A 110,395-nucleotide genomic window follows, 5' to 3' on the forward strand; every position below is an offset into this window, starting at 1 on the left:
ATGAACGCACCTATCGAGCGCACCGAAATCTACCTAAGCGACACCATCTATGCGCGGCTCAAAGCGGCGCTCACCCAATTGGTCGCGGAGCCCTTCGAGCGCGAGGGCACCGACGCCGAGACTGAAGTCGTGCGCACTCTGGGCGAGATTGGCGGCGTGTGGCCGGAATTCGTGCGGGATGATGTAGAAAGTCGTTGACGTGATGCGTGACCGTGACTACATAAAGGTCACGGTCACGCAGGAGATTAGACAATGGCTTTGACGCCGACTGAACGTAAGAGACGCCAGCGCCAAAGGGAAAAGGAGCTGGCAAAAGAAGAAGCCCGGAAAGGCGGCGACGCTATCGCCTCCTTTGTTCGCACCCCCTATTCCGAATGGGCGAAGAATGATCCGAACCTTGACGACCTTAACCAGATTGCCGGTATCGCAGGATTCCAAATTCCAGACTTCGACAACGAGCGCGACCCGGAAGAATTTGTCGTAGATAGAGACGCATACGGGGACGTTGATCTATTTGGTGAGGCAAAGGGTGCGCTTGGTCGCGCAGAAGCGACGATCGGGATTTTGCAAGACCTCACTCAACTGATCGCTAAGTCGGTGAATGAATACAAGCAGAGTGAAATCAAAGCCCGCCTCGCCGAGCTTGAAATCTCAGACACGACAGACAGGGCCACGGCCATCAACGAGGCCGTGAAACTCAACAAGATGCTCGACCTGCTAAAAAAGCGGGTCCGCAAGGACTTCCCACAGTGGAAGGTAACGGGCGTTTAGCCCACGAGTCGCGGCCGGCTGGCAACCAAATTCTCACACTCGACGCCAGACCGAACCGCTTAATTGAGACGCCAATTACGAAAGGATCTGAAAATGGCACTCAACCCAAGACTCCGCGCAATGGTCGCCAAGTCTAAGCATGACCATATCATGAACAAATTCATGTTCGCAACGATGACTGAGAAGGAACTTTTCGAACGATTTCTTGACGCGCCGTTGCGTGCTGGTCCGACTTCGACACTGTTTGAGGGAAAAGAAGTAGGAGAGACACCGGGGGAAATTCTTGGCGAACCTATCTATGATGCAGACTGCATCCCGGAGGATATGGGGATTTGCATGCTCGATAGACTGAGTGAATCCGATGATCCGGCCGGCGATATGGAGTTTGCCATTGATGAGCTTTGTGCGCTTGTTGAGAGGCTCAAGATTATCTCGCGGGAGTTCAATTCCTTATGGGACGCTACGCAGGCTTTAATGCCTGATGACGCCGAACTCGATATCATTTTCAACGAAGCGGAAAAGAACTCCCGGTCGCCCGATGCGGACGATGCCGCCCCTTTCACCAAACAGAAACCCAATTGTAAGGAGTCTCTTATGACTACCGAGACTAGCACTACCGATAAGCCGGCCGCAACTCTGACAGAGAAGGAGCTTTTCAAGCGCTTCCTTGATGCGCCTTTTTTCAAGGTTAGTGCAACCTCTACTTTGGCCGGACCACGGCACATTAGTGAGGAAACCATCGGCGATTATGTCGCGGACGGTTTCTTCGAGGCTAGTAGTTGGCCGGCAGATGTGCGGGAGTTTGTGTTCGAGCGTTTGCGCGAATGTGACGATCCGTCTACCGAGTTGCATTGGCTCAAAAACGATATCCTCGGGCTGCAGAGTGATGTTGAAATGTTGGAGCGGGGTTTTGAAGAACTGGCCGAAGCTACCTGCATCAACAATGAAGCGGACGCAGGGGAACGTCAGTATCGGCTGCCCACTTCGAAAGAGGGTGGAAAATGAACAAGAAACAGGATCGCTTTTGCGAGGCGCTCGACTACTACATTCAGTTTCCCGGTCCCAAGACTGCATCTGAACTGCATGCGGCTTGTGGCGGAGTTTGGAATGACAAGTCACAGATGCAGATCAACGCGCGCAATGACGTAGGTGATGCGATTGGCAGTTTTGTAGAGTTCGGCCAGTGGGAAGAGACTGGTCGCACCTACGCAGGCGCAGCCCGTCGAATTCGCCCCAGGCTGAAAGCAGAATTCAATCTGTCATAGTCGTTCCAACAGATGAATCGTAATAGCCCGCCAGCCAATGCTGGCGGGTTTTCACTTGAGTTCATTTCTGGTGCTCTGTCCGCGCAGCCAAGGGCTGAAGCTCCAATGCAAAAGATCCAAATATTACCCAAGAATGTATTATTAAGTTGATACAACCCTTGATAGATTTCCCTCTCAACCGATCTGCCACGAGGGAGGATAGTTCGTGAATTACCATACCAAAGTCAGCCGACTAGTCGCGATTGTCGCGGCCGCATGCTCACCCACATTGTCTTTGGCCCATTCGGGCGGTCTTGATGCAAACGGGTGCCATGCTGGATCACAACCTTATCATTGTCACCGCTCAGCCTCACAATCCAGCAATTCCAGTTCGGATTGCCACCCCAGCTATCGGGGAGCCTGCGTCCCAATTGCGAGTGACGTTGATTGTGCCGGCGGTTCAGGTAATGGCCCGGCTTATGTCCGCGGACCAGTCCAAGTTGTTGGCAGAGATGTATACGGACTTGATCGCGATGGCGACGGAATCGCATGTGAGTAGAGAGCAATCGCGGCCCATTTTTCGGCCGGTTACATGGTTACAAAACGTCTCGCAAGTCATTGATTTTGTTTGGCGAATGCAGAATTCGAGTCCCTCCGGGCCTACCAGTTCCAAAACCGTTCTGGTCCGGATTCCCGGCGGGCATGTCTTTACAATGCCGGTCGGCGCGCTACTTCTACGGACATCCCTGCGCCGCCGCGGATTTCGGTGGCGTTCCTGCGGCACGTGCCGCGTTGGACGGAAGTGGACTTGAAAATGCGAAATTTGCTCACACCTTGCCTGCTGGCCTGTGCCGCCGCCCTGCCCTTTCAACCGGCCCATGCGGATACCGCCGCCAGGCATATCCCGGCGACCGTGCAGCACCAGGCGATCATCGACTGCCAGTACGAGCTTGGCCTGCGCGGGGCGCCGAAGATACAGGCGACCTACGTGGCCTATGCGTGGGGCGGCGATACCGTGCTGCGTATCCTGCCGCACGGGAGTGTCGGCGCCGGCGAGGCCGCGTGGATCAATGCCTGCGCCGATGCGCGGCTGGGTCGGGGGACTGCCACCACCACCACCACCACGGTCGTGACGGTCAAGCGGGTGCGCAAGGTCGACAGTCTCTGCCCGCCCTGGGCATCGGTGCTGTATCGCGGGTCGACCTATTGCGTTGGGAATTGAGGTAGGGAGGCTCGGTGCGCTCCGGGGCCCTGTTTGAATGGAAGACCTCGAGAAGCTTTTCAGGCGCTACGCTCGACGGAAGGCCGCGCGGTGGTGGGTCGGCGAAAGGCCGGTTGGCCGGGATGGTGCGCCGGGTCGGAGTATCGCGAGCCGGTTGGGGTATCCGACCGGTGACCTGGACCCGTTCGCAACGGACAGGATGGTGCGCCTGACGCGGGACCAGGCGGCCCATGTGCTGGCCGTGGCCGGCACGCTCAGCCTGGTCATGGACACGTATGCGCCCAGGCAAGGCCGACTTGAGGAAGCCCGGGCCGCGCTTGCCGGTTTGAAGGCCGATGCGACCTTCCTGAGCAACGGGTACTGGGGCCTGAACGAAGATACGGGGTGGATTCCCCTGACAAAAGCCACATTCGATTCCGGAGTGATCGGTTACGATGCCGATCGAGCCTTCATATTCTGGGTGGAGGAAGAGGATTAGCGCGGACGGTCCCCGGACTGGCGGTGAGATGTCGTTGATGCGCTCAATGCGCCGGCGAATGGGGCCGGAAGTGGCGCCTCCTTCCACAGTCGTACGGTAACGTACCCCTCGCCACTGGACACCGCCCACCGCTTTCCGCTATCGCATCCGGCAATAGGTCTGCGCCGGTCCGGCGCCATTTTCAAAAGCGGATTTCCGGGTGAAATACAGGTCTGAGATCGATGGCTTGCGGGCGGTGGCCGTGGTGCCGGTCATCCTGTTTCATGCCGGGCTTTCCGTGCTGCCGGGCGGGTTCGTGGGCGTCGACGTGTTCTTCGTCATCTCCGGCTACCTGATCACCACCATCCTGATCGAGGATCGCCGGAAGGGCAGCTATTCGCTGGCGAAGTTCTACGAGCGGCGGGCGAGGCGCATTCTGCCGGCGCTGTTCCTGGTCATGGCGGCCTGCATTCCCTTCGCGCTTCTGTGGATGCCGCCCTACGAGTTGCAGACATTCGCGCGCAGCATGGCGTTCGCGTCGTTCTTCGTGTCGAACTTTCATTTCCTCGAGAACGTGCGGGGCTATTTCACCGCTGCCAACGAGTATCAGCCGCTGCTGCATACGTGGTCTCTGGGGGTGGAGGAGCAGTTCTACCTGGTCTTTCCGCTGCTTCTGGGGCTGGTGCTGAAGGGCGGAAAGCGGGTGGCGTTCGGCGCCATAGCGGTGCTGGCGGTTCTGTCGCTGGCGGTGGCGGAATGGGGGTGGCGGAACCACCCGGCGGCGAATTTCTACTTCACCCCGTCAAGGTTCTGGGAGCTGATGGCGGGGGCGCTTTGTGCGCTGTGGCTTATCGACCGAAAGGTAGAGGGGCGCGAGATTCCCGCCGCGCTGGGGCTGGTGATGATCGGGGCGGCGGCAGTGGTCTATGGCGCGGGCACGCCCTTCCCGTCGGTCTACACGCTGTTGCCGGTCGGTGGCACGGTGCTGGTGATCCTGTTCGCCGGACCGGGCACGGTGGCGGGGCGGCTTTTGTCGCTGGGGCCGGTGGTGGGCATCGGGCTGGTGAGCTACTCCGCCTACCTGTGGCACCAGCCGCTCTTCGCCTTTGCCCGCATCCGCAGCTTCGACCCGCCGTCGGACGCGCTGATGATCGTGCTGGCGGGGCTCAGCTTCGTGCTGGCGGCGCTGACCTGGCGGTTCGTGGAGCGGCCCTTCCGGCAGCGGCCGGCGGCGATCCTGCCCGGGCGGGCGCGGCTGCTGTGGGCGAGCGGCGGGGTGACGGTGCTGTTCTTCGCCATCGGCATGGCGGGTTTCATGGGCAGCGGGTTCCCGGCGCGGCTGGATCTGCGGGGGGATTCCCCGCTGCGGGCGGCGCTGGCCTCGCTCGAGGAGCGGCCGGAGTACCAGACCTGTTCCGAGCTGGCCCAGACCGTTCGGCCGGAGGACGTGTTCTGCACCGCCTTCGCCCCGGAGGGGGCGGAGGAGGCCATCGCGGTGATCGGCGACAGCTACGCGATCTCGCTGCTGCCGGCCTTCGAGACGGTGGCGGCGGAGCGGCCGGTGCGGGTGCTGGCCGGAACGCATCCGGGCTGTCCGCCGATCCTTGGGGTCTATACGTCGCGCAGCCGGAAGGACGAGCTGTCCTGCCATGGCTACACCGAGCGGCTGGCCGAGGCGTTGAGGGCCGAGGGGGTGGCGGCGGTGTTTCTGGTGGGGCGGTGGACGCTTTACACCGGGCCGGTCTATGCGGGGGCGAACCCGCGCTATTTCCTGGCCGAGGAGCTGAACGGGAACCGGGGCGACATGGCGCAGTCGCGTGCCGTGTTCGAGGCGGCCGTCGACCGGACCATCGAATTCTACCGGGACGCCGGGATCGCGGTGTTCCTGGTGACGGAAGTGCCCGAGCAGAAGGTGACGCCGAAGCTTCTGCTGGAGAAGCTGATCCTGACAGGGCACGGGGCGGATGCGGAGGTGGACACGCTGATTGCCAACACCTTCGTCAACGTGCCGGACAATGATGCCATCCAGCAATACGTGCTGGACGTGTTCACCGCGCGGCAGGCGGAGGGTGTGCACGTGGTGGAACTCCCCCTGCCCTTCATGGTCGAGGGGCGGTATATCTGGTATCTCGACGGGCGGCCGCTTTACCACGACAGCGGGCATATCTCGCTCGAGGGGGCGCGGGGCCTGCGGGGGTATATCCGCGACACGGTCGAGGCGGAGTTGCCGGGGCCGGGCGGCTAAGCGGGCCAAACTGTTCGGAATTTTTCGCGACGAACGGTTGATCGGGCGGCGATTGGCCTGCTACGATCTGCTTCATTATTGGTTTTCAAATGGATTTCAGCACAAGGGTATTCGTCATGAGTCAGACTATTTTTCCGGGGACCGCCCGCCTTCTTTCCGCGACGATCTTCGGCCTGGTTGCATTCGATGCGACGGGTGTGACGGCGGAGCCGCTGGCCAGCCCGTGGCAGAGCATGCGGACCGAGGGACGTGCGAGGATGGAGCGGGCCTGTGACGGGGACGAGGCCGCGCGGCGGGAGATCGTCGAGGGAGTCGAGGCGGGCACAGACTTCTATTCGATGACCAGTATCGGCTATATGCGCCGACATTGCGGGCTGTTTCGCAAGTATGACAACGCGGCGATCGACGCAAAACTGGGCGCAGCGGCGGAGGCCGGTTATCCAGGCGCGCAGTATTACTGGGGTATCAACATGATTGATGGGACCTCGACGCGTATCCCGCATGACCCCGAGGGTGGGGCGGTGATGCTGGACCGTGCCGCGCGGTCGGGCCATGGCACGAGCGCGCAGAAGCTGGCCTTCTGGTACGCATTGGGCACGCTGCTGCCGCGTGACCTGGTGAAGGCGCAGGAATACCTTGCCATCGCCGAGGCGGAGGGGGTGAACGCGAACACCGTCGCCTTTACGCGTGGCAAGATCGAGATGGCGGCGGCGCAGGACGGTGTGCCCGTGCCGGAGGCGCCGGAGATACCGGAGGCCACGGCGAAGCGCGAGGCGCGCGCGGCGGAGGCGGTGTTCGCGGAGCTGAGGGAGCAGTTCGGCGAGGGGTTCGGGGCCGAAACCGGCTATTTGGAAAAGGCCGGGGTGTATTACTTCCACCATTGCAGCGCGACCTCCTTCGGGAAGCTGGCGGTGTTCCGGTTGCAGGACGATGGGGAGGCGCAGGTCTGGAGCGACGAGAAGGGTTGCGTCAACGGGGTGGACGAGACCGACCTGAACGGCGACGGCGAGCCCGAGATCCGGTATTACACGCAGGGCGGCGGATCCGGCACCTATGCCGCGTCGGTGAACTTCCTGCACTGGCCCGAGGGCGAACCGGAGCCGAAGAAGGGGCTGAAGTACACCACCTACTCCTATTCCTGGTGGGACGGGCTTTATTCGAAATACGGCTATGACGCCGGGGTGGCGAGCCTTCTGGTCACCACCACCGGGGAGTTGGTCGAGGGGCCGAGCTGCAAATGGGGCGAATACTGCCCGAGCTGGCCGCAGGACGCGGAGTGCCGGGCGGCCATACGGTGCCCGATGGTGGTTGAGAAATCGCTCTACGTGGGCGGCGAGGACGAGCCCTACCCCGACGAGCTGCGCGGCGACCGGGCGTGGGAGCGGTTCGTGCAGGACGTCTATGAAGGCACCGGCTACCGGCTGGCCAACGAGGGGGCGCCGGAGGGGATCGTGAGCGCCTCGCTCAGCCCGCTGGAGAAGGTGCTGGACGCCGCCGAGGGCGAGATGCCCGGTGAGGTGTCGGAGGCACGCAAGGACCTGATCAGCGACTGGCTGAACTGATGGGCGCGGCGATGATGCGGGCGGCCCTGTGTGCGCTGATGGTGCTTGTCACGGGTCCCGCCCCTGCCGAGACCTACAAGATCGAGAATATCGGCTCGGGCAACCCGCGCGGCGCGACCGATGGGTTGAGTTTCACCTACGATGTGCATCTGCGGCTGGAGCTTTTGTTGGGCGAGCCTGTTGTGGGCACGCGGTTCCGCTGGCAGCTCAACCCGAATTTCAGCGAGGTCGAAGTCTCGGAACTGGTGACGGATGCGCGGCGGCGGGTGAAACTGCTGAACCTGCCGCGCGAGGCGCAGCTGAAGGCGCGGATCTACGACGTGGATATCGAGTTCGAGATGTCGGGGGCGACGGGCGTGTATTACCTGCTGGCCGATGGCGGCGACCCCGGCCCCGGCGATGGCGAGACGTGGAGCTTCAACGTGCCCGGCTCGCCCGACTGGAGCGAGATGTTCTACCGCACCCCGCTCGACGGGCCGGACGACCGGGCCGATTACGTCTCGGAGAAGGAGGCGAAGCGGATCTGGAAGGAGGGGCTACGCCTGCATACCGCGCGGCTGGTGGATGTGAAGGTTTCGACCCATGACCTCGTGCGCTGGTACGTGCAGCAGAGCAAGGCGCCGGAGGTGGCGGTGACGCAGAAGGCGATCCGCAACCTGGCCGAGGGGATCAGGGAAGGGTTCGGCTACGATCTCGACGCGGAAGAGTTCGCCGAGGTCACGCCGGAGGACCGCTGGGACACCGAGGGGATGAGCGGCCTGCCCGAGGAAGAGGGGCTGCGGTCGTCCGAGATCGACTACCGGATCCTGAGCGAGCGGCTGGGCAAGCTTCTGGCGATGCCGAAGAAGTTCGAGCCGACGGGCGAGCTGATCCTGTTCGACGCAGCGGTGGCGGAGCTGCGCTCGGACATCGCGGCGCTGGCGGAGCAGCGCACCGAGCGGGGGTTGAAGGACTATCCGCTCAAGCTGGGGCTGTCGCCGCGGGAGTTCGAGGAAGGGCATGACGTGCGGGCCGCGGCCAACAGCTATGAGCTGGTCGAAGAGGACGGGGCTTTCTGGGTTACGGACCTGTCCGGGGAGGAGGTCTACTATCTGGAATATGGGGAGATTCTCTTCGCGCGGTCAGTTGTCGCAAGATGGGATGATTGCCTGTTGGAGCTTTTCGACCCGAAAAGCGAAGAGGTCGTGTTCGAACACGCGTTCGGCTGCAACAGCTGGATCCACTTCGTTGACGTTGACAAGGAGGCCCCGCCGGCGGCGGAGAGGCTGAGGATCGCGGTGCACACCGGGCGGAAGCAGATCGTCAAGCGCTACCGCGCCGGGGATTGCGGTGACTGGGGCCAGAGCGAGGTTACGGCCTTCGCCGTGGAACTCTTCGAGCTCGGGAACGATCTGGAAATTAAGCGGGTCGGGTCGGACCGGCACCGACACACAACGAGAACCGCGTCTGCACAGTTTTGCCTGTCGACGCAGTAACCCCCCTGCCCGCCTCAGCGCCCGATCACCAGCTCGGCGCGCAAGCCGCCCAGACGTTCGCTTTCGCCCAGCCGCAGCATGCCGCCATGGGCGCGGGCGATGTCGGTGGCGATCGAGAGGCCCAAGCCCACGCCCGAGCCGAGGTTCTGGTTGCGCGCGGTGTCGAGCCGCACGAAGGGTTTGACCGCCTCTTCGCGCCGCTCCTTCGGAATGCCGGGGCCGTCATCCTCGACCCGGATGCGCAGGGACTTGTCGGTCAGAAGCACCGAGACCTCGGCCCTGGTGCCATAGCGGACCGCGTTGTTGACCAGGTTCTCGACCGCCCGGCGGATGCCGGCACTGCGGAGCGCCACGGTGCCCTCGCCCTCGGCGAGGTAAAGCGTCACGTCGCGCTCGGCCCGGCGCATATCCTCGACGATCTGGGCCACCAGTGCGACGGGGTCGACGGGTTTCGCCTCGCCCTCGCTGGCGCCGCGGGCGAAATCGAGGAACTCGTCGATCAGGCGTTCCATGTCGGTCACGTCCTGTTCCATCGCCTCGCGGTCCTCGTCATCCAGCATCGACAGGCCGAGCTTGAGCCGGGTGAGCGGTGTGCGCAGGTCGTGACTGACGCCGGAGAGCATGAGCGTGCGCTGTTCGATCTGCCGCTCGATCCGGGCGCGCATGTCGAGAAAGGCATTGCCGGCGGCGCGGACCTCGACCGCGCCGGCGGGGCGGTACTCGAGGTGGCGGCCCCGTCCGAACGCCTCGGCCGCGCGGGCGAGCCTCGTGATGGGGCGCAGCTGGTTGCGCAGGTAGAAATAGGCGATCACGGTCATGATCGCGGCAAAGCCCACCATGTTGACCAAAAGCTGGTGCGGGTTCGAGGCCGAGACGCGCCGGCGGTCGAAGGTCATGCGAATCGGACCGTCATCGCTTTCGAAGAAGAGCGAGACGCGCTGGTCGTCCGGCAGGTCGACCGCCAGCAGGTCGGGCAGCCGGGCGGTGAACTCGCGGATCACGGTGGCGCCGGTGAAATCGTACCAGCGGCGGTAGCTCTGCTCCGGCACCACGCTCTGGGGCACCGGGTCGACCCGGATCAGAAGGGTGCGGGCGAGCGCCGAGTCGGAGACCTCCTCGGCCGTCATGCCGCTGTCGAGCATGAGCCGGACCTCGCGGCTGACCGAGTTGGTCATCTGGATGGTGACGCCCTCGAAATGGCGCTGGATGAAGACCACCGAGACCACCAGCATCAGCGTCACCACCGGCAGGAGGAGGATCAGGATGGCGCGGCCATAGAGGCTGCGGGGCATGTAGGGTTTGAGCCAGCGAAAGGACATGCTTGAACCTAGCCAAGGAAATGTGCGTAAGAAAGGGCCATGAACGAGAGCGATTTCAACCCGGAACCGGGCGTGGCGGAAGATCTGGGCGGCGGGGTGCGCCGGGTGCTGGCGCCGAACCCGTCGCCGATGACGTACCGGGGGACGAACACCTACCTGCTGGGGGCGCGGCAGGTGGCGGTGATCGACCCCGGCCCGGAAAGCGAGGCGCACCTGGCCGCCATCTTCGGCGCGCTGGGGCCCGGGCAGCAGGTGACCCATGTGATCGTGACCCATTCGCATGCCGACCATTCGCCGCTCGCCGCACGGCTGGCGCGGGAGACGGGCGCGCAGGTGCTGGGGTTCGGGCCGTCGGGGTCGGGCCGCAGCGCGGTGATGCAGGAGATGGCGGCGCAGGGGCTGGAGGAGGCCGGCGAAGGCATCGACACGGGGTTCGTTCCCGATGTGGAGCTGGCGGATGGCGAGACGGTCACGGGCGAGGACTGGGCGCTCACCGCGCTCTGGACGCCGGGGCACCTTGGCAACCACCTGTGCCTTGCGATGGGGGAGACGGTTTTTACCGGCGACCTGGTGATGGGCTGGGCCAGTTCGCTCGTCTCGCCCCCCGATGGCGATTTGACCGATTTCATGGCGTCGTGCCGGCGGTTGCGGGAGATGGGGGCGGAGGTCTTCCATTCCGGCCACGGCGCGCCGATCAGGGCGCCGATGGCGCGGCTCGACTGGCTGATCGCCCACCGCGAGGGGCGCGAGGCGTCGATCCTGCAGGCGCTGGAGGCGGGCGCGGCGGACGCCGCCGCGCTGACGGCGGCGGTCTACACCGATATCCCGCCACAGATGTGGCCCGCCGCCGAACGCAACGCGCTCGCGCATCTCATTGATCTTTATCAAAAAAACCGTGTCGAGCCGGTGGGAGCGCTTTCCCAGCACGCCACGTTCCGGCGCGTGTGACCCGCCCTGCCCGGATCGGTGAAATTTTTGTCACAAACCCACTGGACGCCACCGGAGGCTATTGCTATATCGCGCCTCGTGTTCCGGCGTAGCTCAGCGGTAGAGCAGTTGACTGTTAATCAATTGGTCGTAGGTTCGATCCCTACCGCCGGAGCCAAAAAAATCCAAAAACTCAGTTACTTAACAGAATCCCTTGACGGGATTTTCGTCAATTCTGCGCAGGGGTAACGTGTGGGGTAACGCCTTTTTGGTGATTCAGAAATCGAAATACGATGTGATATTGCGGCCAGTGGTCACATGCCTCTAAGATTGATGCATTGAGGAGGGTCTGATGCTTGGTTGGTTCAAAAAGCGATTTTGGAAAGAGCATGTTAAGCTAGCTACGCAGAACAAACTTGCCGCAGAGTACCTCCTGGAGTTCGAGCAACTGATGGAGGGAATGGGCTCTTTCGAAGTAACGCGCCCCTCTGTGTTGCAGCTCAATTTGGATTCGTCTGAGGCTCATCTGGATGATCTTCGTGACGGCCAGGCTCTACCCCCGATTCTGGCCAACGATGCATTCGGCATGAACAAAGATCTTCGCCGTCTGTACGATGATATGCTTTCTGGTCGACGAGCCTTCGCCTCACAGTTTGGCAGTGCAAGCGAACCGCTTTTGCCATTCGATCAGAAGTTCACACCGAACGAAGGCTGGTCGATCTATTTGGACCACTTCGGTCGAAAATTAACTTGACGATGTGGCGACATGCCGGCCGCGCGAGCCGCGTCGGTGCGGGTTAATTGAAGTTGGGCGCCTGCCTCTAATTCTGGCTTCGGTCCAGTCTTTCCCGGCTCGATCTGCTACATCAACTCGGCATAGCGTCGGAAGGATGTTCTGCTCTGGAACATCCCTCTTGCTATGGCGACCTTAATTCAGTCGAGCAGCAATGTCTCCCGCCGCCGATACGCGACAAGTGGGGCAAACACCCAATTTAGGTTCAGGCGTGGGCAGATTTTCATCACGATCCTGGCTGTTGCGAACATGAGTTTCGCGACGAATTGGCTGTTTTCGAACTTGTTGAGCATTTTCATTCCTCCGATGTTGCGATAATACCTTTGGTATCAAATGCAGGGGCAGGCAGTGTCAATACCAAAAGTATCAACAGAACAGGTGAAGGCCGCTCGCGCATTGCTTCGCTGGTCGCAGAACGATCTTGCGGTAGCCTCGGGCGTGTCTGTGCCCACTATCAAACGTCTCGAGGCGCAGATCGGCCTGATCGGTGGTCGCACTGAAACCTCCGTCGCCATTTGTTCCGCCTTAGAAGCCGCCGGTGTTAATTTCATCGAGGAAAACGGAGGCGGTGTGGGTGTCCGTTTGAGGAAGGTCAAGAATGAAGAAGGTAGCAAACAAAGAAGCTGCGGACGCGGTTAAGGATATGCACCGCGGTCTGCACATCGCAATGGATCATCTTTTGAATCGGAACGACCCGCAAAAGGCAGAAGAAGTCCTGCGGGAGTTGGATTTTCACATGGCGAATTGGCTCAACCAAACCAAGATTGAGAAGTGATCTGCGCCGACCTCGAAGCCACCGAAGTCGAGGTCATCGAGAAGAACGGCGGTCGTCATCGTCGCTTCGTCCTCGGCCTGATACCGGTCCTGGCTTGCATGGGGCCATCGAGCCGGCCGCGCGACATTGCGTCGCCGACCGTCACGATCACCGCTTCCTCCGCGTTCGGCCCTTGGCGCCGACGCTCTGCCGTTGCAGGTTCGCCGGAATAGTTGTGGACAATCACCGGCCCGCTGCCGCCACCCTCGCTCCCGCTGGCAATCACGCCCAAGCGCCCGGCACGGTCGCGCTTCAAGGGAAAGACGCCTTCAGTTCCTGCCTCGCCCATTTCGCCCATCGCATTCTGCAATGGGAACACCGTCCGACGACTGACGACCCCGCCTTTCCGGAAAGGAACGACGTTACCGCCTTCGAACACGTTGCCTTTGGCGCTCGAAACGAGGGGCATCACGCCGCTGGCTCCGAAGATCGACGGCATCGCCTGCGCGAGAAGCTGGAACAACTGCATCTTGAGCATGAGCGACAAGAGGCTGCGCCCGAGATCCTCGAGCGCGGTGACACCCTGACCGCTACCATCAACCATCCCGTCGATCAGGCTCGAGAACGAGCTCTTGAGCGTCGAGGCATAGCGGGACGACGATTCCCCGGCCTCGTCGAAACCTTGCTTCAATTCCTTGAGCGCACGGTCACGCACCTCTTCGGTCACGATCTCCGGGAATTGCGCGTGAAGCTCGTTGATGCGCGCGACTGCGGCCGCGTATTGTTCGGCCGAAGTGCGCGTCTCTTCATAGAGCCGCTGCGCCTCCCTGAGCCCGTCTTGCACGCCCGCACTGGCTCCGGATGTGCCGCCAGGCGTTTTCGGGACATCAGGCTGGTTGCCTGCCGCCCGTACCGCGCTCTCCCAAGTCGCCGAAAGCGTGTTGCCGATCCTGGACAGGTTCTGCCCGAGCGCCGACATGCCCTCCGAATTGAGGAAGCTGGACCCGAGCGTCGAAACGCCTTCGGCAATCGACGAGGCCATCTTGCCGAGGTTGCCAAAGCCAGCCGACACACCTGGCAGCATGTTCATGATCCTCGAGATCACCTCGGCCAACTGGCCCGCGACCGAAACGACCCCGCTGATGGCCTGCCCGAACAGCGACATGGCCTGCGACCCGCCCTCGATCGAGCCAGCCAGGCCTGCGAAAATCTCGTCGATGCGCTGGCTCCATTGCACCGAGTAGTCACCCTCGGCGTTGTACTGCTGCATAAGGCCTTCCAGCGCTGCGATATTCTCTTCGACCTGCGCCAGCGCGGCCGATTCTTCTTCTGTCAGGGCAATCCCTTCACGCACCGTATCCAGAAACCGCTGTTGCTCCCCGATCAGGTCGACAAGCCGTTGTTGTGCCTGCTCGTAGGCGTCCCGCAACTGACGCGGCACTTCGGTCAAGTCAGTTCCTTCCGGGGCAATGGCGGTCAGGGCCGAGCGCGCATTGGCGATGTCGCGAAGAATGCGCAGGTACTCATCCTTGCTCAGGGCTTCCGCGATACGCTGTTCCTCCAGAAGCCGGATCTGCTCTCGACGCGCCCGAGCCTCTTCGATCTGCGCCTTGACCGCGCGGATCGTCGCAAGTTCGCCATGCTGGATTTGGCGGGCCAGATCGCGCGAAGCGTTTATATAGTCGCCCGTCGCAATGGTCGTGTTGTCGATGGCCCGCTCCATCGCCAGTTGCGCTCGCTCGGCCGTCGACAGACCGTTGAACCATGCGAAGAATGCCTCAGCACCCCCGGAAATGAACTCGACAAAGGAGGACGTGGCCTGCACCGCAGACGTGATCACGCCGATGAAACCGCGGATTACCCCGGTCACGCCGGCCTCACCGATGGCGATGGCAAGACCCTGGAACGCCGACCACATCTCCTTGATGCTGCCGCCGACGTTGTCGCGCATCGTGGTCGCCATGCGGTTGGCTTCCCCTTCGACGTCCTGCATCCGCGCCGTGAGGTCGCGCAGACGGTCGTTGTTGTTGACCAGTGCCAGGATGGCCGGGCCGCCGCGATCCCCGAAGATCGTCAGCGCGTCGGCAGCGGAAAGCCCGGTCGCCGCCAGTTTGTCGACGATCTCGGTCAATTCGGTCGTGGCCGGGTTCAGCTCTTCCACCGTCAGTCCAAGCGCCTCGATCGCCGCCGTGGCCTGCGGGGTGGCATTTGCCAGCGACGAGAACACCCGGCGCAGGCCAGTGCCGGCCATCGACCCCTGTAGGCCGTTGTCGGAAAGAACACCGATGGCCGCGGCCGCCTTGTTCATCTCGACCCCGAGGGCCGAGGCCACCGGGCCGACGAAAGCCATCGCCGTGCCCAGTTGCTCGACGTCGGTATTTGCGCGCGACGCAATCGAGGCCAGAACGTCGGCGACCGAACCGGCGTTTTCCGCCTCGATCGAGAAGGCCGACATGATGTTTGACGAGATATCGGCCGCGCGTCCGAGATCCATCGCCGCCGCCGTGGCAAGATCGAGCACCGCCGGGATGGCGGCAATGCTTTCGCTGGCCTCGAACCCTGCCATGCTGAGGAACTTGAGGCCGTCAGCCGCCTGGGAGGCGGTGAACTCGGTCGTCGAACCCAGCTCCTTGGCAATATCGCGCATCGCAGAGAGCTCTTCGCCGGTCGCCCGGCTGATGGCGGCCACCTGCGACATCGACTCGTCGAACTCGCGGATCGTCGAGATCGCGCCGCCGAGGGCGAACATGGCCGATGTCGCAACGGCGATACCCGCCCCGATGACCGCGAACTTCTTCGAGATCCCCGCCGATGCGCGATCCGTGCGGCGCTCGGTGCGCTCGGCCGTGTCGCCGAGATTGCGCAGTCTCCGCCCGGCCCCCTCGAGGGAGCGCGAATCCACCAAGAAGCCCAAACGAGCTACGTCCATCAGTCGTCCTCCTCGTCAACGATCGGGCGGTTCACTGCATCTTCTGCGGCCCGCGCCGCTTGTTCCAGCGCATCGACCCCGGCATCACGAAGCCCCGTGACCTCGGCAAAGTATATTTCCCATCCTGTCTCAAGCTGTTCGGCGGCCCGTTCCAAACGCGCCCGCCGCTCAATCTGTTCGCCGTGCAGGGCCTGTTCGTATTGCGTCCGAAGCTTGACGCGCTCAGCCTTCGACATGCCGCTCACGACCGCCGATGGATGCGCGAGCGCGGCTGCAATCGGCGAGAAGTCACCGGATTTCATGGCCTCCGTGAAATACGCACTGCGCTTTTGTGGGGTCATCGTCCGAAGCGTTTGCCGCAGCTCTGCCGCGTCCTCGCGAGACATCTGATTTCTGAACGATCGCTCGACTTCCCTGTCGATTTCCTCGATCGACGCGCGAAGCGCGCCACGTGCCGCCTCGACCCCATCGCTTGGCGCCGTCAGGTGCTTGTCGACCATTTGGGCCACACGGAGATTGTGCGCCTCCCGCGTTTTCGAGCGATCGGCCCTGATCGCGCGCTCCCGCTTGTGCAAATCTTCTAGCACCCGCCCCATGCCGTTGAAGGCCCGGTGAGCGTGTTCGATCACGGGGTCGCCGTGGTCAGGCTTCACGCCCACCCGGTGCGTAAAGGTGGCAGACGCCAAAGCCCCCGGGACGCGGCGCTTGGGCAAGCCGTCAGCGTTGATGAAATCTCGTACGGGGCGGGCCCCGGCGGCTCGATTTGCTCGCTTGCCGTGAAGATCGGATGCGGTACTCATGTTAAAATCCTTTCAAAACCCTCTGAGACGTTTTACCCGGACCATCGCAGGGCCGCGGTTTGCCAATGCGTCCGCCACGAGGCCCGCGACCGCGTTAGCGCGGTCGTCGTTCCCGCCGGGCGGGTGATCGATCAAATCTCGACCAGAACGGCTCGTGCGCCTCTCCAGAGCTCCCAATTGCCGAGCGGTCTTTTTACAGCAAGGCAGCTCCACCCTACCGCTGTTCATCGCCGCAAGCAGCTCGAGGTAGAGCCCTGACCGGTCAAGTTCCGAGACCTGATACTCGATCGAATGCTTCTGGAATTCATCACGCGGCCACCGTCCGGCATAGCGGTCGCCGGTCACGCGGCGAATACCGTATTTCTTGAGAACAGCAGCGAACTCCTCAACGATCTGCGCCGGGCTTCCCCGCAATCCCCGAACGAGATCCACGACCACGGCGGCCTCTTCCTTGTGACCGATCGCCATCGTGAATTCATCGCTCCCGCCGCCGGCGGGATCCGTGAACGCGATATATTCAAGCCCGTTTGCAGGTGGTATCTCCAACGGCTTCGGCCGCATTGCGTTCTCGATCAGTTCTGGCGCGAGCAGTGTGGCAATGTCGCTCCGGAAATGGGCCAGGTATTCTGCAGAAGCCCGCGCCGCGTCATCCTTCATTGCATCGTCGACGACACGCTCCGGTAGCGTCGGGTTCATCGTCCGACTTGCCGCCTGTGCCACGAGTACAGAACTTTCACCCTCACCGTAGTGACGGCGGTACTGGTTCCAGAGCACCCCTCGCTTCGCGTAGGGAGAAGAAAGCGCGATCAGAGGTGCACCGAGGGTCGCAAGAGCCGGGCGCAGGGCTGCGATGATCTCGGCGTCAGGGTTCGCGCCATCGACGTGCCAAAAGGCCACCTCATCGGCAATCACGGCCGCAAGAGTATACCCCCGCACCGCCCGGAAACTCGCCGTATGAACCTCGATCGTACAGCGGTTGTTGAACTCGATCTCTTCGGTGGTCTCGCGCTTCACCATCCGGCGCAGCATCGGGTTGTCGTTTACCAGACCTGAGATGTACCGCATCGCCGTCCGAGCCTGGCGCCGATCGGCTGCGATCACCATCACGGTTGCGACCTCGCCCGATGACAGCTTGTCCCGGTGGTCGCGCAGACAGGCTTCATAGAGGGCAAGCACAGCACCGGCTTGCGTCTTGCCGCCACGTCGGCCGATCGCCAGCCACAATTCGCCATGTGGCCTCGTGGGCGCCTCAGAGCGTCCGGTGAGTGCCTTGAAGGTCTCCGCCTCGTCCTCGTCCATCGGCAGGCCGTAGAAGCCGCCCAGAAGCGCGCGCCACGCCGCGAAGCTCTCACCGCCGAAGGTGGGCCCGAACAGCATCGGATCGGTCATCGCATCGACGATGGAAACCGCGGGCTCAGTCATTGGCCTGCTTGCTCTTGAGGTAGTCTGAAAGTTGAGGCGTAATATCCCTTGCCCGGCGCTCAAGCCCCAGGTCGGCGAGCAGGCGCCGTAGACAGTTGGCGATTGTCGCATACTGGCCGGCGTCGAAGGTCTCGCCCCGTGCCAGCTCCGTCTCCCGGTCTTCGCACCACACCGCCAACGTCGCAGCACGGGCAATGACCTGGCGCTGAGCCTCGGTCAGATCCCCGCCCAGATCATCCTCGAAGCCGGTAACGATCTCACGGAATCGCCGAGCCATCATGCTGCGCCCGTCGACACCCGCCAGCACGATTGCACCGCTACCTCGGCGGGTGCTAAATTCAGGAGGTGGCGGTGCTTTTGCCATGCTTTGAGCGGCCTTTGTTACCCCAGCGTTACCCAAGCATGTGGATTCCGAGACAGGATTAAGTCAAGTAATTAAGATTACATGTTATTTTGCGTTATGGATTGTGAGTACAAATCAATTGGTCTGACGATTGACCCAGAAAAGAGTGTGGACCGGACGTAGATTTTCGCCCATCTCTCTCCCCTCTTTCTCCGCGGGGGAGATGGCATACTAGATATGTACCCTAACCGGGCACAGTCGATCGCGCCAAAACCCCGAAAAGTGTGTCCTAATCGGGCACAGTTCACGACTTTTCAGCCTTCAAGTGTGCCCGACTCGGGCACAGTGGTGTGCCCGAATGGGGGGGTGGGTTCTGAATTTTCAGGTTGGCCCGTTTTACCCCTCGAGGCTTCGGCCGATAGTTTTCGTAGACCGTCACAGGGAAGTCATTGCCGTCTTGCCATCTTGTGGGCTCCTGTGTCGCCGGCGCGTTCGGCATCGGCAACATGCTCAGCTTGAAGGTTGCCGCCCTGCCCTTCCCATCGACACCGCGCTGCCATGGCTCCGTCGCCACGATCCAGCCTTTTGCCTGAAGGTCTGCCAATGCCGCGCCGGCGGTCTTCACACTGCACCCCATATCGGAGGCCAGTTTGCGGAGGGACCGAAACACTTCGCCATTATTGTTCCGCTTCGACTTCGCTTCGGCAAAGCACCTTACGCGGAGATGAAAGTAAGCTTCCCGCGCTGGGAAACTCAGTGCCTTCCAGGCAGGAAGCTCACGTTCCCGTAGGATCCATCTGGTCCACTGAGGCTCATGCCTCTCATCACGCTTATCACGCCCCATCGTGACGGGCTCCGACAGCCAAGGTTGCACTCTTGATCGCCCGCAGATACTTTCGAGTAGAGACGGTCTCTTGAGTGGCCCCGGTCGCGCCCGCCAGCGCGCCGGGGTTTGTCATTTCCACCATCAGGCCACCTCACGAGATTCCAGCCATTCGATGATTTCGGTTTCACGCCAGTAACGTCGATTGCCGATGTAGATCGGTCGGGGGAAATCCAGATCCGGATTGTGCAGCCAGCGGTGCAGCGTCATCGAAGAGATGCCGCCGCAAAGCTGCTGTACGGTACTCGCGGGGATCCGTTGGTTCGGGTTGCAGTTTTCGGATTTTGCCATGATGCGCTCCTATGATGTTACAACATGGCGCAACATTGGCTCACGCTGTACACTGCCGTCTGCGTTTTTAGTGAACCGAATTCAGCGGATTAAATACTCAATCTATGCGGGCCCGCACGACCTCAAGTCGCCCCTTCACGGCCGACCGCACCTGACCGTCGACGCTCTCATCGCTGCCAGTGACAGCGGAGTGAAATGCAAAAGCGAATTGACCGAAGTCGCCGCTTGGCGTGCCCGATGGCGTTCCGTCAACGAACCGAACAAAAAACGCCAAAGCCGCATCGATGATAGCTTGCTTGCGATGCTTCGGCGGCTGTCCTCGCGTATTCCATTGGCCTTCTGCCGCGGCCGCCTGGATCGCCGATAAGGTCGCCAGAACCTCGGGCCGCTCGAGGTTGCCGGCCGCGATTGGTCCAAGTCCAGGGTGAGCCCAGAAATCAGAATGCGCGCGGCTTAACTCCTTTGCGCGAAGGCGGCGCAATCGCTTCTGCATCTGAGCGGCGAGCTGTTCGATTTCCGACAGAATTTCATCATGCGCCTTTGGCCCCACCTGATTGAAAGCTTCATCCCGCAGCGTCAATCCGTCGAGGGCGATTGAAAGCCAGCGGCGCGCCTCCTTGTCATCAGACAAGTCGACCATCTTCAACAAGCTGTCGACGTGGTCCATCAGCGGGCCTCACCGATCCGAACAACGTTGTCCGCCTTGCCCTCGACCAGATCGGCCACCAGCCGCGCCCATGCGTCCAATGCCGCGCGCTTTTCGTCGGCATAGTCATGTCGCTGATACACGGCCACAATCCCGCCACCCGTGCCGCTTACGTGGTTCAGAACTGCCTCTGTGACACGCACAGGAATGCCAAGCCGCGCCATGCCCGTCGCGGCCGTACGGCGCAAATCGTGAAATGTCCAACGCTCGAGCTCCACCGGCTCTCCGGCTTCCTCGCTGGCAAGCTCCGCCATATGTTCGGCAATGTGATTGCGGCCCTTGTGGAAGCCGCTGAGGGGGCTTCGGCCTGTCGTGGTATAGATTAGCCCGGCGCGACCCTCGACGCGCTCCACCGCTGCGAGCACAGAGCGCACGGTATCGGAAAGCGGTACGGTATGGGGTCGCCCGTTTTTGGTGCGATCCCCAGACAGGTGCCACGTATCGCCCTCAATCTCGGCGTCTGCGATTCCGGCGACCTCTCCGAGCCGCTGGGCGGTCAGCAGCAAAGTTTTGCCAAACGGCCCCCAAGGAAAGCCCAGTTCATCGCAGGCGCGCCAGAACCAGCGGATCTCATCATCGCTCAGAACACGGTCGCGGGCCTTTTCCTTCGCTACAGGCTTCACGCCCTGCGCGGGTGACGCGGAGATGATATCGCGATCCACCGCCCAATTGAAAAACGTGCCGATATAGCTACGAACGCGGTTTGCGCTCACCACCCGGCCGCTGTCTGCTATCCGATCCAAAAGGTCGATCACGTCGCGGCGGGTAATGTCTTGAATGTCCCGCTCTCCCCAAGCGGCAACTACGTGCCGCTCGAGTTCGCGCCTCACGGTGGCGCCGGATTTCAGGCCCGAAAGGTGCCGCTTTGCGTACTGCTCGATGAGCGTCTTGATCTTGTCACGCTCGGACAATTGCGCTTCGATCCGAGCGGCCTTGGCGCTCTTCTTTGCTGCGCTCGGGTCGTCACCCCGCTCGACAGCTTCGATCGCCTCTGACGCGGCGGCGCGTGCATCCGCGACCCCCATGATCGGCCACTTGCCCAAGGTCAGCTTTTTCGGCTTGCCGGCGTATCGGTAACGCACAGCCCAGGATTTCGCGCCGGAAGGCTGAACCACGAGGTACAAACCGGTCAGCGCAGGATCCGGAATTTCGCGTCTGGTTTGCGTCGGCTTAAGAGCTTCCACCCACTTGGTCGTCAACGCTTTCGCCATGGTCAAATCGCCTCTCTGCTACCCGGGAAGGCGACCATGTTTTGTTTCGTCAAATGGTCGATCGGCCCGTTTTTCGCCCGTCACCCCTGATCCCGGGGTAACGCTGGGGTAACGGATTTTGGTGTTTTACAGTGTTACCCCACGTTAGTAACTTTCCATAACAATATACATCTTGTCCAGAAAAATAAGCCATTTTAGAGCAGCGATAGTTTTACATAGTTAGGGGAAGTTTGCCCCTCAAACCCGACTGTTAATCAATTGGTCGTAGGTTCGATCCCTACCGCCGGAGCCAAAAATCCCTAAGCTACTGATTTCACTGGATGTGCCCCGGTCGCGGTCGGTGCCACCCGCGCAGGCTGACGCTTCGCGGCGGCCTTGTTGGCCGCTTGTGTCCCCGGAGCCTCGGCGTGCCGTGAGGCATGAGACGTCGGGGCTGCCTTCCGCGCGAGGTCCGGAGGCGTGTGGTTCATGGCTGCAAACGCAGATCGGCTAGCTTTTCGAACCGGGCCCGAGGAGGCCTTGCGCCGCCTGGGTCATCTCCTCGATCCCGCGCGAGGCGTCGATGCGGTGCCAGTCGACCGGGCCGGTTTCCTTTTCCGTCTGCGCGCGCACGACCTCGGCGTCGGCATCCGAGGCATCGCCCCGCCGTGCGGTGACGCGGCGGGTCAGGGTGTCGAGCGGCGCATCGAGCCAGAGGCCGGTGAACGGCACGGATAGGTCTTGCGCCAGCCGCGCTGCCCCGTGCCGTTCGTCGGGCGACAGGAAGGTGGCGTCGAGCAGCACCGACTGGCCCGTGGCGAGCAGGTAGCGGGCGCGGTCGGACAGGCGGGTGTAGACGGCGCGGGCGGCGGCCCCGGTGTAGCTGTCCTTCGGCAGGGGATCGGATGGCGCCACGCCGGCCAGCGCCTTGCGTTCGAGATCGCTGCGCAGGTGCACCGCGCCGGGCGGGCGCCCGATGCCGGGGGCCAGCTGGCGTGCGAGGGTGGATTTCCCGGTGCCAGACAGCCCGCCCACCGCGACGAGCCGGGGGCCGGTTTCCTGCAGGGCTTGCAGGGCGGTGTCGAGGTAGCCCTGCGCCTCGTCCCGGACCCGTTGGGCGTCGCCCCCGCCGGCCTGGACCGTGACCATGGCGCGGATGCCCGCCCGCAGGGCAAGGAAGAGCGGTAGCGCCGCCAGACCCGCGTCCTGCCGCCCTTCATGGGCATAGAGCCAGGCGTTCAGCACGATGTTCGCAGGGCGTGAGAGGCCCCTGTTCAGCAGGTCCATCACCAGGAAGGCAAGGTCGTAGAGCACGTCGCAGGTGCCCAGCTCCTCGTCGAATTCCAGCGCGTCGAAAAGGACCGGCCTGCCATCGATCAGCACGAGGTTGCGCAGGTGCAGGTCGCCGTGGCAGCGCCGGAGTTGGCCGTCGGTGGCGCGGGTGTCGAGCAGCGGCGCGGCACGGTCGAAGGCGGCGCGGGCGCGGCGTGAGAACGCGGCGGGCCGGTCGGGGCCGAGCGCGCCCTGCATTTCGGCGAAGGCGGTGTCGAGCTCGTCGAGGATGGCCTCGATCCGGGCGGCCCCGTTGCCCTCGCGCCGCGGGGCGGTGTCGTGATAGGCGGCGATCTCGTGGCCGAGGCTGTCGGCCAGGTCGTCGGTCAGCGCGCCACGCGCCGCCAGTTCCGAAAGCTCGTTCTCCTTCGGGAAGCGCTGCATCCGCAGCACCCATTCCACCGGCTCGCCGTCCCCGTCGAGGACGAGATCGTCGCCGTCGCGGGTGACGGGAACGACATCGCGGTAGATCTGCGGCGCGGCGGGCCTGTTGAGCTCCAGTTCGCGGCGCAGCATGGTCTCGCGGGTCTCGAGCCCGGTGTAGTCGAGATAGTCGAAATGCACCGCCTTCTTGACCTTCAGCGCGGTATCGCCGGCCAGGAAGACATGGGCGCCATGGGTTTCGACATGATCGGGCTCGGCGCCGCCATGGGGGGCCGGGCTGCCCAGGAAGGTAATCACCTCGTCCTGCCTGTTGCCGCTCATGGTTCCTGCCTCTTACCGGCCTGGTGCGTCGATCGCATGCGGGCCTCAGGTCGCGCGCCCGTCAGGCACCTCGGGGTCCTGGAGGGTCGCGGCGGTTTCGCCCGGCAGGTCGAGCCCCTGAAGGCCCTTGCCCAGCACGAGCAATTCCACCGACCGCATGACGCAAGTATCGCTGAACGGTTTCACGATGACATCGTAGTCCCGCATGGCGTCGGGCAGGTCGTTCAGCGGGTTGGCGCCATCGGTCAGGAACAGCACCGGGCGGGCATGCCCGGCGAGGCGCACCGCGGTGTCGAGCCGCTTGCTGCGTTCCCGGCGCCCGAGATCGACGATGCCGATATCCGGCAGGGCAAGGTCGATGGCGCGGTTGGCGCCCTCGGCGGAGTTGCAGACGATGACGGGGTGGTATCCCCTGTCTTCGAGCATCGAGGCCACGTCGAGCGCGACCACGTTCTGGTCTTCCAGGATAAGCACCCTTCGGGCGGACATGGGATTACCTTTCTCGAGGTTCCGTCTTACCCCGATATCTGGTTTTCGACCGGCCGGCGCAACCGGGCAGGCTGTTTCCCGCGGGGAAGCGGGAGGCCCGCGCCCGCCATGCGGGGCCTGGCGCGATACTCACGATTTCGTGCGACCCAATGCCTGAAGGATATGTAGCATACGTTCCCCCTCGGGCGAGGTCTGAGCGGCATCCTTCCTACGGGCCGGCGGAAACCGGCCTGAGGGAACGGGGTGGCCGTGGTTGAGACAGGAACATTCGCGGCGGGGTGGCTGTTGGCTGGTCAGGAGGAAAACCATGTCACACGCTCCGGATATCACGAAGTTCCGCACCCGCGAGGGCGGGTTCATCGGGCCAGAGGAATTGCACGAGTTGCTGCTCGACGAAGGCTACTCGGCTGGCAATCGCGAGCAGTATCTCAAGTCGGTCCTGACCGGGCTGTCCCAGGCCGAGGCCGCGCACGAGCATCACCGCGAGGGGCGCGATGCCCTGATGCGCGAGGTGCACGAGATTCTTTCACAGGAACAGGACAAGCAGGGCAACGACCCGATCTCGGACGACGTCTGAGGCGGCTGCCGTCACACTGCCCGGATGAAGCGGCCGGGCGTCCGGCCCGGCCGCTTTTACGTCACTCGATCTCGGCGCAGGCGATCCGTTCGCCCGCGTCGCCGGAGGACTGGCTTTCGTAATCGTCCGATCCGCCATGCACGACAAGCGCGCGGCCCGCGACGTCACCCTCTTCACCGCCGAGCGAGGCGAAGGTGTTCAGCACCTGTGCCTTCAGCGTGCCGTCGGCCGAGACATACTGGTTCGGCATGTCGCCGGTATGCGGGCCGACTTCGAGGTACAAGCCGTGCTGCGTATCGCCGGCATTGTAGTGGCCGCCGGCTGATTTGAACCCGTCCTCGGGGTCGCAGCTGCCCTCTTCGTGGATGTGGAACCCGTGCCAGCTTTCGGGCGGCAGGTTCTGCAGGTCGAGCTCGATCAGCAGGCCGTGCGGCGTGCCGGTCAGCGTGGCCGTGCCGGTTTCCTCGCCCTCGGGCGACAGGAAGGTGACCTCCTGCGTCGGCATCTCGCTTTCGCCGTCCTGCGCGACGGCCGCCGGGGCAAGCCCGAGGCAGAGCGCTGCGGCAGCCGCGCCGCAGAGTGCGCGCGGGGTGCGTGACAGTGACAGGGGGAAATGGGTCATGGTGGAGTGTCCTTTCTCGGATGGGCAGACCTCGCGGTCCTCGCCGGGCGATTTCGCGGGCTGCACATGGGAAAAACCGTCAGGCGGCGGTGCTTGTTCCCGGGACAATCGCACGCAGGGTGTCATGCGCGGGCCCCTGCCCGATCAGCCTGCCGAACGGCTCAGGACGGCTGCGCAGACCAGTCCGCAGGCGCTGGCGATGCCGGTCAGGTCGTCGCCGTCGCGGTGGGCTTGGGGGAACAGCTCGGTAACCAGCGACGCGACGACGGCGCCGGCCGCGACCGCCCGGATCAGGCCCAGCGGGCTGTCGCCCGCGTCCTGGAGCAGGAGATTGCCGCCGATGGTCACGCCGGACAGGACCAGCGCCGCAATACCCCAGAGCGCCGCCACCCGGCGGGCGGACCAGCCGTTGTTGCGCATGTTGCGGGCGCCGGCAGCGGCTTCGGGCAGGTTCGACAGCATGATCGCCACGGCGAAGGCCGAAACCTCGCGGGCGCCGGCCCCGATCAGGTCGACCCCCAGCGCCAGGTTCTCGGGCACGCCGTCGAGCGAGATGGCGGCCAGCAGGCTCAGGCCGCTGCGCCCGCCCCAGACCTCGTCGACCCAGTGGTCGACGATGGCGAACCCCGCCGCACCGGCGAGCAACGCCAGCGACGCGGGGCCGGCGCCGGCGGTCTCCATCGCGGGCAGGAAGAGTTCCAGCACCAGCGAACTCAGCAGGGCCCCGCCGCCGAAGGCCAGCAGGTTGCCCTCCACCCGCTCGGGCAGCGGCAGGGTATACCCCCAGGCCGCCCCGATCAAAAGGGAGGCGGCAACGGCGGCGACGAGAAGGGTCAGGACCATCGGAAGGTCATTGCAGCAGGTCGGCCTCCCAGTATTCGGTGCCGCCGGTGTGCCGGCCCGAGATCAGGGCCGCCACCGTCCTGATGGCGGCGCGGGCACTGCCGATGGGCAGGCCGAAGCGCGACCAGTTGTCGTGCCCCTCGCCGTCATGCAGCGGGACGACCGCGTCGTAGCGCCATGCCTCGCGCAGTTCGCCATAGGCGCTGGTGGCGCGGGTCTCGATATCGTAGAGATCGGGGCGCGAGAGCATGCCTTCCTGCCGCGTGGTCCGGTGCAGGAGCTTGCGGCGCTGGATGTCGGTGACGAGCGCCTCGGGGTCGAGCCCGGCCTCCTGAACCGCGCGCAACTCTTCGCGAGAGAGCGGCGAGAGGAAGATCGAGAGCGTGTCGTAGCGGTCGAGCACGCCCGCCTCGCGCAGCGCGGCGGGAAGCCGCGGGTTCCCCTCGTAGAGCGCGTGGCGGCCGGTGGCGTGGATACGGTCGATGGCGGCCAGTTCCAGCGCGTGCAAGTCGCCGCGGTTGTCGACAACCACGTGGCCCTTGGCCTTCCGCAGTTTCTCGAGCTCGGCCCGCGTGCGGAAATGGTAGGCCTTGCCGTCTTCCTCGCCGGGGCGGCGGGCGCGGTCGGTGGAGAGGACCAGCGGTTCGAACAGGCTGGCCACCTTCGGGCAGACCGTGCCGATCCCCTTCACCAGCGGGCTTTTCCCTATGCAGGACGGGCCGGAGATCAGGATCAGCTTGGGCATGGTTTTCGTCCCTAGTCCGCCGTGGGCGCGCCGCCGTCGGGGTGCAGCACGTGGCCGGTCATGAAGGAACTGTCCTCGCAGGCGAGGAACAGGAGGGAGGGCGCGACCTCGTTGGGCTGGCCGGGGCGGCCCATCGGGCTGCCCTCGCCGAAGCCGTCGACCTTCTTCGGCGGGAAGGAGGCGGGGATCAGCGGGGTCCAGATCGGCCCCGGGGCCACGCCGTTCACCCTTATGCCGCGCGGCGCCAGCTTGTGTGCGAGCGCCCGGGTAAAGGACAGGATCGCCCCCTTGGTGGCCGAATAGTCGATCAGCAGATCCTCGCCGCGGTAGGCGGTGACGGAGGTGGTGGCGATGATCGCCGCGCCGTCATCGAGATGCGGCAGCGCGGCCTGCACCATGAACATCTGGCCAAAGATATTGGTGCGGAAGGTGGCCTCGATCTGCTCTTCCGAGACGTCCTCGAACTCTTCCTGTCCGTGCTGTTCGGCGGCATTGTTGACCAGGACGTCAAGACGGCCCCATTCGCCCGCCACCTGCGCCACGGCGTCGAAGCAGAAGCGCCGGTCGCCCACGTCGCCGCGGATTGCCATGCCCTCGACCCCTTCGGCACGGATGGCGTCGAGCGTGTCCTCGGCATCGCGGTCCTCGTCGAGGTAGAGGATGGCGACCCTGGCCCCTTCGCGCGCGAAAAGCACGGCGGTGGCCCGCCCGATGCCGGAATCGCCCCCGGTGATCAGGGCCACCTTGCCCTTGAGCCGGCCGGAGCCGGGATAGCGCGGCATGTAATCGGGCGCCGGGGACATGTCGTGTTCCAGGCCCGGCTGGCGGTCCTGCACCCGGTTGTCGGAATACTGCGTCATGACGTGCCTCCGAAGGCTATGAGTACGGCGATGATGGCCACCGCGCCGGCAACCAGCGCCAGCAACAGGCCCGGCCGCAGCCGCGCGCCCTGAAGCTCGGCCGGGCCGCGTTTGCGGTCGGCGGGCGGGGCGCGGTGGGCCTCCGCCTTCTCGGCCACGGCAACCTCCTCGCGCGTGGGGGGCGTGCCGGCGGCCTCGGCATCGGTGCCGAGCGGCGCGGCGGCGGGATCGGACGCGGCGGCCTTGTCGGCGGCGCCACCCCGGTCGATGTGGTCGCGCAGGCGCGTGGCGGCCGCGGCGCCGTTTCCTTCGGCGGCGTCGGGGCCGGGTTGGTTCGGTTTCCGGGTGTCCTGCGTCATGTGATCCCAACAAGCCGCTCGCGCGGAAGTTCCGGGGCCGTCCGCGTTTTGCCGGAAATCTGCCAAGGCAGGACGTCGGCGATCGGGGCGCAGCCGGGAACATCGGGGCCGACGGGAACGTTGGCTTTAAGGGCGGGCATGCCCGCTGCCTTTTCCACGGCGCTTACAGGAGTATGGCTTGAGCACCAGCACACGCCCGACAGTCGTCATCACCGGAGCGATGGGCCGGATCGGCCAGCAACTGCGCGCCCGACTTTCGCGACAATACAACGTCGTCGGGCTCGACCTGCCGGATGCCGCGGAAGGCAAGTGCATCGGCTGCGACCTGACGGACCCCGCGTCAGTCGAGCTGGCATTCCGCACGCTGGCCGAGGAGCACGGGCGCAGCATCGCCTCGGTCATTCACCTCGCCGCCTATTTCGACTTCTCGGGTCGCGAGAGCCCGCTTTACGAGAAGGTCAATGTCGGCGGCACGCGCAACCTGGTCCGGGGCCTGCAGGATTTCGAGGTCGAGCAGTTCGTCTATTCCGGCACGATGCTGGTGCACGCCCCTGCCCGCCCTGGCGAGCTGATCGACGAAACCGCGCCCATGGGTCCCCGCTGGGCCTATCCGCAATCCAAGGCCGAGACCGAGGCGGTGCTGCGCGAGGAGGCGGGCGATATTCCCGTGCTCTTCCTGCGGCTGGCTGGGCTTTACGACGACACCACGGCGGTGCCGACCCTGTCGCACCAGATCGCCCGGATCTACGAGCGCGACATGGAATCGCATGTCTATGCCGGCGACACCTCCGCCGGGCAGGCCTTCCTGCACCAGGAGGACATGCTGGACCTGTTCGAGCGGGCGGTCGACCGGCGGGGTGAACTGGAACCGGGGCTGGAGGTGCTGGCGGGCGAGCCGGAGGTGATGAATTACGACGCGCTGCAGCACCGGATCGGCGGGCTGATCCATGGCGAGGAGGACTGGCAGACGCTGTCGCTGCCGCCCTCCGTCGCGCGGCTTGGCGCAAAGCTGCAGGTGCGGGCCGAGCCGGTGGTGCCCGACGCGTTCGACGAGGGCGAAACGCCGTTCATCCGGCCCTTCATGATCGACATGGCCTCGGACCATTATGCGCTGGACATCACGAGGGCCCGCGAGCGGCTGGGCTGGTCGCCGGACCACCGCATTCACGACGGGCTGGAGGCGCTGGTCGCCTCGCTCAAGGACGACCCGGCGGGCTGGTACCGCGCCAACGGGATCAAGCCGCCGGCCTGGCTGCGCTCGGCCGACGAGCGGAGTGAGGATGCCGAGGCGCTGCGCGTCCGGCACGAGCGGCGTTACCGCGAGGCGCATCGCGACGGGCTCTGGGCGCATTGGGTCAATGCCGGGCTCGGCGCATGGCTGATGAGCGCGCCGGCGCTGCTGGGCTACGAGGATACGTGGATGACCGTCAGCGACGTGGTCGCGGGGGCGCTGGTCATCGTCTTTGCCTTCCTGTCGATGTCCTGGCGGCTCTGGCCCGCGCGGTGGGTGACGGCAGGCCTGGGCGTCTGGGTGATGGCGGCGCCGCTGCTGTTCTGGGCGCCGACGGCCGCGGCCTACGCCAATGGCACGCTGGTGGGGATGCTGATCGCGGGCTTCGCCGTGGCGATCCGCCCGCCGCCGGGCGTGTCTGCCGCAGCCGCCCAATCCGGGCCGGTGGTGCCGCCGGGGTGGAGCTATTCGCCCTCGGACTGGTTCCAGCGGCTGCCGGTGATCCTTCTGGCGGTCGTCGGCCTGATCATCTCGCGCTACCTGACCGGCTACCAGCTCGAAAGCCTGCCGGGGATATGGGATCCGTTCTTCGACGGGACGGTGCCGGGCAAGAACGGCTCGGAACAGATCACCACCTCGGACGTATCGGAGGCGTGGCCGGTGCCTGACGCGGGCGTGGGGGCGCTGACCTACGGGCTCGAGATCCTGGTGGGCGCCATCGGCTCGGCCTCGCGCTGGCGGACGATGCCGTGGCTGACGGTGCTGTTCGGGATCATGATCGTGCCGCTGGGCGCGGTGTCGATCTTCTTCATCGTGATCCAGCCGATCCTGATCGGCACCTATTGCACGCTCTGCCTGATCGCGGCGGCGGCGATGGTGCTGCAGATCCCGTTCTCGGTCGACGAGATGGTCGCGACCTACCAGTTCCTGCGCCGCCGCCACAAGGCCGGGCAGCCGTGGCTGAAGGTGTTCTTCACCGGCGATACGGATGAAGGTCCGACCCGCTTCCCGGCGGAGGATTTCGAGCGCGGCCCGCGCGAGATCATCCGCGACATGCTGGTCGGCGGCATGACTCTGCCCTGGACGCTGGCGGCGAGTGCGGCGCTGGGGGTGGGCTTGATGCTGCTGCCGCTCTTCGTCACGTGGGAGAGCCCGATGGCCGGCACCTTCCACGTGGCCGGGGCGCTGGCGATCACCACGGCGGCGACGGCGCTGGCGCCGGTCGCGCGGCTGGCGCGGGTGTTCAACATGGTCATCGGGGTGGCGCTGCTCTTCGCACCGTTCGTGGTCGAAGCCAGCTGGGGCGTCTTCGCCATTTCGGCCCTTGCGGGGCTGGCGCTCATCGCGCTCAGCATTCCGCGCGGGGCCGTCAACGACAGCTATGGCGACTGGGACAGGCTGATCCGCTGAACCGCCCTGCCCCCGACTCCTATTCCGGCTCGGGCGGGGTCTCGTCGGGCCAGCGGGGCGTCTCGCGGGGCTCGTTCGGCACTTCGCGGGGCTCGTTCGGCACCTCGTCGGGCTGGCCGGGCAATTCGTCAGGGCTTGGTGCGGGCACCTCGTTGGGCTGACGCCCGGCGTTCACGGTGTAAGGGGTTGGTTCCAACATTGTAACTCTCCTATGAATGGGCGCTCAGTCGGCGGCGGCCCAGTCCTCGGCCTTGTCCACCTGGTCGCGCAGGAAAAACTCGACCTCGGCGCTGGTCAGCGCCCCGGCGGCCTTGGCGCTCAGCTTCTCGCCGCTCGTCCCGCCGACCACGGCGATGCGGCGGAAATCGTCGAAATGACGGGCATCGAACGTCAGGTCCTTCCAAACCGTCGCGATATCCCAGCCGCGCATGTCGTCCAGCTCGACCACGGCGTTGAGCCTGCCGCCCGACTGTTGGATCGCCTGTTCGATCTCGGGCACGGCGGTGTCGTATTCCTTCGATGTCAGCTTGCCGCTCACGCGGATGGTGACGAGCCTTTTCGCGGGGGTATGGCCGATCTCGATCATCTGCTTTCTCCTTTTCGTCGGCTGCGGTCACGGGGAAAACGCGCGGGCCGATCCCGGCGTTCCGGATGGTGCGCGCGGGCATCGGCGAATTGCCGCCCCTGCCCCATGCGCCTGCCCGGTAGAATTTTCGTGGGTCCGGCCGGGAACCCGGCCGGATCAAGAGTGTTGACACTGTAGCCCCCAGACGATCCGGAGTGACGGCCATGGCCCAGACCACCGATCCGACCAGCCCCTCCGACCCGACAGACGCGACCGATACCAAGCTCAAGCGCGCCATCGGTCCGGGCCTGCTTCTGCTCTTCATCGTGGGCGACGTGCTGGGCACCGGCATCTACGCGCTGACCGGCAAGGTGGCCGAGGAAGTCGGCGGCATGGTCTGGGTGCCGTTCCTCGTGGCCTTTGCCGTGGCCACGCTGACCGCCTGCAGCTATCTCGAACTGGTCACCAAGTACCCCAAGGCGGCGGGCGCGGCGCTTTACACGCAGAAAGCCTTCGGCATCCATTTCGTGACCTTCCTCGTGGCCTTCGCGGTGATGTCGTCGGGCCTCACCTCCTCGGCCACGGCGGCGCGGGCCTTTGCCGAGAATTTCTCGACCGGCTTCGCCTTCGAATTCGGGCCGGTCGCGGTGACGGTGATCGGGCTGGCCTTCATCGGGGCCATCGCGCTCATCAACCTGCGCGGGGTGAGCGAGGGGGTGCTGCTCAACGCGGTCTTCACCTGTATCGAGCTGACCGGCCTGATCATCATCATCGGCATCGGCGTCATGGTCTTCGGCGCGGGCGAGGCGGATATCGGCAAGGCGTTCGAGTTCGAAAGTTCCGACGGGATATTCTGGCCGGTGATCGCGGGCACCACGCTGGCCTTCTTCGCCATGGTGGGGTTCGAGGATTCGGTGAACATGGCCGAGGAGACGAAGCGGCCGTCGCGCACCTTTCCCAAGGTGCTGTTCGCCGGGCTGGCAATTGCGGCGTTGCTGTATCTCGTGGTCTCGATCGTGGCGATTTCCATCGTGCCGGTCGAGGAGCTGGCCGAGGGCGACACGCCGCTTCTGAAGGTGGTCGAGACCGGTGCGCCGGCCTTTCCGCCGTGGGTCTTCGGGTTGATTACCATGATCGCGGTGGGCAACTCGGCGCTGATCAACCTGCTGATGGCCAGCCGCCTCGTCTATGGCATGAGCGAGGAAGGCGTGTTGCCGAGGGTGCTGGGCCGGGTGAACAGCTCCCGCCAGACCCCGGCGACCGCGATCCTCTTCACCTCGCTGCTGGCGGCGGGGCTGGTGACCTTCGTGGGCGCGGTGCCGGAGCTGGGCGGGACGACCGCGCTGCTGCTGCTGGCGGTGTTCACCGTGGTCAACGTGGCCGTGCTGGTGCTGCGGCGCGACAAGGTCGAGCATGAGCATTTCAAGAGCCCGACCGCCGTGTCGGTGGCGGGCGCGCTGAGCTGTGCCTTCCTCGTCGGCCCGTGGACGGGGCGCGACCCGGCGCAATACGCGATCTCGGCGGTGCTGATCGGGATCGGCGTGGCGCTATGGCTGGTCACGCGACTGTGGATGCGGCGTTCGGAGTAGGCGCCTCAGCGCGAGACCACCACCGGCCGCCCCTCGTGGTCGAGCACGTCGAAGCGGGTCTCGTAAAGCTCTCCCAGTACGCCCGGCGCCAGAATCTCGGCGCTCTCTCCGCTGGCGTGAATGCGCCCGTCCTTCATCGCGACCACCCGGTCGGCCCATGTCGCGGCCGCGTTGATGTCATGCAGCACCACCACCACCGAGCGCGCCTCGGGTCCGGGCCGGGTCAGCTCGTGCAGGCGGTGCATCAGGTCACGGGCGTATTTCGGGTCGAGCGCGTTGAGCGGTTCGTCAAGCAGCAGCCACGGCGTCGACTGGGCCCAGACCATCGCCACCTGCGCCCGCTGCCGCTGTCCGCCCGAGAGGGTTTCTAGCGGGCGGTCGGCCATTTGGTCCAGTTCGAACGTCTCGAGGGCGGCCTGCGTCAGCCGCGCATCCTCTGGCCCCGGCCGGCCCTGGTGATGGGGCCAGCGGCCGAACCCCACCAGCTCGCGCACCGTCAGGCGGTTGACGATGGTCTGCGATTGCTGAAGCAGCGCGACGGCGCGGGCCCGGTCGCGATCGGCCAGCAACAGGACCGGCGCATCGTCGATATACACCGCGCCCGCCGCCGGGCGGATCAGCCCGGCAAGGCAGTGCAGCAGCGTGGATTTTCCCGCGCCGTTCGGCCCGATCAGCGCGGTGATGCCGCCCGAGGGGATCTCGACCGAGACATCGGAGAGGATGCGGGCGCCGCCCGCCTCGTGGCTGAGATTGGAAACCGTGATCAAAGGCGCCTCCGGCCGAAAACGAGTGCGAGGAACAGGAGCCCGCCGAGGAACTCGACCACCACACCGAGCGCCCCCTGCTGGCCCAGCAGCCGCTCGAACAGGAACTGCCCGGCAACAAGGGTGATGGCGCCGATGACCGCGGCGGCGGGCAGGAGCAGCGCGTGGCGGCTTTCCGGCACCACCTCGCGCGCAAGGCTGGCGGCGATGAGCCCGAGGAAGGTCATGGGACCCACCAGCGCGGTCGCCGCCGAGACCAGCACCGCGACCAGCGCCAGCGCCTGCATCACCACCCGGTCATAGCCCAGCCCCAGCCCCCGCGCGACGGGCCGGCCAAGCGCCGCCACGTCGAGCGACGGCGCCAGCCGCAGCGCGCCCAGCATGGCCAGCGCGATCAGCCCACCGGCGACGCCAAGGTTGGCGGTCTCGACGCTGTTGAAACTGGCGAAGGTGACGAATTGCAGGATCGAGAATTCCGACGGATCCAGAAGCCGTTGCGCGAAATCCGACAACCCGCGCAGGAGCAGGCCCAGCACGATGCCGGTCAGCACCATGCGGGCGATGTCCTCGGCCCCGCGCCGCAGCAGGACGTGGAACAGCAAGAGCGCCGCGCCGGTCATCAGCGCCGTCTCGCCAAGGAAGGTGAGGTTGGGGTGAAGCTGGGTGAACCCCACCCCACCCAGCACCAGCACCAGCATCGTCTGCAGGAAGATGAAGAGCGCGTCGAACCCGACGATGCCGGGCGTCAGCAGCCGGTTGCCGACGATGGTCTGGAACAGCACCGTCGCCGACCCGGTGGCCGCGCCAACCAGGATCAGCGCCGCCAGTTTCCCCGCCCTGAGCGACAGGATGAAGCCCATCGGCTCGCGCAGGTGCCACGTCAGGAACAGCAGCGCGGCGGCGAGCAGCACGCCGGTCAGCATCAGCACGCGCCGGTCAGCCATGGGCGCGCCGTGCCGGCCGGGCATTGAGCATCCACAGGAAGACGCAGGCGCCGAAGACCGCGAAGATCGTGCCCGCCGGAATCTCGTAGGGCGGGCGCAGGACCCGGCCGAGGATATCCGCCGAAAGCACCGACGCCGCCCCGAATGCCGCCACCACAGGCAGGTTGGCCCGCAGGTTGTCGCCGCGCCAGCGCGAAACGATATTGGGTGCCAGAAGCCCCACGAACGGCAGGTAGCCCACCGTCACCACGATCACCGCAGTGATCACCGCCACCGCCGCCAGCCCGATGCCCCGCGTCTGGGCATAGTTCAGCCCCAGGCTGCGCGCCTGCGCCTCGCCGAAGCCTAGGAGCGTGATCCGGTCGGCGATGGCATAGAGCAGCACGGCGACGATCGCCACGATCCAGAGCATTTCGTACCGGCCCTGCATCACGCCCGAGAACTCACCCAGCCGCCAGGTGCCGAGATACTGCATCAGGTCGGTCGTCCAGGCGATCCAGATCGACGAGGAAAACAGGATGCCGCCATAGATCAGCCCGATGATCGGCAGCAGCATCGGGTCGTGCCGCGGGATGGCGCGGGCGACAGCCAAGAACACCCCCATGCCCAGAAGCGCCGCGACCGCCGCCACCGACATCTTGGTGACGATCGCCGCGCCGGGTGCCAGAAGGGTGATCGCCAGCAGCCCCAGCATCGCCGCCTCGGGCGTGCCGATCAGCGACGGCTCGACCATGCGGTTCTGCACCGATTGCTGCACCACGACGCCCGCCAGCGCCAGCCCGACGCCGGTCAGCAGCGCGGCGGCGGTGCGGGGAAAGCGGCTGATCGCCAGGATCCAGCCCGCGTCAAGCTCTCCGGTGAAGATCGAGGTGGCGCCGACGCAGAGACTGACCGCCGACAGTGCCCCCAGCAGCAGCGCCCAGGCGACCCATGGCCTCAAGAATCGGACCCTTCGCCATCGAAGGCCGCGATCAGCTCGTCCAGCGTGCCCAGCATCGACTGGATGCCGCCACCGGCGATGTAGAGCGGGCCGGACTCGAGGTAGAGGATGCGCCCCTGCTTCGCCGCCGTGGTGCCCTTGACCAGCGGGTTGTCGAGTGTCGCGGCGGCGGCGTTCCCGGCATTCGCCGCATCGCCGATGGCCGCGCCCCGGTCGATCACCAGAAGCCAGTCGGGGTCGATCTCGGCCAGGAACTCGAACGAGACCGCCTCGCCGTGGGTTTCCGCCGAGACGCCCGGATAGGCCTCCGGCAGGCCCGTCGCCGTGTGCAGCCAGCCATAGCGGCTGTCATCGCCATAGGCGGAAATCTTGCCGCCATTGGTCAGAAGGATCAGCCCGTTGCCCTTGCCCTCGATCGCCTTCCGCGCCTCGGCCAGCTTCGCGTCGAACTGCGCCAGAAGCGCGTCGGCCTCGGCCGTCTTGCCGAAGAGCTTGCCATACGAGTTCAGCCGCGCCTTGGCTTGCCCCACCATGTCGGCGCCCCAGATCGTCATGTCGATGGTGGGCGCGATGCGCGACAGCCCCTCCACCTGCGGCGATGACCGACCGCCGGCAACAATCAGGTCGGGTCCCATCACCGCCAGCGCCTCGAAATCCGGCTCGAACAGCGTGCCCACGGGCGTGGTGTCTCCTGCTGCCGCCTCGATGTATGGCAGGTAGAGCGGCCGCGGCGCGCCGTCCACCGGCACCCCGAGCGCCGCCAGCGTGTCGAGCGCCGCGATGTCAAAGACGGCCACGCTTTCCGGCCCGGATTGCAGCGCGACGTCGCCGCGCGCGGTTTCCACCGTCACCTCTTCGGCCCATGCCGGGCCCGAGGCGCAAAGGAACGCGGCCAGCCCGGCCGCCACAAGGGATTTCATCGCAGGACGCTCCTGATCAACGGGGTGCGCGTGGCTTGCGGATCGCTGGCGGCGCGGGTTGCGCACTGGATACGCTCTTGCCAGCAAGCGGTGCAAGGCTTAATTCTTTCCAAAACAGTCAGGATTTTGCACATGACCGAAGAACTCAAGACCGAAACCGGCGTCTTTCCCACGCAGAACGCCAGCAAGTACCTGCAACAGCTCTGCAAGCACTTTGCCCACAAGATCGACGTCGAGTATGACGACACGTCCGCCTCGGCCGCCCTGCCCCCCGGCCCGGCGGAAATGCACGCCACGGAAAATGACCTGACCGTGCGGATCACGGGCAAGGATGAAGAAGCCCTGAAAGTGGCGCGCTACATCATCGATTCCCATCTCGAACGCTTCGCCTTCCGCGAGAATTTCGAGACGATGGACTGGCAGGCGGCCTGATCGGGGCTTCAAGTCGGGCAAGGGTGGCGCTCAACCGATGCCGCAATGAAAAAGGGGCGCGAAACCCGCGCCCCTTCTTCGTGTCTCCGAAGGAAACCCCTCAGAACTTCACTCGTGCCGTCAGTTCGAACGTCCGGCCCGGCTCGTTCAGCGGCACCACGTTGCCGAGGCCCACGCCGTCCGAGCTGCGCGAGGCATATGTCTCGTCGAGCACGTTGCGCACATCCAGACGGATCTCGACATTCGGTGCCGCCTTGGGCGTGTAGGCGGCGTAGAGATCGAGCGCCTCGTAGCCCGACAGCTTGACCGGCGTGTCGTTGTTGTCGAAGGCGATCTCGGCCGTGCCGCCGAGGCGCCATTGCTGGCTGACGTCATAGGCCGCTTCCAGCCCGACGATGCTGCCCATCGGGCGGCCGAAGTAATAGGCGGTCGACCCGATGGCAGCGTTGTTCAGCTCGACATCGGCATAGGTGTAGTTCGCGCGGAAGAAGCCCCGGCTGCCGTAATAGCCGAACGACCCGTCGAAGCCGCGCGACACGAGGTCGGAGACCGCGCCGCGGTTGCCGCCGGTGGGCAGCACGGCGTTGATGTCGTTCACCTCGGTGTAGAACAGCGCACCGCTCGCCTCCCACGGGCCGCTGGCATAGCGCAGGCCGATCCGCGCGGCGTTGGCGCGCGAGGTGGTGATGCCCGCGTAGGTCCACGCGCCGCCGAAGTTGATCAGCGCGGCCTCGCCCAGCTCGTAGCCGCCCCAGCTCGAGGCGAGGCCGGCGTTGAGCGTCCATTGGTCGCTGAGGATCACGTCGACCGCGGCATTGGCGCTGACGCCGGTATCGTCGAAGGTCTGGCCAGTCGCCGCGGTGAATTCCTGCGTGTCGATCCGCGCGCCGTAGGAGACCGAGACACGCTCGCTGACATCCTGCCGGGCCTGCGCGTAGAGGCCCACGTTGGTCAGCTCTTCCTTGCCGGAACTGCCGAACGGGCCCGGCCCGCGGCCCCGCCCGGTGGCGGTTTCGTGAAAGAAGTCCAGGCCAGCGGTCAGCGTGCCGTTGCCGATATCCCATTCGTTCTGGACGATGCCGCTCAGGCTGTCATTCACGCCCCAGACGCCCGAGGCGTCGATTTCCTGCTCGTTGTAGCTGAGCTGGATCAGCGGGTCGAACCAGCCCTCGGGCTGCTCGTCGGTATAGGTCAGCGTATAGGAGGTGCGGCGCGACAGGGCGTCGACGAAGACGCTGGGCCGGCCCACCACGGCGGCAAAGTCGGGCCGGGTGAACAGGATGCCGCCCGGGCCCGCCTGGGCCGAGCGGGTGCCGGTGTCCTCGGTCTGCGAGGCCGAGAATTCCAGCCGCTCGCCGCCCTGGCTTTCATAGGCGAGCTTGAGGATGTAGTCGGTCAGGTCCGCCTCGGTGCCCGGTACGCGGTTGCCCGAGCCGTCGTCGTAATCGCCGCTCTTGTGGCGGGTGGCGCTCAGCAGCCATTCGAACCCGCCCTGCCGGCCGAAGAGGGTCAGCGTGCCGCGCCCGCTCTCCTCGTTCGAGCCGATGGTGGCCGAGGCCATGCCGCCGAAATTGTCGCCCTCTTCCAGAAGGTCCTTGGCATCCTTGGTCTCGTAGGCGATGCGCCCCGCCAGCGCACCGGGGCCGGCATCGGCCGGCGCGATCCCCTCGCTCACCTCGACGCGCTTCAGAAGCGCGGGGTCGAGCAGCACGTTGCCGGTATGGTGGAAGGCCGACTTGTTCTGCCGCGCGCCGTCGATGGTGATCGACAAGAGGCTTTCCTCGATCCCGTTGACGAAGACCTTCTGGGCAATCGCCGCCCCGCCGCTGGCCACGATCGAGGACTCGCCCGCGAAGACGTCCTTGGTGGTCGAGGCGTTGCGGTTCTCGAGGTCCTCCTCGTCGATTTCCTCGTTGCCCAGCAGCGCCTGCGCCTTGCTCGATTCGATCCGCAGCGTGCCCAGGAAATACGGGTCCGCCTCCTGTGCGTGCACCTGCGCGGTTCCAAGCGCCGCGACCGCGCTGGAAAGAAGCCATCCGTAGTATTTCATTGTTACCCTCGTGTTCGTCGTGTTTCCCGATTGGCTGAAACGCGACGAAAGAGGGCGTTCTGGCTGACTGAGACTGCTTGGTGCAGTTTCACGCCTGATACCCGACTATTTTTCTATGTCAATACGGCGGGCGGGACAAACCCGGGCTGTGTCCTGTCGGTGTCGTCCGGCATCTGGCAGCGCCGCATTAAGAGGCAGTCTTCCCGCCCGCCGTTGCCAGCCAGTGGCAGGCGCCCTCCAGCACGGCGTCATATACGGCACGGCCCACGGCCTCGCCGATCCCGGTGTGCAGCCCGGCATAGCGATGCGCGCCCGGCGGGGCGGCCACGGCCACGCAATCGGTGCCGGTCCCGGTGGCCGGACCCGTGCCGAGCGTCATGTCGGCCTCGATCACCGCCGCGGTGCGGGCCTCGACGGCGATGCTCATCGCCTCGAACAGCGCCGTTTCGGTCAGGCCCTGGTTCAGCCGCAGCGCCACGTTGATCGTGCCCCAGTCGCGGCCCGTGTAGTCTATTCGGTGCCCCACCCGTTCGGCGTTCGACAGGCCCACGGTCGCCACCGCCTGCGCCTCGATCTCGCCGATGGTGGCGGCGGCGCGGGTGACATGCCGGATATCGCGGGAGGTCAGGAAGGTGACGGCATCCGGCGCGCCCCGCGCGGCCAGTTCGCCCTGAAGCCACGTCTCGACGTCCAGTTCTTCCGGCAGGTCGGCATTGCGCACCTCGCGCCACAGAATGCGCCGCGCCCGCACCAGGCCGGGGCGGTGGACGGCCCAGCTCAGCACCTGCATCTCGCGGCCCAGGTCGAACTCCAGCCACGGGCGGTCAACCGTGACGGCACTCACCGGATCACCTCCAGCGGCTGGTAGATCGGCCCGTCCTCGGTATCGCGGAACCACGCGGTGATGTGGAAGACATGCGCCAGCCGCTCGGGCGTGAGCACCTCTGCCGGGGCACCGTCGGCCACCACCCTGCCCTCGCCCAGCATGATGATCCGGGTGCAGTGGCGGGCCGCAAGGCTGAGATCGTGCAGCGAGACCAGCACCGACTTGCCCACCTGCGCCAGGCTGCCGAAGGTCTGCATGGTCGTGATCTGGTGCGCCGGGTCGAGCCCGGCCACCGGCTCGTCGGCCATCAGCAGCGGCGTATCCTGCGCCAGCGCCCGGGCGATCAGAACGCGGGCCTGCTCGCCCCCCGAGAGGCGCGTGGCGGCGCGGTGGCGCATGCCGCTCAGTTCCATCCAGTCCAGCGCTGCCTCGGTGCGGGCGCGGTCGGCCTCCGACGGGCGGCGCCCGGTCATGTGCGGCATCCGCCCCAGCATCACCACGTCCTCGACGCTCACCGGCCAGGCGATCTCGCGCGATTGCGGCATCCAGGCCACCTGGCGGGCCCGCTCGGCGGGGGACAACCCGGCCAGCGAGCTTCTTCCGATGCAAGGCAACAGCCCGAGCGCGGCGCGCATCAGCGTCGTCTTGCCCGCGCCGTTGGGCCCGATCAGCCCCACCAGTTCGCCCTCGCCGATGGACAGCGAGACATCGCGGAACACGTCCCGCCCGCGCAGGGAGACCGAGAGATCGGAGAGGGTCAGCAGGCTCATATCCGCTCCCGCCGCAGCTTGAGGATCAGGTGCAGGAAAAGCGGCGCGCCGACCAGCGCGGTCAACACGCCAAGCTTCAGGTCACGCTCGGGCAGGACCACCCGCACCGCGATATCCGCCGCCAGCATCATCGCCGCCCCGCCCATGGCCGAGGCCCACAGGAGGCGCGAGGGCCGCGCGCCGACCAGCGGGCGCAGGATATGCGGCACCACCAGCCCGACGAAGCCGATGGCACCCGCCACTGCCGTGCCCGCCCCCACGACGCAGGCCGTGCCCAGCACAAGCTGCAGCCGCAGCCGCTTGAGCCGCACGCCCATCGCCTCGGCCGCGTCCTCGCCCAGCGTCAGCGCGTCGAGCCCCCGGCCCAGCGAGGCCAGGATCGCCACGCCCACCGCCATGAAGGGCAGCGCCAGCCACACATGGGTCATCGAGCGGTCGGCCAGCGAGCCCATCATCCAGATGACGATCTCGTTGGCCGCGAACGGGTTGGGCGACAGGTTCAGCACCAGCGAGGTCAGCGCGCCGGCCAGCGCCGACACCGCGATGCCCGCAAGGATCAGCGTCAGCGACCCGCCGCGCGGCCCCGCCAGCAGCATCACCAGCGTCACGCCCCCCAGCGCCCCGGCCAACGCCATCAGCGGCAGGCCGAGGGCGAAGACGCCCGCAAGCCCCGTCTGAAGCGCCAGCACCGCCCCCAGCGCGGCGGAGCCCGAGACCCCGATCAGCCCCGGCTCGGCCAGCGGGTTGCGCAGGTAGCCCTGCAGTGCCGCCCCGGCCAGCCCCAGCGAGCCGCCGATCATCACCGCCAGGATCATCCTCGGCAACCGGATCTCGCGCATGATCAGCGTCATGGGCCCGCCATCCCCCGCCACCAGCGCCGAAAGGCTTTCGCCCACGCCCAGCCCCGCCGGCCCGATCAGCAGCGAGGCCAGCATCAGCGCCGCCACCAGCAGCCCGAGGGGGAGCATCACCCGGCTCAATCCGCCGCCCCGGTGATCTGGCGCCGTGCGGCGCCCAGCCTTTCGATGGCGCGGAGCACGAAGGGCGTGCCGCAGACCCAGTCCTGATCGGTCATTGCCGCCCCGCCCGGCGCGCGGAACGCCTTCACGGCCGGGTGGTCCATCACCTCTTCCGAGCGCGACGCGCCGGGATAGGCCCGCGCCGTGATCACCGTGTCGGGGGCGGCCATCGCCAGCACCTCCAGCGGCAGCTTGCTGCCCGCGCCGTAGCCGGCCCCGACCGCCGCGTTCCCGAAGCCCGCCGCCGAAAGGATCTGCCCGGCCAGCGTGTTCTCGCCCGAGCTATAGCCGTTGGCATAGTAGAGCACCGCCGACGGCCGTTCCTCCACCTCCGACCGCAGGGCCGCCAGCCGCGCGTCGTAATCCGCGACCATGCGCGCGGCGGCCTTGTCCCGGTGCAGCACCTCGCCCACCCGGATGATCCGCTCGCGCACATCCTCGAGCGAGGACGCGGCGGGAATGACCGCAACCGCCAGCCCCAGCCGATCCAGCATGGCAAGGGTCGCCGGGGGCGAGAACTCGCCCGCCAGCACCAGGTCGGGCCGCATCAGGAAGATCTCCTCGGCGCGACCGTGATTGGCAATATAGGCTGCCGCCGCGTCGGACATGGGCGATACGCGGGCGTCCGTCGACACGTGACTGACCGAATGCAACTGCCCCTCGCCCGCCAGCATCATCGCAAGCTGATCGGTGCAGAGGTTCATCGACACGACGCGGGCCGGCGCCCCGGTTTGCGCCTCGGTCTGTGCCGCCCCGGCCCCGGCGGCGATCGCCGCCAGCGCAAGGGCGGCAAGACGGCATATCCAGCCCGCGCCCGTCACCTCAGAACCGGCTCGTCGCGCCGAAGAACACGGTTCGCCCCTGCGTCGCATAGCCATCCAGTTCCTCGTACCGCGCATCCGTCAGGTTGTGTATCCCGGCCGTCAGCCGGGTGCTGTCGGTGATATCATGGCTGAGGCGCAGGTTCACCAGCGTGTAATCCGAGAGGCGCACGGTGCGCGCCCCGAATGCCGGCGAGGTGAAATCGCTGTCGTGATTGCCCGCCACGTGGCGCAGGTCGAGGTTGATCCGCGTACGGTCGTTCGGCATCCGGTAACCCAGCTGCAAGAGCGCCTCGTGCTCGGGCCGGCGCACCTCGACCGTGCCGTCGGGGTTCGAGGCATCCAGCCAGGTATAGCTCAGGCCGACGTCGAACCGGTCGGTCACCGCCAGGTCGGCCGACACCTCCACCCCTTTCCGGTCGCTCCTGCCGACCTGGTTGACCGGCGTCGAAATACCGGTGGCGGGGTCGAAGACCGAAGTGATCTCGTCGGTCAGTTCGTCGTCGAAATAGGTCACGTCGACCACGCCGCGCCCGCCGAGGAATTGCTGCTCGATCCCGATATCCCAGCCCTTGCTCTGTTCCGGTTCGAGGGCCGGATTGCCGCGGAAGTTGGCGAAGAAGCCGAACTGCTCGATCAGCGTCGGGTTCTGCACCCCGGTGCCATAGGAGGCGTGAACCCGCGTCGCCCCGTTCGGCAACGTGTAGGAGGCACCGACCGCGTAGGTGGTGAAATCCTCGAACCTGTCGTTGAAATCATGCCGGAGGCTGCCCTGCAGGTCGAACCCGTTGCCGAGGCTGCCCTGGTACTCGACCACAAGCGCCGCCTGCTCGCGCGTCCGCTTGACCAGCTCGCCGGGGCCGAAAAACGCCTGGTTGCCCTTGTAGGTCAGGTATTCCCACTCGGCCGCGAAGGTCAGGGTGTGATCGGCACTGTCCACGTCGCCGGAATCGAGCGCCACGGTGCCCTTGTAGCTGAGCTTGGCACGGGTGCCGGTGTTGTCCTGGTCCTGCACGCCCGCGCCGTTGCGGCCCTGCCGGTCGATATGGGCGAAGGACAGGTCGAGGCGGTTCTGCAGACGCCCGCCGAACGCCTCCAGCTCGGCGAAGAGCGAGCCGAAGCTCTCCTGCAGCTCGGCGTTCGAGGCGTCGTCGACCACAAGCCCGGCGCTGTTGGGCGCGCCGAAGGCGAAGCCGTCGGTGTCGGAGACCCGGTCGGTGTGGCGAAAGGTGCCGCCAAGCGTCAGCCGGTCATTGACGAAAAACCGCCCCGTCAGGTTGTAGGTGCGGTTCAGGTCGCCGTCGTCTTCGCCGCCGGGAGTGCCGGAGATGTCGAAGCCGCCGGTCTCGCGCCGGGCGGCCGAGAAGCTGATCTCGCCCCGGTCGGAGCGCTGGCGCACGGCCACCCGCCCCTCGTAGGTGCCGTCCGATCCCACCTCGAACCCCACTTCGCCGCTGATGCCGGCCTCGGTCGGGCGCTTGGTGGTGATCGAGATCACCCCGCCGATGGCGTTCGAGCCGTAGAGCGCCGATTGCGGCCCGCGGATCACCTCGATGCGCGCGATATCCGCGGCCAGCAGCCCGCCGAAATCGTATTCGCCCACGTCCGGCGCCGCCACTTCGACCCCGTCGATCAGCACCAGCGTATGGTTGCTTTCATGCCCGCGCAGCCGCACCTGCGTGCGCCCGCCGAACCCGCCGGTGCGCGACACCGCCACGCCGGGAAGCGCGCGCAGCACGTCGGCCACGTATTGCGCCCCGCTCTCCTCGATCTCTTCCCCGGTCAGCACCGATGCGGCGCGGCCGTACTCCCGTGCCTCGACAGGGGTCAGCCCGCCGGAGATGACCAGCGTGCCGAGGTCATAGGCGTCCTCGGCCATGGCAGGTGTTGCAAGAATGGTGGTGGCCAGCAGGCCAAGACGCGCGTGGCGTATCATGTCGGTCCCTCCGTATTGCCCCGGCTCGGCGGTGCAAATCAGCTTGATTGGTCTCGGAGGACGTGCCCCCGCAGACGGTGAAACAACACCTCTACGGAAAGCTCCGTTGCCCATGCGCGCCCCGCGCCCGGACAGGGTGATCGCCGCGGCAGGTCTCCTGACTTGCGGGTCGTCGCTTGGCCGGGTCTTCCCACCGCGCTTGCGCGCGGCAGTGACATGGTCCGGCTTCGCTCTCCGCCTACAGTTGCGGGGGCAGTCACGGAATTGGCGCCTGATGGCTACACCTCACCGTGTTCCCTTTTCACCGGGCAGCGCACCGCCCGGACCGAAGCAGCGCTCTGGTAGCGCGGATCGCGGCCCGGGGAAAGGGGGAAATGTCACCGGCGGCGGGAGGGGCCGCTTGGCCTCCCGCACGGCCTTGAACCGGCCCGGCGCGGGCGGTAAGGTGCCGCCCAATTGGTGACGACTAGGCATCTGGTTCACTCCCGAAACCCCGCTGCACCTTTTCCGACCGCGTTGGCGTAACCCGCGCCACCGAACCGAAAAATCACAGCGTTGCCGATCGTCCGAATGCCATGACCACCCCTTCCCGTACCCGCGCCCGCGTTGCATCGGCCCGAACCCGGCGGCAGGTTCTGACCGCGGGCGGCTGCGCCCTGCTGGCCACGCCGTCATTGCTGCGCGCGGCCGAGACGCTGCGCTTTGCCGGGCCGTGGGGCGAGGCGGTGCTCGACCGCCCCGCGCGGCGCGTCGTGTCGCTGGGCTATACCACGCAGGACCCGCTGCTGGCGCTGGGGGTGGCGCCGCTGGCGGTGCGCGAATGGTTCGGCGGGCGGCCCCATGCCGCCTGGCCCTGGGCCAAGGAGAGGCTCGGTGGTGCTGCGCCACAGGTCCTGACAGGCGAGGTCTCGATGGAACTTGTTGCGGGCCTCGCGCCCGACCTGATCGTCGGGATCGGCTCGGGCATCTCGCGGGCGGAATACGAGCTACTGTCGCGGATTGCGCCCGTGCTGATGCAAGCGCCCGGACAGCCCGCCTTCGGCACGCCGTGGCAGGCCGACACCCGGCGCATCGCCCGCGCCACCGGCCAGTCAGACCGGGCCGAACACCTCATCGCCGGGGTCGAGGAGCGTTTCGCCGCCGCGCGGGCCCGACATCCCGGCTGGCAAGGCGCCACGGCCGTCGCGGCCTGGCAGAACGGCGGCCAGACCGGCGCCTTCATGCCCGGTGACAGCCGGGCCCAGTTCTTCGCCGGGTTGGGTTTCGGCCTCCCGCCGGCCCTGCAGGAACTGGCGGCGGTCGACGGGTTCTATACCACGCTCTCGCCCGAGGATCTCTCGCCGCTCGACGCCGACCTGCTCGTGTGGATCTCCTCCTTCAGCGGCGCGAAGGCCATCGCCGGCCTGCCGATGCGCCGCACGCTTCAGGCGCATCTCGAAGGCCGCGAGGTCTTTGCCGACGAGGTGACCGCCGCCGCCCTCTCCTTCGGCAGCGTCCTCTCCCTGCCCTTCGCCCTCGACCGGCTGGAGGCCGAGATCACCGCCGCGCTCGACGGCGACCCGCAAACCGTGGTGCCCTCCGCCCGGGCCGCGGGGCTTCTGCCATGAGGCGGGCCGCCCTCCTCGCCCTGCTGCTGGCTCTGGCCGCCGCGCTGTCGCTGACCACCGGGCCACGGGCGCTCGGCCTGCCCGACTTCCTCGCCGCCCTCACCGCCTATGACCCGCATGACCCGGCGCATGTGACCCTGATGGCAATCCGCCTGCCCCGGCTGGTGGCCGGACTGATCGCCGGGGCCGCGCTGGGGGTGGCGGGCACGGTGATGCAGACCCTCACCCGCAACCCGCTGGCCGATCCGGGCATCCTCGGCATCAACGCGGGCGCGGCCTTTGCCCTGCTTTTGGGCGCGGCGGTCTTCGGGCGCTCCGACCAGGCCGCCATCGCGCTCCTCGCCTTTCCCGGCGCGGCGCTGGCCTCGGTCGCGGTCTTCGCGCTTGGCGGCGGGCTGCGGGGCGATGCCGGACCGGTGCGGCTGACGCTGGCGGGGGCGGCGCTGAACGCGCTGCTGCTGTCGATGGTCACGGCGATAGTGCTGGTGCGGCAGGACTCGCTCGATATCCTGCGCTTCTGGGTGGCCGGGTCGCTGACCGAGGCGGTCTATCGCCCGGTCGCGGAGATGGCCCTTCTCGCCCTTGCCGGCGCGGCGCTGGCGCTGCTCATCGCGCCGCTGATCGAGGCGCTGTCGATGGGCGCCGACGTGGCGCGCGGCCTGGGCACGCGGCCCGCGCGGGTGCAAGCGGGCGGGCTTTTGGCGGTGACCCTGACCACCGGCGCGGCGGTGGCCATTGCCGGGCCGATCGCCTTTCTCGGGCTGATGGCGCCGCACCTTGCGCGGCCCCTCGCCGGCGCGTCGCTCAGGGCGCAGCTTGGCACCTCCGCCGCGCTTGGCGCGCTGATCCTGACGCTGGCCGACGTGGCGGGCCGGATCATCCTTGCACCGGGCGAGGTGCGGGCGGGCATCATGGTGGCGCTCCTGGGCGGGCCGGTCTTCGTCTGGATCGCGCGGCGCCTGCGGCCGGGGGCGATGGCATGAGGGGGGCGGTGTTGCTGGCCCTGTTGCTGGTGCTGGCCAGCGTGGCGGCGCTGTTGCACGGGCAGATCGACGCCTCGCCTTCGGTCCTCTGGCAGGGGCTGCTGACCGGCGAGGGCCCCGGCGCGCTGATCCTCGACACGATCCGCGGGCCGCGCGTGGCGACGGCCCTGGGCGCAGGCGCGGTACTGGGCCTGTCGGGCACGATCTTCCAGACGCTGTTCCGTAACCCCTTGGCCGCGCCCGATCTTCTGGGCTTCAACGCCGGCGCGGGCCTTGCCATCATCGCCGGCATCGCCTTCGGCATCGCCCTGCCTGCGCCGGTGCTCGCCGCGATTGGCGGGCTGGCGGTGGCCGGGGTCGTGGGCGCGCTGGCCTGGCGCCGGGGCAGCGGGACGCCGGCGCTGACCATCATCCTCGTGGGGCTCGGCACCGGATTCACCGCGACGGCGCTGGCCACTTTCCTGATGACGCTCCTGCCCGGCACCGCGGCGGCGGAGGCGCAGCGCTGGCTGACCGGGTCGCTCGCCGCCCGAAACTGGGGGCACGCGGCACAGGTCTGGGGGGCTGGTATTGCCCTGTCTTTACTGGCTTTTTCGCAGGCGCGGCCCCTGATGGCGATGGAGCTGGGGGGCGAGCTGGCAACCGGGCTTGGCGTGCGGGCAGAGCCGGCGCGGTGGCGGATATCCGGCATTGCCGTACTGCTGGCCGCGACGGGGGTGGCGGTGGCGGGGCCGGTGCCCTTCGTGGCGCTGATGGCGGGGCCGTTCGGGGCGCGGATGACCGGGGCGCGGAGCCCGGCGGCGCGGATGGCCGCGGGCGCGGCGGCCGGGGCGCTGATCGTGATGCTCGCGGACCTGCTGGCGCGGGCCTCGCTGCCCGGTTTGCAACTGCCGGTGGGGGTGGCGACGGGGCTACTGGGTGCGCCCTACCTGCTCTGGCGCCTGTCGCGCGAAATGGACAAGGGGGACCTGTGATGCTGGAGGCAAGCAGCCTGACGCTGGCCTATGATGGAGGGCCCGTGATCGAGGCGCTCGACCTGTCGCTTCCGGGCGACAAGGTCACCGCGATCATCGGGCCCAATGGATGCGGGAAATCCACGCTTCTCAAGGCATTGGCGCGCATTCTTCCAGCTCATTCTGGCCGGGTCACGCTGGATGGCGAGGATATGGGCCACATGACCCCGCGGGCGCTGGCACGGCGGCTGGCGATCCTGCCGCAGGCGCCGCGGGCGCCCGAAGGGATCCGCGTGGCCGACCTTGTGCGGCGGGGGCGCCTGCCGTGGCGCGGGTTGCTGAGCCCGTGGCGCGAGGAGGATCGGGCGGCCTGTGACGGGGCGCTGGCGGCGGTGGGGATGACGGAGCTTGCCCATCGCGACCTGGCGGAGCTGTCGGGCGGACAGCGGCAGCGGGCGTGGCTGGCGCTTGTGCTGGCGCAGGGCACGCCGTGGCTGCTGCTGGACGAACCCACGACCTATCTCGACCTCACCCACCAGATGGAGGTGCTGGGGCTCTTGCGACGGCTCAACCGGCAATCCGGGACGGCGGTGGTGAGCGTCCTGCACGACCTCAACCTGGCGGCGCGTTACTCGGATCACCTTGTTCTGCTTGGGAAAAACGGGCTGATCGCCGCAGGTGCGCCCGAGACCGTGCTGACGCCGGAGCATCTCGGCGCGGCTTTCGGGCTGCGGGCGCGGGTGATGCCGGACCCGGTGACGGGCACCCCGATGGTGGTGCCCCTCGATATCCCTGAAACGGAGGTTTCCGCATGAGTGACACGCATCGCAGCACCGCCCGGTTCGACGGCGCCCCGCCCGAGGGTCTGCTTCGCCAGACGGCGGGGTACCTGCGCGCCTACGACCTGCCGCTCGAGCTGGGCGATACGGCACTTACTGCAACGTTTTCAGAGGCTTGCGTCAGGCTGCAACTCGACGGCGCGGGCTTCTCGCTCGACATCCGGGCGGGCAATTCCGCGCAGCTTCACCAGGCCCGCGAGGGGGTGCTGGTGGTGCTCGACCAAATCAGCCCGGAGACCTGCGCGGGGCTGGAATGGACGGGGGAAGTGGCGCGGAATGTCAGGCCGCCGAATTTCCACCTTGGCACGGTGCTGGAGGTGCGGCGGGTGTCGGCACATTTCCTAAGGGTGACAATGGGTTGCGAGGGGGTGTTACACCTTCTGACCGGGGGGATGCACTTCTCGCTATTACTGCCGCCGGGGCCGGAGCCGCGCTGGCCGGAGGTCAACGAGAAAGGCCGCACGGTCTGGCCCACGGGGGAGGAGGCACTGCACCGGGCGGCCTATACCTTCGTCGAGCTGGATGCGGCGGAGGGGTGGTTCAGCTTCGATGTATTCGAGCATGAGGGCGGTCTGGCGACGGGCTGGGCAAGGTCCGCGAAACCGGGTGACGTGGTCGGCGTGATGGGGCCCGGCGGAGGTGATTTTCCCGAGTCAGATCATATGGTTATGGGCGGAGATGAAACCGCCCTTCCGGCGATCCGGCGAATCCTGGAACACGCGCCAAAGGACCGGAGGGGCGAGGTGTTCATCGAGCTTGCCGACCCCGCCGACCGCTGCCCGCTGGCCCTGCCGGAGGGGATGCGGCTGACATGGCTGACGCGGGGCGAGGATGCGCCGCTCAAGGCGCATATGCTGGCCGCAGAGCTGCCGGGGCCGGAGGAGAGCCGGTTCGTGTGGTTCGCGGCCGAGGCCGGGGTGGTGCGGGCCGCGCGGCAGTATTTCCGGGAGGCGGCCGGGCTGGGAAGGCAGGAGATGTACCTGTCGGCCTACTGGACGGCGTGATCGGCGATTCGATGGTTAACGGCGTTGTTTTGCAGGGATTTCGACGTCGGTATCACGTCGGTATTCCGTCGGTATCGCGTCGGTTTCCGGGTCTGTGAGGCGGGGTGTTAATGCGGCGGTCCGGGTGCAACAGGCGAGATGTTGTGTCGGGCGCAACGGGGGGTTCCCCGACGTCGCGGAGCCGCGCATTGTTGGGCCGTGGTGCGGCGAGCCGACGGTCGTGGCCTGATGCTTTATGGTCGCCGAGTGCCTCTGACATGCGCGAGGTTGCACTCCATCGTCCAAATCGCCGTGCCGTCCGGACGGCCCAGCGATGCGCGGCGGGCTTCGCCCTGGATTCCGCGCGGGTGCTTCGTGGAGAGGTTTCAAAACCGAAAAAGGCGCGGCCCTTTCGGAACCGCGCCCCCGTTTTTCCGTCGCGTGGAACCCCTCAGAACCGCGAGGTCACCGAGAAGTTGAACTCGCGCCCCGAGCCGTAGGAGCAGACATAGGCGGTCTGGCAGCCGGTGACGTAGCGCTCGTCGGCGACGTTGGTGACCGACAGGTTGGCCTCGAGACCGTTCTTGAAGGCGTAGCTGGCATAGAGGTCGTAAATCGTGGAATCCGGTACCGTCAGCGTGTTGGCCGCGTTGGCGAAGCTTTCGCCGCGATGGCGGACGCCTGCGCCCAGTTCCAGCCCCTGCAAGCTTCCGGAGAAGGCGTAGGTGCCCAAGAGCGACAGCTCGGTTTCCGGGATGAGCGTGGGCGTCGTGCCGATCAGCGCGGCGTTGCTGTCGCGGCGCACCTCGGCGTCGAGCCAGGTGGCGGCGGCCTGCACGTAGAAGCCGTTGCCGAAATCGTATTCGCCCTCAAGCTCCACCCCGCGCGAGCGGACCTCGCCCAGCTGGCTGAAGACCGGGAAGACGCCGACGACCACGTTCTCGCGGTTGATCTCGAAGGCCGAGCCGGTGAGCGAGAAATTCCCGCCCTCGGGCGCCCATTTGAAGCCCAGTTCGACCTGGTCGCCGGTTTCGGGCTTCGTCACGCCGTTGGCGGGCGAGGTGATGAGCGGGTTGAAGAAGGTGGAATAGGAGAGATAGGGCGTGAAACCCGAGGCCGTTTCATAGGCCAGCGCCGCACGCCAGGAGGTTTCGCTGTCGTCGCGGCTGAAGGCGCCGGTGCCGTCCTGGCTGGTCTTGACGATATCGTGGCGCAGGTTGAGCGTGGCGATCCAGCCGCTGCCCCAGCGCATCTGGTCCTGGACGTAGAGGCCGACCTGGCGCTGCTTGGTGGTGGCGTCCTGGTAGGGCGCGCCGATGGCCGGGGTGCCCGGCGGGGTGGGCCCGACGACCTGGTTGGAGCCGAAGCCCGAGGCCTGGGTCTCGTCGATCTCGTAGTACCGCGCGTCGAGGCCGAAGAGCAGGTCGTGCTCGACCGCGCCGGTCGAGACGGTGCCGTAGTAGCGCAGGTCGGTCTGGGCGGTGGCGACCTGGGTGTCGTGCTCGAAGGCGATGAGGCTGAGCGTGCCCTGTGGGTCGGTCGGCGTGGGCGAGAAGCCGGCATAGCCGAACGGGTAGTAGTAGCGTTCGTGCACGTCGGCATAGCCGAGGCGGCCGATGCCGGTGAAGGTGAAGCCGTTGGAGAACTCGTGCTCGACGATGGCCGAGACCGAGGCCTGCCGGCGCTCGTACTTGTCCCAGTTCGGGTCGGAAAAGTTGGCGTCGGGGTCGATATAGCCGAACTGCGCGGTCGGCACGACGGTGCCCGCGTAGGGCAGGAAGGTGCTGCCGTTGTGCTTCTCGTCGGCGACGTGGATGTTGGCCAGCAGCGTGACCTCGGTACCGCCGTCGGTGGTAAAGCGGTAGGAGGGCGCGAAGGTGCCGCGCAGGCCTTCGTTGAGGGCATCGTACTTGTCGCCGCCTTCGAGGCGGCCGGTCAGCCGGTAGGAGCGGCTGTCGCCGATATCGTCGCCATAGTCGAATTCGAGGTAGGCGCCGGTGGCGTCGTTGACGCCGAGTGTGTATTCGCGGATCCGGCCGCCGGGGCGTTTCGAGACGTAGTTGACGATGCCGCCCGGGTTCGACCCGCCATAGAGCGCCGAGGAGGGCCCGCGCAGCACCTCGATCCGCTCGATCGTGTAGGGGTCGATGAAGAAGGAGCCGAAGGCGAAGGAGAGGTTCTGGGCGTTGTCGAGGTAGATGCCGGTCTGGTCGGCCTGGAAGCCGCGGATTCGGAGCCAGTCGTAATCGTTGTCGTCGCCGAACACGTCGGAGGTGACGCCGGCGGTGTAGCGCAGGGCCTCGCTGACGCGGTTGGCGCCGAAGCGCTCGATCTTCTCGCGGCCGAGGACCGAGACGGATTGCGGCACCTCGTTGACGGTGACGGGGGCCTTGGTGCCGGTCACGGTGGGCGGGTTCTTGTCGGCGCCGACGGGGCCCGTCGTGTCTTCCTGGTTGCGCAGGGTGAGCGTGCCGAGGTCGAAATTCTCGTCTTCGGCTTGGGCGTGGGCGGTCGTGGCCGCGGTGGCGGTGGTGAGCAGCAGGAGCCCGAGAGCGCCCAGTCGGGCGGCTCCGCGGGTGCGGGTGGTGGTGTTGGCCATATCGGCGTCCCTCTGAAAGTCATTTCGCGGCTGGCCCCGACCGGAAAGGGAGGGTCTGACAGCTGGCGATCCGAGTTCCTGATAAAAACTATCGGGATGGATTGTCTTGAACAATCGGACCATTCGGCCCCGCCGCCTGTGCGCGGGCCCAATGGGCGGGCGCGGCGCCGGTTTCCGCCCGGAAACTGCGCGAGAAATGGGCCTGGTCGGCAAAGCCCGTGACCTGGGCCACCTCGGCGCAGGGCACGCCGTGGACCAGAAGGCGTTTGGCATAGCCCAGCTTCAGCCCCAGCACCCAGCGATAGGGCGATTGCCCGGTGGCGCGGCGGAAGGTGCGGTTGAAATGGGTGCGCGAGAGGCCGGCGGCGCGGGCGAGATCGTCGATGGCGATGCGGTGGGCCATGCGGTCGAGCACGTGGGCGCGGAGCGTGTCGAGCCATGTCTCGCCGTGCCCGAGCTGGCCGGCGCGGCCGAGGTGGAACATCTCGGTCACCGCCGCGCGGGCCAGCGCCTCGCCGCGTTGGCCGGAGGGTTTCGCCGCCGTGCATTCGTCGCGCAGGAGGCCCGCCAGCGGGGCCAGCGGGCCGAGATCGGGCAGGATCACCGGGCGGTCGAGCGGTGTGCCGGGGTCCGTCAGTTCCCGAAGGCGGGCGAGCGGCAGGTGGATGTCGACATGGCGCAATTTGCCGGCCTCGGGCAGCGTGCCCCAGATTTCCAGCCCGGCGGGGATGTAGCAGCCCGCCGCCGGTTCCGCCGCCCCGCCGCGCGCGCGGGAAAGCGACAGGCGGCGGTCGTCGAGGATCAGCACGAAGCGGGGATGAAGCGAGGCATAGCGCCCCCCTGCCCCGGCGCGGCCCCGCACGCGCCAGTAATCCACGACCATCCGGTCGAGCGACAGGCTTTTCAGCTCGCCCAGCGGCTGGAAGCCCTGAACGGCGGCGTACATCCTGGGGTGAAAACTCATGCGCCTCGCCTCTGCATCCGGGATGGCTGGGCGAAATCGCTGGCTGGGGGCTGTTGTACCGCGTGGCGGGCGGGTGTCAACCAAAGGGGCCGATCCTTCAAGCGGCGGGGATTGCCCAACGCGCCGCCAGCGATTATCACCCCGCTCAGCCAGCCGGCCCGCGCCAGACGCGGACGCCAGCCAAATCACGACCCAACAGCGCGGGCCACCGACGGATGCTCAGACATTTCCTGTCCTATTACCGCCCGTGGCGGGGTCTGTTCCTGCTGGATTTCGGCTGTGCCATCGCCTCCGGCCTGCTGGAGCTGGCCTTTCCCATCGCCATCAAGTTCTACATCGACCGGCTGTTGCCGAGCGGCGACCTGCCGCTGATCATCCTGGCGGCGGCCGGGCTGCTGGTGGTGTACCTGTTCAATGCCGGGCTGATGGCCGTGGTGACCTACTGGGGCCACATGCTGGGCATCAATATCGAGACGGAGATGCGGCGCAAGGCGTTCGACCAGTTGCAGCGGCTGTCCTTCGCCTTCTTCGACCGGCAGCGCACCGGCACGCTGGTGGCGCGGGTGACGCGCGACCTCGAGGAGATCGGCGAGGTGGCGCATCATGGGCCGGAAGACCTGTTCGTGGCGCTGATGACCTTTGTCGGTGCCTTTATCCTGATGGTGTTCATCAATGTCGAACTGGGGCTGATCACGGCGGTGATCTTCCCGGCGGTGGTGGTGCTGGTGGCGGTCTATGGCCGCAGGCTGACGCAGACATGGCAGCAGATCTACCGCAGCGTGGCGAATTTCAACGTGCGGCTGGAGGAGAACGTGGGCGGCATCCGGGTGGTGCAGTCCTTCGCCAACGAGGCGCATGAAAAGGACCTGTTCGCGCAGGACAATGCCAATTACCGGCGCACCAAGCTCGATGCCTACCGGCTGATGGCGGCGTCGACCACGCTGAACTACATGGGGATGCGGCTGGTGCAGGTGGCGATCCTGGTGGCGGGGGCGCTGTTCGTGGCGCGGGGCAGCCTGTCGATCGGCGGCTTCGTGGCCTTCCTGTTGCTGGTGGGCGTGTTCTTCCGCCCGCTTGACAAGATCGCGGCGGTGATGGAGCTTTATCCGCGCGGGCTTGCGGGGTTCAAACGCTACCGCGAGCTGATGGCGCTGGAGCCGGACGTGGCCGAGAAGCCGGGCGCGCAGGAGGCGCCGGCCTTTCGCGGCGATATCACCATCGAGAACGTCTCGTTCAGCTATGACCCGGCGATGCCGGTGCTGGAGGATATCTCGATCTCCGTGAAGGCCGGCGAGACCGTCGCCATCATCGGCCAGTCGGGCGCGGGCAAGTCGACGCTGGTGTCGCTGGTGCCGCGGTTCTACGACCCGCAGGGCGGGCGCATCCTGATCGACGGGGTGGATATCCGCGAGTTCACGCTGACCAGCCTGCGCCGCCAGATCGGCGTGGTCAGCCAGGACGTGTTCCTGTTCGGCGGCACGCTGCGCGAGAACGTGGCCTATGGCCGGTTGGGCGCGAGCGAAGAGGAAATCCTCGAGGCGCTGGCGCAGGCGCAGTTGAGCGAGCTTGTCGCCAACCTGCCGCAGGGGCTCGATACCGTGGTGGGCGAACGCGGCGTGGCATTGTCGGGCGGGCAGAAGCAGCGGGTGGCGATTGCGCGGACCTTCCTGAAGGATCCGCCGATCCTGATCCTGGACGAGGCGACGTCGGCACTGGACCTGGAGACGGAAAAGCGCATCCAGAAAGCGCTGAACCGGCTGTCGGAGGGGCGCACCTCGCTGGTGATCGCGCACCGGCCGCAGACGATCAGCGATGCCGACCGGGTGCTGCGGGTCGAGGGCGGCCAGCTCGTCGCGGCCTGACCGCCCCCGGAAAGCCTAGGCCGCCATGTAGAGCGACTTGGCGTTCACGAACTCCTTCATGCCGAAGCCGCCATGCTCGCGGCCATAGCCGGAATCCTTGACGCCGCCGAAGGGCATGTTGGGCAGGGCCACGTTGTACTTGTTGATACAGACCATGCCGGTGTCGAAATGCTGCGCCGCCAGCTTGCGGGCGCGCTTGGTGTCCTTCGAGAAGATGCCGCCGCCGAGGCCATAGCGGCTGTCATTGGCGATGCGCATGGCGTCCTCGTCATCCCTGGCCTTGATGATCGAGGCGACGGGGCCGAAGAGCTCGTCATCGTAAGCCGGTTGGCCGGGTTTGACGTCGACCAGCACGGTGGCGGGGTAATAGGCCCCCTTGCCCGCCGGCACCTCGCCGCCGCAGAGGACGCGGGCGCCCTTGGCGACGCTCTCCTCTACCTGCTCGGCCAGGGTGTCGCGCAGGTCGGTCCGCGCCATCGGGCCGAGCCTGGTGTTCTCGTCGGTGGGGGCGCCGGTGGCGATGGCCTTCATCTTCTCGGTGAAGCGCTCGACGAAGGCGTCGTAGTTCTTCTCGGTCACGATGAAGCGCTTGGCGGCGACGCAGGTTTCGCCGTTGTTGTAAATCCGGCCCGCGACGCAGGTCTTCACCGCGAGGTCGAGATCGGCATCGTCGAGCACCACGTAGGCGTCGTTCGAGCCCAGCTCCAGCACCGTTTTCTTGAGGTGTTTCGCGGCCTGTTCGGCCACGATCCGGCCGGCGCCGTCGCTGCCCGTCAGGGTGACGCCGCGCACATGGCGGTGGGCGATGACCTTGTCCGACTGGTCATGGTCGATCAGCAGGATGGTGAAGAGATGCTCGGGCAGGCCCGCCTGTTTCATCACGTCGCGCAGGAACAGGCCGCTGCCGGTGCAGCTTTCGGCGTGTTTCAGCATCACGCCATTGCCCGCCATCAGGTTGGCGACGGTATAGCGCACGGCCTGGTAGCAGGGAAAGTTCCACGGCTGGATGCCATAGATCACGCCCACGGGCGCATAGGTCACGACGCCGGTGCCGCCGGGGATGTCGCGCTCCTCGTCGGCCAGCTCCTTGGGGCCGGTCTCGGCGGTGAAGTCGCAGATCGCGGCGCAGAGCTCGATCTCGTCGCGGCTGTCGTTGATCAGCTTGCCGACCTCGCGGGTCATGAGCTGGGCGAAGTCTTCCTTGTTGTCGCGCAGGGCCTGGCCGATGGCCTTGATGACCCTGGCCCGCTCCTCGAGCGAGACCAGTTTCCATTCCTCGAAGGCGCCATGGCAGAGGTCGATGGCGGCGCGCATCTCCTCGTCGCTCATGGTCTCGTAGCTCTTGATCGTCTCGTCCGTGGCGGGGTTGATCGTCTTCAGCGTGCTGGTCACGGGTGTCTCCCTCACTTTTGCATGTGTCAGGGAAGACAACGCGCGCCGCGCCGCTTGTTTCCATCACCTCCGGGTGAGCCGACGCGACGTCAATACCCCCGGTCCATCCGGACAGGCTCGTCCCGGTTGGCGGGGATGTAGACCAGGTCATCCGCGTCGAGCTCCAGGATGATCCAGCACAGAAGCTGCACATCCGGGTATTTCACCAGCATGACCGGCCCTGCCCCGTCGGCCCCGTCACAGGTCGGGGCCAGCTCGAACGTCGCCTCCCCGGCCTTGATGCCGGCATAGCGGTCCTCGATGCGTGTGTCGCGGATGATCATGGTGAAGGCGTCGTCGCCCAGGTCGTGCCACTCGCCCTGGAGAAGCTGCAGGACCGCCCCGAGATCGACCCCCTCCTCTGCCGGCCGCGGTTTCGGCCCGGGCGCGGGCGCCGCAACCGGGGCCGGCGCCGCCGCGCCGGTCATCCGCACCGTCACGTCACGGGCCCCGCCGACCACGATCTCGCTGAACGCCACGCGCTCGTACCCGCGCGCCTCGCAATTGGTGTCGCCGACGATGGTGAACACCTCGTCAGTGGCGCAGAAATAGTAATCCTGCGCCGGGAAATCCTCGTCCCCCGTGGTCGCCCGCCAATAGTAGTGGGTCAGCGGCAGCTCCCCTCCGATGACCGTGGAACACTCGGCCGGCAGCACCTCCCACCAGCCTTCCGAGGTCCAGCCCTCGGCCCCCTTGTAGCCGATCGCCACGGTCGCCCGCGCGGCGCTGTCGTTGCAGAAGATCAGGTCGGCCCGGGCCGGCGCGGCGAACCACAGCACGGCACAGCAGGCGATCAGGAAAAGGCGCATGACAATCCCCCCAAAAGAATACCCCTTCCGGCGAGCCTAGCACAGTTTCGCGCGCCGACAGCGTCAATTCGTGCCGGGTAGCGCGGGGCGCACCCTGCCCTTTCATCTTTCCAAAAATACTCAAATCCCCGGCCCGCCCCGCGCGCCGCCGCCCGAGGGGGTCAGTAATTCCCCGCCACGTACTTGGCGATGGCTGCCCCGCGGGAATTGACGTCTAGCTTCTGGTAGATCGCCTTGAGGTAATATTTCACCGTGTTCTCCGACAGGCCCAGCCGGGCGGAGATCTGGAAATTGGTCAGCCCGTCCACCAGCAGCGCCAGGATCTCGTGCTCGCGCCGCGACAGGCTGTCGGCGTTTTCCGAGGTCAGCTTGCGCAGGATATCTGTGGGGACGATGGAATGCCCCTCGACCAGCTTGCCGAGGATGCGCGGCAGGCTGGTCAGGATCTGGCCCATCATGCAGACCGAGTTGGCGCCCGACTTGATGGCGGTGCGGATGAAGGCGAACTCGGTATCCTCGGCCACGACCACGATCATCACCTGCGGGTAGGATTTGCGCACCGTGTCCAGCACCGAGGTCAGGTCGCCATCCGAGAGCCGCACGCCGAGGATCAGGATCGCGGGGCCTTCGGTCTTCGACAGGAGCTGCTTGAGCCCCGCCTTGTCGGTGGCGAAGGGCCCCAGCCGCACCTCGGGGATCTGCGCCACGAGCGAGCCGATGCCCTGGCAGACGATGAGCTGCCGGTCGGCGACGATCACCTGCGGGCGCTCTGCCATGGTCTCGGCTGTCATTTCTGCGTGGTCCTGCGCGTGTGTCATCGGTCGAGCATACACCATACCGGGCGTGCCCGGTGGGAATGGTTTGCGACACTTCGACGCCGGAAACCGATGAAATCAAACGAAAAATCGGTATGCAAGCGCATGCCGTGGTGTTCCGTAGGCCGGCCTCACCCGAAAGGGTGGGCCGTGGCTACCCGTTCGGTGGCGCCCCTCCGCCACCGGCGGGCACGGGGTATCCCCTTGGGCGTTACGCCGCCGGGAGCAAGCGCCGATACATGGGCCAATCGAGACGAGGAGACCCCAGATGAACGGCTACCAGCACCTTTTCATTCCCGGCCCCACCAACGTGCCGGAGCCCGTGCGGCAGGCGATGAACCTGCCCATGGAGGACATGCGCGCCCCCGATTTCCCCGGCTTCGTCAGCGGGCTGCTGGCGGACCTGAAGAAGGTCTACCGGATGGAGGGCGGCCGGGTGTTCGTGTTCCCCTCGTCCGGAACGGGCGCGTGGGAAAGCGCCATCCAGAACACGCTGCGCCCCGGCGACAAGGTTCTGATGTCGCGCTTCGGGCAGTTCTCGCTTCTGTGGGTGGACATGGCCGAGCGGCTGGGCCTCGAGGTAGAGCTGTGCGAGGTCGAATGGGGCAAGGGCGTGCCGGTGGAGGCCTATGCCCGCATCCTCGAGGCCGACAAGACCCACCAGATCAAGGCGGTCTTCGCCACCCAGAACGAAACGGCGACCGGTGTGACCTCCGACATCGAAGGCGTGCGCCGCGCGCTCGATGCCTGTGGTCATCCGGCGATGCTTTATGTCGACGGGGTGAGTTCCATCGCGTCGATCGAGTTCGAGATGGAGAAATGGGGCGTCGACCTGGCGGTCTCGGGCTCGCAGAAAGGGTTCATGCTGCCCGCCGGGCTGGGCATCCTCGGCGTCTCGGAGAAGGCGCTGGAGGCGAACCGGGCGCTGGCGGGCGACGGCATGGCGCGGTGCTATTTCAGCTTCGAGGACATGATCAAGCTGAACGATACCGGCTATTTCCCCTACACGCCGGCGACCCAGCTGCTGCGGGGCCTGCGCTGTTCGCTCGACCTGCTGCTGGAGGCCGGGATGGAAAGCGTCTGGGCGCGGCATAACCGGCTGGCGGGTGGCGTGCGCGCCGCCGTGGCGGCCTGGGACGGGTGTGCGCTGGTGGCGGCCGGGCCGGAATGGCAGTCCGACACGGTGTCGGCGATCTTCGCGCCCGAGGGGGTCGATGCGCGCGACGTGATCTCGGGGGCCTATTACAAGTACCAGACCTCGCTGGGCTCCGGGCTCAACAAGCTGATGGGCCGCGCGTTCCGCATCGGGCACCTGGGGTCGCTGAACCCGGTGATGCTCTGCGGGGCGATCTCTGCCGCCGAGATGGCGCTGGTGGATGCGGGCGCGCAGATCGTCCCGGGTTCGGGCGTGGCCGCCGCGCAGGCGCATTTCCGCGAGTCTACCCCGGCGGCGGTGGCCCTGCCCGCCAAGGCCGCCTGAGCCATGGCGGAGCGGCAAATCCTTGTCACCCGCGCCTGGCCGAAGGCGGCGGAGGAGCGGCTGGTGGCGGAAGGGCTGGGCACCGTCAGCCTGCGCCATCCGGATACGGCCCTGAGCCACGAGGAATGGATGGCGGCGGCGGAAAGCTATGACGCCATCCTGCCCACCGTGTCGGACCGGATCCCGGCGGAGTTCTACGGGGCCGCGAAGGGCAAGGTTCGGGTGATGGCCAATTACGGCGTGGGGTTCAACCATATCGACATCGAGGCCGCGCGGGCCAATGGCATCGCAGTGACCAACACGCCCGACGTCCTGACCGACTGCACCGCCGACCTGGCGATGGGCCTGCTGCTCGCCGCCGCCCGCCGCATCGGCGAGGGCGAGCGCGAGACGCGGGCCGGCGGCTGGGAGGGCTGGCGGCCCACCCACATGATCGGCAAGAAGGTCTCGGGCGCCACACTCGGGATCGTCGGTTTCGGCCGGATCGGCCAGGCGATGGCGCGGCGGGCCCATGGCGGGTTCGGCATGCGCGTGGTGTTTCAGGATGCCTGGGACGTGCCGGAAGACATCAGGGCGGCGAATGGCAAGGCGGAACAGCTCGGGTCGATTGCCGAGGTGGCGGCGGAGGCGGATTTCCTGTCGCTCCACTGTCCCGGCGGGGCGGAGACGTTCAAGCTGATCGGCGCGCAGGTGTTCGAGGCGATGAAGCCCGGGGCGATCCTCGTGAACACGGCGCGCGGCGACGTGGTGGACGAGGACGCGCTGTTCGCGGCGCTCGAGTCAGGGAAGCTGGCGGCGGCGGGGCTCGACGTCTACATGGGCGAACCGGCACTCGATGCGCGGTTTCTCGGGCATGAGAACATCGTGCTGGCGCCGCACCTGGGCTCTGCCACCGAGGCGACGCGCGTTGCCATGGGGCATCGGGCGATCGACAATCTGCGAGCGTTCCTGGCGGGTGAGACGCCGGGCGACCTGGTGACGTAAACCGGACATTAACCACGGATGGGGAAGGATCGGGGCATGAGAGATCATGGTCCGATCACGCCCGAGCAATGGCTGGGCAAGCTGTTCTCCTCACGCGCAGCGCGCGAGGGGCGCGTCATCCGCCGGCAATTGCGCGACATCGACCGCTATATCGGCCGCAACCGGTTCGAGGCCGAACTGGCCCGGCGCGGCTATCATGCGGTCGAGAATGCCGGGCAGATGGTCATCTTCTGCAACCAGGAACCGATCCGCGTGATCCTGTAGGTACTTTCCGCGCGGAAAGTACCCTCGGGAAATGCGCATTTCCCGAGCCCGGAATTTGCGCAAATTCCGGGTTTTCGCCGCTGGCGCCGCGACGAAAGTTTCCGATCGTAAACCCCTGTAATCCATACACTTCTCTGCGCCGCAGCGAGTGCATCCCACCGCATCCCGCAGGCCCCGCTCCGGGTAGTCGCCCCCTACCCGTTCGTCGCCCGCGCCCCTCCCCGCGCGGGCATTCTTACCCGCAGGGAAGTATCGCCCCGGCCCGCCCGGCGCGACACTGGCGCCAACACGCAACAAGGGATCACGGACATGAGCTACACCCTCCACCCGCTCAAGAAGCAGCGCCTGCAACGGTCGGAACTGGCCGTGCCGGGCTCGAACCCGTCGATGATCGACAAGGCGGCCGCATCGGAGGTCGACTACATCTTCCTCGACCTCGAGGATGCGGTGGCGCCCCCCGACAAGGTGCAGGCCCGCGCCAACATCATCCAGGCGCTCAACGACATCGACTGGAAGGCCAAGGGCAAGACCATGTCGATCCGGATCAACGGGCTCGACACCCATTACATGTACCGCGACGTGGTCGAGATCGTCGAACAGGCGGGCCAGCATCTCGACACCGTGCTGGTGCCCAAGGTGGGCGTGCCGGCCGACCTTTACACGGTCGAAACCCTGCTCTCCCAGATCGAGGAGGCCAAGGGGTTCTCGCACAAGATCGGCCTCGAGGCGCTCATTGAAACCTCGCTGGGCATGGCCAACGTGGAGGCCATCGCCGCCGCCCCCGGCCGGCTGGAGGCGATGCATTTCGGCGTGGCCGATTATGCCGCCTCGACCCGCGCCCGCACCGTGGTGATCGGCGGGCTGAACCCCGACTACCCCGGCGACCAGTGGCATTTCGCCCTGTCGCGCATGACCGTGGCCTGCCGGGCCTATGGGTTGCGCGCCATCGACGGGCCGTTCGGCGATTTCTCGGACCCCGAGGCCTATATCGCCTCGGCGAAACGCGCCGCGGCGCTCGGGATCGAGGGGAAATGGGCCATCCACCCCAGCCAGGTGAAGCTTGCCAACGATGTCTTCTCGCCCCCCGAGGGCGAGGTCACCAAGGCGCGGCGCATCATCGAGGAACTGAAGGCCGCCGCCGCCCAGGGCAAGGGCGCCGCCGCGCTGGACGGCAAGATGATCGACGCCGCCAGCGAGCGGATGGCCAACAACGTCATCACCGTCGCCGACGCCATCGCGGCCAAGGGATAACAAGGAGGTCACCCCATGGACATTCACGAATACCAGGCCAAGGAGATGCTGCGCCGCTTCGGTGTCAGCACCCCGCGCGGCGGCATCGCCTATTCGCCGGAACAGGCCGTCTATCGCTGCTCGGAGCTTTCCGGCGACAAGTGGGTCGTCAAGGCGCAGATCCATTCCGGCGCGCGCGGCAAAGCGGGCGGGGTGCGCATCTGCGCGAGCGAAGAGGAGGTGGCCGACGCCGCCCAGTGGATGCTGGGCCGCCGCCTCGTCACCCACCAGACCGGGCCGCAGGGCAAGCTGGTGAACCGGCTTTATGTCGAGGAAGCCACCAACATCGCGCAGGAAATCTACCTGGGCTTCGTGATGGACCGCAAGCTCGAGCGCGTGGTCGTCGTGGCCTCGGCGCAGGGCGGGATGGAGATCGAGGAAATCTCGGCCAACGAGCCCGACTCGCTGATCCGCAGCGTGGTCGACCCCGCGGTGGGCATGCAGAACTTCCAGGCGCGCGAGATCGCCTTCCAGCTGGGGCTCGACCCCGCGCTCATTCCGGCGGCGGTCAAGACGATCATCGGCTGCTACCGCCTGATGAGCGAGACCGATGCCAACATGGTCGAGATCAACCCGCTGGTGGTGACGCAGGGCAACGAGATCGTGGCGCTGGACGCCAAGCTCGCCTTCGACGACAACGCGCTTTTCCGGCACCCGGATATCTCGGAGCTGCGCGACAAGAGCCAGGAAGACCCGCGCGAGACCTACGCGGGCGACCGCGGCCTGAACTATATCGGCCTCGACGGCCGGATCGGCTGTATCGTCAACGGTGCCGGGCTCGCCATGGCCACGCTCGACATGATCAAGATGGCGGGCGGCGAGCCTGCCAACTTCCTCGACGTGGGCGGCGGGGCCAGTCCGGAACGCGTGCTCATGTCCTTCAAGGCCGTGCTCAACGACCGCAATGTCGAAGGCATCCTCGTCAACATCTTCGCCGGCATCAACCGCTGCGACTGGATCGCCGAGGGGGTGATCCGGGCGGTGAAGGAGCTTGACCTGCAAATGCCGCTCGTCGTGCGGCTCTCGGGCACCAATGTCGCGGAAGGCCGCAAGCTTATCGCAGACAGCGGCCTCGACATCATCACCGCCAGCACCCTGGCCGAGGCGGCCGAGAAGGTCGTCGGCGCCTGGAAGACGGCCCATATGAAGGAGGCCTCGTGATGGCCATTCTGATCGACAGCACCACCCGCGTTCTCGTGACCGGCATCACCGGGCGGATCGGCAGTTTCCACGCGCAGGACATGATCAAGCACGGCACCAACGTCGTGGGCGGCGTGACGCCCGGCAAGGGCGGCACCACGCATCTCGACCTGCCGGTCTTCAACACGGTGAAGGGCGCGGTGGCCGAAACCGGCGCCGACCTGGTGGTCAGCTTCGTGCCGCCGCCCTTTGCCGCGGATTCGATCATGGAGGCGGCGGATGCGGGGATAAAGACCTGCGTCTGCATCGCCGACGGCATCCCGGCGCAGGACATGATCCAGGTGAAACGCTACATGCGCCGCTACAAGGAAGACCGGCGGATGCGCCTGATCGGGCCGAACTGCGCGGGCATCATCACGCCCGGACAGGCCTTTGCCGGGCTCATGCCGCCCTCGATCTACAAGCCGGGGCGCGTGGGCATCGTCGGCCGCTCGGGCACGCTGGGCTACGAGGCGGCGAGCCAGATGTCGGAGCGGGGCATCGGCGTCTCCTCCTCGATCGGGATCGGGGGCGATCCGATCAACGGGTCGAGCTTCAAGGACATCCTCGAACTCTTTGAAAACGATGTGGAAACCGATGCCGTGGTCCTCGTCGGCGAGATCGGCGGCCCGCAGGAGGCCGAGGCCGCGGAATACATCCGCGACCACATGTCGAAGCCGGTCGCGGCCTATATCGCCGGGCTCTCGGCCCCCAAGGGGCGGCGGATGGGCCATGCCGGCGCCATCGTCTCGGCCTTCGGCGAATCGGCGCAGGAAAAGGTCGACATCCTCAAGGAGGCGGGCGTGACCATTGTCCCCACGCCGTCCTCCTTCGGCGAGGTTGTCGCGAAAATGGTGGCCTGACCCCTCCCTTCCCCTCGTTCAGCCACCATGCCCCGCCCCGGCGCGATCCCCCGCGCCGGGGCATCGCGTTTCGGCACGCGCTCCTGGTGCCCAAGGGCTTTTCAGCGGCAAGGCGCTCGCTTAAGAGGCGTGCGGTAAAGGAGAGTGCCCATGCCGACAGAGACCCCGCAGCCCGCCTTCGTGCTGGTCCGCCCGCAGATGGGCGAGAATATCGGCGCCGCCGCGCGGGCGATGTGGAATTTCGGGCTGGACCGGATGCGGATCGTGGCGCCGCGCGACGGCTGGCCCAACTCCAAGGCCGCGGCGATGGCGAGCGGCGCGGGGCGGTTGCTGGACGAGGCGGTATTGGCCGACGACCTGCCCGAGGCGCTGGCGGATTGCTCCTACGTGTTCGCCACGACCGCGCGGGTGCGGGGGCTGACCAAGCCGGTCTTCGCGCCGGAGCGGGCGATGCAGCTGGCGGCCGAGAAGATTGCCGCCGGCGAGAAGGTGGCGGTGCTGTTCGGGCCGGAGCGGGCCGGACTGGAGAACGAGGACGTGACGCGGGCCAATGCCATCATCAGCGTGCCGGTGAACCCGGAGTTTGCCAGCCTGAACCTTGCGCAATGCGTGCTGCTGACGGCTTACGAGTGGCGGCGGGCGAGCGGTGAGGTCGAGATGGAGCGGACCGACATGGCCGGCGCCGACTGGGCCACCCAGACCGAGGTGGAGAAGCTGGCGGATCATTACGAAGAGCGCATGGAAGAGGCCGGCTTCTTCTTCCCCGAGCACAAGCGCGAGGGCATGAAGATCAACCTGCGCAACATGTGGAGCCGGATGCCCCTGACGGGCGCCGATGTGCGGATGCTGCACGGGGTGCTGCGTCAGATGGTCCGCTGGAAGGACCGGGCCGAGTGAGCTTGAAGCGGGCGCGTGGCGGCACTACCCTCCGCCGGAACAAGGGAAAGGGTCGGGGATGAGCGGCAAGCGCAGCATTTTCGAAGAGGTGGGCGAGGAGACGCCCCGGCGCGAGGCGCCGAAGGGCGGCATGATCGACAAGGGCCGGCGCGGCGCGCGTGGCGCGGTGCGGGCGTGGCTGCTGGTGCTTTTCGCGCTGGTGGTGGTGATGATCGCCGTGGGCGGGCTGACCAGGCTGACCGATAGCGGGCTCTCGATCACCGAGTGGAACGTGGTCAAGGGCGCCCTGCCCCCGACCGACCAGGCCGCGTGGGAGGCCGAGTTCGAGAAATACCAGGCCATTCCCGAGTACCAGTTGCAGAACAAGGGCATGAGCCTCGAGGAATTCAAGACGATCTACTGGTGGGAATGGGGCCACCGGCAGCTTGGCCGGGTGATCGGCCTTGTCTGGGCGCTGGGGTTCCTCGGCTTCCTGCTGACGCGGACCATCCCGCCGGGCTGGACCGGGCGGCTTCTGGGCCTTGGCGTGCTGGGCGGGGCGCAGGGGGCGATCGGCTGGTGGATGGTGTCCTCCGGTTTGACGGGCCAGATGCTCGACGTGGCGAGCTACCGGCTGGCGGTGCATCTGGGACTGGCCTTCGTCATCCTCGGGTTGATCGCGTGGTATGTCTTCAGCTTGGGCCGCGAGGAGCGGGAGCTGATGCAGGCCCGCCGGGGCCGCGAGCCGAAGCTCTTCAGCCTGTCGACGGGATGGATGCATTTCGCCTTCCTGCAGATCCTGATCGGCGCGCTGGTCGCCGGCATCGACGCGGGCCGCACCTTCACCGACTGGCCGCTGATGGCGGGGGGGTTCCTGCCGGTGGATTTCTGGATGAGCGACCTTGGCTGGCGCAACCTGTTCGAGAACCCCGGCTTCGTGCAGTTCACCCACCGGATGGCGGGCTACCTGCTCCTGGCCTTCTCGGTCATGGTCTGGCTGAAGGGCCGGCGCAGCGCCAACACTGCCACCCGCGCGGCCTTTACCGGCGCCTTCATCGCGCTTTGCGCACAGGTGGTGATGGGCATCGCCACCGTGCTTTACGCGGCACCCTGGCAGGTGGCGATCGTGCACCAGCTTCTGGCGGTGGCGGTCTGGGTGCTTATCATCCGAGCGCGGTTCCACAGCCAGTATCCGCTGGCGCAATCGGTCAGGGGGTAAGACCATGGCGGCCTATGACGAGCTGATGGCGCATGAGCGCGAGACACAGGCGCTGGCCCAGGTGGCCGGGCGGCTGAGCTGGGACCAGGAGACGGTGATGCCGCGCGGCGCGGCCGAGCAGCGCTCGGAGGAATCCGGCGCGATGGAGGCGGTGCTGCATGCCCGCCGCACCGATCCGCGCGTGGGCGACTGGCTGGCGGCGGCCGAGGCGCCGGATGACGTGGGCGAGGCGCAGCTTCGGCAGATCCGCCGGGCGCATGACCGGGCGCGGAAGGTGCCGGCCAGCCTTGCCACGGCGCTCGCCCGGCTCACCAGCCGGTCACAGGGCATCTGGGCCGCGGCGCGGGCCGCGGATGACTTTGCCGCCTTCGCCCCCACGCTGGAGGAGGTCGTCCGCCTCAAGCGCGAGGAGGCGGCGGCGCTGGCCGAGACCGGCACGCTCTACGACGCGCTGCTCGACGATTTCGAGCCGGGCGCCACGGCGGCCATGCTGGAAGCCATGTTCGAGGACATGCGCCCCGGCCTCGTCCAGCTTCGCAAGCGCGCGCTCGAGGGGGCGGCGGCGGAGGGCGTCAGCGGCACATACCCCGCCGATACCCAGCTTGCCTTCGCCCGCGACCTTGCCGCGCGGTTCGGCTATGACGGCACGCGCGGGCGGCTGGACCTTGCGGTGCATCCGTTCTCCTCGGGCTCCGGCGACGACGTGCGGATCACCACGCGGACGGCGGCCGACGACCCGTTCAACTGCATCTATTCCACGATCCACGAGACCGGGCATGCCTGTTACGAGCAGGGCGTCGACCCGGCCTTCCGCCTGACCCCGCTGGGCCAGGGCGTGTCGATGGGCGTGCATGAGAGCCAAAGCCGGATCTACGAGAACCAGCTCGGCCGCTCGCCCGCCTTCTGCCACTGGCTTTTCGGCGAGATGCGGGACCGCTTCGGTGATCTCGGGGTGGCGGACGAGGCGGCCTTCTACCGCGCCGTCAACCGCGTGCATCGCGGCTATATCCGGACAGAGGCGGACGAGGTGCAGTACAACCTGCATATCATGCTGCGCTTCGACCTCGAGAAGGCGCTGGTCTCGGGCGACCTCGCGGTGCGCGATCTCGAGGCGGCGTGGAACGACCGGTTCGAGACGGATTTCGGCTACAAGGTGGACCGCGCGGCCAACGGCGTCCTGCAGGACGTGCACTGGTCGGTGGGGCTCTTCGGCTATTTCCCCACCTACAGCCTCGGCAATGTCTATGCCGGCTGTCTCTACAAGGCGCTGCGGAACGCGGTGCCGGATATCGACGGCCACCTCCAGCGCGGCGATCCGACACCGGCCACCCGCTGGCTGCACGAGAACTTGCAGCGCCATGGCGGGCGCTATCGCCCGCGCGAGGTGATCACCCGCGCCTGTGGCGGAGAGGAGCCGTCGGCGGGGCCGCTGATGAGCTACCTCGCCGACAAGTTCTGCGCCCTCTACCCGGGCTGAGGCCGCCCTGCCCTAGCGCGCCGCGCAGACCGTGGCGCGGGCGTTCGACCAGCAGCCGCCGCTGCCGAGGCGGAAATCGTCGCCCAGCGGGGATTGCGCGTGAAGCGCGCCGGGGATTTCGTTCCACCACGCCCCGGCGCGGCCGGTGCCGTCGGGCTGCACCTCGGCGAAGTAATCGCCCAGCCCGTCCGTCCGGTTGGTGTTGATCCAGAAGCCGCCCGACCCGTCATTGGCCAGCCAGATCGGACAGCCCGAGGGCTTGTCGACAAAGACCTGCCCGTCGACCACCAGCCGGCAGCTTCCGGAGATCACCTGCGGCCCGGCCGAGGCCTGGCTCGCCGTGCCCGCCGCCGCACTGCCGGCCTCCTGCACGCAGGCATAGGTGTCCTTCGTCGCCCGGTTCGAGCCGGTCAGCGGAAAGGCCATCTCGGTCGGCCCATCGCCGGAGTCGTAGCCGAAATGCACCGTGTCGGCATTGGCAAAGGCGTCCAGTTCCCCCCACGGCTCGCTGTTGGGCAGCCTGAGCGCGCGCCAGGTGAAGCCGTTGTGGTCGGTCACGGGCTCCATCGCATAGGTCTCTGCCGTCGCGCGATCGCCGTCGAACCACATCTGCACGTCGATCGCGAAGGGCGAGGCCGCCGAGGCGTAGCCCGAGAACCCGATCATGGTCTCGGCCGCGTCGTGGCGGAAGAACAGCCCCTCCTCCGACCCGGTGAGGCGCATCGCCTCGCAGGCCACGACCTGGCCGCCGTTGCTCAGTTGGGTGATCTCCCAGCCATTGGCGCCACCAAAGGCCACCGCCTCCTGTGCTTTGGCCGGAAGGGTGGCCAGCCCGAGGCCACAGGCCAGGCAGGCCGCGCGCGCGGCCCATTGCATGAAACGCATTGAAATGTCTCCGGATGTCTCGAAATGTCAGGGTCCCGATGCCGGCCTTCGGCGGAAATGTCCGAATTGCCCCACCGGCCCGTTCACCCTTGCGCGGCGCCGGTGTCCGGATCAAGAACTTCCCGCATTGCGAACAGGCGATTCCGCACGCCCCCCCCGCTTGACACGCTCCGCCCCCGCTTCTTCTTGGCAAAGGGCTCCGCCCGTTCGCGGGCGAAACGCTCCGCCGGAGCGTTTCCGGGAGGCCCGCTCACCCCCCGCCGGGGGCGTCCCGCCCCCGCCGTCAGCGCCACGCCAACTGGCATGGACGCAGGGTTTTTTCCAAGTTATAGCACCCCGGATAAACACAAGGAGCGCCCGGATGGCCGAGCCCGAGCAGCCGCAGATCTATCTCATCACCCCGCCCGAGATCGAGCTCAGCCGGTTTCCCGACACGCTCGCCCGCGTGCTCGACGCGCAGGAGGTGGCATGTATCCGCCTCGCCCTCTCGACCCATGACGAGACCCAGCTTTCCCACGCCGCCGATGCCTGCCGCGAGGTGGCGCATGCCCGGGATATCGCCATCGTCATCAACACCCATTTCATCCTGGCCGAGCGGCTGGGTCTCGACGGGGTGCACCTGACCGATGGCGCGCGCCAGATCCGCACCGCCCGCAAGGCGCTGGGCGCCGACGCGGTGGTGGGTGCCTTCTGCGGCACCTCGCGCCATGACGGGATGACCGCGGGCGAAGCGGGTGCCGATTACGTCAGCTTCGGCCCGGCGGGCGATACCGTGCTGGGCGACGGGTCGCGGGCGGAATTCGAAGTGTTCGAATGGTGGTCGCAGATGATCGAGGTGCCGGTGGTGGCCGAAGGGGCGCTCGACGAGGATCTGATCCGCCGCCTCGCCCCGGTGACCGACTTCTTCGGCATCGGCACCGAAATCTGGGGCGCCGAGGACCCGGCCGCCGAACTGGGCCGGCTGGTCGCGGCGATGGGCGACGTGTGACGGTCGCTGGCACCGACGTTATACCGACAAAATACCGACGTGATACCGACGTTGCGTTTGCAGCGTTTTCAAGGGGTTGGCCGCGCCTCACCGCCCGCCACCTGCCGCTCTGTCGGCATGCCGGAGCGAACGACCCCCTCCACATGCGCCGCCAGCGCCTTGCGGCTGGCAAAATCGGCAACCTTTACAGGGGTATGGTAGACGACCTTCACCCTGCCATTCCGCCGTGCCGCCAGCAGTTTCAGCGCGTGAGAGCCGAAATCCATATCCCCCCACCAGCCGTAAAAGCGCGGGTCTTCCCCCCCGGGCGCATGATAGATCACCGTCACCGGCTGGATATGCAGTTCGTCGCGCAGATTCTCATTGAAGAACGCCTGGAACAGCGTTGATTTGAAAGGCAGAACCCGGAACCCGTCGGTTGACGTGCCTTCCGGGAAAAACAGCAGCTTGTGCCCCGCCAGAAGCCGTTCCTCGAACACCTGCTGCTGCGCCTTCGCAGCCCGCGGATCGCGGGTGATGAACACCGTCCCGGTGATCTTCGCCAGGAACCCGATGCCCGGCCAGCCCGCCACCTCGGCCTTCGACACGAAGTAGACCCGCTTCCGCGCATTGAGCGAGAAAATATCGAGCCATGACGCATGGTTGGCCACCACCGCGCCGCGCTCCGCCATCCGCTCGCCCACCGCCTCGTGCCGCATGCCCAGCACGAAAAACGCCGTCCGGCAGACCGCCTGCGTGATGAACGGCGTCCACGGCCGGTGCAGCCCGTAAAGCGGCCGCTCGACCAGACGCAGCGCCATCATCGCCACCACGCCCAGCAGCAGCACCGCCACCAGCACCACCCCGCGCAGCCCGGCCCGAAGCCACCCCATTGCCGTGATCCTGTGGGGCGGCGCGGGCTCCTCGGGCGACCAGGTGAAGCTCACGCCGTAATGCCCTTGGAGTAAATGTTTTTCTGCGTTTGGCTCAACCGCTCGGTATCCATCACCAGGCAGATATCGGTGGTGTTGAACGCGTGGTCGATGAACGCCCCGTCGCCCACGTAGCCCCCCAGCCGCAGGTAGGCCTTGATCAGCGCCGGCACCTGCAGCATCGCCGCGCGCCGGTCGATCCGGTCCTCGGGCAGCAGGTTCATGGCCTGATAATGCGCCGCCTGTGTCCGGACGCGCAGCGCCTCGGGCGCGAGGTGGCGGTGATGGAGCATCGACAGCGGCTGGGACAGCGCCTCGATGTCGGTGCCATGGAAACTGGCCACACCGAAGAGGATTTCTATCTCGTTTTCCGTGACATAGCGCGCCAGCCCGTTCCAGAGGTGATACATCGCGGCCCCCCCGCGATAGGACGGCGCCAGGCAGGAGCGGCCCAGCTCCATCAGCCGCCGGCCGCTCTGTTTCAAGGGCGTCAGGTCATATTCGTCCTCGGAATAGAACTGCCCCACGGCGCGCGCCTGGTCGTCGCGCAGCACGCGGTAGACGCCCACCACGTCGCCGCCGCGGGTGTCGTCGGTCAGGATGATATGGTCGAAATAGGGGTCGAAGCGGTCCCGCTCCAGCCGCGCGTCATGGTCGACCAGCGGCCCATCGCCGCCCAGCTCCTCGACGAACACCTCGTAGCGCAGGCGCTGCGCGGCCCTCAGATCCTCCTCCGAGCCCGCCAGCCTGACGCTGAACTGTTCCTGGCTCACGCCCATTGCTGCCCTCGCGCCAATGTTTGCCGCGGTTTTATGGCGCGACGGCCACGAAAGCAACGGCACTTGGCACATGCGCGCCCATGACCACTTCCGGGTGCCTTAACTTTTCCGTAACCTCTTTCATGTTTTGATCACCGGGATCAATTCGACACGGGAGCCATCGATCACGACCTTGCCAACTTCCTGGAAATTCACGGTGATGCGGCCGCCGATATTCGACTGCACCTGCCCGGTGCCCCAGTCGGGTTGATGCGGATGTTCGACCAACATGCCCGGTTCCAGGAAACTGTTAAGATCTGACATGCGATTTCCAGCCATTTCGGAGGAGCCAATTGCCCCATCCTAGCGACAAGATCGCCTCTCTCATAGGGTCTCGCATCTGCCACGACCTGATCAGCCCGGTGGGTGCCGTGGCCAACGGGCTGGAACTGCTCGAACTCTCCGGCCTGCCGAAAAGCCCGGAATTCTCCCTGGTTGCGGAGAGCGCCGGCCATGCCTCGGCCCGGATCCAGTATTTCCGGCTGGCCTTCGGCGATGCCGAGCCGGGACAGGTGGTTTCGGGGCACGCCGTGGCGGAGATCCTTGGCGCCGTGTACGAGGCGGGACGGGTCGTGATCGACTGGCAGGCGCGCGGCGATTTCGCCCGGCCCGACATCAAGGCGGTGCTGCTGGCGCTGATGTGCGTGGAACAGGCGCTGGTGGCCGGCGGGCGGATCGTGGTTGCCCGCGACGGCCCACGCTGGCACATCCGGGCCGAGGCGGACCGGCTTTCGCCCGACCCGGCGCTATGGGACCTGTTGCGCGGCGCGCCGGGCCCGGAGGCGATTCCGCCGGCAGCCGTGCAGTTCCTGCTGCTGCCGCATGTCCTGGGCGAAAGAAACGCGAGGATCGACTTCCAAGCCACGCATTTCAATGTAGAAATCCGCTTCTAGGCCCGGGTCGCGCCGTCGCCCTCGACCAGGTACTTGAAGCTGGTGAGCTGGGCCGCACCCACCGGGCCACGGGCATGCATCTTGCCGGTGGCGATGCCGATCTCGGCGCCCATCCCGAACTCTCCGCCATCGGCGAACTGCGTCGAGGCGTTGCGCATCAGGATGGCGCTGTCGAGCTCGGCGAAGAACTTTTCGGCGGCTTTGTCATCCTCGGTGATGATGCAGTCGGTGTGCTGGGAATGGTACTGCCGGATATGGGCGATGGCGCCGTCGATATCCTCGACCATCTTCGCGGCAATGATGCTGTCGAGGTACTCGCGGCCCCAATCCTCGTCACTGGCCGCCTGGGTGCCGGCAATGACCTGCAGCGCGGCATCGGCCCGCACCTCGACACCGGCGTCTATCAGCGCCCGGACCAGGCCCTGCCCGATCGTGTCGGCCACCTTGCGGTGGATGAGCAGGCACTCGGCCGCACCGCAGATGCCGGTGCGGCGGGTCTTGGCGTTCATCACCACGCGCAGCGCCTTCTCGGGGTCGGCGTCCTTGTCGATATAGATATGCACGATGCCCTCGAGATGGGCGAAGACCGGCACGCGCGCCTCGCGCTGGACGAGGCCGACAAGGCCCTTGCCGCCGCGCGGGACGATCACGTCGATCGTGCCGGTCATGGTCAGCATCTCCTTCACCGCCGCCCGGTCGCGGGTGGGGACAAGCTGGATCGCGTCCTCGGGCAGGCCCGCCGCGCGCAAGCCTTCCACCAGCGCCGCGTGGATCGCCGCCGAGGAGTGGAAGCTTTCCGACCCGCCCCGCAGGATCACGGCATTGCCCGACTTCAGGCAGAGCGCCCCGGCATCGGCGGTGACATTGGGCCGGCTCTCGTAGATCACCCCGATCACCCCCAGCGGCGTGCGCACCCGGCGGATATGCAGGCCCGAGGGCATGTCCCATTCCGCCAGCACCTCGCCGACCGGATCGTCCTGCGCGGCCACGGCGCGCAGGCCGTCGCACATGGATTTCACCCGGTCCTCGTTGAGCAGGAGCCGGTCCATCATCGCGTCTGACAGGCCCTTTTCGCGGCCATAGTCGAGGTCCTTGCCGTTGGCGGCGATCACGTCGGCACGGGCGGCCCAGAGCGCATCGGCGGCGGCTTCGAGCGCCTTTCGCTTGGTCCCGGGTTTCGCGGTGGCCAGTTGCGCCGCGGCGGCCTTGGCACGGTCGCCGATCTCGGCCATCAGGGCGGGGATGTTGTCGAGGTCTTTCATGGTCAGCGGTCCTTCGCGGGTCGGCGGGAGCGTAGCATCAAAGGCGGTCAGAACGCCATATCGTCGCGGTGGATGAGCGGCCCGCGCGCCGGGTAGCCGAGTTTTGGCTCGATATCCTGTGTTTTCAGGCCCTTGATCAACGCGGTATCGCGCGCATCGTAGCGGGTAAGTCCCTGGCCCAGTTTGCGGCCGGTGGTGTCGGCCACCTCGACAGGGTCGCCGCGCCCGAAACGGCCGGTGACGGCGGTGACGCCGGCGGGCAGAAGGCTGCTGCCGCCCTGAAGCGCACGGGCCGCGCCGTCATCGACGGTGATGCGGCCCTTGGGTTTCATCGCGGCGATCCACGCCTTGCGCTTTTGCTGCGGGTCACCCTGGGCGGTGAACCAGGTGGCAGGGGCGCCTTTTTCCAGCGCGGACAAGGGGTTGAGGACCGATCCCTCGGTGATCGCCATGTCGCAGCCGGCCGCTGTCGCGGTGCGGGCGGCCATAAGCTTGGTCTTCATGCCGCCCTTCGAGAGGCCCGAGCCGGCATCGCCCGCCATCGCCTCGATCTCGGGCGTGATCTCGGAGATGACGTCGAAACGCTTGGCCGCCGGGTCTTGCGTGGGATTGCCGGAATAGAACCCGTCGACGTCGCTGAGCAGGATGAGCTGATCGGCGCCTGCCGTCACCGCCACCTGGGCGGCCATGCGGTCATTGTCGCCATAGCGTATCTCGTCGGTGGCGACGGTGTCGTTCTCGTTGACGATGGGCACGGCGCCCAGCTTGAGGAGCTGTTCCAGCGTGGCGCGGGAGTTGAGGTAGCGGCGGCGGTCGGCGCTGTCCTCCAGCGTCACCAGCACCTGCGCGGCGCGCAGGCCGTGTTCGGAGAGCGCCCGGTCATAGGCATGGGCGAGCTGGATCTGGCCCACGGCGGCGGCAGCCTGGGATTGTTCCAGCGTGAGTTCCGTCATCGGCAGGCCCAGGGCGCCCCGCCCCAGCGCGATGGAGCCGGAAGAGACGAGGATCACGTCCGTCCCGCGCGCCCGGATGCGGGCGACGTCGGCCACCAGTGCCTTGAGCCACTCGGCGCGCAACTGCCCACTGCCACGGTCCACCAGCAGGGCCGAGCCGATCTTGACGACGATGCGCCTGGCGTCGCTCAGGGTTGCCACGGCTCGGGCTCTTCGTCCTTGGCCTTCTCGCGCAGGCGGCCATCGTCGATCTGGGCCCGGAGCGCGCGGAGCACCTCCGTCACCCCTTCGCGCGAGACGCCCGACATCAGCATGACGTTTTCCGCGCCCGCGGCCTGCACCTCGTCGCGCAGGAAGGCGCGTTCCTCGTCGTCGAGCGCGTCGATCTTGTTGAGCACCGTCACCCGCGGCTTGTCGGCCAGCGCCTCGCCGTAGGCCTCCAACTCGTTGATGATGGTGTGATAATCCTCGACCAGCGTGCCCGAGGTGCCGTCGACCAGGTGGAGCAGCACGGCGCAGCGCTCGACATGGCCGAGGAACAGGTCGCCCAGGCCGCGGCCCTCGTGCGCGCCGTCGATCAGGCCGGGGATGTCGGCCACCACGAATTCGACCCCGTCCACCTCGACCACGCCGAGATTGGGGTGCAGCGTGGTGAAGGGGTAATCGGCGATCTTGGGCCGGGCGTTGGAGGTCGCTGCGAGGAAGGTCGACTTGCCCGCGTTGGGCAGGCCTACGAGGCCCACGTCGGCAATCAGCTTCAGCCGCAGCCAGAGCGTGCGCTCGACCCCGTCCTGCCCCGGGTTCGAGCGGCGCGGCGCCTGGTTGGTGGAGGTCTTGAAGCGCAGGTTGCCCCAGCCGCCATTGCCGCCATGCGCGAGCTCGATCCGCTGGCCCACGTCGGTCAGGTCGGCGATCACGGTCTCCTGGTCCTCGTCGAGGATCTCGGTGCCGACGGGGACGCGCAGCACGATATCCTCGCCATCCTTGCCGGTGCGCTGGCGGCCCATGCCGGGCTGGCCGTTATCGGCAAAGAAATGCTGCTGGTAGCGGAAGTCGATCAGCGTGTTCAGCCCGTCGACCGCCTCGGCATAGACCGAGCCGCCCTTGCCGCCATCGCCGCCATCGGGCCCGCCATATTCGACGAACTTCTCCCGCCGGAAGCTGATACAGCCGCCGCCGCCCGAACCGGACCGGATATAGACCTTTGCGAGATCGAGGAATTTCATGCTGTCATCCTTTAGGCAAAGGTCCGGTTTGGCTCAATCCATTTTCCGGCTGTAGGTCCAGGTGGGGACCTTGGCGTTTCGGGCCACCGAGAAGGTTTCGGCATCGCCCAGGTAGCTGAAGCCGTGGTTGGTGACCACGCGGGCGGAGACCGGGTTGTCCTGGAAGACCGAGGCGAAGATGGTGCGGCATTGGCAAGGGTTGGCGGCGACAAGCGCGCCCACCGCTTCGGAGGCGACACCGGTGTTCCAGAAGGCATGCGCCACCCAGTAGCCGATCTCGCACTGGCCCTCGTCGACGCGCTTCATGCCGATGGCGCCCATCACTTCCGAGCCGCCGTCGCGCGAGCCGTCAATGACCCAGACCGTTTCGGTCCGGTCGGGGGCGGTGACGCGGGTCAGGAATGCCTCGACCGTGCCGGGCGGCAGCGGGTGCGGAATGCTCGACGTGTTGCGCGCCACGCGCTCGTCGCCGGCGTAATGCGCCAGAAGCCCCGCATCCGAGGCGCGCGGCGGACGCAGGTCGAACCGGCCGGCCGCGATGGTGGGTTGGGTGTCGATCGTCTCCAGTTTCATTGCGTTTTCCTCCCAAACGCGGGGCCCGTTGCCGGGCCCGAACCGGGGATTGGCGGGCTGTGGGCTGCAATCCTCGAACGAGAAAGGGGACCGGCCCTTGCCGATCCCCCGATGTTCTCATTACACCTATTCGGTCGGCTTACTCTGCGGCCTCCGCCACTGGCGTGACCGAAATGAAGGTGCGGCCCTTGAGGCCCTTGTGGAACGTCACCGAGCCTTCGACGGTGGCGAAGAGGGTGTGATCCTTGCCCTGCCCCACGCCGTCGCCCGGCCAGAACTTGTTGCCGCGCTGACGCACGATGATGTTGCCGGGAATGACGGCTTCGCCGCCGTATTTCTTCACGCCAAGGCGGCGGCCGACGGAATCGCGACCGTTACGTGATGAACCGCCTGCTTTCTTGTGTGCCATCTCGTTGTCTCCTATCTCGCCGGGTTACTTAGCCAGTTCCTTGGCTTGTTCAACCCATTCGGGTTTGACCTTGACGGCCTCGAAATTGTCCGCGTCCACCTTGGCCAGCTCGGCGTAGGTGGTGATGCCGGCCTCGTTCAGCTTCTTCGCCGCCGCCGGGCCGATGCCCGTGATGGCGGTGAGGTCGTCCGCGGCAGCCGGGGCCTCTTTCTTGGGCTCGGCTTTCTTCTCGGCCTTCGGTTCGGCCTTTTTCTCGGCCGGCTTGTCGGCTTTCTTGTCAGCCTTCTTGGCGACGCTCTTCTCGCCGGCTTCCTTGTTCTTCACGCGCTTGGCCATCTCGGCCTGGTCGGTCGCGTTGTCGGCATAGCGTTCCTTGCCCATGCCGGCAGCCAGGGCACCTGCGCCCACGGCGGCCTTGATGCCCGACTTGTCCGCGCCCTTCTCGAGGATCTCGGTCACGCGCAGCAGGGTCAGCTGCTGGCGGTGGCCCTTCGTGCGCTGCGAGCCGTGCTTGCGGCGGCGCTTGACGAAGTGGATGACCTTGTCGCCCTTGACCTGATCGACGACCTCGGCCTGAACGGCCGCGCCATCGACGAGCGGAGACCCGATCACGGGCGTGTCGCCGCCCAGCATCAGGATCTCGTTGAACTGCACCTTTTCACCGGCGTCGGCTGCAAGCTTTTCCACGCGGAGCATATCGCCCGACTGGACCTTGTATTGCTTGCCACCGGTCTTGAGGACCGCAAACATGTTCGTCTTCCTTTTCAACTTCCGCGTCCTGTGGCCCCCGGTTCCGGGTGTTGCGTGGGGGTCTCTCCCCCGCCTCGGACGGCGCGCCCCATGTCGTGGGCGTAATTCCATCAACCCCGCGCGGGTCACAGACCTGCCGGGATGGGCGCTTATCGGGGGATGAGGGGGCAAAGTCAAGGGGGAAATCCGGGGTTTCCGCCCCGGATGATTCAGTGTTGCGGGATCATGAAGCGGGCGAAGAAGGCGGTCAAGCCGGCATGGTCCCCGAGCGGCAGGATGGCGGCGGTGAACTGGTCGGGGCGGAGGACGATCAGGGCGCCGCGCTCGCGGTCGATGCCGCGCCGGTCGAAGATGTCGGGGCCGGTTTTCAGGTCGGGGCAGAAGGCCTTTTCGTAATCGGTGAGGCCGAAGCGGCCCCTGGGCGGGGCCAGGAGACGGGGAAGCGCGGAGAGGTCCATGTCGCGGTGATGGGGCTGGAACACGGCGCGCAGGTCGATGACCGAGTCGATATCCGCACCGTCGGGCGTATAGCGGCGCAGGGGGCTGTCGGGCGCGGTATCGAGCGCCTCGCAGATCCGGGCGATGGCGCCGCCCGGCATGCCCATGTCGCCGCGCGGGGAAAAGGCCACCAGCCGCCAGCGGCCGTCGGCCAGCATGGCATGGCCAAGCTGCATGGGTTTCGCGTCGGCCAGCCGGATGACGGGCGCGGAGTGGAACCGCATGCCGATGGGCAGGCCGGTGGCGAGGGCCTGGTGGCCGGCCTGCACGATCAATGAGGGGTCGTAACGCGCCTCGACCCCGGCGGTATAGCGGCCGTGCTTCTGGAAATACTGCTGGAACCGGGCCGAGGCGTCGGGGTCGGAGGAGCGGGAACTGAAGAGCCGGGCCATGTCGCGGTCGAACTCGATCAGTTCCTGCGCCTTGGCGCGGCGCTCGCCGGAATAGGTATGCAGCAGGTCGGGCACGGCCTGTCCGCGCAGCACCGCCGCCAGCTTCCAGCCGAGGTTGAACGTGTCGGCCATCGACACGTTCATCCCCTGCCCCGCCTTGGGGCTGTGGGTGTGGCAGGCGTCGCCGGCAATGAAGATGCGCGGGGTGTGCCCGTCGCGCGCACCGGTGCCGAGGTCGTCGAAACTGTCGCAGACCCGCTGGCCGATCTCGTAGGCCGAGCACCAGGCCACGTCGCGCACATCGAGCGTATAGGGCGACAGGATCGCCTGCGCCTTGTCGATCAGCATGTCGGCGGTGACGTTGCGGTCGGCGGCGCGTTCGGTCTCGTGCAGCTCGTCGAGTTCCACGTACATGCGCACCATCGCCCCGCCCTCGCGCGGGATGATCAGCAGGCTGCCGCTGTGGGCCGAGCGGATCGCGGCCTTGAGGCGGATATCGGGGAAGTCGGTGACGGCGAGGATATCCATCACCCCCCAGAGCTGCCGCGCGGCATCGCCCTTGAGCGTCAGCCCGAGCGACGCGCGCACCGCGCTGCGGGCGCCGTCGCAGCCGACCAAGTATTTGGCGCGGATGGTTTCGGTGACGTTATCCGGGGCTTCGAAGGTGGCGGTGACGGGGTAGTCCGGGTCGTCGGTTCGCGTGAGGCCCCTAAGGTGAAGGCCGTAATCGGGGGTCAGCCGGCGGGGCGATTTGCGCATGATATCGAGGTAGAAATCATGCACCCTTGCCTGGCTGAGGATGGTGTGGGGCATCTCGGACAGGTCGTCGGCCACGTCGTCGATCCGGTCGGTGCGGATGAGGCCCGCCCCGCCCTCTCCCGGGGCCCAGAACACGGTTTCGTTGACCCAGTAGGCCTCCTCCATCACGCGGGTGGCGAAGCCGAAGGCCTGGAACATCTCCATCGAGCGGCAGGCGATGCCGTCGGCCTGCCCCATCTTCAGCGGACCCGGTTTGCGCTCGGCGAGGCGGGTCACGATGTCGGGGAAGACCGAAAGCTGGGCCGCGAGCGTCAGCCCGGCGGGGCCGCAACCGACGATAAGCACGTCGACGTCGGAAGGGCGTTCGCCCGCGCCATCGGCCTCGGGCCGGACGCGCGGATCACCGGGGGTAAAGCCGTCGAAATGGTATTGCATCGCGCCCTCCCCCGGGCCGGTGCCCGCTGACCCTACAGCTCCTGGCTGCGCATGTGCTGGGCCACGGCCTGGCCGACGAGGTAGGACAGTTCCTCGTACATCCGGTCGAAGGTGGCAAAGAGCGCGGTGTTGAGCGCCTGCCCCTCGTCGCTGCGCCACAGGTCGATATATTCCTGCACCTCGTCATCCTCGAGCGGCTGGTAGGCGGTCAGCAGGTAGGCCCCGATCCATGCCGTGCTGTCCTCGCGCACGCCGTCTTCCTGCGACCAGACGTCGAGCAGCATGTCCTCTTCCGACATGTCATAGGCCCCGCCATCGGCCAGCCCGCGATAGAGCATCAGGTTGGAATTCAGGATGCCCATCACGTTATGCTCGATCAGGTCGCTGTCGGCGACCAGCGTGTCGATCTGGTCGACGATCAGCGCGCCCTCGCGGGCGAGCTTCTCGTATTGCTCCTTGGCGGCGTCCTCGACCTCGGGGTCGAGGAAGGCCTCGCGCGCGGACAGTTCCAGCTCGATGACTTCCGCGCCAAGCTCGGAGGTGAAGAAGGCGTTGAGCGGGGCAAGGTCCACGCCTTCCAGCCCGCGCGCCATGCGTTCCTCGACAAGGCGGCGCATCTTGCCGGTGTCGTAGATGCGTTCGACCGTGGCCTGCCAGCCGGACGGGTCGGCCTCGGGCATCATGTCCTGAGCGAGGCTTTCGGCATAGGCCAGCCCTTCCTGCCGCATGATGTCGACGGTGTCGCCCACCCGGAGCGCTTCAAGCAGCACGTCAAGGTCGGCGCGGGCCTCGGACTGTGCGGGCATCGCCCAGATTACGGCCGCGGTAAGGGCCCCGGCGGCGGCACGGATCGGCCCCATGCTCACAGCTCCTCGCCGGGGTGCATCTCGGCCATGCGGGCCGCCAGCACCTCGAAGCGGTTGGCCATGATCTCGTACTGGATGGCGTTCATCAGCTCGTAGACCTCCTGCATTTGCGGGGCTTCCAGCGCCTCGGTATAGGTCTCGATCTCCTCGAGCGTCAGGTCGCGATAGGTATAGGCGGCGTTGGCGAGCCCGGCCTCGGTCATGTCGGCGCGCATCTCGTCTTCCTGGTTGCGGATGACGGCGCGCAGGGCGCCCTCGTCGATCTCGTAATCCAGCACCCCGGCATAGGAGGCGGCCATCAGGAAGCGCACCATGATCTCCTGCACGGCGCGCACCGACTGGTCCTCGGTGTCGATGGCGTCGGCCATCCGTTCGAACATCTCGGCGCGGCCGTTGCCGGCGGCGCGCGCCTCGGCCAGAAGCTCGGCCCCTTCGGCGCGGTGCGCGGCGCTGTCCTCGGCCATGTGGGCGGCGTTTTCGAGCTGCACCAGCTTCTGGCCGAGCGGCGAGGCGTAAAACCCCGCGGCATGGCCGAGAAGCTCGTCGCTCAGGGTTTCGGACAGGATCTCGATGGCCATGTCGTGCATGGTGTCGGTGTCGAAGACCTGTTTCGTGACGCGGGCCCAGTCATGGCCGAAATCATTGGGCGACATGCCCAGCATCTCGGGCGCGTCCGAGGCCGACTGCTTGATCGATTCGAGCGCGACGTCGAAGCCGGTGACCTCGAGGAACGCCTCGAGGTTGGCACGGTCGGCGGCGCGGGCCTGCGGCGGGGCCAGCAGCGCGATGACGGCGAGTATGGCGATGAACGGGGCTTGGATCAGGGACCGTTGCGACAAGGGGGCACTCCTTCGGCCGAATTGCTCAGGTTTGAATCTAGGCAAATTCTGGCGGCAAACAATGCAAAACCCCCTTGTCCCTCGCTGGAAAGGCGATTAAACGCAGCCTCCAGACCCCCGCGGAGAGGTGCCGGAGTGGTCGAACGGGGCGGTCTCGAAAACCGTTGACCCTTCACGGGGTCCCAGGGTTCGAATCCCTGTCTCTCCGCCATTTATTCCCTGATGATGACGATGTGGTGAAACCCGGTGCCCCGGGCGCCGGTTCTCGTGGCTTCGGCGGCGTGGCGCGATGCTGTTCGCGTGGCGTCCGACAAAAAATCGCGCCCCGGAGGGCGCGATCGGACAGGTCGGTTTCAGGCTCAGCCTGGCGCGAACCAGGCTTAGCTTCGCCAGCTAACCCCTTGATTACCCGATGCGATAATTCGGGCTCTCGCGGGTGATCTGGACGTCGTGCACATGGCTTTCCTTCAGCCCCGCGCCGGTGATGCGGACGAAGGTGCAATTGTTGCGCATCTCCTCGACCGTGGCGCAGCCGGTATAGCCCATCGCCGCGCGCAGCCCGCCGACGAGCTGGTGAACGACGGCATTCGCAGTGCCCTTGTAGGGCACCTGCCCCTCGATCCCCTCGGGGACCAGCTTGTCGCTGGCGGCGTCCTTCTGGAAGTAGCGGTCGGCGCTGCCGCGGGCCATGGCGCCGAGGCTGCCCATGCCGCGATAGGCCTTGAAGGTGCGGCCCTGGTAGAGGATCACCTCGCCCGGGCTTTCATCGGTGCCCGCCAGCATCGAGCCCACCATGGCGCAGGAGGCGCCGGCGGCGATGGCCTTGGCGAAATCGCCCGAGAACTTGATGCCGCCATCGGCGATGATCGGCGTGCCGTCGGCAGCCTCGACGCAATCCATGATGGCGGTCAGCTGGGGCACGCCCACGCCCGCGACCATCCGCGTGGTGCAGATGCTGCCCGGCCCGATGCCCACCTTGATGGCATCGGCCCCGGCGCCGATCAGGGCGCGCGTGGCCTCGCCCGTCGCCACGTTGCCGGCGACGATCTGCACCTCGTTCGACAGGCCCTTGGCCCGCTCGACCGCCTTGGCGACGCCCTCGGAATGGCCGTGCGCGGTGTCGATCACGATCATGTCGACCCCGGCATCGACCAGCGCCGCCGAGCGTTCGAAGCCCGCATCGCCCACGGTCGAGGCCGCGGCACAGCGCAGGCGGCCGAGGTCATCCTTGCAGGCGGTGGGGTTCAGCACGGCCTGTTCGGTGTCCTTGAGCGTCAGGAGGCCGGTCAGCTTGCCATCCTTGTCGGTGACCAGCAGCTTCTCGATCCGGCGGGCGCGCATCAGGTTCTTGGCCTCTTCCCGGTCGGCCGGCTCGCGCAGGATGGCGAGATCGTTCGAGGTCATCATCACGTGTACCGGCGTCTCGTCGGAGGTGGCGAAGCGCATGTCGCGGTTGGTGACGATGCCTACGACGCGGCGTTTCTCGTCGACCACCGGGAAGCCGGTGAAGCCGTAGCGCTCGGTCAGGGCCTTGGCGTCGGCCAGCGTCTGGTTCGGGGTCAGCGTCACCGGGTTGTAGACGATGCCGGATTCGAAGCGCTTCACCCGGCGCACCTCGCGCGATTGTTCCTCGACGGTCAGGTTGCGGTGGATCACCCCGATGCCGCCGGCCTGGGCCATGGTGATCGCCATGCGCGATTCGGTCACCGTGTCCATGGCCGAGCTCAGAAGCGGGATGTTGAGATTGATCGACCTGGTGACGCGCGTCCGCGTGTCGGCGGTGTTGGGCAGCACGCTCGACTTGGCGGGTACGAGCAGAACGTCATCGAAGGTCAGCGCCTCACGAATCTCCATTGGGGGTCTCCATGGCAGGGATCGTTTGGCGCTTCCCTATTACATGGATCGGGGGCGGGTGAAAGGCCAATTCGTTGGCGTGGGGGCATGGCGGGGTTGCAGGCGGCGCCGGGTCTGGCCCCTTGCCGGGCGCGGGAAATCCGGCCACCGTGGCGCCGAGCGTTGCGGGACGGGAGGATGCGGCATGACGAAACACGGCTACGAGGCGGGGCGGCTCGACCTGCCCTTCGTGGGAATCTCCACCTTCGGCAAGCGGCCTTACGTGGCCGACTGGGCGGCGATCGAGGCGGATGCCGCGATCCTCGGCGCGCCGTTCGATTTCGGCACCCAGTGGCGGGCGGGCGCGCGGTTCGGGCCGCGCGGGGTGCGCGAGGCCTCGACGCTGTTCAGCTTCGGCCATGCCGGGGCCTACGATCACGAGGATGACGTGACCTATCTTCCGGGCGACGTGAAGATCGTCGACCTGGGCGACGCCGATATCGTGCATACCGACACGGTGAAGAGCCACGCCAATATCGAGGCGGGCGTGCGGGCGATCCTGAAGGCGGGCGCCCTGCCGGTGGTGATCGGCGGGGACCATTCGGTGAATATCCCCTGCATCAACGCCTTCGACGACCAGGGCGACATTCACATCCTGCAGATCGACGCCCATCTCGATTTCGTCGACGAGCGCCACGGCGTGCGGTTCGGCCATGGCAACCCGATGCGCCGGGCGGCGGAGAAGCCCTACGTGACGGGGCTCACCCAGATCGGCATCCGCAATGTCAGCTCCACCGCCAAGGAAGGCTATGACGACGCGCGCGCCATGGGCTCGGACATCCTGTCGGTGCGGCAGGTGCGCAAGCTGGGGGCGGAGGCCACGGCGGCGCGCATTCCGGAGGGCGCGCGGGTCTACATCACGCTAGACATCGACGCCTTCTGCCCCTCGATCGCGCCGGGCACCGGCACGCCCAGCCATGGCGGGTTCCTCTATTACGACGTGCTGGAGATCCTGCAGCTTGTGGCGCGGAACCACGAGGTGGTGGGCATCGACCTTGTGGAGGTGGCGCCGGATTACGACCCGACGGGCGGCACGTCGATCCTGGCGGCGCAGGTGCTGCTGAACCTGCTGGGGTTCGTGTTTCACGCGCAGCGGGCGGGGTGAGGGCGTTTTCTTCGAATACGGGTCGGAAAATTGGAATTTTCCGGCGGCGATACATTAGCTGCGTTGCGCAACATGCCGTTTTCTTTAAAAGAAAACGGTCCGAGTTCTTTTAAAGAATTCGGGTCTTTCGCTCCGGCACCGGGTCATGGCCGCACTTGCCCCACGGGTTGCACCGCGCGATCCGGCGCAGCGCCAGCCAGCCGCCTTTCAGCGCGCCGTGCCGCTCCAACGCCTCAAGCGCATAGGCGCTGCAGGTCGGTTGATACCGGCAATGCCAGCCCACCCAAGGGGAAAACACCAGCCGGTACGCCTTGACCGGCAACGAGAGGATATGGGCCAGCGGGCTCATGCGCCGTGCAGCTTGCGCAGGGCGTAGAGGAAATCGCGCTGCAGGTCCTGGAAATCGCGCGCCGCCGTCACCTCGGGCCGGCCGATCAGGGCGTAATCCCAGCCCGCGCGACCATGCTCGGGCAGAAGCAGCCTTGCCACCTCGCGCAGGCGGCGCTTGGCGCGGTTGCGGGCCACGGCATTGCCGACCTTCTTGGAACACGTGAAGCCCACGCGCACCGTCGCGTCGCCATCGCCCCGGTCACGCCCCTGCACCAGCATCGAGCCGGTGCCCTGCCGCTGCGCGCGGTTGAGCGCCAGGAAATCCGGCCGCTTGCGCAGGCGCTGGACGCAAAGAGACACCGCCGGGGGCGTATTCCCCGCTTTGTCGACGGGGGCCTCCGGCGGTGCCGTAATCATGGTAGAACCTTGAAGTCCGAGGCTTACGCGCTCAGCGACTTGCGGCCACGGGCGCGGCGCGCGTTCAGGATCTTGCGGCCCGCCTTGGTGGCCATGCGCGCACGGAAGCCGTGCCGGCGCTTGCGAACCAGGTTCGAGGGTTGAAAGGTGCGTTTCATCGCTCCGGTCTCCGGTCTTGCGGGGCCGTCTGCCGGAATCGGCGCAGCCCGGGGAATGCTTCGAAGCCCGGTCTATAATCGCGCGGCGGGCCCAAGTCAAACCCGCCCGCGCGGTTTTGCAACAAAAACCGCGCAGGCCCCGGTTCTTCTGTTACAAAACCCGGGAATCTCCGTCTTTTACCCTGTCCGGGGCCGCATTCGCCTCACCCCTCATCACCGCCGCGTGAGGCCTCTTTCCCCGGCGCGCGGCATGGCGCATCTAGGACAGGAACAAAGGGTTACGGCCATAGAACCGGACGAGGACATGGACCAGGCGAGACACGGGGGCAGACACCCCCTGGCACGGCATATACCGCTTGCCGTCATCGTGACGGCGGCCATCATCGGTTTCTTCACCCTCGGCGACCTGCTGAGTTTCGAGACACTGCGCGCCCATCGCGAGACGCTGATCGCTTTCCGCGACGCAAATTTCACAGGGCTGGCGCTGGCCTTCATCGGTATCTACGTGGTGATCGTCGCGTTTTCCCTGCCCGGTGCCGCGGTGGCCTCGGTCACCGGCGGGTTCCTGTTCGGGCTGGCGCTTGGCACGCTCTTCAACGTGATCGCCGCTTCGCTCGGGGCCATTGCCATCTTCCTGGCCGCCCGCTGGGGGCTGGGCCGGGTGCTGGCCGAGAGGATCGAAACCTCCGAGGGCACGTTGAAGAAGATCAAGGCGGGGCTCAACGAGAACGAGGTCAGCGTACTGTTCCTCATGCGGCTTGTCCCGGTGGTGCCATTCTTCGTGGCGAACCTCCTGCCCGCCCTTGTCGGCGTGCGCTTCGTGAATTTCGCGCTGACCACCGTGCTGGGCATTATTCCCGGGGCGCTGGTCTTCACCTGGATCGGCGTGGGGCTGGGCGAGGTGTTCGACCGTGGCGAAAGCCCCGACCTGTCGCTTCTGTGGGAACCGCAGGTGATCGGGCCGATCCTGGGGCTTTGCGTCCTGGCGGCGCTGCCCATTCTCATCAAGCAGCTGAAAGGCCGGAAAGATGGCTGAACCCGAGCGCCTTACCCCTGATATCCTTGTCATCGGCGCCGGCTCCGGCGGGTTGTCGGTGGCCTCGGGCGCAGTGCAGATGGGCGCCTCGGTGGTGCTGTTGGAAGGACACCGGATGGGTGGCGACTGCCTGAATTTCGGCTGCGTCCCGTCAAAGGCGTTGATCGCCAGTGCAAAGGCGGCGCACGGCCAGGCCCATTCCGCGCCTTTCGGCGTGGCGAGTGTCACGCCGCAGGTCGATTACGCCGCCGCGATGGAGCATGTGGCCCAAGCCATCGCCACGATCGAGCCGCATGACAGCCAGGAGCGGTTCGAGACACTTGGCGTCACGGTCATCCGGGAGTACGGCGAATTCATCTCGCCCAGGGAGGTGAAGGCCGGCGACACAATCATCAAGCCCCGCCGAATCGTCATCGCCACCGGCTCCTCGCCGCTCGTGCCGCCGATCCCGGGTCTCGACAGCGTGCCGTATGACACCAACGAGACCCTCTTCGACCGGCGGGAAAAACCTGATCACCTGCTGATCATCGGCGGCGGGCCTATCGGGGTGGAAATGGCGCAGGCGCATGTGCGGCTGGGTTGCAAGGTCACGGTGATCGAGGGCGCGAAGGCCCTGGGTCAGGACGACCCGGAGCTTGCGGCCATCGTGCTCGACCGGCTGCGCGAGGAAGGCGTCGAGATTGCCGAGGGCGCGCAAGCGTCGGAGATCGGCGGCACGGCCGGCGCCATCGAGGTGACGACCGGGAACGGGCGCCGCTTCACCGGCACGCACCTGCTTGTCGCCGTGGGGCGCAAACCCAATATCGACCGGCTCGCCCTCGACAAGGCCGGGATCGAGACCACCAAGCGTGGCATCAAGACCGACAGCGGCCTCCGGACCACCAACCGCCGCGCCTATGCCATCGGCGACGTGGCGGGGGGGCTGCAATTCACCCACGTGGCCAGCTATCACGCGGGCATCGTTATCCGCTCGGCCGTGCTGGGCCTGCCCGCGAAGACGAAATCGGCCCATATCCCGCACGTTACCTATACCGATCCGGAACTGGCGCAGGTCGGCCTGACCGAGGCGCAGGCGCGAGAGACCCATGGCGGCAATCTCGAGGTCATCCGCATCGACTATGCCGGCAACGACCGCGCCATCGCCGAGCGCCGGACCACCGGATTTCTCAAGGTGATGGTGGTGCGTGGCCGGCCCGTCGGCGCCTCGATGGTGGGCGCGCAGGCGGGCGAGCAGATCAGCCTCTGGGCGCTCGCCATTGCCAACAACCTGAAAATGAGCCAGATCGCGGGGATGGTCGCGCCCTACCCCACGTTGGGCGAGATCAACAAAGCGGCCGCCGGGGCCTATTTCTCTCCGCGACTGTTTGATAATCCTTTGGTGAAGAAAGTCGTGGGGCTGGTGCAACGCTGGCTCCCCTGATCCGGGCGGCATATGCGGTTTTTCAAAACTCTTTCCGGGCGTTTCCTCGTTCTGACCGCGATCTTCGTCATGCTGGCGGAGGTGCTGATCTTCGTGCCCTCCGTCGCCCGGTTCCGCGAGGATTTCCTGATGTCCCGGCTGGAGCGGGCGCAGATCGCCTCGCTGGCGCTTCTGGCCAACGAGGACATCACCGACGAGCTGCAGGAGGAGCTGCTGCTCAACGCGGGCGTCTTCAACGTGGTGCTGAGGCGCGACGCGGCCCGGCAGCTGGTGCTGAGCTCGCCCATCCCCTCGCCCATCCACGCCACCTACGATTTCCGCAATCCCGCCCCGTTGGAACTGATCGGCGACGCGCTGGCGGCACTGGCCGACCCGACGCCGCGGGTGATCCGGGTGATCGGCGAGCCGGCGCAGATGGCCGGGCTGCTGATCGAGGTGACGCTGGAATCGGCGCCGCTGCGCAGTGCGATGATCGACTATGGCCTGCGCATTCTTCTTCTGTCTGCGGTGATCTCGGTCTTCACCGCGGTGCTTCTGTTCCTTGCGGTGCGGGGGCTGCTGGTCAAACCGATCCGCCGGGTGGTGGGGCACATGCAATCCTACGCCGCCGCGCCCGAGGATGCGCGGCAGGTGATCACCCCCTCCGCCGGCGTGACCGAGCTGCGCGAGGCCGAGGAGGCGCTGAAGACCCTGCAGACCCAGCTCACCCACGCGCTGAAACAGCGGGAGCGGCTGGCGCAGCTTGGCGGCGCGGTGGCCAAGGTCAGCCACGACCTGCGCAATATCCTGACCTCGGCGCAGCTTTTCACCGACCGGATCGAGATGAGCGAGGATCCGCAGGTCAAGCGCATGGCGCCGAAGCTGGTGAACTCGATCACCCGCGCGGTGCGGCTCTGCGAGGCGACGCTGGCCTATGGCCGGGCCGAGGAGCCGGCGCCGCAGATCGAGGATATCAACCTCGACAACCTCGTCGACGACGTCATCGAGAGCGAACGGCTGGCCGTGGGCGAGGCCGGTATCAGCTTTTCCACCGACGTGCCCTCGCGCCTCACCGCGCGGGCCGACGGCGAACAGTTGCACCGGGTGCTGTCGAACCTGGTGCGCAATGCCCGGCAGGCGATCATCGGCACCGGGCGCGAGGGCGAGATCGGCATCGCCGCCTATGACGAGTCCGACGATTGCATCATCACCGTCACCGATACCGGCCCCGGCCTGCCCCCCAAGGCGCGCGAGCACTTGTTCCAGCCGTTCCATGGCGGCGCCACCAAGGGCGGCACGGGGCTCGGCCTGTCGATCGCGCAGGAACTGGTGCGCGGGCATGGCGGCGACCTGACGCTGGCGCGCACCGACGAGACCGGCACGACGTTCGAGATCCGCCTGCCCCACGCCCCGAAACCGGGCTGACAATTTTGTCCCGCACCCCCTTGCAATGACTTGCCGCACCGTCTAGATGCTCGTCTCCACGGACCGATAGCTCAGCTGGATAGAGTACCTGACTACGAATCAGGGGGTCGGGGGTTCGAATCCTCCTCGGTCCGCCACTTCCCTCCAAGGAACACGTTGCGGGACACGCCGCCGCCTCGCCGAGGGGGCGAAGACCGGCGGGTTTTGGCGCGGCGGGTTCGTAGCTATGGCGGCGCAGATGACACCCTTCCAGCCCGAGCGCGACCGTCATGACTGACCCGGCCGATCCCGCAGACCTGCTGACACGGGTGCTGTGCCAGTTGCGCGCCAGCCATCCCGACCTCGTGCAACGGCTCGCCCCGGGGCACTGGCAGGTCACGCCGGCGGGTTTTGCCCCTGCCCCCGCCTGCGCGCACCTGCCCGAGGCCGTGGCTCACTGTCCCGAGACCGGACCAATGGCCGACACGGCCCGCCGCCTCGCCGCCCTCGTCCATCACCTGCCTTGGACCGCCGATTACCCGGATCACCCGGTGCTGAAGGAGGCCTTCGCCCATGCCGTCATCGCCCGCAGCGAGGGCGCGCTGCTGGGGTGCAACCTGCTGGCCCCGCACACGGCCTACCCGGCCCATGCCCATCTCGCCTGCGAAATCTACCTTCCCGTCAACGACAGCGGTGCGCTGTTCTGGCAGGCCACCACGGGCGCCGACACGCCCGCCATCCCCGGCCAGCCTGTCATCCACGGCCCGTCGGAACCCCATGCCCTGACCACCCGCGACCGCCCTGCCCTCAACCTCTGGCTTCAGCATGGCGAGGCGCCGGGCGGGCCCACATGGTTCACCTGATCCGCCCTATCGCCTCGACACCGGCGGGCGGACCTGCTCCACTGCGGCAAACCGAAGGGGGACACGCCATGACCGATAAGCCAGCCGCGCCCGACTATTCCTTCGCCCCGGCGCTTCGCCGCGACATGGAGGCCCGGCTGTCCCGCTTCACCGCCGCCAGCGCCCGCACCGGCGAACTGCGGCTGGCCGCCGTCGCCATCCTCGTCGCCCCGCGAAAGGACAGCCACGACGCCGGCGTGCTGATCACGCTGCGGCCCACCCGCATCAACCGGCACAGTGGGCAATACGCCCTGCCTGGCGGCCGGCTGGACGAAGGCGAAACCCCGCTTCAGGCCGCCATCCGCGAAACGCGGGAAGAGCTGGGCCTGACCCTGACCGAGGCCGACCTGATCGGCACGCTCGACGATTATCCCACCCGGTCGGGCTTCGCGATGATCCCTCATGTGTTCTGGTGTGCTGATACCTCCGCCATGCAGCCCGACCCGTCGGAGGTGGCGCAGGTGCATTCCCTGCCCCTCTCGGAACTGGACAGCGACGATATCCCGCTGCTCGACCTGAAACCGCATAGCGAGCACCCGGTCCTGTCGGCCTTCTTCCCGACGCTCGGCCATACCGTTTACGCCCCCACCGCCGCCGTGCTCTACCAGTTTCGCGAGGTGGCGGTGCGCGGGCTCGACACGCGCGTGGCGCATTACGATCAGCCGGAATTCGCGTGGAAATGAGCGGGCCCGACCTGGAAGAAGCGCTCGAGACCGCGCATCTGCTGGCCGACGCGGCGGGAGAGATCGCCCGCGCGCACTGGTTCGCCGCCTCCGAGACCGGGTTGAAGCCCGACGGCACTGCCGTGACCGAGGCCGACACGCAGGTCGAGGCCCGCCTGCGCGAGATCATCGCGGACCGGCACCCGGACCATGGCATCCTTGGCGAGGAACAGGGCGCCACCGGCATGGACCGCGCGTTCGTCTGGGTTGTCGACCCGATCGACGGCACGCGGCAATTCGCGGCGCGGCTGATGAATTTCGGCGTGCTGATCGCGCTCTGCCACGACGGGCGGCCGGTGCTCGGGATCATTGACCAGCCGCTGGCCCGCGCGCGGTATTCGGCGGCCGAGGGACATGGCGCCACGCTCAACGGGGTGGCTATCTCGGCCAGCGGCACCCGCGCCCTTTCGCAGGCGGTGGTGGCCGTCGCCAATCCCGCGTCCTTCCCCGAGGAGATGCGCGAACCGGTGGACGCCATCGCCGAGGCCGCGCGGCTGACCGTCCATGACGGCGGGTGCCTTGCCTATGGCGCGCTGGCCCGCGGGCAGGTCGACCTCTGTCTCAACGGCCCCGACCTCGATGCCTACGACATCTGCGCGCTGGTGCCGGTCGTCACGCAGGCGGGCGGGGTCATCACGGATTGGCAGAACCGGCCGCTCACCCTTGCCTCCGACGGGGCGATCCTTGCCGCCGCCTCGCCCGCGCTGCATGCGCAGGCGCTCGACCGGCTGACCCGGCACGATCCGGTCTGGATTCCCTGACGCGGGCCGCACCGGCTTGCACCTCCCCCGTTCCGGTGGTTCATAGGCGGCATGGCAAACATCCTTGTCACCTTCGGCCTCATCTGTCTTGGCGCGCTGACCGGCTGGGGGGCTTCGCTCCTCGGGCTGCCGCTGCCCTTCCTGATCGGGCCGCTGCTGATCTGCGCGGCAATCGCCACGGCCCTGCCGCACCGCCTGCCCGAGGGCTATCGCTTCTCGCACCGGCTTCGGACGGTCTTCATCGGCGTGATCGGACTGATGATCGGGGCGCAGGTCACACCCGAGCTGTTCGCCTCGGCCCCGGAATTCGTAGTCACCTTCACGGCGCTGACGCTGTTCGTGGGCGTCTGCCTTGCCTTCAATTTCTGGGTCTTCCGCAGGCTCGGCGGCTATGACCGGGTCACCGCCTTCTATTCCAGCACGCCCGGCGGGCTGTATGAATCGCTGGCCCTGGGCGAGGCGGCGGGGGGCGACGTGGCGCGCCTGACACTGCAGCAATTCCTGCGGGTCATCGTGGTGGTGACCGCACTGCCCGTTGGCCTGTCGCTCTGGCTGGGGGAGCCGGTGGGCAGCTCGGGCGGCGTGACGCTGGCGCGCGATGACGTGCCATGGACGGACCTGCCCTATATCGTGCTGGCCGGGGCGGCGGGATATTTCGGCGGCAAGCTGCTGCGCTTGCCGGCGGCGCAGTTGACCGGGCCGATGGCGGCGGCGGCGATCATGTCGGTCACCGGACTTTTCCACGTGGATATCCCCATCTGGCTGGTGAACATCGCCCAGATCATCGTCGGCTGCGCGTTGGGCATGCGCTTTACCGGCCTGTCGCGCGGGCTGATCCTGCGCGGCGCGGGGCTGTCGCTCCTGTCGGTGGGCGGCATGCTGGTGCTGGCGCTGGTCTTCGCGTTTGCGGTCGTGCCCTTCGTGGCGGAACCGATCGACGTGCTGCTGATCAGCTTCGCCCCCGGCGGCGTGACCGAGATGTCGCTGGTGGCGCTCAGCCTGCAGGCCAACCCTGCCTTCGTCACCCTGCACCACATCTTCCGCATCCTGATCACCGTGGTCTGGCTGATGGCCTCGGCCCCGTGGGTGCGGCGCAATTTCTGACACTTTGACAGGGGCGGCCCCAAAGGCTACCTGAACGCATGTTCAATTCCTGACGGGAGAGCCGCCCATGCGTATCGAAAACACCGCTGCCATCATCACCGGGGGCGCCTCGGGCCTCGGCGAGGCCACTGCCCGCCATTTCCGCGCGCGCGGCGCACAGGTGACCCTGCTCGACCGCGACGAGGAGCGCGGCACCGCCGTGGCGAACGAGATCGGCGCCGGTTTCGTCAAGACCGACGTGACCGACGAGGCCTCGGTCCAGGCCGCCATTGCAGCCGCGTCCGAGGCGATGGGCAAGATCACCTGCGCGGTCAACTGCGCCGGCATCGCGCCGGCGGCCAAGACGCTGGGCAAGGAGGGGCCGCACGATCTCGGCACGTTCCAGCAGACGATCAACATCAACCTCGTCGGCAGTTTCAACGTCGCGCGGCTTGCCGCGGCCGAGATGGCGAAGGCCGAACCCGGCGACGACGGCCTGCGGGGGGTGATCATCAACACCGCCTCCGTCGCCGCCTTCGAGGGGCAGAAGGGACAGGCGGCCTATGCCGCGTCGAAGGGCGGGGTCGTGGGACTGTCGCTGCCGATGGCGCGCGACCTTGCGCGCGAAGGCATCCGGGTCATGGCCATCGCGCCGGGCCTGATGCTGACGCCGATGCTTCTGGGCCTGCCGCAGGAGGTGCAGGACCAGCTGGCCGCCGACGTCACCTGTCCGCGCCGGCTGGGCGACCCGGACGAATACGCGAGCCTCGCCCGCTTCATCGTGGAATGCGATTACCTGAACGGCGAGGTGATCCGCATCGACGGCGCGCTGCGCATGCAATAGCGCGCGCGCCGCCGGCACGGCGGATCAGGCGTTTTCCTCTTCCGCCTGCCGGTCACCGGCGCCGCTGTCGACCTGGTCGGCCAGCGCCTCGGCGCGCGCGGCCAGCTCGGCCATCGCATCCATGACGTCATCGGGCAGCACCGGCACCTCGATCCGCTCCGGCTGGGGCTGGGCGTTGCGCAACTGGTCGAGCTCGGCCTCCTTCTCCTGAAGCTTGTCCTCGGCCTCGCGCAGCTTGTCCTGCATCCCGGCGGTCTTGTCGGCCAGCATCAGCCCGGCCATCAGCAACATCCGCGCCTCGGGGATACGGCCGATCTGCGAGGCCAGGACCGAGGCTTCCTCGTCCAGCATCTTGGCGGCGAACTTGAGGTAGTGTTCTTCGCCCTCCTGGCAGGCGACCTCGAAGGTCCGGCCGCCGATTTCAATCTCGATCTCGGGCATGCTCATGTCTCCGCCTGTTTCGCGGCCCGCAGGTTCTCGACCGCCTCGTTCAGCTCCGTGTAGATGATCGTGGTCTCGGCCCGGTCGGCGGCACGCACCGCGCGCAGCCCTTCCAGCTCGACCTCCATCGCCGTGTTGATCAGCTCCGCGTCGCCGACGCCGGCCCCGTTGGCCTCGCGCAGGAGACCGTTGATCTCGCGCAGCTTCTCGTTCGCGGCGCGCAGGCCCTGCAGTTCGCCATCGAATTTCTTCAGGCTGCCGGCGACATCGTCCCGCGCCGACTGAAGCTCTTCCTCCAGCCTCTGGCGGCGGACCTGAAGTTTCTTGACGCGCTCGCGCAGCTGTTCGTTGGCCACCTTCTCGTCCTCAAGCTCCTGCCGGAGCGCCTCGATCTCGGCGGGCTCCGTCGCGGCGGGGGCGGCGCCCTCCGTGCCGCCGGCCTCTCCCATGCGGTCGATCCCCTGTCCGATCCGGTCGAGCGCGGCGGCGATCCGGCCCTGTAGGTCCTCTATCTGGCTCATATCCCCAGTCCTTCATCTGCTTTTCTTGGTCCTGCCGCGAATCGGCGGCCGAACGTTCTCAGCCAACTCTACAAAATCGCAGGGAAAAGTTCGCCCCCTCAAAATCGCCCGGCCAAGTACGCTTGAACTTTGGCCCGTGGCTGGTATTCAGCCGTCAACCGGTTTTCATATCAAGGATGCCAGACCCGTGGATATCGCCGCCCTTCGCACTGCCAATCCCGACCACTGGAACAAGGCCGCGGCGATCCGCGCGCTGACGCTCGACGCCGTGCACGCGGCCAATTCCGGCCATTCCGGCATGCCGATGGGCATGGCCGACGTGGCGACGGTGCTGTTCGAGAAACACCTGAAATTCGATGCGGCCGATCCCAACTGGCCCGATCGCGACCGGTTCATCCTGTCGGCGGGCCACGGCTCGATGCTGCTCTACTCGCTGCTCTATCTCACCGGCTACGAGGGGATGACGCTCGACCAGATCCGCAATTTCCGCCAATGGGGCGCGATCACGGCCGGCCATCCGGAAAACTTCCTGCACGATGCGATCGAGACCACGACCGGCCCGCTGGGCCAGGGCATCGCCAATTCCGTGGGCTTCGCCATCGCCGAGGAGGCGCTGCGCGCCCGCTTCGGCCGCAAGCTGGTCGATCATTACACCTATGTCATCGCCGGCGATGGCTGCCTGATGGAGGGCGTGAGCCAGGAGGCGATCACGCTGGCGGGGCGCCAGGCGCTGGGCAAGCTGATCGTGCTGTGGGACAACAACAACATCACCATCGACGGCGAGGTGGGCCTCGCCGACCGCACCGACCAGCCCAAGCGCTTCGCCTCGGCCGGGTGGCAGGTGATCGAGATCGACGGCCATGACCCCGACGAGATCGACGCGGCGCTGACCAAGGCGAAAACATCCCGCCGCCCCACGATGATCGCCTGCAAGACCCATATCGCCCTAGGCCACGCGGCGCAGGACACCTCGAAGGGTCACGGCGCGCTCACCGACGAGGGTCAGCTCCAGGCCGCGAAAGAGGCCTATGGATGGACAGGTGGCCCGTTCGAGGTGCCTGCAGACATCAAGTCGGCCTGGGAAGAGATCGGCCGCCGCGGCGCCGAGGAGCACGCCGCATGGAACGCCCGGTTGTCCGAGACCTCCGAGCGCCGCCAGAAGGAATTCGCGCGGATCATGGCCGGCGAGGCGCCGAAGAAGCTGTCGGCCCGGATCACGGCACTGAAACAGCAGATCAGCGCCGAGGCGCCCAAGGTCGCCACCCGCAAATCGAGCGAGATGGTGCTCGAGGTGATCAACCCGATCATGCCCGAGACCATCGGCGGCTCGGCCGACCTGTCGGGCTCCAACAACACCCGCACCGGCGACATGAGCGTGTTCGACACCGGCAACCGCAAGGGCCGCTATATCCATTACGGCATCCGCGAACACGCCATGGCGGCGGCGATGAACGGCATGGCGCTGCATGGCGGCGTGCGCCCCTATGGCGGCACGTTCATGTGCTTCACCGACTATGCCCGCCCCTCGATGCGGCTGGCCGCGCTGATGAAGGTGCCCTCGGTCTTCGTCATGACCCATGACAGCATCGGCCTTGGCGAAGACGGGCCGACGCACCAGCCGGTCGAGCATCTCGCGATCAGCCGGGCCACGCCCAATACCTATGTCTTCCGCCCCTGCGACACGGTCGAGACGGCGGAAGCCTGGGAACTGGCGCTGCGATCCACCTCGACGCCGTCGGTCCTGTCGCTGACCCGCCAGGGCGTGCCGACGCTGCGGACCGAGCACAAGCGCCGCAACATGACCGCGCTCGGCGCCTACGTTCTGGCCGAGGCCGGGGCGAGCCGCAAAGCCATCCTGATGGCCACCGGTTCGGAAGTTCACGTGGCGCTCGCGGCCCGCGACCTGCTCGAGGCCGAGGGTATCGGCACCCGCGTCGTCTCGATGCCCTGCTGGGAGTTGTTCGCCGAACAGGACGAAGGCTACCGCAAGCGCATCCTGCCCGGCGGCGACATCGTCCGCGTGGCGGTCGAGGCGGGCGTGCAACAGGGCTGGGACCGCTGGCTTTACGGAGAACGCGGCCGGGCGAAGAAGGCCGGGTTCGTGGGCATGGACAGCTTCGGCGCGTCGGCCCCGGCCGAGGTGCTGTTCGAGAAGTTCGGCATCACGGCGGAGGCGGTGGCCGAGAAGGTCCGCTCGCTGCTCTGAGGCGGCTGGCCGGGGCGCCCGGAACCTGAGCGAGATTCCGGGCGCGGCCGTTCCCTGACCGCCCGCCGCCCTAAAGCGCCGTCGCCGTGATCGACCGGTCCACCACCCGGATGTCCGAGGCCGTCAGCGACTGCCCGCCCATCACGTTGGCGATGACGATCCCGTCGACCACGATATCCGCGCCCTGCCCGTCATCCCAGACCGCGACGGAGAGGTCGTCGGCCTCCTGATCCGGCGCCAGCGCCACGACGATCAGGTCCTCGCCTGCGTCGAAATCCGTCACCTGCGTGGCGGGCAGCGGCTCCACCCCCTCGGGCGTGGCGTCATGGTCGATGCCGAACGTGTCCGCGCCCGGGCCGCCGGTCAGAACCGCGCCGTCCTTCGAGACCAGCACGTCGTCGCCCGCGCCGCCGATCAGCGTGTCGGTCTCGATCGTCCGGTAATATTCCACCCCGCCCGGGCCTTCGTCATCATCGTCGAAGCCTTCCAGCATCCCGCCCGAGCCGGTCAGCGAGTCGTTGCCCGCCCCGCCATCGACGAAATCCGCCCCGGCGCCGCGTTCGGCCCGAACGACGTCGTCGCCGCCGCCGGCCTCGATGGTGTTGGGCAGCGCATTTCCCGAGATCCAGTCGTCGCCATCGCCGGCCGCAAAGCTCTCGGTCTCCTCTTCCAGCTCGATGAAGACGTCTGTATCCGCGAGGTCGAGATCCTGCCCGCCCGCGATCTCGGCGATCAGGTCGTCGCCATAGTAGAGGTCGGCGCCCGTGCCGTCCTCCCACGGCTCCAGCGTCAACGCGCCGCCGCTGGTCTCGTTCACGCCGAGGCTCAGTTGCAGACGGTCGACCTCCGGGTCGAAATCGGTGATCCGCGTCACGTTGTCGTCGAACAGATCATCCAGCAGCAGGAAATTATCGGCCCCCTCGCCGCCCGTCACCGTGCTGCCGCCCTCGAAGACCAGTTCGTCGTCGCCCGGCCCGCCGTCCATGACGCTCCAGCCGGGGCCGTCGTCGCGAGGGATGTCGGCGTCGACCAGCCGGTCGTCGCCCGCGCCCCCCAGAAGCGTATCGATCCCCGGCCCGCCTTCCAGCCGGTCATCGCCCGCGCCTCCGTCGACAAGATCGTCGCCACTGTCGCCGCTCATCGTGTCGTCGCCGCCGCCGCCGCGCAGAGCGTCGTCGCCCGCCCCGCCATCGAGGCGGTCACCCTCGCCATTGCCTTCGATCGAGTCGTCGCCCGCGCCACCGAAGATCGAATCCGTCCCCGGGCCGCCCGTCATCGTATCCTCGCCCTCGTCACCGATAATCCGGTCATCCCCGCCATGGCCGTCGATCACATCGTCGCCGGCGTAGCCGCGCAGTTGGTCACTGGCGTTCCCGCCCTCGATCGTGTCGTCGCCGGCGTAAAGCGCGCGCAGCTCTTCGTAGGTCAGCTCGTCTTCGGGGTCGTCTTCCGGCTCGTCTTCGGGGTCATCTTCGCCGGGCTCCTCGTCCTCGACCGGCGGCCCGTCGCCCCGGCCCAGCAGCTCGTCGAGGTCCGTATCCTCGCCCGACGCTGCAACGGCGTCATCGTCGTCATCCCCGATCCAGTCGACCAGGAACGCCCCCGCCACGACCAGCGGCAACAGCAGCAAAAGTTCCAAAACAACACCCCCCGGCACGAATACAACCGTAACGTTACCTGCATCGGGGCGCATTTCAAGGCGTCAGTCTGTTTCCGGAACCGGAACGCCCGGTCACACGAACGGGTTGAGCCGTGCCACCCGCTGCCACACCGGGGTAATCAGCTTCGTTCCCACCGGCACCAGCAGCAAACCCAGAGCCAGGCCGAACACCCCGTCCAAAGCCGCGACGATCACCCATGTCACCGCCCCGCTGGCCTCGCCCGCCTCGTGGCCGATATCCTCGGCGAAATGGTGGATCCCGTCATAGATCACCGGCCAGCCCAGCGTGTCGAGCCCGTGGATGATGATCGACCCGCCGACCCAGAGCATCGCCGCCGTGCCCACCACCGTCAGAAGCCACATGAACCGCGGCATCGCCCGCACGATCCCGCGCCCCAGAGCCCGGGTCAGCCCCAGCATCCCGTTCTTCGAAATGTAAAGCCCGACGTCATCGGCCTTCACGATCAGCGCCACCGCGCCGTAGACCGCCGCCGTGATCCCCACGGCCACGATGGCCAGCGTCGCCCCCTCCATCCAGATGTTGCTGGGCGGAATGGCGGCGAGCGCGATGGTCATGATCTCGGCCGACAGGATGAAGTCGGTCTTGATCGCGCCCTTGACCTTTTCCTCCTCCAGGTGGGCCGGGTCGGCGATCTTGTGGCTGCCGTCCGGGCCGCCATGCTCGTGCCCGAACCCCAGGGCATGGGCCACCTTCTCGGCCCCTTCGAAACACAGGTAGGCCCCGCCCAGCATCAGCAGCGGCGAAATCAGCCACGGCGCGAAGGCCGACAGCGCCAGCCCGGCGGGCAGCAGGAACACCAACTTGTTGATCAGCGATCCCCGCGCAATCCGCCAGACGATGGGCAATTCCCGCTTGGGCGCGAAGCCCTGCAGGTATTTCGGCGTCACTGCCGCGTCGTCGATCACCGCGCCCGCGGCCTTGGCGCCGGCCTTGGCCGCCTGCCCCGCCACGTCGTCGACCGAGGCCGCCGCAACCTTCGCCAATGCCGCCACGTCGTCCAGTAATGCCAGAAGTCCGCTCATACCCTATGTCCCTGACCAAATCGTTGCCTTGAAATAACCTAAGCGTCTCCGCCCCGGATCCGTTCCATCCGGTCGCGCATTTCCGCCTCCCATACGCCCCGACGCGAGCGGACAAGCTCCACATAAGCCGTGTTCTCGTGCAACGGAACGCCGCTGTCATAGGCCTCCGCCGCCTCCAGCATCGCAGCCTGGTCGGTCTCGACGAAAGCGTCGATCATCTTCTGGGCGACATCCCGCTCGATCCCCAGCGCCTCGAAGACCGAGCGGCTCATCCGCATGGAGCTGTCGAAGGTCTCGCGGATGATATCGCGGCAGCCCAGGGTCCACAGCTCGTAGACGTGATCCCGGTCGACGGCGCGCGCCACGATATGCACCTGCGGATAGGTATGCGTGACATGCCTGACGATCTCGTTGATCTGCGCGCGGTCGTCGATGGCGACGATCAGCATCTTCGCGGCGCCGATGCCCGCCGCGTGCAGCAGGTCGGGGCGCGAGGCGTCGCCGTAATAGTGCCGCGTGCCGAACCGCTCGAGGATATCGAGCCGCCGCGCGTTGTAGTCGATCACCGTCGTTCTCAGCCCCGCCGCCTTTATCACCCGATCGATCAGCCCGCCCATCCGGCCGGCACCGGCGATGATGACCTGCGTGTCGCTCGGCATCTCGTCGGCCTCGCGCTCCTGCACGGTGGAAAAGCGCGGGGCGATCACCCGGTCGTAGAGGATGAAGAGGCCCGGTGTCAGGAGCATCGACAGCGCCACCACCAGCAGAAGCTGATCCGCGAGCCCTGTCGGAATGACCCCGTTGGCCACGGTGAAGGACAAAAGGACGAAGCCGAACTCCCCCGCCTGCGCCAGCCCCAGCGCGAACAGCCACCGGTCGGCCCCCCGTATCCGGAACACCACCGCCAGCACCAGCAGCACCGCCACCTTCGCCCCCATCAGGCCGATGGTCATGGCGAGGATGCCGAACAGGTTCTCGAACAGCAGCGCGAAGTTGATCGAGGCGCCCACCGTCATGAAGAACAACCCCAGCAGCAGCCCCCGGAAGGGGTCGATATCGCTTTCGAGCTCGTGCCGGTAGGGCGAGTTGGCCAGCACCACGCCGGCCAGGAACGTCCCCAGCGCCGGCGACAACCCCACCACCAGCATCAGCAGCGCGATGCCCACCACCATCAGGAGGGCCGTCGCGGTGAACAGCTCGCGCAGACCGGCCGCCGCGATGAAGCGGAAAACCGGGGTGGTCAGGTACGACCCCCCGATCACCACCGCCGCCACCGCCGCGAAGGTCACCAGCGCCGTCTGCCAGCCGGAAAGCCCGTCGACGAGGTTGATCGCCGGGCCGTGATCGCCGTCCTCCGCCGCCCCGTTCGCGGCCCCGTGCGCCGCCTCTTCCGCGCCATGGGCCACCGCCGCCGCGTGATCCGCCAGTTCCGGCATCGCCAGGAGCGGCAGGAAGGCCAGCATCGGAATCACCGCGATATCCTGCGTCAGCAGCACCGCGAAGGAAGACTGCCCGCCATCGGATTTCATCAGCCCCTTCTCGCCCAGCGTCTGCAGCACGATGGCGGTCGAGGACAGCGCGAACACCAGCCCCACCGCCAGCGCCACCGACCAGTCGAGCCCCAGCACGATCCCCGCGCCCGCCACGAGCGCGGTGGTCAGCCCGACCTGCCCGCCGCCCAGCCCCATCAGCCGCCCGCGCATCGACCACAGGTGCTTCGGCTCAAGCTCCAGCCCGACGAGGAACAGCATCATCACCACGCCGAACTCGGCGAAATGCTGGATCGAGACCACGTCGACCCGCAGAAGCGCCAGCACCGGGCTGATCACGATCCCCGCGATCAGGTAGCCCAGCACCGAGCCCAGCCCCAGCCGCGTCGCAATCGGCACAGAGATCACGCCCGCCACGAGGAAGATGAACGCCAGCAGCAGAAAATCGGTCATGTCCTGTCCCCCGTCCTGTCCGGGCACACACCCCCCGCACGCCTAGGATTAGCCGCCCTGCCCCCTGCCGCAAGGCAGAAATCCCCGGAACATGGCCGCCGGGGGTTTGGTTGGGCGGACAGGAGAAGGAAAACGGAGGACCCCAGATGAAACGCACAGCACCCCGCGCCACCCTCGTGGCTGCGGCCCTTGCCGCCGGGGCCGGCATGGCAAGCGCACAAAGCGCCTGCGGCACGTCCTACGCGATCGAGCCGGGCGACACGCTCTACCAGGTCTCGCAGCGCTGCGACGTGGGCCTGACCCGGATCATGACGCTCAACCCGAACATCAACGCGCGGGACCTTTCGGTCGGCCAGAGCATCCGCCTGACCGGCGGCACAAGCGCCGGGGGCGAGACCAGCAACAGCGACGGCACCCGCCGGGGCGCCGAGACCTACCGCGTGGGCCAGGGCGAAACCCTCTATTCCATCGCCCAGGCGGTCGGCGTGTCGATCATCGAACTGCTCAATGCCAACGGCGATATCGACCCTGCCGACCTGCGCGTGGGCGAGATCATCGACATTCCCACCGAGGACCCTTCGGCCGCCGTGCGGATCACCCCCGACAGCGGCCCGCCCGAGACGCAGGTGACCCTGCGCGCCCGCAACCTGCGGCCCGATGACTGGGTCACGATCGGCGTCGGCCGGGTCTCGTCGGAATGGCGCGCCGTGGGCCAGGCCCGCGCCAATGGCGAGGGCAACCTCTCGGCGCAAGTCGGCCTGCCCGACTGGGCCGACCCGGGAGACGACCTGATCTACGTGCTGGATACTGACCGAGGCATGTCCCTCAAGTCCGGCCGCTTCGACGTGACCGGGCGCGACCGCGAGCGCGACACCGGCGGCGACGGGCGCATCACGCTGGAAGGTCGCGTACGCCAGGGCGCCGAATGTGCCACGCTGACCACGGTCGACGGCGACACCTGGTCGCTCACCAGCGCCGATATCGACTTCACCTCCGGCGAATATGTCCGCGTCTCGGGCACCCGCGCCGACATGTCCTTTTGCCAGCAGGGCATCGGCACGGTCGAGGTCGCCCGCCTGAACGAGATCGCGCCGGGCGGCGATGACGGTCGCGACCGCGAGGAAGACGACGGGCGCGACACCGACATGCTCACCCTCGAAGGCCGCGTCGGCGAGGGCGCCGAATGCGCCACGCTGACCACGTCGGACGGCGACGTGTGGTCCCTCACCAGCGCCGATGTCGATTTCACCGCCGACGAATACGTCCGCGTGCGCGGTGCCCGCAAGGCCGCCGCCTTCTGCCAGCAGGGGCTGGGCACCGTCGACGTCATCCGCCTGACCGAGATCGACCGCGACGGCGGCGGCGGGGAGGCCCCCCGTAACGACCGCGTCACGCTGGAAGGCCGCGTTAGCCAAGGCGTCGAATGCATGGTCCTGCGCACCAGCGACGGCGACACATGGTCCCTGACCAGCGACGACGTCCGCTTCACCGAAGGCGAATACGTCGAGGTGAGCGGCACCCGCGCCGACATGTCATTCTGCCAGCAGGGCACCGGCACGGTCGACGTCAACCGCATCAGAGAAGTGCCCAGCTAAGGGCGCCGATTTGAAACCTCACAGGGCCGGTCATCGCGACCGGCCCTTTTTTTGCGGGTCAGACGCCAGCTAGGAACCTTTCGCAGACATCGCCACGAAGCGCCTGCGCGGAATCCAGGGCTTTAGCCCGCCGCGCATCGACGGGCCGTCCCGACGGCACGGCGATTTGGCAATTGAATTGCCACGCACGAAGGATGGAGGCACTTGGCAGACATAAACTGCCCCTCACTATCGTCGGTTCGCCGTACCACGGCCCGTCGATGCGCGGCTCCTCACCGTTGAGCGAAACGCCCGCGCTGGGCGCTCCCCTTAAACTCAGCCCCCCACCACGTTAGCGCCACCATAAGCGCATCCCCGCCACACCCCGGCTACGTTATCGCTATCACTTTGATAAAGGCCGATTTTCACCTTTCTCTGCGCCCGCCCCGCGTCTATATCGCGGCCAACATCCACGCACCGGGAGTCTGCCTCATGACCATCACCGTCGGCATCAACGGGTTCGGCCGGATCGGCCGCTGCACCCTCGCCCATATCGCCACCAGCACGCGCAACGACATCAAGGTCGTGAAGGTCAACGCCACCGGCCCGCTGGACACCGCCGCGCACCTGATCAAGTATGATAGCGTCCACGGCCGCTTCCCCAACGAGATCACGCTGGGCGACGGCACCATGGACCTGGGCCGCGGCCCGATGGAGATGTTCTCGACCTACGAGATGGACGAGCTCGACTGGTCCGGCGTCGACGTGGTGCTCGAATGCACAGGAAAGTTCAACGACGGTGAAAAGGCCAAGGCCCACCTGGAACGCGGCGCCGGCAAGGTGCTGCTCTCGGCCCCCGGCAAGAATGTGGACCGCACCGTGGTCTACGGCGTCAACCACGAGGACCTGGCCGCCGGCGAGAAGATGATCTCGAACGGGTCCTGCACCACCAACTGCCTCGCGCCCGTCGCCAAGGTCCTGCACGAGGGGATCGGCATCGAAAGCGGGATCATGACCACGATCCATGCCTATACCGGTGACCAGCCGACGCTCGACCGCCGGCACAAGGATCTCTACCGCGCCCGCGCGGCGGCGATGTCGATGATCCCCACCTCCACCGGTGCCGCCAAGGCGCTGGGCGAGGTGCTGCCCGACCTCAAGGGCAAGCTCGACGGCTCGGCCATCCGCGTGCCGACGCCCAACGTCTCGGCCGTCGACCTGACCTTCATCGCCAAGAAGGACGTGACCGAGGCCGACGTGAACGAAGTCGTCGCCGAAGCGGCAGCGGGCCGGATGAAGGGCGTTCTGGGCTATGACCCCGAGCCCAAGGTCTCGATCGACTTCAACCATACCGAGGAAAGCTCGATTTTCGCCCCCGACCAGACCAAGGTCACCGGCGGCCGCCTTGTCCGCGTGCTGGCCTGGTACGACAACGAATGGGGCTTCTCCTGCCGCATGGCCGACGTGGCCGTCGCCATGGGCCGGCTGTCCTGAGCTGACGGGCGACCGACAGCCGCAAGAATTGTGACGCCCTCGCAAACCACCGCGGGGGCGTTTTCCGTTCCCCCGTTGCCCGCCGCTCAACCCTTGCACGCCAGCCCCGCCTCGGGCATATCCGGCAGACACGTGCCAGGCGGGCCCGGGGGCAAGTACATGAACAACCAAGTCGCATTGTTTCTGGGTGTGCTGATCCTGATCGGGCTCGGCGTCGATTACATGTATTACGACTGGTCCGGCACGATCTTCCTGGCCCGCAAGCTCGCCGACCTGATCGAGTGGCTGGCCTTCTGGCGATAGGCGTCGGTCAAAAGTCTTCGGAGTGGTCATACCCGATGTAATGCCTCACGGCATTCACGGTCACCTCTTCCGGGACCAGGCTCAGCATCCAGACTTCCAGCTGCTTTTGGCGCTCCGAAAGGAAGGCCCCGGAAATGACGTCCTCTTTCGGGGGCGGAAACCAGTGCACAAGGACCGTGGTCAGGCTGACGCCATACTCCCCGTTCTGACCATACCCCACCTTCATCTCGAGCGACGGGTTTCCCGAGGCTTCTCCAACCGAGCAGCTATGGTATCTTCGCTCCGCGTTCACGAGCTCGCACGTCCCGGAAAGCACCTCGGCCTTGGCGTAAACGGCCGCAACCAGAGCGGCCTCGGTCTCCTTCGTCAGGTAAGCCGCATCGACAGTCACGCTCGAGGAGGTCATTGTCTGCGCGCATCCGCCGAGCGCCAACAGCGCCGTCAGGAGCAAGACACGTTTCCGGCTGTCGGCAGACCCAATCACCGGCCCCGCGCCCGCCTATTTCGCCGCGAACTTCGCCTTCAGCGCCTCGTTCACCGGTGGCGTCACGAACTTGCCCACGTCGCCGTTCAGCCGGGCGATCTCCTTCACCAGCTTCGAGGCAATCGCCTGGTGATGCGCGTCGGCCATCAGGAAGACCGTCTCGACCGAACTGTCCAGCACCCGGTTCATGCCCACCATCTGGAACTCGTACTCGAAATCCGCCACCGCCCGCAGGCCCCGGATGATCAGCGTCGCGTTCACATCATGGGCGCAATCGATCAACAGGTTCTCGAACGGGTGCGCGACGATCTCGGTGCCGGTCTGCTTGCTCAGCTTCTCGCATTCCGCCTCGATCATCTCGACGCGTTCTTCCAGCGTGAAGAGCGGGCCCTTGTCCCGGTTGATCGCCACCCCCAGCACCAGGCGGTCGACCAGGAACGAGGCCCGGCGGATAATGTCGATATGACCAAGCGTGATGGGGTCGAACGTCCCCGGGTAAAGTCCGATACGCATGGCCAGCTCCTCCATTCAGTCCGGGCGCTCTGTCGCGGGCACAAGCAACAATACTGCGCCGGGGAATGCAAGGCCGAAACAGTCGGAAAACCCGCCCCGTGGCGCCCCGGCCCGCGCGGCCTTCTCAGAGGTCCGCGTGATACTCGTCGACCAGGTGCCGCACCACCGCCTGAAGCGCCCGGGCGGGGTCCTCGCCCGCCTCCAAGGCGTCGACGTAAACCCGGCGCTGCCGCGTCGCACTGGTGCCGCCCTGCACGATCTCCTGCGCGCGTTCCACCTTTTCCAGCGCGCCGAAATGCTGCGCGTCCTCGAAGATCAGCTCGACGATCTCCTCGACCAGCTCGGCCATCGGCACGATCTCTCCCCGGCCGAGGTCAATGAGCCCCTCGCGGCTTCCATAGCGCTGCGCCCGCCAGCGATTTTCCGACACCAGGAACGGGTCGTAGATCCGCCAGCGCTGGTTCCGCGTCGCCAGCCGCCAAAGCATCCGCGTCAGCGCCTGGGTCAGCGCCGCCAGCGTCAGCGTATGCTCGAGCCGGGGCTGCACGTCGCAGATGCGCGACTCGATGGTCGGGAACTTCGAAGACGGCCGAAGATCCCACCAGATCTTCGAGGCATCCTCGATCACGCCAAGATCGGTCAGTATCTGCACCGAGCGCTCGAATTCGCCGAAACTGGCCATTCGGGGCGGCAGCCCGGTGCGCGGCAGGTTGTCGAACACGGTCAGCCGGTAACTGTCCAGCCCGGTATCCCGCCCCTGCCAGAAGGGCGAGGAACAGGACAGCGCCAGCAGGTGCGGCAGGAAATAGGCCAGCTGGTTCATCAGGTCGACCCGCCGGTCGGGCTCGGCGATGCCCACATGCACGTGCATCCCGCAAATGAGCATCCGCCGCACCACACCGGCGAGGTCGTCATGCAGCTCGTTGTAGCGTTCCTTGTCGGTATGATGCTGCTCGCGCCAGTCGGAGAAGGGGTGGCACGAGGCGGCAATCGGCACGAGGTTGTGTTTGGCCGCCTGCTCCGACACGCAGGAGCGCAGCCGCTTCAGGTCTTCCCTTGCCTCGGCCACGGTGCGGCAGACCTTGGTGCCGATCTCGATCTGGCATTTCAGGAATTCCGGCGCCACCTGGTCCTGCAACTCGGTCTTGCAGGCCTCCATCAAGCCCTCCGGCGCCTCGGCCAGGTCAAGGCTGTCGCGATCGACGAGCAGGTATTCCTCCTCGATCCCGATGGTGAATTCCGGTTCCGTGATCGCCATGACCTGCCCTCCCGCCTGATCACTTCCGACTGTCGCCGGGCGGGCCGGGAAAAATCAAGCCGTCAGGGTCGGATCGTCGGATTTTTCACGCGAGCGCCCGCCGCGCGCCCTCGACCAGCGCTGCCAGCCGCGCGCCGGTATCGCCGCCGGGCGCCAGCCGCGCGCTCTGACCGTAGAGCGAGAAACGGTGCTTCTCCGCCTCTGCCGCTTGCAGCCCTGCGGTGTAGTGGTACATCAGCGGGAAAGGCGCCGTGCCAACCTTGGTCATCGCGTCCAGCCAGGGCGTCCGGTGTGCCCGCGCCGGGCGGCCGGAGCCGGCGAGGCTGATCCGCGTACTGTCATCGGCGCCCGCGGCCACCGCCTCGTCATGCAGGGGCTTGTGCGCGGCCTCGTCGGCGCTGATGAATGCGGTCCCGATCTGCACGCCGGACGCGCCCAGCTTGAAGGCGGCGGCAATGCCCCGACCGTCGGCAATGCCGCCCGCGGCAATCACCGGCACCTTCACCGCGTCCGCCACCTGCGGCAGCAGCGAGAACAGCCCCACCTGCGCGTCGTTCTCGGGCTCGAGGAACACGCCCCGGTGCCCGCCCGATTCCCAGCCCTGCGCGATCACCGCATCGACGCCGCGCGCCTCCAGCCAGCGCGCCTCGGCCACCGTGGTGGCCGAGCTGAACACCAGGCAGCCGCGCTTTTTCAGCGCCTTCACCGCGTCGCCATCCGGCAAGCCGAAATGGAAACTCACCACCGCCGGCGGATGCGCCAGCAGCGCCTCCAGGTGCGCCTGCCCGAAGGGGGCATAGGGCGCTTTCGGCACGCCCTCGGGCGGCGTGACCCCGGCCGCGGCATAGAACGGCGCCAGCGCCTCCAGCACCGCCTCGTGCTGGGCGCGGGTGATCTCGGGCGGCGAGTGGCAGAAGAAATTCAGGTTGACCGGCCGGTTCGTCGACCGCGCCAGAACCTCCACGTCCCGCTCCAGCCGGTCGAGCGGCATGGTCGCACAGCCATGCGAGCCAAGGCCCCCGCCGTTCGACACCGCCGCCACCATCTCGGGCGTGGTCGTCCCCGCCATCGGCGCCAGGATGATCGGGTGCTCGACCCCCAGCAATCTGCAAAGCCGCGTGTCAGGCCACATCGCCACGTCCTCCCCAAAACGAAACCGGGCCGCGGCAGGATGCGCGCGGCCCGGACAGTATGCTTATCTCGGCAAGGTCAGTCCATCGCCTTGAAGTTGAACTCGCCGCCTTCCTTGATCCCCGACGGCCAGCGCGCCGTCACGGTCTTGGTGCGGGTGTAGAACTTGAAGGCATCCGGCCCGTGCTGGTTCAGGTCGCCGAAGGCCGATTTCTTCCAGCCGCCGAAGGTGTGGTAGGCCAGCGGCACCGGGATCGGCACGTTCACACCGATCATCCCCACGTTGACCCGGTTGGCGAAGTCGCGCGCGGCGTCGCCGTCACGGGTGAAGATCGCCGTGCCGTTGCCATACTCGTGGTCCATCGCCAGTTGCAGCGCCTCCTCGTAGGAGCCCGCCCGCACGGTCGACAGCACCGGGCCGAAGATCTCCTGCGTGTAGATGTCCATGTCCGGCGTCACCTTGTCGAACAGGTGCGGCCCGACGAAGAACCCGTCCTCGTAGCCCTGGAGCGAGAAATCCCGCCCGTCGACCACCAGCTCGGCGCCCTGCTCGATCCCTTTCTCGACAAGGCCGAGGATCTTCTTCTTCGCCTCGCCCGTCACCACGGGGCCGTAATCCACGTCGTCGCCCGCGGTATAGGGCCCGACCTTCAGCTTCTCGATCCGCGGCACCAGCTTCTCGATCAGTTTGTCGGCGGTGTCGTCGCCCACGGGAACAGCCACCGAGATCGCCATGCAGCGCTCGCCCGCCGCGCCATAGCCCGACCCGATCAGCGCATCCGCCGCCTGGTCCATGTCGGCATCCGGCATGATGATCATGTGGTTCTTGGCACCGCCGAAGCACTGCACCCGCTTGCCGTTGGAACAGCCGCGGCCATAGATGTACTCGGCAATCGGCGTGGAGCCCACGAAGCCGATCGACTGAACGACCGGGTGGTCAAGCATCGCGTCGACCGATTCCTTGTCGCCGTTTACCACCTGCAAGATCCCCTTGGGCAGCCCGGCCTCTTCCATCAGCTCGGCCAGCATCAGCGGCACCGAGGGGTCACGTTCGGACGGCTTGAGGATGAAGGCGTTGCCGCAGGCAATCGCCGGCGCGAACATCCACATCGGGATCATCGCCGGGAAGTTGAACGGGGTGATCCCGCCGGTCACGCCCAGCGGCTGGCGCATGGAATACATGTCGATCCCCGGCCCCGCGCTGTCGGTGAACTCGCCCTTCAGAAGCTGCGGCGCGCCGATGCAGTATTCCACCACTTCGAGGCCCCGCTGCACGTCGCCCTTGGCATCCGGCACCGTCTTGCCGTGCTCCGACGACAGCGCCTCGGCCAGCTTGTCCATGTCGCGGTTCAGCAGGCGCACGAATTCCATCAGCACACGCGCGCGGCGCTGCGGGTTGGTCGCGCCCCAGGCGGGCTGTGCCTTCTCGGCGATGTCCACGGCCTTGCCGAATTCCTCGGTCGAGGCCAGCGGGCATTTCGCCTGAACCTCGCCCGTCGCCGGGTTGTAGACATCGGAAAACCGGCCCGACGTGCCTTTGACATGCTCGCCGCCGATATAATGGGTCAGTTCTTTCATGACGCTCCTCCATGAGAATTTGGCGCGACCCTACCGTTGCAAAAATAGATGGAAAAGGGGCAATGTCTCAAAAACGTCTTGCATAAATGCAAAGGGTGACGCGATGCAGGTGCAATGGGATGATTTGAAAGTGTTTCTCGCCGTGGCCCGTGCCGAAAGCCTGTCGCGCGCCGGTCGCTTGCTGAAACTCGACCCCGCCACAGTCGGCCGCCGCGTTGCCCGGCTCGAGGCGGGCTACGGCGCCCCGCTCTTCGCCAAGTCGCCCACGGGCTATGCGCTCACCGACGCGGGCCAGCGCCTGATGACCCACGCCACCCGCGCCGAACAGGCGGTGGAAGACGCGGCCGACGACATGGCGGGACAGGCCGCCGGCATCTCCGGCCAGATCCGCATCGGCGCGCCCGACGGCTCGGCCAATTTCCTCCTGCCGCAGGTCTGCGACCGGATCGGCCGCGCCAATCCCGGGCTCGAGATTCAGATCGTGGCCCTCCCCCGCCTCTTCAACCTCACCCGGCGCGAGGCCGACATGGTCGTCGCCGTCTCGCCCCCCACCGCGGGGCGGCTGACGGTGCAGAAGATCGCCGATTACCGCCTCCACCTCGCCGCCTCCGAGGATTACCTGCGCGACGCCCCGCCGATCGCCTCGCTCGACGACCTGAACCACCACCGCATCATCGGCTACATCCAGGACATGATCTTCGACAAGGAGCTCGACTATCTCGGCGAGGCCGGGCTCACCCGGGTCGATCTCGCCTCCAACTCCGTCGCGGTCCAGATGGGCTGGATCCGGCAGGGCGCGGGCGTCGGCATCATGCATGATTTCGCCATGCCTTTCTTCCCCGGCACCCGCAAGCTGTTGACCGATCAGCTCAGCCTCACCCGCGCCTTCTACCTCGTCCGCCCCGCCGACGACCGCCGCCTCGACCGGCTCAACCGCTTCGCCCAATCCTTCTGCGAGGCAATCCGCGCAGAGGTGGCCCGGCTCGAGGCCGAGGCTTGACAGAAACAATCGAATAGCAGACCCTTGAATTGACGGAATAATATTGCGGGGTAACCGGCCATGCTCGTCCAGCAGATCCTGAAATCCAAGGACAATGACGGTGTCATCACCATAAAACCCGGTACGCGCGTCTCGGACGCGGCGCAGATTCTCTCCGACAAGCGCATCGGCGGTC

111 protein-coding genes, 3 tRNA genes and 1 riboswitch (1 of these 115 only partly in view) are annotated in these 110,395 nt (G+C 66.9%); of the genes, 53 read left to right on the plus strand and 61 right to left on the minus strand.

Annotation, left to right across the window (positions count from 1 at the left end):
* The 10 genes from QUV18_RS13695 (at nt 1) to QUV18_RS13735 (ending at nt 8,976) form a co-directional block, all read left to right on the plus strand.
* Nucleotides 1-198, plus strand: coding sequence for a hypothetical protein (locus tag QUV18_RS13695; RefSeq protein ID WP_300894536.1), 198 nt, complete (start codon nt 1-3; stop codon nt 196-198).
* Between the two features lie 54 nt (nt 199-252).
* Nucleotides 253-771 (plus strand): hypothetical protein, encoded by a 519-nt coding sequence (locus QUV18_RS13700; RefSeq protein ID WP_300894537.1) that lies wholly within the window; start codon nt 253-255, stop codon nt 769-771.
* Nucleotides 772-864: 93 nt separating this feature from the next.
* A complete protein-coding gene (locus tag QUV18_RS13705) occupies nt 865-1,776 on the plus strand; it encodes a hypothetical protein (RefSeq protein WP_300894539.1) in 912 nt (303 codons plus the stop codon).
* The gene (locus QUV18_RS13710) at nt 1,773-2,036 is read left to right on the plus strand and encodes a hypothetical protein (protein ID WP_300894540.1); all 264 of its coding nucleotides are present in this window, start codon (nt 1,773-1,775) and stop codon (nt 2,034-2,036) included. The genes QUV18_RS13705 and QUV18_RS13710 overlap by 4 nt, the downstream gene beginning before the upstream one ends.
* Before the next feature lie 205 nt (nt 2,037-2,241).
* Nucleotides 2,242-2,574, plus strand: a complete 333-nt coding sequence (locus QUV18_RS23575) for a YHYH domain-containing protein (protein WP_366914659.1) — start codon at nt 2,242-2,244, stop codon at nt 2,572-2,574.
* A 255-nt stretch (nt 2,575-2,829) separates the two neighbouring features.
* A complete protein-coding gene (locus QUV18_RS13715; protein WP_300894541.1) occupies nt 2,830-3,237 on the plus strand; it encodes a hypothetical protein in 408 nt (135 codons plus the stop codon).
* Between the two features lie 37 nt (nt 3,238-3,274).
* Nucleotides 3,275-3,715, plus strand: coding sequence for a hypothetical protein (locus tag QUV18_RS13720; protein WP_300894542.1), 441 nt, complete (start codon nt 3,275-3,277; stop codon nt 3,713-3,715).
* Between the two features lie 199 nt (nt 3,716-3,914).
* Nucleotides 3,915-5,939 (plus strand): acyltransferase family protein, encoded by a 2,025-nt coding sequence (locus QUV18_RS13725; protein WP_300894543.1) that lies wholly within the window; start codon nt 3,915-3,917, stop codon nt 5,937-5,939.
* Between the two features lie 116 nt (nt 5,940-6,055).
* Complete coding sequence (locus tag QUV18_RS13730) at nt 6,056-7,501, plus strand: hypothetical protein (protein ID WP_300894544.1); 1,446 nt, start codon at nt 6,056-6,058, stop codon at nt 7,499-7,501.
* Entirely contained in the window at nt 7,501-8,976 is a 1,476-nt protein-coding gene (locus tag QUV18_RS13735) for a hypothetical protein (protein ID WP_300894545.1), read from the plus strand. Before QUV18_RS13730 ends, QUV18_RS13735 begins: the two co-directional genes overlap by 1 nt.
* A 14-nt stretch (nt 8,977-8,990) precedes the next feature.
* On the opposite strand, the gene QUV18_RS13740 is transcribed toward QUV18_RS13735, so the two are convergent.
* Nucleotides 8,991-10,295: an ATP-binding protein gene (locus tag QUV18_RS13740; protein WP_300894546.1), complete on the minus strand. Its 1,305-nt coding sequence runs from the start codon at nt 10,293-10,295 to the stop codon at nt 8,991-8,993.
* 39 nt (nt 10,296-10,334) lie between these two features.
* Here QUV18_RS13740 and QUV18_RS13745 point away from each other — a divergent pair, with 39 nt between their 5' ends.
* The 3 genes from QUV18_RS13745 (at nt 10,335) to QUV18_RS13755 (ending at nt 11,976) form a co-directional block, all read left to right on the plus strand.
* Entirely contained in the window at nt 10,335-11,243 is a 909-nt protein-coding gene (locus tag QUV18_RS13745) for an MBL fold metallo-hydrolase (protein WP_300894547.1), read from the plus strand.
* Nucleotides 11,244-11,325: 82 nt separating this feature from the next.
* Nucleotides 11,326-11,400, plus strand: a tRNA-Asn gene (locus QUV18_RS13750).
* Between the two features lie 174 nt (nt 11,401-11,574).
* A complete protein-coding gene (locus QUV18_RS13755) occupies nt 11,575-11,976 on the plus strand; it encodes a hypothetical protein (RefSeq protein WP_300894548.1) in 402 nt (133 codons plus the stop codon).
* Between the two features lie 179 nt (nt 11,977-12,155).
* Here the strand turns inward: QUV18_RS13755 and QUV18_RS13760 are convergent, their stop codons facing one another.
* Nucleotides 12,156-12,314: a hypothetical protein gene (locus tag QUV18_RS13760; protein ID WP_300894549.1), complete on the minus strand. Its 159-nt coding sequence runs from the start codon at nt 12,312-12,314 to the stop codon at nt 12,156-12,158.
* 34 nt (nt 12,315-12,348) lie between these two features.
* On the opposite strand from QUV18_RS13760, the gene QUV18_RS13765 reads away from it, so the two are divergent.
* Both QUV18_RS13765 and QUV18_RS13770 read left to right on the plus strand, forming a co-directional pair.
* A complete protein-coding gene (locus tag QUV18_RS13765; RefSeq protein ID WP_300894551.1) occupies nt 12,349-12,654 on the plus strand; it encodes a helix-turn-helix transcriptional regulator in 306 nt (101 codons plus the stop codon).
* Nucleotides 12,614-12,790: a hypothetical protein gene (locus tag QUV18_RS13770; RefSeq protein ID WP_300894552.1), complete on the plus strand. Its 177-nt coding sequence runs from the start codon at nt 12,614-12,616 to the stop codon at nt 12,788-12,790. Before QUV18_RS13765 ends, QUV18_RS13770 begins: the two co-directional genes overlap by 41 nt.
* A gap of 55 nt (nt 12,791-12,845) precedes the next feature.
* Here QUV18_RS13770 and QUV18_RS13775 read toward each other — a convergent pair whose 3' ends face one another.
* The 10 genes from QUV18_RS13775 to QUV18_RS13815 form a co-directional block, all read right to left on the minus strand.
* Nucleotides 12,846-15,698, minus strand: a complete 2,853-nt coding sequence (locus QUV18_RS13775) for a phage tail tape measure protein (RefSeq protein WP_300894554.1) — start codon at nt 15,696-15,698, stop codon at nt 12,846-12,848.
* Entirely contained in the window at nt 15,698-16,498 is an 801-nt protein-coding gene (locus tag QUV18_RS13780; protein WP_300894555.1) for a hypothetical protein, read from the minus strand. Before QUV18_RS13780 ends, QUV18_RS13775 begins: the two co-directional genes overlap by 1 nt.
* A gap of 12 nt (nt 16,499-16,510) precedes the next feature.
* A complete protein-coding gene (locus tag QUV18_RS13785) occupies nt 16,511-17,920 on the minus strand; it encodes a hypothetical protein (RefSeq protein WP_300894556.1) in 1,410 nt (469 codons plus the stop codon).
* Nucleotides 17,913-18,284: a hypothetical protein gene (locus QUV18_RS13790; protein WP_300894557.1), complete on the minus strand. Its 372-nt coding sequence runs from the start codon at nt 18,282-18,284 to the stop codon at nt 17,913-17,915. The genes QUV18_RS13785 and QUV18_RS13790 overlap by 8 nt, the downstream gene beginning before the upstream one ends.
* Before the next feature lie 283 nt (nt 18,285-18,567).
* On the minus strand, nt 18,568-19,107 hold the full coding sequence (locus QUV18_RS23580; protein ID WP_366914660.1) for a helix-turn-helix domain-containing protein: 540 nt from the start codon (nt 19,105-19,107) through the stop codon (nt 18,568-18,570).
* Nucleotides 19,108-19,230: 123 nt separating this feature from the next.
* The gene (locus QUV18_RS13795; RefSeq protein ID WP_300894558.1) at nt 19,231-19,437 is read right to left on the minus strand and encodes an AlpA family phage regulatory protein; all 207 of its coding nucleotides are present in this window, start codon (nt 19,435-19,437) and stop codon (nt 19,231-19,233) included.
* Nucleotides 19,438-19,534: 97 nt separating this feature from the next.
* Nucleotides 19,535-20,104 (minus strand): hypothetical protein, encoded by a 570-nt coding sequence (locus tag QUV18_RS13800; RefSeq protein WP_300894559.1) that lies wholly within the window; start codon nt 20,102-20,104, stop codon nt 19,535-19,537.
* Nucleotides 20,104-21,354 carry a site-specific integrase gene (locus QUV18_RS13805; RefSeq protein WP_300894560.1) on the minus strand — a complete coding sequence of 417 codons (1,251 nt, stop codon included), beginning with the start codon at nt 21,352-21,354 and terminating at the stop codon, nt 20,104-20,106. The genes QUV18_RS13800 and QUV18_RS13805 overlap by 1 nt, the downstream gene beginning before the upstream one ends.
* A gap of 489 nt (nt 21,355-21,843) precedes the next feature.
* Nucleotides 21,844-23,370 (minus strand): bifunctional aminoglycoside phosphotransferase/ATP-binding protein, encoded by a 1,527-nt coding sequence (locus QUV18_RS13810; RefSeq protein WP_300894561.1) that lies wholly within the window; start codon nt 23,368-23,370, stop codon nt 21,844-21,846.
* Nucleotides 23,371-23,415: 45 nt separating this feature from the next.
* Complete coding sequence (locus QUV18_RS13815; protein WP_300894562.1) at nt 23,416-23,859, minus strand: hypothetical protein; 444 nt, start codon at nt 23,857-23,859, stop codon at nt 23,416-23,418.
* A 307-nt stretch (nt 23,860-24,166) separates the two neighbouring features.
* Here QUV18_RS13815 and QUV18_RS13820 point away from each other — a divergent pair, with 307 nt between their 5' ends.
* A complete protein-coding gene (locus tag QUV18_RS13820) occupies nt 24,167-24,436 on the plus strand; it encodes a hypothetical protein (RefSeq protein ID WP_300894563.1) in 270 nt (89 codons plus the stop codon).
* Nucleotides 24,437-24,497: 61 nt separating this feature from the next.
* Here the strand turns inward: QUV18_RS13820 and QUV18_RS13825 are convergent, their stop codons facing one another.
* From QUV18_RS13825 to QUV18_RS13845, 5 genes are all read right to left on the minus strand, one after another.
* The gene (locus tag QUV18_RS13825; RefSeq protein WP_300894564.1) at nt 24,498-25,058 is read right to left on the minus strand and encodes a superoxide dismutase family protein; all 561 of its coding nucleotides are present in this window, start codon (nt 25,056-25,058) and stop codon (nt 24,498-24,500) included.
* 144 nt (nt 25,059-25,202) lie between these two features.
* On the minus strand, nt 25,203-25,901 hold the full coding sequence (locus QUV18_RS13830; protein ID WP_300894565.1) for a zinc transporter: 699 nt from the start codon (nt 25,899-25,901) through the stop codon (nt 25,203-25,205).
* 7 nt (nt 25,902-25,908) lie between these two features.
* Entirely contained in the window at nt 25,909-26,646 is a 738-nt protein-coding gene (locus tag QUV18_RS13835; RefSeq protein WP_300894566.1) for a hypothetical protein, read from the minus strand.
* An 11-nt stretch (nt 26,647-26,657) separates the two neighbouring features.
* Nucleotides 26,658-27,506: an SDR family oxidoreductase gene (locus QUV18_RS13840; RefSeq protein WP_300894567.1), complete on the minus strand. Its 849-nt coding sequence runs from the start codon at nt 27,504-27,506 to the stop codon at nt 26,658-26,660.
* Nucleotides 27,503-27,865 (minus strand): hypothetical protein, encoded by a 363-nt coding sequence (locus QUV18_RS13845; protein ID WP_300894568.1) that lies wholly within the window; start codon nt 27,863-27,865, stop codon nt 27,503-27,505. Before QUV18_RS13845 ends, QUV18_RS13840 begins: the two co-directional genes overlap by 4 nt.
* Nucleotides 27,866-28,043: 178 nt before the next feature.
* Between QUV18_RS13845 and QUV18_RS13850 the strand changes: the two genes are divergently transcribed.
* Complete coding sequence (locus tag QUV18_RS13850; RefSeq protein ID WP_300894569.1) at nt 28,044-30,506, plus strand: vitamin K epoxide reductase family protein; 2,463 nt, start codon at nt 28,044-28,046, stop codon at nt 30,504-30,506.
* Nucleotides 30,507-30,525: 19 nt separating this feature from the next.
* On the opposite strand, the gene QUV18_RS13855 is transcribed toward QUV18_RS13850, so the two are convergent.
* The gene (locus QUV18_RS13855; protein WP_300894570.1) at nt 30,526-30,705 is read right to left on the minus strand and encodes a hypothetical protein; all 180 of its coding nucleotides are present in this window, start codon (nt 30,703-30,705) and stop codon (nt 30,526-30,528) included.
* Nucleotides 30,706-30,729: 24 nt separating this feature from the next.
* The gene (locus QUV18_RS13860) at nt 30,730-31,092 is read right to left on the minus strand and encodes an STAS/SEC14 domain-containing protein (RefSeq protein WP_300894571.1); all 363 of its coding nucleotides are present in this window, start codon (nt 31,090-31,092) and stop codon (nt 30,730-30,732) included.
* Nucleotides 31,093-31,295: 203 nt separating this feature from the next.
* Between QUV18_RS13860 and QUV18_RS13865 the strand changes: the two genes are divergently transcribed.
* Complete coding sequence (locus QUV18_RS13865) at nt 31,296-32,660, plus strand: APC family permease (protein ID WP_300894572.1); 1,365 nt, start codon at nt 31,296-31,298, stop codon at nt 32,658-32,660.
* Nucleotides 32,661-32,665: 5 nt separating this feature from the next.
* On the opposite strand, the gene QUV18_RS13870 is transcribed toward QUV18_RS13865, so the two are convergent.
* Genes QUV18_RS13870 through QUV18_RS13885 form a run of 4 tightly spaced genes read right to left on the minus strand, consistent with a single transcriptional unit; the run spans nt 32,666 to nt 36,228 of the window.
* Entirely contained in the window at nt 32,666-33,427 is a 762-nt protein-coding gene (locus QUV18_RS13870; protein WP_300894573.1) for an ATP-binding cassette domain-containing protein, read from the minus strand.
* Nucleotides 33,424-34,368, minus strand: coding sequence for an iron chelate uptake ABC transporter family permease subunit (locus QUV18_RS13875; RefSeq protein WP_300894574.1), 945 nt, complete (start codon nt 34,366-34,368; stop codon nt 33,424-33,426). Before QUV18_RS13875 ends, QUV18_RS13870 begins: the two co-directional genes overlap by 4 nt.
* A complete protein-coding gene (locus QUV18_RS13880) occupies nt 34,361-35,308 on the minus strand; it encodes an iron chelate uptake ABC transporter family permease subunit (RefSeq protein ID WP_300894575.1) in 948 nt (315 codons plus the stop codon). Before QUV18_RS13880 ends, QUV18_RS13875 begins: the two co-directional genes overlap by 8 nt.
* Entirely contained in the window at nt 35,305-36,228 is a 924-nt protein-coding gene (locus tag QUV18_RS13885; RefSeq protein WP_300894576.1) for a siderophore ABC transporter substrate-binding protein, read from the minus strand. The genes QUV18_RS13880 and QUV18_RS13885 overlap by 4 nt, the downstream gene beginning before the upstream one ends.
* Nucleotides 36,229-36,360: 132 nt before the next feature.
* Here QUV18_RS13885 and QUV18_RS13890 point away from each other — a divergent pair, with 132 nt between their 5' ends.
* Complete coding sequence (locus QUV18_RS13890; RefSeq protein ID WP_300894577.1) at nt 36,361-36,660, plus strand: DUF2218 domain-containing protein; 300 nt, start codon at nt 36,361-36,363, stop codon at nt 36,658-36,660.
* 100 nt (nt 36,661-36,760) lie between these two features.
* On the opposite strand, the gene QUV18_RS13895 is transcribed toward QUV18_RS13890, so the two are convergent.
* From QUV18_RS13895 to QUV18_RS13920, 6 genes are all read right to left on the minus strand, one after another.
* The gene (locus QUV18_RS13895; RefSeq protein ID WP_300894578.1) at nt 36,761-38,710 is read right to left on the minus strand and encodes a TonB-dependent receptor; all 1,950 of its coding nucleotides are present in this window, start codon (nt 38,708-38,710) and stop codon (nt 36,761-36,763) included.
* Nucleotides 38,711-38,897: 187 nt separating this feature from the next.
* Nucleotides 38,898-39,554: an adenosylcobinamide amidohydrolase gene (locus tag QUV18_RS13900; RefSeq protein WP_300894579.1), complete on the minus strand. Its 657-nt coding sequence runs from the start codon at nt 39,552-39,554 to the stop codon at nt 38,898-38,900.
* Nucleotides 39,551-40,306: an ABC transporter ATP-binding protein gene (locus QUV18_RS13905; RefSeq protein WP_300894580.1), complete on the minus strand. Its 756-nt coding sequence runs from the start codon at nt 40,304-40,306 to the stop codon at nt 39,551-39,553. The genes QUV18_RS13900 and QUV18_RS13905 overlap by 4 nt, the downstream gene beginning before the upstream one ends.
* A complete protein-coding gene (locus QUV18_RS13910) occupies nt 40,303-41,274 on the minus strand; it encodes an iron ABC transporter permease (protein ID WP_300894581.1) in 972 nt (323 codons plus the stop codon). Before QUV18_RS13910 ends, QUV18_RS13905 begins: the two co-directional genes overlap by 4 nt.
* Before the next feature lie 8 nt (nt 41,275-41,282).
* Complete coding sequence (locus QUV18_RS13915; RefSeq protein WP_300894583.1) at nt 41,283-42,146, minus strand: ABC transporter substrate-binding protein; 864 nt, start codon at nt 42,144-42,146, stop codon at nt 41,283-41,285.
* A gap of 1 nt (nt 42,147) precedes the next feature.
* Entirely contained in the window at nt 42,148-44,082 is a 1,935-nt protein-coding gene (locus QUV18_RS13920; protein WP_300894584.1) for a TonB-dependent receptor, read from the minus strand.
* 129 nt (nt 44,083-44,211) lie between these two features.
* A riboswitch (cobalamin riboswitch) is annotated at nt 44,212-44,427 on the minus strand.
* Nucleotides 44,428-44,657: 230 nt separating this feature from the next.
* Between QUV18_RS13920 and QUV18_RS13925 the strand changes: the two genes are divergently transcribed.
* From QUV18_RS13925 to QUV18_RS13945, 5 genes are read left to right on the plus strand one after another with little or no spacing between them, the layout of a single operon-like run.
* On the plus strand, nt 44,658-45,689 hold the full coding sequence (locus QUV18_RS13925) for an ABC transporter substrate-binding protein (RefSeq protein WP_300894585.1): 1,032 nt from the start codon (nt 44,658-44,660) through the stop codon (nt 45,687-45,689).
* Nucleotides 45,686-46,672: an iron ABC transporter permease gene (locus QUV18_RS13930; RefSeq protein WP_300894586.1), complete on the plus strand. Its 987-nt coding sequence runs from the start codon at nt 45,686-45,688 to the stop codon at nt 46,670-46,672. Before QUV18_RS13925 ends, QUV18_RS13930 begins: the two co-directional genes overlap by 4 nt.
* Nucleotides 46,669-47,646: an iron ABC transporter permease gene (locus tag QUV18_RS13935; protein ID WP_300894587.1), complete on the plus strand. Its 978-nt coding sequence runs from the start codon at nt 46,669-46,671 to the stop codon at nt 47,644-47,646. Before QUV18_RS13930 ends, QUV18_RS13935 begins: the two co-directional genes overlap by 4 nt.
* Nucleotides 47,646-48,440 (plus strand): ABC transporter ATP-binding protein, encoded by a 795-nt coding sequence (locus QUV18_RS13940; protein WP_300894588.1) that lies wholly within the window; start codon nt 47,646-47,648, stop codon nt 48,438-48,440. The genes QUV18_RS13935 and QUV18_RS13940 overlap by 1 nt, the downstream gene beginning before the upstream one ends.
* A complete protein-coding gene (locus QUV18_RS13945) occupies nt 48,437-49,468 on the plus strand; it encodes a siderophore-interacting protein (RefSeq protein ID WP_300894589.1) in 1,032 nt (343 codons plus the stop codon). Before QUV18_RS13940 ends, QUV18_RS13945 begins: the two co-directional genes overlap by 4 nt.
* A gap of 430 nt (nt 49,469-49,898) precedes the next feature.
* Here the strand turns inward: QUV18_RS13945 and QUV18_RS13950 are convergent, their stop codons facing one another.
* Nucleotides 49,899-52,046 (minus strand): TonB-dependent siderophore receptor, encoded by a 2,148-nt coding sequence (locus QUV18_RS13950; RefSeq protein WP_300894590.1) that lies wholly within the window; start codon nt 52,044-52,046, stop codon nt 49,899-49,901.
* Between the two features lie 88 nt (nt 52,047-52,134).
* Nucleotides 52,135-53,010 (minus strand): AraC family transcriptional regulator, encoded by an 876-nt coding sequence (locus tag QUV18_RS13955; RefSeq protein ID WP_300894591.1) that lies wholly within the window; start codon nt 53,008-53,010, stop codon nt 52,135-52,137.
* Between the two features lie 215 nt (nt 53,011-53,225).
* Here QUV18_RS13955 and QUV18_RS13960 point away from each other — a divergent pair, with 215 nt between their 5' ends.
* Nucleotides 53,226-54,872, plus strand: a complete 1,647-nt coding sequence (locus QUV18_RS13960; RefSeq protein WP_300894592.1) for an ABC transporter ATP-binding protein — start codon at nt 53,226-53,228, stop codon at nt 54,870-54,872.
* 15 nt (nt 54,873-54,887) lie between these two features.
* Here QUV18_RS13960 and QUV18_RS13965 read toward each other — a convergent pair whose 3' ends face one another.
* The 3 genes from QUV18_RS13965 to QUV18_RS13975 form a co-directional block, all read right to left on the minus strand.
* Nucleotides 54,888-56,279, minus strand: a complete 1,392-nt coding sequence (locus QUV18_RS13965) for an NAD-dependent succinate-semialdehyde dehydrogenase (protein WP_300894593.1) — start codon at nt 56,277-56,279, stop codon at nt 54,888-54,890.
* 74 nt (nt 56,280-56,353) lie between these two features.
* Nucleotides 56,354-57,112: a DUF1036 domain-containing protein gene (locus tag QUV18_RS13970; protein WP_300894594.1), complete on the minus strand. Its 759-nt coding sequence runs from the start codon at nt 57,110-57,112 to the stop codon at nt 56,354-56,356.
* 161 nt (nt 57,113-57,273) lie between these two features.
* Nucleotides 57,274-57,903 carry a response regulator transcription factor gene (locus QUV18_RS13975; RefSeq protein WP_300894595.1) on the minus strand — a complete coding sequence of 210 codons (630 nt, stop codon included), beginning with the start codon at nt 57,901-57,903 and terminating at the stop codon, nt 57,274-57,276.
* 292 nt (nt 57,904-58,195) lie between these two features.
* Between QUV18_RS13975 and QUV18_RS13980 the strand changes: the two genes are divergently transcribed.
* The 9 genes from QUV18_RS13980 (at nt 58,196) to QUV18_RS14020 (ending at nt 67,559) form a co-directional block, all read left to right on the plus strand.
* Nucleotides 58,196-59,407: an aminotransferase class V-fold PLP-dependent enzyme gene (locus QUV18_RS13980; RefSeq protein WP_300894596.1), complete on the plus strand. Its 1,212-nt coding sequence runs from the start codon at nt 58,196-58,198 to the stop codon at nt 59,405-59,407.
* 3 nt (nt 59,408-59,410) lie between these two features.
* Nucleotides 59,411-60,391 (plus strand): D-glycerate dehydrogenase, encoded by a 981-nt coding sequence (locus QUV18_RS13985; RefSeq protein WP_300894597.1) that lies wholly within the window; start codon nt 59,411-59,413, stop codon nt 60,389-60,391.
* A gap of 36 nt (nt 60,392-60,427) precedes the next feature.
* Nucleotides 60,428-60,655 (plus strand): N-(5'-phosphoribosyl)anthranilate isomerase, encoded by a 228-nt coding sequence (locus QUV18_RS13990; protein WP_300894598.1) that lies wholly within the window; start codon nt 60,428-60,430, stop codon nt 60,653-60,655.
* 309 nt (nt 60,656-60,964) lie between these two features.
* Nucleotides 60,965-61,906, plus strand: a complete 942-nt coding sequence (locus QUV18_RS13995; protein ID WP_300894599.1) for a CoA ester lyase — start codon at nt 60,965-60,967, stop codon at nt 61,904-61,906.
* A gap of 15 nt (nt 61,907-61,921) precedes the next feature.
* Nucleotides 61,922-63,106, plus strand: a complete 1,185-nt coding sequence (locus tag QUV18_RS14000) for a malate--CoA ligase subunit beta (protein ID WP_300894600.1) — start codon at nt 61,922-61,924, stop codon at nt 63,104-63,106.
* Nucleotides 63,106-63,987 (plus strand): succinate--CoA ligase subunit alpha, encoded by an 882-nt coding sequence (gene sucD, locus QUV18_RS14005; RefSeq protein WP_300894601.1) that lies wholly within the window; start codon nt 63,106-63,108, stop codon nt 63,985-63,987. Before QUV18_RS14000 ends, sucD begins: the two co-directional genes overlap by 1 nt.
* A 150-nt stretch (nt 63,988-64,137) precedes the next feature.
* On the plus strand, nt 64,138-64,884 hold the full coding sequence (locus QUV18_RS14010; protein ID WP_300894602.1) for an RNA methyltransferase: 747 nt from the start codon (nt 64,138-64,140) through the stop codon (nt 64,882-64,884).
* A 58-nt stretch (nt 64,885-64,942) separates the two neighbouring features.
* The gene (ctaA, locus tag QUV18_RS14015) at nt 64,943-66,082 is read left to right on the plus strand and encodes a heme A synthase (RefSeq protein WP_300894603.1); all 1,140 of its coding nucleotides are present in this window, start codon (nt 64,943-64,945) and stop codon (nt 66,080-66,082) included.
* A gap of 4 nt (nt 66,083-66,086) precedes the next feature.
* The gene (locus QUV18_RS14020) at nt 66,087-67,559 is read left to right on the plus strand and encodes a carboxypeptidase M32 (protein ID WP_300894604.1); all 1,473 of its coding nucleotides are present in this window, start codon (nt 66,087-66,089) and stop codon (nt 67,557-67,559) included.
* 12 nt (nt 67,560-67,571) lie between these two features.
* On the opposite strand, the gene QUV18_RS14025 is transcribed toward QUV18_RS14020, so the two are convergent.
* Nucleotides 67,572-68,444: a hypothetical protein gene (locus QUV18_RS14025; RefSeq protein WP_300894605.1), complete on the minus strand. Its 873-nt coding sequence runs from the start codon at nt 68,442-68,444 to the stop codon at nt 67,572-67,574.
* A gap of 361 nt (nt 68,445-68,805) precedes the next feature.
* On the opposite strand from QUV18_RS14025, the gene QUV18_RS14030 reads away from it, so the two are divergent.
* The gene (locus QUV18_RS14030) at nt 68,806-69,432 is read left to right on the plus strand and encodes a thiamine phosphate synthase (RefSeq protein WP_300894606.1); all 627 of its coding nucleotides are present in this window, start codon (nt 68,806-68,808) and stop codon (nt 69,430-69,432) included.
* 68 nt (nt 69,433-69,500) lie between these two features.
* Here the strand turns inward: QUV18_RS14030 and QUV18_RS14035 are convergent, their stop codons facing one another.
* From QUV18_RS14035 to QUV18_RS14045, 3 genes are all read right to left on the minus strand, one after another.
* A complete protein-coding gene (locus tag QUV18_RS14035) occupies nt 69,501-70,304 on the minus strand; it encodes a lysophospholipid acyltransferase family protein (RefSeq protein ID WP_300894760.1) in 804 nt (267 codons plus the stop codon).
* Nucleotides 70,305-70,354: 50 nt separating this feature from the next.
* On the minus strand, nt 70,355-71,122 hold the full coding sequence (locus tag QUV18_RS14040) for a GNAT family N-acyltransferase (RefSeq protein ID WP_300894607.1): 768 nt from the start codon (nt 71,120-71,122) through the stop codon (nt 70,355-70,357).
* Nucleotides 71,123-71,242: 120 nt separating this feature from the next.
* A complete protein-coding gene (locus tag QUV18_RS14045) occupies nt 71,243-71,425 on the minus strand; it encodes a DUF3553 domain-containing protein (RefSeq protein WP_300894608.1) in 183 nt (60 codons plus the stop codon).
* Nucleotides 71,426-71,454: 29 nt separating this feature from the next.
* Here QUV18_RS14045 and QUV18_RS14050 point away from each other — a divergent pair, with 29 nt between their 5' ends.
* Nucleotides 71,455-72,054 (plus strand): histidine phosphotransferase family protein, encoded by a 600-nt coding sequence (locus QUV18_RS14050; protein WP_300894609.1) that lies wholly within the window; start codon nt 71,455-71,457, stop codon nt 72,052-72,054.
* On the opposite strand, the gene QUV18_RS14055 is transcribed toward QUV18_RS14050, so the two are convergent.
* The 9 genes from QUV18_RS14055 to QUV18_RS14095 form a co-directional block, all read right to left on the minus strand.
* Entirely contained in the window at nt 72,051-73,316 is a 1,266-nt protein-coding gene (locus tag QUV18_RS14055) for a glutamate-5-semialdehyde dehydrogenase (RefSeq protein WP_300894610.1), read from the minus strand. The two genes, QUV18_RS14050 and QUV18_RS14055, sit on opposite strands and share 4 nt — an antisense overlap.
* 47 nt (nt 73,317-73,363) lie before the next feature.
* Entirely contained in the window at nt 73,364-74,470 is a 1,107-nt protein-coding gene (proB, locus tag QUV18_RS14060) for a glutamate 5-kinase (protein ID WP_300894611.1), read from the minus strand.
* Nucleotides 74,458-75,495 carry a GTPase ObgE gene (obgE, locus tag QUV18_RS14065; protein ID WP_300894613.1) on the minus strand — a complete coding sequence of 346 codons (1,038 nt, stop codon included), beginning with the start codon at nt 75,493-75,495 and terminating at the stop codon, nt 74,458-74,460. The genes proB and obgE overlap by 13 nt, the downstream gene beginning before the upstream one ends.
* 33 nt (nt 75,496-75,528) lie before the next feature.
* Nucleotides 75,529-76,068 (minus strand): GNAT family N-acetyltransferase, encoded by a 540-nt coding sequence (locus tag QUV18_RS14070; RefSeq protein WP_300894614.1) that lies wholly within the window; start codon nt 76,066-76,068, stop codon nt 75,529-75,531.
* A 139-nt stretch (nt 76,069-76,207) separates the two neighbouring features.
* On the minus strand, nt 76,208-76,477 hold the full coding sequence (gene rpmA, locus QUV18_RS14075; RefSeq protein ID WP_300894615.1) for a 50S ribosomal protein L27: 270 nt from the start codon (nt 76,475-76,477) through the stop codon (nt 76,208-76,210).
* A gap of 24 nt (nt 76,478-76,501) precedes the next feature.
* A complete protein-coding gene (rplU, locus tag QUV18_RS14080) occupies nt 76,502-77,227 on the minus strand; it encodes a 50S ribosomal protein L21 (protein WP_300894616.1) in 726 nt (241 codons plus the stop codon).
* Nucleotides 77,228-77,436: 209 nt separating this feature from the next.
* The gene (locus tag QUV18_RS14085) at nt 77,437-79,311 is read right to left on the minus strand and encodes an FAD-dependent monooxygenase (RefSeq protein ID WP_300894617.1); all 1,875 of its coding nucleotides are present in this window, start codon (nt 79,309-79,311) and stop codon (nt 77,437-77,439) included.
* Between the two features lie 32 nt (nt 79,312-79,343).
* Complete coding sequence (locus QUV18_RS14090) at nt 79,344-80,171, minus strand: DUF2059 domain-containing protein (RefSeq protein ID WP_300894618.1); 828 nt, start codon at nt 80,169-80,171, stop codon at nt 79,344-79,346.
* 2 nt (nt 80,172-80,173) lie between these two features.
* The gene (locus QUV18_RS14095; RefSeq protein WP_300894619.1) at nt 80,174-81,016 is read right to left on the minus strand and encodes a DUF2059 domain-containing protein; all 843 of its coding nucleotides are present in this window, start codon (nt 81,014-81,016) and stop codon (nt 80,174-80,176) included.
* A gap of 121 nt (nt 81,017-81,137) precedes the next feature.
* Here QUV18_RS14095 and QUV18_RS14100 point away from each other — a divergent pair.
* Nucleotides 81,138-81,227 (plus strand) — tRNA-Ser (locus tag QUV18_RS14100).
* 194 nt (nt 81,228-81,421) lie between these two features.
* Here QUV18_RS14100 and guaB read toward each other — a convergent pair.
* Nucleotides 81,422-82,870: an IMP dehydrogenase gene (gene guaB, locus QUV18_RS14105; RefSeq protein ID WP_300894620.1), complete on the minus strand. Its 1,449-nt coding sequence runs from the start codon at nt 82,868-82,870 to the stop codon at nt 81,422-81,424.
* 184 nt (nt 82,871-83,054) lie between these two features.
* Here guaB and speB point away from each other — a divergent pair, with 184 nt between their 5' ends.
* Nucleotides 83,055-84,014: an agmatinase gene (gene speB / locus QUV18_RS14110; RefSeq protein ID WP_300894621.1), complete on the plus strand. Its 960-nt coding sequence runs from the start codon at nt 83,055-83,057 to the stop codon at nt 84,012-84,014.
* A 109-nt stretch (nt 84,015-84,123) separates the two neighbouring features.
* Here the strand turns inward: speB and yidD are convergent, their stop codons facing one another.
* Genes yidD through rpmH form a run of 3 tightly spaced genes read right to left on the minus strand, consistent with a single transcriptional unit; the run spans nt 84,124 to nt 84,919 of the window.
* Nucleotides 84,124-84,363 carry a membrane protein insertion efficiency factor YidD gene (gene yidD / locus QUV18_RS14115; RefSeq protein WP_300894623.1) on the minus strand — a complete coding sequence of 80 codons (240 nt, stop codon included), beginning with the start codon at nt 84,361-84,363 and terminating at the stop codon, nt 84,124-84,126.
* On the minus strand, nt 84,360-84,761 hold the full coding sequence (gene rnpA, locus QUV18_RS14120; protein ID WP_300894624.1) for a ribonuclease P protein component: 402 nt from the start codon (nt 84,759-84,761) through the stop codon (nt 84,360-84,362). The genes yidD and rnpA overlap by 4 nt, the downstream gene beginning before the upstream one ends.
* 23 nt (nt 84,762-84,784) lie before the next feature.
* The gene (rpmH, locus tag QUV18_RS14125) at nt 84,785-84,919 is read right to left on the minus strand and encodes a 50S ribosomal protein L34 (protein WP_012177012.1); all 135 of its coding nucleotides are present in this window, start codon (nt 84,917-84,919) and stop codon (nt 84,785-84,787) included.
* 304 nt (nt 84,920-85,223) lie between these two features.
* Here rpmH and QUV18_RS14130 point away from each other — a divergent pair, with 304 nt between their 5' ends.
* The 9 genes from QUV18_RS14130 to QUV18_RS14170 all read left to right on the plus strand — a co-directional run bounded on the left by QUV18_RS14130 (nt 85,224) and on the right by QUV18_RS14170 (nt 93,070).
* A complete protein-coding gene (locus QUV18_RS14130; RefSeq protein ID WP_300894625.1) occupies nt 85,224-85,955 on the plus strand; it encodes a VTT domain-containing protein in 732 nt (243 codons plus the stop codon).
* Complete coding sequence (locus QUV18_RS14135) at nt 85,948-87,375, plus strand: FAD-dependent oxidoreductase (RefSeq protein ID WP_300894626.1); 1,428 nt, start codon at nt 85,948-85,950, stop codon at nt 87,373-87,375. The genes QUV18_RS14130 and QUV18_RS14135 overlap by 8 nt, the downstream gene beginning before the upstream one ends.
* 12 nt (nt 87,376-87,387) lie before the next feature.
* Entirely contained in the window at nt 87,388-88,779 is a 1,392-nt protein-coding gene (locus QUV18_RS14140) for a HAMP domain-containing sensor histidine kinase (RefSeq protein WP_300894627.1), read from the plus strand.
* Between the two features lie 60 nt (nt 88,780-88,839).
* Nucleotides 88,840-88,916, plus strand: a tRNA-Arg gene (locus tag QUV18_RS14145).
* 132 nt (nt 88,917-89,048) lie between these two features.
* Entirely contained in the window at nt 89,049-89,621 is a 573-nt protein-coding gene (locus QUV18_RS14150; RefSeq protein WP_300894628.1) for a dimethylsulfonioproprionate lyase family protein, read from the plus strand.
* Between the two features lie 68 nt (nt 89,622-89,689).
* Nucleotides 89,690-90,343: a CoA pyrophosphatase gene (locus tag QUV18_RS14155; protein ID WP_300894629.1), complete on the plus strand. Its 654-nt coding sequence runs from the start codon at nt 89,690-89,692 to the stop codon at nt 90,341-90,343.
* Nucleotides 90,340-91,143, plus strand: coding sequence for an inositol monophosphatase family protein (locus tag QUV18_RS14160; RefSeq protein WP_300894631.1), 804 nt, complete (start codon nt 90,340-90,342; stop codon nt 91,141-91,143). The genes QUV18_RS14155 and QUV18_RS14160 overlap by 4 nt, the downstream gene beginning before the upstream one ends.
* A gap of 51 nt (nt 91,144-91,194) precedes the next feature.
* Nucleotides 91,195-92,247 carry an AbrB family transcriptional regulator gene (locus tag QUV18_RS14165; RefSeq protein WP_300894632.1) on the plus strand — a complete coding sequence of 351 codons (1,053 nt, stop codon included), beginning with the start codon at nt 91,195-91,197 and terminating at the stop codon, nt 92,245-92,247.
* 67 nt (nt 92,248-92,314) lie between these two features.
* On the plus strand, nt 92,315-93,070 hold the full coding sequence (locus QUV18_RS14170; protein WP_300894633.1) for an SDR family NAD(P)-dependent oxidoreductase: 756 nt from the start codon (nt 92,315-92,317) through the stop codon (nt 93,068-93,070).
* 24 nt (nt 93,071-93,094) lie between these two features.
* Here QUV18_RS14170 and QUV18_RS14175 read toward each other — a convergent pair whose 3' ends face one another.
* Together QUV18_RS14175 and QUV18_RS14180 are read right to left on the minus strand one after the other, a co-directional pair.
* The gene (locus tag QUV18_RS14175; protein WP_300894761.1) at nt 93,095-93,511 is read right to left on the minus strand and encodes a cell division protein ZapA; all 417 of its coding nucleotides are present in this window, start codon (nt 93,509-93,511) and stop codon (nt 93,095-93,097) included.
* 2 nt (nt 93,512-93,513) lie between these two features.
* Entirely contained in the window at nt 93,514-94,032 is a 519-nt protein-coding gene (locus QUV18_RS14180) for a hypothetical protein (protein WP_300894634.1), read from the minus strand.
* Nucleotides 94,033-94,219: 187 nt separating this feature from the next.
* Here QUV18_RS14180 and tkt point away from each other — a divergent pair, with 187 nt between their 5' ends.
* Nucleotides 94,220-96,238 carry a transketolase gene (gene tkt / locus QUV18_RS14185; protein WP_300894635.1) on the plus strand — a complete coding sequence of 673 codons (2,019 nt, stop codon included), beginning with the start codon at nt 94,220-94,222 and terminating at the stop codon, nt 96,236-96,238.
* Between the two features lie 70 nt (nt 96,239-96,308).
* Here tkt and QUV18_RS14190 read toward each other — a convergent pair whose 3' ends face one another.
* The 3 genes from QUV18_RS14190 to QUV18_RS14200 all read right to left on the minus strand — a co-directional run bounded on the left by QUV18_RS14190 (nt 96,309) and on the right by QUV18_RS14200 (nt 100,885).
* The gene (locus QUV18_RS14190; RefSeq protein ID WP_300894636.1) at nt 96,309-97,877 is read right to left on the minus strand and encodes a calcium-binding protein; all 1,569 of its coding nucleotides are present in this window, start codon (nt 97,875-97,877) and stop codon (nt 96,309-96,311) included.
* A 93-nt stretch (nt 97,878-97,970) separates the two neighbouring features.
* The gene (locus QUV18_RS14195; protein WP_300894637.1) at nt 97,971-98,942 is read right to left on the minus strand and encodes a DUF808 domain-containing protein; all 972 of its coding nucleotides are present in this window, start codon (nt 98,940-98,942) and stop codon (nt 97,971-97,973) included.
* Nucleotides 98,943-98,980: 38 nt separating this feature from the next.
* On the minus strand, nt 98,981-100,885 hold the full coding sequence (locus tag QUV18_RS14200; RefSeq protein WP_300894639.1) for a cation:proton antiporter: 1,905 nt from the start codon (nt 100,883-100,885) through the stop codon (nt 98,981-98,983).
* A 146-nt stretch (nt 100,886-101,031) separates the two neighbouring features.
* Between QUV18_RS14200 and QUV18_RS14205 the strand changes: the two genes are divergently transcribed.
* The 3 genes from QUV18_RS14205 to QUV18_RS14215 all read left to right on the plus strand — a co-directional run bounded on the left by QUV18_RS14205 (nt 101,032) and on the right by QUV18_RS14215 (nt 104,256).
* Nucleotides 101,032-102,480 carry a DUF5818 domain-containing protein gene (locus QUV18_RS14205; RefSeq protein ID WP_300894641.1) on the plus strand — a complete coding sequence of 483 codons (1,449 nt, stop codon included), beginning with the start codon at nt 101,032-101,034 and terminating at the stop codon, nt 102,478-102,480.
* A 471-nt stretch (nt 102,481-102,951) separates the two neighbouring features.
* Nucleotides 102,952-103,953 (plus strand): type I glyceraldehyde-3-phosphate dehydrogenase, encoded by a 1,002-nt coding sequence (gap, locus tag QUV18_RS14210; protein ID WP_300894643.1) that lies wholly within the window; start codon nt 102,952-102,954, stop codon nt 103,951-103,953.
* A 159-nt stretch (nt 103,954-104,112) separates the two neighbouring features.
* Nucleotides 104,113-104,256: a hypothetical protein gene (locus QUV18_RS14215; RefSeq protein ID WP_300894645.1), complete on the plus strand. Its 144-nt coding sequence runs from the start codon at nt 104,113-104,115 to the stop codon at nt 104,254-104,256.
* Between the two features lie 7 nt (nt 104,257-104,263).
* Here the strand turns inward: QUV18_RS14215 and QUV18_RS14220 are convergent, their stop codons facing one another.
* The 5 genes from QUV18_RS14220 to QUV18_RS14240 all read right to left on the minus strand — a co-directional run bounded on the left by QUV18_RS14220 (nt 104,264) and on the right by QUV18_RS14240 (nt 109,220).
* A complete protein-coding gene (locus tag QUV18_RS14220; RefSeq protein ID WP_300894646.1) occupies nt 104,264-104,662 on the minus strand; it encodes a hypothetical protein in 399 nt (132 codons plus the stop codon).
* Nucleotides 104,663-104,755: 93 nt separating this feature from the next.
* Nucleotides 104,756-105,253 carry a pantetheine-phosphate adenylyltransferase gene (gene coaD / locus QUV18_RS14225; RefSeq protein WP_057815590.1) on the minus strand — a complete coding sequence of 166 codons (498 nt, stop codon included), beginning with the start codon at nt 105,251-105,253 and terminating at the stop codon, nt 104,756-104,758.
* A 124-nt stretch (nt 105,254-105,377) separates the two neighbouring features.
* On the minus strand, nt 105,378-106,511 hold the full coding sequence (locus tag QUV18_RS14230) for a carboxylate-amine ligase (RefSeq protein WP_300894648.1): 1,134 nt from the start codon (nt 106,509-106,511) through the stop codon (nt 105,378-105,380).
* An 85-nt stretch (nt 106,512-106,596) separates the two neighbouring features.
* A complete protein-coding gene (locus tag QUV18_RS14235; protein WP_300894649.1) occupies nt 106,597-107,643 on the minus strand; it encodes a nitronate monooxygenase in 1,047 nt (348 codons plus the stop codon).
* Between the two features lie 77 nt (nt 107,644-107,720).
* Nucleotides 107,721-109,220: a CoA-acylating methylmalonate-semialdehyde dehydrogenase gene (locus QUV18_RS14240; RefSeq protein ID WP_300894650.1), complete on the minus strand. Its 1,500-nt coding sequence runs from the start codon at nt 109,218-109,220 to the stop codon at nt 107,721-107,723.
* 103 nt (nt 109,221-109,323) lie between these two features.
* On the opposite strand from QUV18_RS14240, the gene QUV18_RS14245 reads away from it, so the two are divergent.
* Nucleotides 109,324-110,220, plus strand: a complete 897-nt coding sequence (locus QUV18_RS14245) for a LysR family transcriptional regulator (RefSeq protein ID WP_300894651.1) — start codon at nt 109,324-109,326, stop codon at nt 110,218-110,220.
* Nucleotides 110,221-110,280: 60 nt separating this feature from the next.
* On the plus strand, nt 110,281-110,395 hold the beginning of the coding sequence (locus QUV18_RS14250) for a CBS domain-containing protein (protein WP_300894652.1). It continues 320 nt past the right edge of the window; only the first 115 of its 435 coding nucleotides appear in the window; it begins with the start codon at nt 110,281-110,283; its stop codon lies off the right edge, out of view.

Source organism: Roseovarius sp., from assembly GCF_030373445.1.
GTDB lineage: Bacteria > Pseudomonadota > Alphaproteobacteria > Rhodobacterales > Rhodobacteraceae > Roseovarius.

Bases quoted from the DNA above. Each gene is read 5' to 3' on its own strand.
- QUV18_RS13695 (WP_300894536.1), top strand. From the start codon at position 1: ATGAACGCACCTATCGAGCGCACCGAAATCTACCTAAGCGACACCATC.
- QUV18_RS13700 (WP_300894537.1), top strand. From the start codon at position 253: ATGGCTTTGACGCCGACTGAACGTAAGAGACGCCAGCGCCAAAGGGAA.
- QUV18_RS13705 (WP_300894539.1), top strand. From the start codon at position 865: ATGGCACTCAACCCAAGACTCCGCGCAATGGTCGCCAAGTCTAAGCAT.
- QUV18_RS13710 (WP_300894540.1), top strand. From the start codon at position 1,773: ATGAACAAGAAACAGGATCGCTTTTGCGAGGCGCTCGACTACTACATT.
- QUV18_RS13715 (WP_300894541.1), top strand. From the start codon at position 2,830: ATGCGAAATTTGCTCACACCTTGCCTGCTGGCCTGTGCCGCCGCCCTG.
- QUV18_RS13720 (WP_300894542.1), top strand. From the start codon at position 3,275: ATGGAAGACCTCGAGAAGCTTTTCAGGCGCTACGCTCGACGGAAGGCC.
- QUV18_RS13730 (WP_300894544.1), top strand. From the start codon at position 6,056: ATGAGTCAGACTATTTTTCCGGGGACCGCCCGCCTTCTTTCCGCGACG.
- QUV18_RS13735 (WP_300894545.1), top strand. From the start codon at position 7,501: ATGGGCGCGGCGATGATGCGGGCGGCCCTGTGTGCGCTGATGGTGCTT.
- QUV18_RS13740 (WP_300894546.1), bottom strand. From the start codon at position 10,295: ATGTCCTTTCGCTGGCTCAAACCCTACATGCCCCGCAGCCTCTATGGC.
- QUV18_RS13745 (WP_300894547.1), top strand. From the start codon at position 10,335: ATGAACGAGAGCGATTTCAACCCGGAACCGGGCGTGGCGGAAGATCTG.
- QUV18_RS13755 (WP_300894548.1), top strand. From the start codon at position 11,575: ATGCTTGGTTGGTTCAAAAAGCGATTTTGGAAAGAGCATGTTAAGCTA.
- QUV18_RS13760 (WP_300894549.1), bottom strand. From the start codon at position 12,314: ATGAAAATGCTCAACAAGTTCGAAAACAGCCAATTCGTCGCGAAACTC.
- QUV18_RS13765 (WP_300894551.1), top strand. From the start codon at position 12,349: ATGCAGGGGCAGGCAGTGTCAATACCAAAAGTATCAACAGAACAGGTG.
- QUV18_RS13770 (WP_300894552.1), top strand. From the start codon at position 12,614: ATGAAGAAGGTAGCAAACAAAGAAGCTGCGGACGCGGTTAAGGATATG.
- QUV18_RS13775 (WP_300894554.1), bottom strand. From the start codon at position 15,698: ATGGACGTAGCTCGTTTGGGCTTCTTGGTGGATTCGCGCTCCCTCGAG.
- QUV18_RS13780 (WP_300894555.1), bottom strand. From the start codon at position 16,498: ATGAGTACCGCATCCGATCTTCACGGCAAGCGAGCAAATCGAGCCGCC.
- QUV18_RS13785 (WP_300894556.1), bottom strand. From the start codon at position 17,920: ATGACTGAGCCCGCGGTTTCCATCGTCGATGCGATGACCGATCCGATG.
- QUV18_RS13790 (WP_300894557.1), bottom strand. From the start codon at position 18,284: ATGGCAAAAGCACCGCCACCTCCTGAATTTAGCACCCGCCGAGGTAGC.
- QUV18_RS23580 (WP_366914660.1), bottom strand. From the start codon at position 19,107: ATGGGGCGTGATAAGCGTGATGAGAGGCATGAGCCTCAGTGGACCAGA.
- QUV18_RS13795 (WP_300894558.1), bottom strand. From the start codon at position 19,437: ATGGCAAAATCCGAAAACTGCAACCCGAACCAACGGATCCCCGCGAGT.
- QUV18_RS13800 (WP_300894559.1), bottom strand. From the start codon at position 20,104: ATGGACCACGTCGACAGCTTGTTGAAGATGGTCGACTTGTCTGATGAC.
- QUV18_RS13805 (WP_300894560.1), bottom strand. From the start codon at position 21,354: ATGGCGAAAGCGTTGACGACCAAGTGGGTGGAAGCTCTTAAGCCGACG.
- QUV18_RS13810 (WP_300894561.1), bottom strand. From the start codon at position 23,370: ATGAGCGGCAACAGGCAGGACGAGGTGATTACCTTCCTGGGCAGCCCG.
- QUV18_RS13815 (WP_300894562.1), bottom strand. From the start codon at position 23,859: ATGTCCGCCCGAAGGGTGCTTATCCTGGAAGACCAGAACGTGGTCGCG.
- QUV18_RS13820 (WP_300894563.1), top strand. From the start codon at position 24,167: ATGTCACACGCTCCGGATATCACGAAGTTCCGCACCCGCGAGGGCGGG.
- QUV18_RS13825 (WP_300894564.1), bottom strand. From the start codon at position 25,058: ATGACCCATTTCCCCCTGTCACTGTCACGCACCCCGCGCGCACTCTGC.
- QUV18_RS13830 (WP_300894565.1), bottom strand. From the start codon at position 25,901: ATGGTCCTGACCCTTCTCGTCGCCGCCGTTGCCGCCTCCCTTTTGATC.
- QUV18_RS13835 (WP_300894566.1), bottom strand. From the start codon at position 26,646: ATGCCCAAGCTGATCCTGATCTCCGGCCCGTCCTGCATAGGGAAAAGC.
- QUV18_RS13840 (WP_300894567.1), bottom strand. From the start codon at position 27,506: ATGACGCAGTATTCCGACAACCGGGTGCAGGACCGCCAGCCGGGCCTG.
- QUV18_RS13845 (WP_300894568.1), bottom strand. From the start codon at position 27,865: ATGACGCAGGACACCCGGAAACCGAACCAACCCGGCCCCGACGCCGCC.
- QUV18_RS13855 (WP_300894570.1), bottom strand. From the start codon at position 30,705: ATGTTGGAACCAACCCCTTACACCGTGAACGCCGGGCGTCAGCCCAAC.
- QUV18_RS13860 (WP_300894571.1), bottom strand. From the start codon at position 31,092: ATGATCGAGATCGGCCATACCCCCGCGAAAAGGCTCGTCACCATCCGC.
- QUV18_RS13865 (WP_300894572.1), top strand. From the start codon at position 31,296: ATGGCCCAGACCACCGATCCGACCAGCCCCTCCGACCCGACAGACGCG.
- QUV18_RS13875 (WP_300894574.1), bottom strand. From the start codon at position 34,368: ATGGCTGACCGGCGCGTGCTGATGCTGACCGGCGTGCTGCTCGCCGCC.
- QUV18_RS13885 (WP_300894576.1), bottom strand. From the start codon at position 36,228: ATGAAATCCCTTGTGGCGGCCGGGCTGGCCGCGTTCCTTTGCGCCTCG.
- QUV18_RS13890 (WP_300894577.1), top strand. From the start codon at position 36,361: ATGACCGAAGAACTCAAGACCGAAACCGGCGTCTTTCCCACGCAGAAC.
- QUV18_RS13895 (WP_300894578.1), bottom strand. From the start codon at position 38,710: ATGAAATACTACGGATGGCTTCTTTCCAGCGCGGTCGCGGCGCTTGGA.
- QUV18_RS13905 (WP_300894580.1), bottom strand. From the start codon at position 40,306: ATGAGCCTGCTGACCCTCTCCGATCTCTCGGTCTCCCTGCGCGGGCGG.
- QUV18_RS13910 (WP_300894581.1), bottom strand. From the start codon at position 41,274: ATGCTCCCCCTCGGGCTGCTGGTGGCGGCGCTGATGCTGGCCTCGCTG.
- QUV18_RS13920 (WP_300894584.1), bottom strand. From the start codon at position 44,082: ATGATACGCCACGCGCGTCTTGGCCTGCTGGCCACCACCATTCTTGCA.
- QUV18_RS13925 (WP_300894585.1), top strand. From the start codon at position 44,658: ATGACCACCCCTTCCCGTACCCGCGCCCGCGTTGCATCGGCCCGAACC.
- QUV18_RS13930 (WP_300894586.1), top strand. From the start codon at position 45,686: ATGAGGCGGGCCGCCCTCCTCGCCCTGCTGCTGGCTCTGGCCGCCGCG.
- QUV18_RS13935 (WP_300894587.1), top strand. From the start codon at position 46,669: ATGAGGGGGGCGGTGTTGCTGGCCCTGTTGCTGGTGCTGGCCAGCGTG.
- QUV18_RS13940 (WP_300894588.1), top strand. From the start codon at position 47,646: ATGCTGGAGGCAAGCAGCCTGACGCTGGCCTATGATGGAGGGCCCGTG.
- QUV18_RS13945 (WP_300894589.1), top strand. From the start codon at position 48,437: ATGAGTGACACGCATCGCAGCACCGCCCGGTTCGACGGCGCCCCGCCC.
- QUV18_RS13950 (WP_300894590.1), bottom strand. From the start codon at position 52,046: ATGGCCAACACCACCACCCGCACCCGCGGAGCCGCCCGACTGGGCGCT.
- QUV18_RS13955 (WP_300894591.1), bottom strand. From the start codon at position 53,010: ATGAGTTTTCACCCCAGGATGTACGCCGCCGTTCAGGGCTTCCAGCCG.
- QUV18_RS13960 (WP_300894592.1), top strand. From the start codon at position 53,226: ATGCTCAGACATTTCCTGTCCTATTACCGCCCGTGGCGGGGTCTGTTC.
- QUV18_RS13970 (WP_300894594.1), bottom strand. From the start codon at position 57,112: ATGCGCCTTTTCCTGATCGCCTGCTGTGCCGTGCTGTGGTTCGCCGCG.
- QUV18_RS13975 (WP_300894595.1), bottom strand. From the start codon at position 57,903: ATGACAGCCGAGACCATGGCAGAGCGCCCGCAGGTGATCGTCGCCGAC.
- QUV18_RS13980 (WP_300894596.1), top strand. From the start codon at position 58,196: ATGAACGGCTACCAGCACCTTTTCATTCCCGGCCCCACCAACGTGCCG.
- QUV18_RS13985 (WP_300894597.1), top strand. From the start codon at position 59,411: ATGGCGGAGCGGCAAATCCTTGTCACCCGCGCCTGGCCGAAGGCGGCG.
- QUV18_RS13990 (WP_300894598.1), top strand. From the start codon at position 60,428: ATGAGAGATCATGGTCCGATCACGCCCGAGCAATGGCTGGGCAAGCTG.
- QUV18_RS13995 (WP_300894599.1), top strand. From the start codon at position 60,965: ATGAGCTACACCCTCCACCCGCTCAAGAAGCAGCGCCTGCAACGGTCG.
- QUV18_RS14000 (WP_300894600.1), top strand. From the start codon at position 61,922: ATGGACATTCACGAATACCAGGCCAAGGAGATGCTGCGCCGCTTCGGT.
- sucD (WP_300894601.1), top strand. From the start codon at position 63,106: ATGGCCATTCTGATCGACAGCACCACCCGCGTTCTCGTGACCGGCATC.
- QUV18_RS14010 (WP_300894602.1), top strand. From the start codon at position 64,138: ATGCCGACAGAGACCCCGCAGCCCGCCTTCGTGCTGGTCCGCCCGCAG.
- ctaA (WP_300894603.1), top strand. From the start codon at position 64,943: ATGAGCGGCAAGCGCAGCATTTTCGAAGAGGTGGGCGAGGAGACGCCC.
- QUV18_RS14020 (WP_300894604.1), top strand. From the start codon at position 66,087: ATGGCGGCCTATGACGAGCTGATGGCGCATGAGCGCGAGACACAGGCG.
- QUV18_RS14025 (WP_300894605.1), bottom strand. From the start codon at position 68,444: ATGCGTTTCATGCAATGGGCCGCGCGCGCGGCCTGCCTGGCCTGTGGC.
- QUV18_RS14030 (WP_300894606.1), top strand. From the start codon at position 68,806: ATGGCCGAGCCCGAGCAGCCGCAGATCTATCTCATCACCCCGCCCGAG.
- QUV18_RS14035 (WP_300894760.1), bottom strand. From the start codon at position 70,304: ATGGGGTGGCTTCGGGCCGGGCTGCGCGGGGTGGTGCTGGTGGCGGTG.
- QUV18_RS14040 (WP_300894607.1), bottom strand. From the start codon at position 71,122: ATGGGCGTGAGCCAGGAACAGTTCAGCGTCAGGCTGGCGGGCTCGGAG.
- QUV18_RS14045 (WP_300894608.1), bottom strand. From the start codon at position 71,425: ATGTCAGATCTTAACAGTTTCCTGGAACCGGGCATGTTGGTCGAACAT.
- QUV18_RS14055 (WP_300894610.1), bottom strand. From the start codon at position 73,316: ATGAAAGACCTCGACAACATCCCCGCCCTGATGGCCGAGATCGGCGAC.
- obgE (WP_300894613.1), bottom strand. From the start codon at position 75,495: ATGAAATTCCTCGATCTCGCAAAGGTCTATATCCGGTCCGGTTCGGGC.
- QUV18_RS14070 (WP_300894614.1), bottom strand. From the start codon at position 76,068: ATGAAACTGGAGACGATCGACACCCAACCCACCATCGCGGCCGGCCGG.
- rpmA (WP_300894615.1), bottom strand. From the start codon at position 76,477: ATGGCACACAAGAAAGCAGGCGGTTCATCACGTAACGGTCGCGATTCC.
- rplU (WP_300894616.1), bottom strand. From the start codon at position 77,227: ATGTTTGCGGTCCTCAAGACCGGTGGCAAGCAATACAAGGTCCAGTCG.
- QUV18_RS14085 (WP_300894617.1), bottom strand. From the start codon at position 79,311: ATGCAATACCATTTCGACGGCTTTACCCCCGGTGATCCGCGCGTCCGG.
- QUV18_RS14090 (WP_300894618.1), bottom strand. From the start codon at position 80,171: ATGGGGCCGATCCGTGCCGCCGCCGGGGCCCTTACCGCGGCCGTAATC.
- guaB (WP_300894620.1), bottom strand. From the start codon at position 82,870: ATGGAGATTCGTGAGGCGCTGACCTTCGATGACGTTCTGCTCGTACCC.
- speB (WP_300894621.1), top strand. From the start codon at position 83,055: ATGACGAAACACGGCTACGAGGCGGGGCGGCTCGACCTGCCCTTCGTG.
- yidD (WP_300894623.1), bottom strand. From the start codon at position 84,363: ATGAGCCCGCTGGCCCATATCCTCTCGTTGCCGGTCAAGGCGTACCGG.
- rnpA (WP_300894624.1), bottom strand. From the start codon at position 84,761: ATGATTACGGCACCGCCGGAGGCCCCCGTCGACAAAGCGGGGAATACG.
- rpmH (WP_012177012.1), bottom strand. From the start codon at position 84,919: ATGAAACGCACCTTTCAACCCTCGAACCTGGTTCGCAAGCGCCGGCAC.
- QUV18_RS14130 (WP_300894625.1), top strand. From the start codon at position 85,224: ATGGACCAGGCGAGACACGGGGGCAGACACCCCCTGGCACGGCATATA.
- QUV18_RS14135 (WP_300894626.1), top strand. From the start codon at position 85,948: ATGGCTGAACCCGAGCGCCTTACCCCTGATATCCTTGTCATCGGCGCC.
- QUV18_RS14140 (WP_300894627.1), top strand. From the start codon at position 87,388: ATGCGGTTTTTCAAAACTCTTTCCGGGCGTTTCCTCGTTCTGACCGCG.
- QUV18_RS14150 (WP_300894628.1), top strand. From the start codon at position 89,049: ATGACTGACCCGGCCGATCCCGCAGACCTGCTGACACGGGTGCTGTGC.
- QUV18_RS14155 (WP_300894629.1), top strand. From the start codon at position 89,690: ATGACCGATAAGCCAGCCGCGCCCGACTATTCCTTCGCCCCGGCGCTT.
- QUV18_RS14160 (WP_300894631.1), top strand. From the start codon at position 90,340: ATGAGCGGGCCCGACCTGGAAGAAGCGCTCGAGACCGCGCATCTGCTG.
- QUV18_RS14165 (WP_300894632.1), top strand. From the start codon at position 91,195: ATGGCAAACATCCTTGTCACCTTCGGCCTCATCTGTCTTGGCGCGCTG.
- QUV18_RS14170 (WP_300894633.1), top strand. From the start codon at position 92,315: ATGCGTATCGAAAACACCGCTGCCATCATCACCGGGGGCGCCTCGGGC.
- QUV18_RS14175 (WP_300894761.1), bottom strand. From the start codon at position 93,511: ATGCCCGAGATCGAGATTGAAATCGGCGGCCGGACCTTCGAGGTCGCC.
- QUV18_RS14180 (WP_300894634.1), bottom strand. From the start codon at position 94,032: ATGAGCCAGATAGAGGACCTACAGGGCCGGATCGCCGCCGCGCTCGAC.
- QUV18_RS14195 (WP_300894637.1), bottom strand. From the start codon at position 98,942: ATGAGCGGACTTCTGGCATTACTGGACGACGTGGCGGCATTGGCGAAG.
- QUV18_RS14200 (WP_300894639.1), bottom strand. From the start codon at position 100,885: ATGACCGATTTTCTGCTGCTGGCGTTCATCTTCCTCGTGGCGGGCGTG.
- QUV18_RS14205 (WP_300894641.1), top strand. From the start codon at position 101,032: ATGAAACGCACAGCACCCCGCGCCACCCTCGTGGCTGCGGCCCTTGCC.
- gap (WP_300894643.1), top strand. From the start codon at position 102,952: ATGACCATCACCGTCGGCATCAACGGGTTCGGCCGGATCGGCCGCTGC.
- QUV18_RS14215 (WP_300894645.1), top strand. From the start codon at position 104,113: ATGAACAACCAAGTCGCATTGTTTCTGGGTGTGCTGATCCTGATCGGG.
- QUV18_RS14220 (WP_300894646.1), bottom strand. From the start codon at position 104,662: ATGACCTCCTCGAGCGTGACTGTCGATGCGGCTTACCTGACGAAGGAG.
- coaD (WP_057815590.1), bottom strand. From the start codon at position 105,253: ATGCGTATCGGACTTTACCCGGGGACGTTCGACCCCATCACGCTTGGT.
- QUV18_RS14230 (WP_300894648.1), bottom strand. From the start codon at position 106,511: ATGGCGATCACGGAACCGGAATTCACCATCGGGATCGAGGAGGAATAC.
- QUV18_RS14235 (WP_300894649.1), bottom strand. From the start codon at position 107,643: ATGTGGCCTGACACGCGGCTTTGCAGATTGCTGGGGGTCGAGCACCCG.
- QUV18_RS14240 (WP_300894650.1), bottom strand. From the start codon at position 109,220: ATGAAAGAACTGACCCATTATATCGGCGGCGAGCATGTCAAAGGCACG.
- QUV18_RS14245 (WP_300894651.1), top strand. From the start codon at position 109,324: ATGCAGGTGCAATGGGATGATTTGAAAGTGTTTCTCGCCGTGGCCCGT.